110 protein-coding genes are annotated in these 109191 nt (G+C 63.5%); 51 read left to right on the top strand and 59 right to left on the bottom strand.

The window, feature by feature from the left end; translation table 11 throughout:
• Positions 1 to 153 precede the first annotated feature (153 nt).
• The 4 genes from AC07R1_RS11045 to glyQ all read right to left on the bottom strand — a co-directional run bounded on the left by AC07R1_RS11045 (position 154) and on the right by glyQ (position 4563).
• Positions 154 to 924: a lysophospholipid acyltransferase family protein gene (locus AC07R1_RS11045; protein ID WP_041114926.1), complete on the bottom strand. Its 771-nt coding sequence runs from the start codon at positions 922 to 924 to the stop codon at positions 154 to 156.
• 83 nt (positions 925 to 1007) lie between these two features.
• Positions 1008 to 1541 carry a D-glycero-beta-D-manno-heptose 1,7-bisphosphate 7-phosphatase gene (gene gmhB, locus AC07R1_RS11040; RefSeq protein ID WP_011058402.1) on the bottom strand — a complete coding sequence of 178 codons (534 nt, stop codon included), beginning with the start codon at positions 1539 to 1541 and terminating at the stop codon, positions 1008 to 1010.
• Between the two features lie 17 nt (positions 1542 to 1558).
• Positions 1559 to 3613, bottom strand: coding sequence for a glycine--tRNA ligase subunit beta (gene glyS / locus AC07R1_RS11035; RefSeq protein ID WP_495110521.1), 2055 nt, complete (start codon positions 3611 to 3613; stop codon positions 1559 to 1561).
• The gene (gene glyQ, locus AC07R1_RS11030; protein ID WP_003177094.1) at positions 3610 to 4563 is read right to left on the bottom strand and encodes a glycine--tRNA ligase subunit alpha; all 954 of its coding nucleotides are present in this window, start codon (positions 4561 to 4563) and stop codon (positions 3610 to 3612) included. The genes glyS and glyQ overlap by 4 nt, the downstream gene beginning before the upstream one ends.
• An 81-nt stretch (positions 4564 to 4644) precedes the next feature.
• On the opposite strand from glyQ, the gene AC07R1_RS11025 reads away from it, so the two are divergent.
• The 3 genes from AC07R1_RS11025 to AC07R1_RS11015 all read left to right on the top strand — a co-directional run bounded on the left by AC07R1_RS11025 (position 4645) and on the right by AC07R1_RS11015 (position 6450).
• Complete coding sequence (locus AC07R1_RS11025) at positions 4645 to 5208, top strand: DNA-3-methyladenine glycosylase I (RefSeq protein ID WP_047290171.1); 564 nt, start codon at positions 4645 to 4647, stop codon at positions 5206 to 5208.
• Positions 5209 to 5250: 42 nt separating this feature from the next.
• Complete coding sequence (locus AC07R1_RS11020; RefSeq protein ID WP_011058405.1) at positions 5251 to 6138, top strand: lysophospholipid acyltransferase; 888 nt, start codon at positions 5251 to 5253, stop codon at positions 6136 to 6138.
• A gap of 72 nt (positions 6139 to 6210) precedes the next feature.
• Positions 6211 to 6450 carry a PilZ domain-containing protein gene (locus tag AC07R1_RS11015; RefSeq protein WP_011058406.1) on the top strand — a complete coding sequence of 80 codons (240 nt, stop codon included), beginning with the start codon at positions 6211 to 6213 and terminating at the stop codon, positions 6448 to 6450.
• Positions 6451 to 6621: 171 nt separating this feature from the next.
• Here AC07R1_RS11015 and AC07R1_RS11010 read toward each other — a convergent pair whose 3' ends face one another.
• From AC07R1_RS11010 to def, 5 genes are all read right to left on the bottom strand, one after another.
• Entirely contained in the window at positions 6622 to 6939 is a 318-nt protein-coding gene (locus AC07R1_RS11010; RefSeq protein ID WP_011058407.1) for a tetratricopeptide repeat protein, read from the bottom strand.
• 124 nt (positions 6940 to 7063) lie between these two features.
• The gene (gene trkA, locus AC07R1_RS11005) at positions 7064 to 8437 is read right to left on the bottom strand and encodes a Trk system potassium transporter TrkA (RefSeq protein WP_011058408.1); all 1374 of its coding nucleotides are present in this window, start codon (positions 8435 to 8437) and stop codon (positions 7064 to 7066) included.
• 22 nt (positions 8438 to 8459) lie between these two features.
• A complete protein-coding gene (gene rsmB / locus AC07R1_RS11000) occupies positions 8460 to 9785 on the bottom strand; it encodes a 16S rRNA (cytosine(967)-C(5))-methyltransferase RsmB (RefSeq protein ID WP_495110520.1) in 1326 nt (441 codons plus the stop codon).
• Positions 9782 to 10741: a methionyl-tRNA formyltransferase gene (gene fmt, locus AC07R1_RS10995; RefSeq protein ID WP_011058410.1), complete on the bottom strand. Its 960-nt coding sequence runs from the start codon at positions 10739 to 10741 to the stop codon at positions 9782 to 9784. Before fmt ends, rsmB begins: the two co-directional genes overlap by 4 nt.
• Before the next feature lie 69 nt (positions 10742 to 10810).
• Positions 10811 to 11317 carry a peptide deformylase gene (gene def / locus AC07R1_RS10990; RefSeq protein WP_011058411.1) on the bottom strand — a complete coding sequence of 169 codons (507 nt, stop codon included), beginning with the start codon at positions 11315 to 11317 and terminating at the stop codon, positions 10811 to 10813.
• A 153-nt stretch (positions 11318 to 11470) separates the two neighbouring features.
• On the opposite strand from def, the gene AC07R1_RS10985 reads away from it, so the two are divergent.
• From AC07R1_RS10985 to tsaC, 3 genes are all read left to right on the top strand, one after another.
• Positions 11471 to 12481, top strand: coding sequence for a LysM peptidoglycan-binding domain-containing protein (locus AC07R1_RS10985; protein WP_404673903.1), 1011 nt, complete (start codon positions 11471 to 11473; stop codon positions 12479 to 12481).
• A gap of 87 nt (positions 12482 to 12568) precedes the next feature.
• Positions 12569 to 13675, top strand: coding sequence for a DNA-processing protein DprA (gene dprA, locus AC07R1_RS10980; protein ID WP_401022588.1), 1107 nt, complete (start codon positions 12569 to 12571; stop codon positions 13673 to 13675).
• 54 nt (positions 13676 to 13729) lie between these two features.
• Positions 13730 to 14287: an L-threonylcarbamoyladenylate synthase type 1 TsaC gene (tsaC, locus tag AC07R1_RS10975; protein ID WP_011058414.1), complete on the top strand. Its 558-nt coding sequence runs from the start codon at positions 13730 to 13732 to the stop codon at positions 14285 to 14287.
• A 64-nt stretch (positions 14288 to 14351) separates the two neighbouring features.
• Here the strand turns inward: tsaC and AC07R1_RS10970 are convergent, their stop codons facing one another.
• Positions 14352 to 15329 carry an NADPH:quinone reductase gene (locus tag AC07R1_RS10970; protein ID WP_026020270.1) on the bottom strand — a complete coding sequence of 326 codons (978 nt, stop codon included), beginning with the start codon at positions 15327 to 15329 and terminating at the stop codon, positions 14352 to 14354.
• 167 nt (positions 15330 to 15496) lie between these two features.
• On the opposite strand from AC07R1_RS10970, the gene hemF reads away from it, so the two are divergent.
• Positions 15497 to 16414, top strand: a complete 918-nt coding sequence (gene hemF, locus AC07R1_RS10965; protein WP_493170993.1) for an oxygen-dependent coproporphyrinogen oxidase — start codon at positions 15497 to 15499, stop codon at positions 16412 to 16414.
• Positions 16415 to 16507: 93 nt separating this feature from the next.
• Complete coding sequence (gene aroE / locus AC07R1_RS10960) at positions 16508 to 17329, top strand: shikimate dehydrogenase (protein WP_495110519.1); 822 nt, start codon at positions 16508 to 16510, stop codon at positions 17327 to 17329.
• A 97-nt stretch (positions 17330 to 17426) separates the two neighbouring features.
• Here aroE and AC07R1_RS10955 read toward each other — a convergent pair whose 3' ends face one another.
• The 3 genes from AC07R1_RS10955 to betC all read right to left on the bottom strand — a co-directional run bounded on the left by AC07R1_RS10955 (position 17427) and on the right by betC (position 21545).
• Positions 17427 to 18995, bottom strand: coding sequence for a SulP family inorganic anion transporter (locus tag AC07R1_RS10955; RefSeq protein ID WP_047290178.1), 1569 nt, complete (start codon positions 18993 to 18995; stop codon positions 17427 to 17429).
• A gap of 100 nt (positions 18996 to 19095) precedes the next feature.
• Entirely contained in the window at positions 19096 to 20013 is a 918-nt protein-coding gene (gene choX / locus AC07R1_RS10950) for a choline ABC transporter substrate-binding protein (protein ID WP_011058419.1), read from the bottom strand.
• A gap of 17 nt (positions 20014 to 20030) precedes the next feature.
• Positions 20031 to 21545 carry a choline-sulfatase gene (betC, locus tag AC07R1_RS10945; RefSeq protein WP_072443349.1) on the bottom strand — a complete coding sequence of 505 codons (1515 nt, stop codon included), beginning with the start codon at positions 21543 to 21545 and terminating at the stop codon, positions 20031 to 20033.
• A 114-nt stretch (positions 21546 to 21659) separates the two neighbouring features.
• On the opposite strand from betC, the gene AC07R1_RS10940 reads away from it, so the two are divergent.
• Positions 21660 to 22610, top strand: coding sequence for a choline sulfate utilization transcriptional regulator (locus AC07R1_RS10940; RefSeq protein ID WP_183001281.1), 951 nt, complete (start codon positions 21660 to 21662; stop codon positions 22608 to 22610).
• Here AC07R1_RS10940 and AC07R1_RS10935 read toward each other — a convergent pair.
• Positions 22607 to 23272 (bottom strand): NAD(P)-dependent oxidoreductase, encoded by a 666-nt coding sequence (locus AC07R1_RS10935; RefSeq protein ID WP_041774015.1) that lies wholly within the window; start codon positions 23270 to 23272, stop codon positions 22607 to 22609. The two genes, AC07R1_RS10940 and AC07R1_RS10935, sit on opposite strands and share 4 nt — an antisense overlap.
• Before the next feature lie 82 nt (positions 23273 to 23354).
• Here AC07R1_RS10935 and AC07R1_RS10930 point away from each other — a divergent pair, with 82 nt between their 5' ends.
• Positions 23355 to 23681, top strand: a complete 327-nt coding sequence (locus AC07R1_RS10930; protein WP_011058423.1) for a DOPA 4,5-dioxygenase family protein — start codon at positions 23355 to 23357, stop codon at positions 23679 to 23681.
• 55 nt (positions 23682 to 23736) lie between these two features.
• Here the strand turns inward: AC07R1_RS10930 and AC07R1_RS10925 are convergent, their stop codons facing one another.
• The 3 genes from AC07R1_RS10925 to trpB all read right to left on the bottom strand — a co-directional run bounded on the left by AC07R1_RS10925 (position 23737) and on the right by trpB (position 26334).
• Positions 23737 to 24180 carry an anti-virulence regulator CigR family protein gene (locus AC07R1_RS10925; RefSeq protein WP_065364968.1) on the bottom strand — a complete coding sequence of 148 codons (444 nt, stop codon included), beginning with the start codon at positions 24178 to 24180 and terminating at the stop codon, positions 23737 to 23739.
• A gap of 121 nt (positions 24181 to 24301) precedes the next feature.
• A complete protein-coding gene (gene trpA, locus AC07R1_RS10920) occupies positions 24302 to 25114 on the bottom strand; it encodes a tryptophan synthase subunit alpha (protein ID WP_047290185.1) in 813 nt (270 codons plus the stop codon).
• Complete coding sequence (gene trpB / locus AC07R1_RS10915) at positions 25114 to 26334, bottom strand: tryptophan synthase subunit beta (protein ID WP_011058426.1); 1221 nt, start codon at positions 26332 to 26334, stop codon at positions 25114 to 25116. Before trpB ends, trpA begins: the two co-directional genes overlap by 1 nt.
• A 147-nt stretch (positions 26335 to 26481) precedes the next feature.
• On the opposite strand from trpB, the gene AC07R1_RS10910 reads away from it, so the two are divergent.
• The gene (locus AC07R1_RS10910; RefSeq protein WP_495110518.1) at positions 26482 to 27375 is read left to right on the top strand and encodes a LysR family transcriptional regulator; all 894 of its coding nucleotides are present in this window, start codon (positions 26482 to 26484) and stop codon (positions 27373 to 27375) included.
• On the opposite strand, the gene AC07R1_RS10905 is transcribed toward AC07R1_RS10910, so the two are convergent.
• Complete coding sequence (locus AC07R1_RS10905) at positions 27372 to 27698, bottom strand: ElaB/YgaM/YqjD family protein (protein ID WP_011058428.1); 327 nt, start codon at positions 27696 to 27698, stop codon at positions 27372 to 27374. The genes AC07R1_RS10910 and AC07R1_RS10905 overlap by 4 nt on opposite strands.
• Positions 27699 to 27856: 158 nt before the next feature.
• Here AC07R1_RS10905 and AC07R1_RS10900 point away from each other — a divergent pair, with 158 nt between their 5' ends.
• Positions 27857 to 28072, top strand: a complete 216-nt coding sequence (locus tag AC07R1_RS10900) for a dodecin (RefSeq protein WP_011058429.1) — start codon at positions 27857 to 27859, stop codon at positions 28070 to 28072.
• Positions 28073 to 28206: 134 nt separating this feature from the next.
• Positions 28207 to 28431, top strand: coding sequence for a DUF1161 domain-containing protein (locus tag AC07R1_RS10895; protein ID WP_041114958.1), 225 nt, complete (start codon positions 28207 to 28209; stop codon positions 28429 to 28431).
• Between the two features lie 60 nt (positions 28432 to 28491).
• On the opposite strand, the gene AC07R1_RS10890 is transcribed toward AC07R1_RS10895, so the two are convergent.
• Positions 28492 to 29493, bottom strand: coding sequence for an LLM class flavin-dependent oxidoreductase (locus AC07R1_RS10890; RefSeq protein WP_015633630.1), 1002 nt, complete (start codon positions 29491 to 29493; stop codon positions 28492 to 28494).
• 240 nt (positions 29494 to 29733) lie between these two features.
• Here AC07R1_RS10890 and AC07R1_RS10885 point away from each other — a divergent pair, with 240 nt between their 5' ends.
• The gene (locus tag AC07R1_RS10885; protein ID WP_011058432.1) at positions 29734 to 30165 is read left to right on the top strand and encodes an OsmC family protein; all 432 of its coding nucleotides are present in this window, start codon (positions 29734 to 29736) and stop codon (positions 30163 to 30165) included.
• A 156-nt stretch (positions 30166 to 30321) separates the two neighbouring features.
• Entirely contained in the window at positions 30322 to 30555 is a 234-nt protein-coding gene (locus tag AC07R1_RS10880) for a DUF1161 domain-containing protein (protein WP_011058433.1), read from the top strand.
• A 6-nt stretch (positions 30556 to 30561) separates the two neighbouring features.
• Here AC07R1_RS10880 and AC07R1_RS10875 read toward each other — a convergent pair whose 3' ends face one another.
• Both AC07R1_RS10875 and AC07R1_RS10870 read right to left on the bottom strand, forming a co-directional pair.
• Positions 30562 to 30981, bottom strand: coding sequence for a PA0061/PA0062 family lipoprotein (locus AC07R1_RS10875; protein ID WP_011058434.1), 420 nt, complete (start codon positions 30979 to 30981; stop codon positions 30562 to 30564).
• A gap of 42 nt (positions 30982 to 31023) precedes the next feature.
• The gene (locus AC07R1_RS10870) at positions 31024 to 31437 is read right to left on the bottom strand and encodes a PA0061/PA0062 family lipoprotein (RefSeq protein ID WP_011058435.1); all 414 of its coding nucleotides are present in this window, start codon (positions 31435 to 31437) and stop codon (positions 31024 to 31026) included.
• A 59-nt stretch (positions 31438 to 31496) separates the two neighbouring features.
• On the opposite strand from AC07R1_RS10870, the gene AC07R1_RS10865 reads away from it, so the two are divergent.
• Positions 31497 to 32606, top strand: a complete 1110-nt coding sequence (locus tag AC07R1_RS10865; protein ID WP_123472565.1) for an aminopeptidase — start codon at positions 31497 to 31499, stop codon at positions 32604 to 32606.
• A gap of 28 nt (positions 32607 to 32634) precedes the next feature.
• On the opposite strand, the gene AC07R1_RS10860 is transcribed toward AC07R1_RS10865, so the two are convergent.
• Entirely contained in the window at positions 32635 to 33285 is a 651-nt protein-coding gene (locus AC07R1_RS10860; RefSeq protein ID WP_011058437.1) for an HAD family hydrolase, read from the bottom strand.
• A gap of 26 nt (positions 33286 to 33311) precedes the next feature.
• Entirely contained in the window at positions 33312 to 33857 is a 546-nt protein-coding gene (locus AC07R1_RS10855; RefSeq protein WP_041114965.1) for a gamma carbonic anhydrase family protein, read from the bottom strand.
• A gap of 102 nt (positions 33858 to 33959) precedes the next feature.
• On the opposite strand from AC07R1_RS10855, the gene prlC reads away from it, so the two are divergent.
• Together prlC and AC07R1_RS10845 are read left to right on the top strand one after the other, a co-directional pair.
• Positions 33960 to 36011: an oligopeptidase A gene (gene prlC, locus AC07R1_RS10850; protein ID WP_011058439.1), complete on the top strand. Its 2052-nt coding sequence runs from the start codon at positions 33960 to 33962 to the stop codon at positions 36009 to 36011.
• Positions 36008 to 36286 (top strand): YheV family putative zinc ribbon protein, encoded by a 279-nt coding sequence (locus AC07R1_RS10845; RefSeq protein WP_011058440.1) that lies wholly within the window; start codon positions 36008 to 36010, stop codon positions 36284 to 36286. The genes prlC and AC07R1_RS10845 overlap by 4 nt, the downstream gene beginning before the upstream one ends.
• 119 nt (positions 36287 to 36405) lie before the next feature.
• Here the strand turns inward: AC07R1_RS10845 and AC07R1_RS10840 are convergent, their stop codons facing one another.
• Positions 36406 to 37065 carry a phosphatase domain-containing protein gene (locus AC07R1_RS10840; protein WP_342401351.1) on the bottom strand — a complete coding sequence of 220 codons (660 nt, stop codon included), beginning with the start codon at positions 37063 to 37065 and terminating at the stop codon, positions 36406 to 36408.
• Between the two features lie 292 nt (positions 37066 to 37357).
• Here AC07R1_RS10840 and AC07R1_RS10835 point away from each other — a divergent pair, with 292 nt between their 5' ends.
• Genes AC07R1_RS10835 through AC07R1_RS10825 form a run of 3 tightly spaced genes read left to right on the top strand, consistent with a single transcriptional unit; the run spans position 37358 to position 41217 of the window.
• Positions 37358 to 38113: a gluconate 2-dehydrogenase subunit 3 family protein gene (locus AC07R1_RS10835; RefSeq protein WP_161466470.1), complete on the top strand. Its 756-nt coding sequence runs from the start codon at positions 37358 to 37360 to the stop codon at positions 38111 to 38113.
• A 2-nt stretch (positions 38114 to 38115) separates the two neighbouring features.
• The gene (locus AC07R1_RS10830) at positions 38116 to 39900 is read left to right on the top strand and encodes a GMC family oxidoreductase (RefSeq protein WP_495110517.1); all 1785 of its coding nucleotides are present in this window, start codon (positions 38116 to 38118) and stop codon (positions 39898 to 39900) included.
• 12 nt (positions 39901 to 39912) lie between these two features.
• Positions 39913 to 41217 (top strand): cytochrome c, encoded by a 1305-nt coding sequence (locus tag AC07R1_RS10825; protein ID WP_015633638.1) that lies wholly within the window; start codon positions 39913 to 39915, stop codon positions 41215 to 41217.
• Positions 41218 to 41262: 45 nt separating this feature from the next.
• Here the strand turns inward: AC07R1_RS10825 and AC07R1_RS10820 are convergent, their stop codons facing one another.
• Positions 41263 to 41619, bottom strand: coding sequence for a hypothetical protein (locus AC07R1_RS10820; protein WP_065364963.1), 357 nt, complete (start codon positions 41617 to 41619; stop codon positions 41263 to 41265).
• 199 nt (positions 41620 to 41818) lie between these two features.
• Here AC07R1_RS10820 and AC07R1_RS10815 point away from each other — a divergent pair, with 199 nt between their 5' ends.
• The 3 genes from AC07R1_RS10815 (at position 41819) to AC07R1_RS10805 (ending at position 45482) form a co-directional block, all read left to right on the top strand.
• Positions 41819 to 42877, top strand: a complete 1059-nt coding sequence (locus tag AC07R1_RS10815; RefSeq protein WP_011058445.1) for a PA0069 family radical SAM protein — start codon at positions 41819 to 41821, stop codon at positions 42875 to 42877.
• 243 nt (positions 42878 to 43120) lie between these two features.
• Positions 43121 to 43855: a carbonic anhydrase gene (locus AC07R1_RS10810; RefSeq protein WP_011058446.1), complete on the top strand. Its 735-nt coding sequence runs from the start codon at positions 43121 to 43123 to the stop codon at positions 43853 to 43855.
• A 91-nt stretch (positions 43856 to 43946) separates the two neighbouring features.
• Positions 43947 to 45482 (top strand): SulP family inorganic anion transporter, encoded by a 1536-nt coding sequence (locus AC07R1_RS10805; protein WP_011058447.1) that lies wholly within the window; start codon positions 43947 to 43949, stop codon positions 45480 to 45482.
• Between the two features lie 83 nt (positions 45483 to 45565).
• Here AC07R1_RS10805 and AC07R1_RS10800 read toward each other — a convergent pair whose 3' ends face one another.
• The gene (locus AC07R1_RS10800) at positions 45566 to 46216 is read right to left on the bottom strand and encodes a hypothetical protein (RefSeq protein WP_015633641.1); all 651 of its coding nucleotides are present in this window, start codon (positions 46214 to 46216) and stop codon (positions 45566 to 45568) included.
• A gap of 373 nt (positions 46217 to 46589) precedes the next feature.
• On the opposite strand from AC07R1_RS10800, the gene coxB reads away from it, so the two are divergent.
• The 4 genes from coxB to AC07R1_RS10780 all read left to right on the top strand — a co-directional run bounded on the left by coxB (position 46590) and on the right by AC07R1_RS10780 (position 50973).
• Entirely contained in the window at positions 46590 to 47717 is a 1128-nt protein-coding gene (gene coxB / locus AC07R1_RS10795; protein WP_011058449.1) for a cytochrome c oxidase subunit II, read from the top strand.
• An 82-nt stretch (positions 47718 to 47799) separates the two neighbouring features.
• On the top strand, positions 47800 to 49395 hold the full coding sequence (ctaD, locus tag AC07R1_RS10790) for a cytochrome c oxidase subunit I (RefSeq protein WP_011058450.1): 1596 nt from the start codon (positions 47800 to 47802) through the stop codon (positions 49393 to 49395).
• A 99-nt stretch (positions 49396 to 49494) separates the two neighbouring features.
• The gene (locus tag AC07R1_RS10785; RefSeq protein ID WP_011058451.1) at positions 49495 to 50052 is read left to right on the top strand and encodes a cytochrome c oxidase assembly protein; all 558 of its coding nucleotides are present in this window, start codon (positions 49495 to 49497) and stop codon (positions 50050 to 50052) included.
• 33 nt (positions 50053 to 50085) lie between these two features.
• On the top strand, positions 50086 to 50973 hold the full coding sequence (locus AC07R1_RS10780) for a cytochrome c oxidase subunit 3 (protein WP_019095612.1): 888 nt from the start codon (positions 50086 to 50088) through the stop codon (positions 50971 to 50973).
• Between the two features lie 6 nt (positions 50974 to 50979).
• Here the strand turns inward: AC07R1_RS10780 and AC07R1_RS10775 are convergent, their stop codons facing one another.
• Entirely contained in the window at positions 50980 to 51183 is a 204-nt protein-coding gene (locus tag AC07R1_RS10775; protein WP_011058453.1) for a twin transmembrane helix small protein, read from the bottom strand.
• 70 nt (positions 51184 to 51253) lie between these two features.
• Here AC07R1_RS10775 and AC07R1_RS10770 point away from each other — a divergent pair, with 70 nt between their 5' ends.
• From AC07R1_RS10770 to AC07R1_RS10750, 5 genes are read left to right on the top strand one after another with little or no spacing between them, the layout of a single operon-like run.
• The gene (locus tag AC07R1_RS10770; protein ID WP_011058454.1) at positions 51254 to 51994 is read left to right on the top strand and encodes an SURF1 family protein; all 741 of its coding nucleotides are present in this window, start codon (positions 51254 to 51256) and stop codon (positions 51992 to 51994) included.
• Positions 51960 to 52550: a PA_0111/PP_0108 family redox-active disulfide protein gene (locus AC07R1_RS10765; RefSeq protein WP_015633644.1), complete on the top strand. Its 591-nt coding sequence runs from the start codon at positions 51960 to 51962 to the stop codon at positions 52548 to 52550. Before AC07R1_RS10770 ends, AC07R1_RS10765 begins: the two co-directional genes overlap by 35 nt.
• A 10-nt stretch (positions 52551 to 52560) precedes the next feature.
• Positions 52561 to 53640, top strand: a complete 1080-nt coding sequence (locus tag AC07R1_RS10760; protein WP_019095615.1) for a COX15/CtaA family protein — start codon at positions 52561 to 52563, stop codon at positions 53638 to 53640.
• Complete coding sequence (gene cyoE / locus AC07R1_RS10755; protein ID WP_065364959.1) at positions 53628 to 54530, top strand: heme o synthase; 903 nt, start codon at positions 53628 to 53630, stop codon at positions 54528 to 54530. The genes AC07R1_RS10760 and cyoE overlap by 13 nt, the downstream gene beginning before the upstream one ends.
• Positions 54527 to 55162: an SCO family protein gene (locus AC07R1_RS10750; RefSeq protein ID WP_015633647.1), complete on the top strand. Its 636-nt coding sequence runs from the start codon at positions 54527 to 54529 to the stop codon at positions 55160 to 55162. The genes cyoE and AC07R1_RS10750 overlap by 4 nt, the downstream gene beginning before the upstream one ends.
• A 215-nt stretch (positions 55163 to 55377) precedes the next feature.
• On the opposite strand, the gene AC07R1_RS10745 is transcribed toward AC07R1_RS10750, so the two are convergent.
• From AC07R1_RS10745 to AC07R1_RS10735, 3 genes are read right to left on the bottom strand one after another with little or no spacing between them, the layout of a single operon-like run.
• Positions 55378 to 56151: a MetQ/NlpA family ABC transporter substrate-binding protein gene (locus tag AC07R1_RS10745; protein ID WP_174395494.1), complete on the bottom strand. Its 774-nt coding sequence runs from the start codon at positions 56149 to 56151 to the stop codon at positions 55378 to 55380.
• A 59-nt stretch (positions 56152 to 56210) separates the two neighbouring features.
• On the bottom strand, positions 56211 to 56876 hold the full coding sequence (locus AC07R1_RS10740; protein ID WP_011058460.1) for a methionine ABC transporter permease: 666 nt from the start codon (positions 56874 to 56876) through the stop codon (positions 56211 to 56213).
• Positions 56876 to 57883, bottom strand: coding sequence for a methionine ABC transporter ATP-binding protein (locus tag AC07R1_RS10735; protein WP_011058461.1), 1008 nt, complete (start codon positions 57881 to 57883; stop codon positions 56876 to 56878). Before AC07R1_RS10735 ends, AC07R1_RS10740 begins: the two co-directional genes overlap by 1 nt.
• Positions 57884 to 58098: 215 nt before the next feature.
• Here AC07R1_RS10735 and katE point away from each other — a divergent pair, with 215 nt between their 5' ends.
• Positions 58099 to 60291: a catalase HPII gene (gene katE / locus AC07R1_RS10730; RefSeq protein ID WP_401156431.1), complete on the top strand. Its 2193-nt coding sequence runs from the start codon at positions 58099 to 58101 to the stop codon at positions 60289 to 60291.
• 56 nt (positions 60292 to 60347) lie between these two features.
• Here katE and AC07R1_RS10725 read toward each other — a convergent pair whose 3' ends face one another.
• From AC07R1_RS10725 to zur, 4 genes are read right to left on the bottom strand one after another with little or no spacing between them, the layout of a single operon-like run.
• On the bottom strand, positions 60348 to 61067 hold the full coding sequence (locus AC07R1_RS10725) for a PA5502 family lipoprotein (protein WP_019095618.1): 720 nt from the start codon (positions 61065 to 61067) through the stop codon (positions 60348 to 60350).
• A gap of 37 nt (positions 61068 to 61104) precedes the next feature.
• Entirely contained in the window at positions 61105 to 61893 is a 789-nt protein-coding gene (gene znuB / locus AC07R1_RS10720; RefSeq protein WP_011058464.1) for a zinc ABC transporter permease subunit ZnuB, read from the bottom strand.
• A complete protein-coding gene (gene znuC / locus AC07R1_RS10715; RefSeq protein WP_011058465.1) occupies positions 61886 to 62671 on the bottom strand; it encodes a zinc ABC transporter ATP-binding protein ZnuC in 786 nt (261 codons plus the stop codon). The genes znuB and znuC overlap by 8 nt, the downstream gene beginning before the upstream one ends.
• Positions 62671 to 63153 (bottom strand): zinc uptake transcriptional repressor Zur, encoded by a 483-nt coding sequence (gene zur, locus AC07R1_RS10710; protein WP_011058466.1) that lies wholly within the window; start codon positions 63151 to 63153, stop codon positions 62671 to 62673. Before zur ends, znuC begins: the two co-directional genes overlap by 1 nt.
• 66 nt (positions 63154 to 63219) lie before the next feature.
• Between zur and AC07R1_RS10705 the strand changes: the two genes are divergently transcribed.
• Positions 63220 to 64140 carry a zinc ABC transporter substrate-binding protein gene (locus AC07R1_RS10705; RefSeq protein WP_053154825.1) on the top strand — a complete coding sequence of 307 codons (921 nt, stop codon included), beginning with the start codon at positions 63220 to 63222 and terminating at the stop codon, positions 64138 to 64140.
• Between the two features lie 90 nt (positions 64141 to 64230).
• Here the strand turns inward: AC07R1_RS10705 and AC07R1_RS10700 are convergent, their stop codons facing one another.
• On the bottom strand, positions 64231 to 65181 hold the full coding sequence (locus AC07R1_RS10700) for a homoserine kinase (RefSeq protein WP_011058468.1): 951 nt from the start codon (positions 65179 to 65181) through the stop codon (positions 64231 to 64233).
• A gap of 65 nt (positions 65182 to 65246) precedes the next feature.
• On the bottom strand, positions 65247 to 65534 hold the full coding sequence (locus AC07R1_RS10695; protein ID WP_011058469.1) for a DUF2782 domain-containing protein: 288 nt from the start codon (positions 65532 to 65534) through the stop codon (positions 65247 to 65249).
• A gap of 74 nt (positions 65535 to 65608) precedes the next feature.
• Between AC07R1_RS10695 and polA the strand changes: the two genes are divergently transcribed.
• Complete coding sequence (gene polA / locus AC07R1_RS10690; RefSeq protein WP_495110516.1) at positions 65609 to 68401, top strand: DNA polymerase I; 2793 nt, start codon at positions 65609 to 65611, stop codon at positions 68399 to 68401.
• A 415-nt stretch (positions 68402 to 68816) separates the two neighbouring features.
• Here polA and yihA read toward each other — a convergent pair whose 3' ends face one another.
• Entirely contained in the window at positions 68817 to 69458 is a 642-nt protein-coding gene (gene yihA, locus AC07R1_RS10685; RefSeq protein ID WP_011058471.1) for a ribosome biogenesis GTP-binding protein YihA/YsxC, read from the bottom strand.
• 191 nt (positions 69459 to 69649) lie between these two features.
• Between yihA and AC07R1_RS10680 the strand changes: the two genes are divergently transcribed.
• The 7 genes from AC07R1_RS10680 to AC07R1_RS10650 all read left to right on the top strand — a co-directional run bounded on the left by AC07R1_RS10680 (position 69650) and on the right by AC07R1_RS10650 (position 77066).
• Complete coding sequence (locus tag AC07R1_RS10680) at positions 69650 to 69940, top strand: c-type cytochrome (protein WP_015633654.1); 291 nt, start codon at positions 69650 to 69652, stop codon at positions 69938 to 69940.
• A gap of 45 nt (positions 69941 to 69985) precedes the next feature.
• Positions 69986 to 70591 carry a c-type cytochrome gene (locus AC07R1_RS10675; RefSeq protein WP_011058472.1) on the top strand — a complete coding sequence of 202 codons (606 nt, stop codon included), beginning with the start codon at positions 69986 to 69988 and terminating at the stop codon, positions 70589 to 70591.
• A 197-nt stretch (positions 70592 to 70788) separates the two neighbouring features.
• Complete coding sequence (locus AC07R1_RS10670) at positions 70789 to 71418, top strand: thiol:disulfide interchange protein DsbA/DsbL (RefSeq protein WP_011058473.1); 630 nt, start codon at positions 70789 to 70791, stop codon at positions 71416 to 71418.
• Between the two features lie 12 nt (positions 71419 to 71430).
• Complete coding sequence (locus AC07R1_RS10665; RefSeq protein ID WP_011058474.1) at positions 71431 to 72309, top strand: endonuclease/exonuclease/phosphatase family protein; 879 nt, start codon at positions 71431 to 71433, stop codon at positions 72307 to 72309.
• On the top strand, positions 72306 to 74489 hold the full coding sequence (locus AC07R1_RS10660; RefSeq protein ID WP_495110515.1) for a GGDEF domain-containing protein: 2184 nt from the start codon (positions 72306 to 72308) through the stop codon (positions 74487 to 74489). Before AC07R1_RS10665 ends, AC07R1_RS10660 begins: the two co-directional genes overlap by 4 nt.
• A 101-nt stretch (positions 74490 to 74590) precedes the next feature.
• Positions 74591 to 75370, top strand: a complete 780-nt coding sequence (locus tag AC07R1_RS10655; RefSeq protein WP_011058476.1) for an N-acetylmuramoyl-L-alanine amidase — start codon at positions 74591 to 74593, stop codon at positions 75368 to 75370.
• A 76-nt stretch (positions 75371 to 75446) separates the two neighbouring features.
• A complete protein-coding gene (locus AC07R1_RS10650) occupies positions 75447 to 77066 on the top strand; it encodes an EAL domain-containing protein (RefSeq protein ID WP_015633657.1) in 1620 nt (539 codons plus the stop codon).
• Positions 77067 to 77070: 4 nt separating this feature from the next.
• On the opposite strand, the gene AC07R1_RS10645 is transcribed toward AC07R1_RS10650, so the two are convergent.
• Both AC07R1_RS10645 and algB read right to left on the bottom strand, forming a co-directional pair.
• Positions 77071 to 78855, bottom strand: a complete 1785-nt coding sequence (locus tag AC07R1_RS10645; RefSeq protein WP_015633658.1) for a KinB sensor domain-containing domain — start codon at positions 78853 to 78855, stop codon at positions 77071 to 77073.
• Between the two features lie 10 nt (positions 78856 to 78865).
• Positions 78866 to 80212 carry a sigma-54-dependent response regulator transcription factor AlgB gene (algB, locus tag AC07R1_RS10640; RefSeq protein ID WP_011058479.1) on the bottom strand — a complete coding sequence of 449 codons (1347 nt, stop codon included), beginning with the start codon at positions 80210 to 80212 and terminating at the stop codon, positions 78866 to 78868.
• A gap of 441 nt (positions 80213 to 80653) precedes the next feature.
• Between algB and AC07R1_RS10635 the strand changes: the two genes are divergently transcribed.
• The 5 genes from AC07R1_RS10635 (at position 80654) to AC07R1_RS10615 (ending at position 85137) form a co-directional block, all read left to right on the top strand.
• A complete protein-coding gene (locus AC07R1_RS10635) occupies positions 80654 to 80938 on the top strand; it encodes a hypothetical protein (protein ID WP_015633659.1) in 285 nt (94 codons plus the stop codon).
• Positions 80939 to 81019: 81 nt separating this feature from the next.
• A complete protein-coding gene (locus tag AC07R1_RS10630; protein ID WP_003170804.1) occupies positions 81020 to 81184 on the top strand; it encodes a DUF1328 domain-containing protein in 165 nt (54 codons plus the stop codon).
• A 2-nt stretch (positions 81185 to 81186) separates the two neighbouring features.
• Positions 81187 to 81654 carry an inhibitor of vertebrate lysozyme family protein gene (locus AC07R1_RS10625; protein WP_019095623.1) on the top strand — a complete coding sequence of 156 codons (468 nt, stop codon included), beginning with the start codon at positions 81187 to 81189 and terminating at the stop codon, positions 81652 to 81654.
• Positions 81655 to 82399: 745 nt separating this feature from the next.
• Entirely contained in the window at positions 82400 to 83731 is a 1332-nt protein-coding gene (gltP, locus tag AC07R1_RS10620) for a glutamate/aspartate:proton symporter GltP (protein ID WP_011058482.1), read from the top strand.
• A 176-nt stretch (positions 83732 to 83907) separates the two neighbouring features.
• A complete protein-coding gene (locus AC07R1_RS10615) occupies positions 83908 to 85137 on the top strand; it encodes a nucleoside recognition domain-containing protein (protein ID WP_019095624.1) in 1230 nt (409 codons plus the stop codon).
• A 72-nt stretch (positions 85138 to 85209) separates the two neighbouring features.
• Here the strand turns inward: AC07R1_RS10615 and AC07R1_RS10610 are convergent, their stop codons facing one another.
• The 9 genes from AC07R1_RS10610 to AC07R1_RS10570 all read right to left on the bottom strand — a co-directional run bounded on the left by AC07R1_RS10610 (position 85210) and on the right by AC07R1_RS10570 (position 95457).
• Positions 85210 to 85839, bottom strand: coding sequence for an ABC-type transport auxiliary lipoprotein family protein (locus tag AC07R1_RS10610; protein WP_011058484.1), 630 nt, complete (start codon positions 85837 to 85839; stop codon positions 85210 to 85212).
• Positions 85836 to 86774 carry an MlaD family protein gene (locus AC07R1_RS10605; RefSeq protein ID WP_011058485.1) on the bottom strand — a complete coding sequence of 313 codons (939 nt, stop codon included), beginning with the start codon at positions 86772 to 86774 and terminating at the stop codon, positions 85836 to 85838. Before AC07R1_RS10605 ends, AC07R1_RS10610 begins: the two co-directional genes overlap by 4 nt.
• A 1-nt stretch (position 86775) precedes the next feature.
• Positions 86776 to 87579 (bottom strand): ABC transporter ATP-binding protein, encoded by an 804-nt coding sequence (locus AC07R1_RS10600; protein WP_011058486.1) that lies wholly within the window; start codon positions 87577 to 87579, stop codon positions 86776 to 86778.
• Positions 87576 to 88724: an ABC transporter permease gene (locus AC07R1_RS10595; protein WP_011058487.1), complete on the bottom strand. Its 1149-nt coding sequence runs from the start codon at positions 88722 to 88724 to the stop codon at positions 87576 to 87578. Before AC07R1_RS10595 ends, AC07R1_RS10600 begins: the two co-directional genes overlap by 4 nt.
• Before the next feature lie 54 nt (positions 88725 to 88778).
• Positions 88779 to 89822: a DUF5924 family protein gene (locus tag AC07R1_RS10590; protein WP_015633662.1), complete on the bottom strand. Its 1044-nt coding sequence runs from the start codon at positions 89820 to 89822 to the stop codon at positions 88779 to 88781.
• Positions 89823 to 90000: 178 nt separating this feature from the next.
• A complete protein-coding gene (locus AC07R1_RS10585) occupies positions 90001 to 91383 on the bottom strand; it encodes a M16 family metallopeptidase (RefSeq protein ID WP_065364951.1) in 1383 nt (460 codons plus the stop codon).
• Positions 91384 to 91439: 56 nt separating this feature from the next.
• Positions 91440 to 93098 (bottom strand): Na/Pi cotransporter family protein, encoded by a 1659-nt coding sequence (locus AC07R1_RS10580; protein WP_011058490.1) that lies wholly within the window; start codon positions 93096 to 93098, stop codon positions 91440 to 91442.
• Positions 93099 to 93314: 216 nt separating this feature from the next.
• Positions 93315 to 94082, bottom strand: a complete 768-nt coding sequence (locus AC07R1_RS10575) for a TerC family protein (RefSeq protein WP_011058491.1) — start codon at positions 94080 to 94082, stop codon at positions 93315 to 93317.
• 67 nt (positions 94083 to 94149) lie between these two features.
• Positions 94150 to 95457 carry a CitMHS family transporter gene (locus AC07R1_RS10570; protein ID WP_015633664.1) on the bottom strand — a complete coding sequence of 436 codons (1308 nt, stop codon included), beginning with the start codon at positions 95455 to 95457 and terminating at the stop codon, positions 94150 to 94152.
• A 319-nt stretch (positions 95458 to 95776) separates the two neighbouring features.
• Between AC07R1_RS10570 and AC07R1_RS10565 the strand changes: the two genes are divergently transcribed.
• On the top strand, positions 95777 to 96178 hold the full coding sequence (locus AC07R1_RS10565) for a GFA family protein (RefSeq protein ID WP_065364950.1): 402 nt from the start codon (positions 95777 to 95779) through the stop codon (positions 96176 to 96178).
• Between the two features lie 103 nt (positions 96179 to 96281).
• Here the strand turns inward: AC07R1_RS10565 and AC07R1_RS10560 are convergent, their stop codons facing one another.
• The 11 genes from AC07R1_RS10560 to AC07R1_RS10510 all read right to left on the bottom strand — a co-directional run bounded on the left by AC07R1_RS10560 (position 96282) and on the right by AC07R1_RS10510 (position 106412).
• Positions 96282 to 98243, bottom strand: coding sequence for a DUF7844 domain-containing protein (locus AC07R1_RS10560; RefSeq protein ID WP_065364949.1), 1962 nt, complete (start codon positions 98241 to 98243; stop codon positions 96282 to 96284).
• Complete coding sequence (locus AC07R1_RS10555; RefSeq protein ID WP_011058495.1) at positions 98240 to 98560, bottom strand: DUF2388 domain-containing protein; 321 nt, start codon at positions 98558 to 98560, stop codon at positions 98240 to 98242. Before AC07R1_RS10555 ends, AC07R1_RS10560 begins: the two co-directional genes overlap by 4 nt.
• Before the next feature lie 27 nt (positions 98561 to 98587).
• Positions 98588 to 98896 (bottom strand): DUF2388 domain-containing protein, encoded by a 309-nt coding sequence (locus AC07R1_RS10550; protein WP_011058496.1) that lies wholly within the window; start codon positions 98894 to 98896, stop codon positions 98588 to 98590.
• A 103-nt stretch (positions 98897 to 98999) separates the two neighbouring features.
• Positions 99000 to 99317 carry a DUF2388 domain-containing protein gene (locus AC07R1_RS10545; protein WP_011058497.1) on the bottom strand — a complete coding sequence of 106 codons (318 nt, stop codon included), beginning with the start codon at positions 99315 to 99317 and terminating at the stop codon, positions 99000 to 99002.
• A 167-nt stretch (positions 99318 to 99484) separates the two neighbouring features.
• Positions 99485 to 99688, bottom strand: coding sequence for a DUF1127 domain-containing protein (locus tag AC07R1_RS10540; RefSeq protein ID WP_019095628.1), 204 nt, complete (start codon positions 99686 to 99688; stop codon positions 99485 to 99487).
• A gap of 268 nt (positions 99689 to 99956) precedes the next feature.
• Positions 99957 to 100172 (bottom strand): DUF1127 domain-containing protein, encoded by a 216-nt coding sequence (locus tag AC07R1_RS10535; RefSeq protein WP_011058498.1) that lies wholly within the window; start codon positions 100170 to 100172, stop codon positions 99957 to 99959.
• Between the two features lie 319 nt (positions 100173 to 100491).
• Positions 100492 to 101985, bottom strand: coding sequence for a succinyl-CoA:acetate CoA-transferase ScpC (scpC, locus tag AC07R1_RS10530; protein WP_065364948.1), 1494 nt, complete (start codon positions 101983 to 101985; stop codon positions 100492 to 100494).
• A 179-nt stretch (positions 101986 to 102164) separates the two neighbouring features.
• Positions 102165 to 103601: an NAD(P)(+) transhydrogenase (Re/Si-specific) subunit beta gene (locus AC07R1_RS10525; RefSeq protein ID WP_495110514.1), complete on the bottom strand. Its 1437-nt coding sequence runs from the start codon at positions 103599 to 103601 to the stop codon at positions 102165 to 102167.
• A complete protein-coding gene (locus AC07R1_RS10520) occupies positions 103601 to 103924 on the bottom strand; it encodes an NAD(P) transhydrogenase subunit alpha part 2 (protein ID WP_005783507.1) in 324 nt (107 codons plus the stop codon). Before AC07R1_RS10520 ends, AC07R1_RS10525 begins: the two co-directional genes overlap by 1 nt.
• Positions 103925 to 103939: 15 nt before the next feature.
• Complete coding sequence (locus AC07R1_RS10515; protein ID WP_019095630.1) at positions 103940 to 105061, bottom strand: Re/Si-specific NAD(P)(+) transhydrogenase subunit alpha; 1122 nt, start codon at positions 105059 to 105061, stop codon at positions 103940 to 103942.
• A 451-nt stretch (positions 105062 to 105512) separates the two neighbouring features.
• Positions 105513 to 106412 carry a LysR family transcriptional regulator gene (locus AC07R1_RS10510; protein ID WP_011058502.1) on the bottom strand — a complete coding sequence of 300 codons (900 nt, stop codon included), beginning with the start codon at positions 106410 to 106412 and terminating at the stop codon, positions 105513 to 105515.
• A 159-nt stretch (positions 106413 to 106571) separates the two neighbouring features.
• On the opposite strand from AC07R1_RS10510, the gene AC07R1_RS10505 reads away from it, so the two are divergent.
• Positions 106572 to 107753: an acyl-CoA dehydrogenase gene (locus AC07R1_RS10505; protein WP_011058503.1), complete on the top strand. Its 1182-nt coding sequence runs from the start codon at positions 106572 to 106574 to the stop codon at positions 107751 to 107753.
• A 13-nt stretch (positions 107754 to 107766) separates the two neighbouring features.
• Complete coding sequence (locus AC07R1_RS10500) at positions 107767 to 108987, top strand: CaiB/BaiF CoA transferase family protein (RefSeq protein WP_053154858.1); 1221 nt, start codon at positions 107767 to 107769, stop codon at positions 108985 to 108987.
• The last annotated feature ends 204 nt before the right edge of the window (positions 108988 to 109191 follow it).

The following is a 109191-nucleotide window of genomic DNA, read 5'->3' as shown; positions in this document are numbered from 1 at the left end:
AACCGGCTCAAAGGCCGGTTTTTTTGTCTGCTGAAAAACTTATGCACGTTTTTCCACATTTTATGAGCTTGGGAAATATATATATAAATCAGTGATTTATAATTAGATTTCAAGCCTTGTAGGAAAGGTCGTACACAGGTTATCCACAGAAGCTCATACAGCAACCTTATCCGTAGAAGTGGCCAATGGTGGCAATGAGCCCATATCCCGTTGAGCCTGTTCATTCCAGGCCGCCACCCGGTCATTGAGCTCGGCGATGGCCCGCGGGCCGCTGCCTTCGGCATACATCGGCGCGCCGATGGTCACAGTGATGGTGCCGGGGCGCTTGGCCCAGCCGGTCTTCGGCCAGAACTTGCCCGCGTTGTGGGCCACCGGCAGCACCGGCAGGTCGGCATTCACCGCCAGGGCGCTGCCGCTGCGGGAAAACTTGCCGATCTGGCCGTAAGGCACGCGGGTGCCTTCAGGGAAGATCAGTACCCAGACATTGTCCTTGAGCAACTCGTCGCCCTTGCTCGCCACCTGCTTGAGGGCAGCCTTGGGGTTGTCCCGGTCAATGGCGATGGGCCTCAGCATGGCCATGGCCCAGCCGAAAAACGGCACATACAGCAGCTCGCGCTTGAGCACCTGGCTCAGGGGCTCGAAGTAGGCCGAGAGAAAGAAGGTTTCCCAGGTGCTCTGGTGATTGGAAACGATCACGCAAGGCCGCTCGGGGACGTTTTCCGCGCCCTTCACTTCCACGCGGATATTGAGGAATACCTTGGTCAGCCACAGCGCGCAGCGACACCAGTAGACGTTGATAAAGCGATAGCGCGCCTTGAATGGGAGGAACGGCGCGATAAAAAAGCTCAGGGAGCACCACAGCAAGGAACTGGTGCCCAGTAGCAGGTAAAAGAAAAAGGTTCTGATGGCCTGCAGGATCGACATAGCGGCATTTACCATTGCGGGCATTGCCCGCCTGTTAAAAAGCGCTCTCCCGAACAGTCCTTGGTCAGGATGCCAGAAGGGGCCTAATTGTGGATAAGTTCAGCGGCAACGGCCGCCAGGTCGTCAAAAATCAAGGTGCCTACCGGCAGGGTTTTCCCCAGAGTCTTTTCGCCTTTCCCGGTCTTTACCAATACTGGCTGAGAGTCGACGGCTTTTGCGGCTTCCAGGTCACCGAGACTGTCACCGACAAACCATAGACCTGTCAGCTCTGCCTGGTAATGCTCGGCAATGGTTCGCAGCATGCCCGGTTTCGGTTTGCGGCAGGCGCACCCTTCGTCGGGCCCGTGAGGGCAGTAGACGATCAGCCCGACTTCGCCGCCCTGCTCCGCCACCAGTTCGCGCAGGCGCGCGTGCATGGCATCGAGGGTGGCCAGGTCGTAGTAGCCGCGAGCGATGCCGGACTGGTTGGTGGCGATCGCCACCGTCCAGCCGGCCTTGCTCAACTGCGCAATGGCTTCGATCGCGCCGGGGAGCGGAATCCACTCCTGCACCGATTTGATGTAGGCATCGGAGTCGTGATTGATCACGCCGTCACGATCGAGTATCAGCAGTTTCACAGCAGTTCCCTACCTGATCAGCTCAGTACCGAAATGTCGGCCACGCCCAGGAACAGGCCCCGCAGCCGCGCCAGCAGCGCGTAGCGGTTGGCCCGTACATTGGCGTCCTCGGCATTGACCATCACCGCCTCGAAGAAGGCGTCCACCGGCTCGCGCAGGGCAGCCAGGCGGGCCAGGGTCTCGCTGTACTGGCGGGCAGCGGCCATGGGCTGTACAGCCTGGTCCGCTTGCTGGATCGCCGAGTACAGGGAGAACTCGTTGGCGTTGTCGAAGTACTTGGCTTCGATGGTGGTCGGCACATTGCCTTCGATCTTGCTCAGCAGGTTCGACACGCGCTTGTTCACCGCAGCCAGGGCGGCGGCTTCCGGCAGTTTGCGGAAGGCCTGCACGGCTTGCACGCGCTGGTCGAAGTCCAGGGCCGAACCCGGCTTCAGGGCACGCACCGAGAGGTAGGTGGCCACATCCACGCCTTCGTCTTCGTAACGGGCACGCAGGCGGTCGAAGATGAACTCCAGCACCTGGTCGGCCAGGCCGGCGGCCTTGACCTTGCTGCCGAAGGCGCTGACGGCGAAGGCCACGGCGTCGTTCAGGTCGAGGTCGAACTTCTTCTCGATCAGGATCCGCAGCACGCCCAGTGCCGCGCGACGCAGGGCGTAGGGGTCCTTGCTGCCGGTGGGCAGCATGCCGATGCCGAAGATCCCCACCAGGGTGTCCAGCTTGTCGGCGATGGCCACGGCGGCACCGGTCACGGTGCTGGGCAGCTCGGCGCCGGCGCCACGTGGCATGTACTGCTCGTTCAGGGCCAGGGCGACATCTTCCGGCTCGCCGTCATTGAGGGCGTAGTAGTAGCCGGCGATACCTTGCATCTCCGGGAACTCGCCGACCATCTCGGTGGCCAGGTCGCACTTGGACAGCAGGCCGGCGCGTGCGGCGCGCTGGGCGTCGCCGCTGATGCGCGGGGCAATGAAGGCGGCCAGCTTGGAGATCCGCTCGGCCTTGTCGTAGACGCTGCCGAGTTTTTCCTGGAAGACCACGTTCTGCAGGCGCAGGTTGAAGTCTTCGAGCTTCTGCTTCTTGTCCTGCTTGAAGAAGAACTCGGCGTCGGTCAGGCGTGGGCGCACGACTTTCTCGTTGCCCTCGATGATCTGGCGCGGGTCCTTGCTCTCGATGTTGGCCACGGTGATGAAGCGCGGCAGCAGCTTGCCGTCCACGTCCAGCAGGCAGAAGTACTTCTGGTTGTCCTGCATGGTGGTGATCAGGGCTTCCTGGGGCACTTCGAGGAAGCGCTCCTCGAACGAGCACACCAGTGGCACCGGCCATTCGACCAGGGCAGTCACTTCGTCCAGCAGGTCCGCCGGGACGATCGCCGTGCCTTCCTGCAGGGTCGCCAGTTCCGCGGTGCGCTTGCTGATCAGCTCGCGACGCTCGTTGGCGTCGGCCAGCACGTAGGCGGCACGCAGGTCGGCCAGGTAGTTGGCCGGCGCGGTGATGCGCACGCTTTGCGGGTGGTGGAAGCGGTGGCCGCGGGAGTCGCGACCGGCCTTCTGGGCGAGGATGGTGCAGTCGATGACCTCATCGCCCAGCAGCATCACCAGCCATTGAGTCGGGCGCACGAACTCTTCCTTGCGCGCGGCCCAGCGCATGCGCTTGGGAATCGGCAGGTCGTTCAGCGAATCTTCGACGATGGTCGGCAGCAGGCTGGCGGTCGGCTTGCCCTTGATGCTCTGGCTGTAGCGCAGTTTCGGGCCGCTCTGGTCGATCTCGCTGAGTTCGACGCCGCACTTCTTGGCAAAGCCCAGGGCCGCCTGGGTCGGGTTGCCTTCAGCATCGAAGGCTGCCTGGCGTGGCGGGCCGTCGAGGTTGATGCTGCGATCCGGCTGCTGGGTGGCCAGTTGGGTGATCAGCACCGCCAGGCGCCGTGGCGCGGCGTATACGTGCTTGGCCTGGAAGCTCAGGCCGGCGCTCTGCAGGCCTTTTTCGATGCCGGCCAGAAAGGCTTCGGCCAGGGTGTTCAGGGCTTTGGGTGGCAGTTCTTCAGTGCCCAGTTCAACCAGAAAATCTTGCGCACTCATTGTGCCGCCTCCAACTTAGCCAACACTTCATCACGCAGGTCCGGGGTTGCCATCGGGAAGCCCAGCTTGGCACGGGCCAGCAGGTAGGCTTGCGCAACGGAACGCGCCAGGGTGCGCACACGCAGGATGTACTGCTGGCGTGCGGTGACCGAGATGGCCCGGCGTGCATCCAGCAGGTTGAAGGTGTGAGAGGCCTTGAGGACCATTTCATAGCTCGGCAGCGGCAGTGGCTGATCCAGCTCGATCAGGCGCTTGGCTTCGCTTTCGTAGAAATCGAACAGTTCGAACAGCTTCTCGACGTTGGCGTGTTCGAAGTTGTAGGTCGACTGCTCCACTTCGTTCTGGTGGAACACATCGCCATAGGTGACCTTGCCGAACGGGCCGTCGGCCCACACCAGGTCGTATACCGAATCCACGCCCTGCAGGTACATGGCCAGGCGTTCCAGGCCATAGGTGATTTCACCGGTCACCGGGTAGCACTCGATGCCACCGGCTTGCTGGAAGTAGGTGAACTGAGTCACTTCCATGCCGTTGAGCCAGACTTCCCAGCCCAGGCCCCAGGCGCCCAGGGTCGGCGATTCCCAGTTGTCCTCGACGAAGCGGATGTCGTGCACCAGCGGGTCCAGGCCCACGTGCTTCAGGGAACCCAGGTACAGCTCCTGGAAGTTCTCCGGGTTGGGCTTCAAGACCACCTGGAACTGATAGTAGTGCTGCAGGCGGTTGGGGTTTTCGCCGTAGCGGCCGTCAGTCGGGCGACGACTGGGCTGCACATAAGCGGCGTTCCAGGTTTCCGGGCCGATGGCCCGCAGGAAGGTAGCGGTGTGGAAAGTGCCGGCGCCTACTTCCATATCGTAGGGCTGAAGTACCACACAACCTTGCTCGGCCCAGTACTGCTGGAGGGCGAGGATCAAGTCTTGGAAGGTACGCACGGCTGGCGTAGGCTGGCTCACGAAATTCACCTGTTACTTGGGCTGCGATTTAAGGAGCGGGAGTATACCCGATTCAGTCCTGCGCACGCCCCCTGGAGCCTTATGCCACGCTGCTTTTGGTGTTCCGAAGATCCGCTGTACATGGCTTATCACGATCAGGAGTGGGGCGTGCCGCTGCGCGATGGGCAGCGCTTGTTCGAGTTGTTATTGCTCGAAGGGTTCCAGGCCGGGCTGTCATGGATCACCGTGCTGAAGAAGCGCGAGCACTATCGCCAGGTGCTGTTCGGCTTCGATGTGCAGCGCGTGGCGCAGATGAGCGATGCCGAGATCGACGACCTGATGCAGGACCCGGGCATCATCCGCAACCGCCTCAAGCTCAACGCCGCGCGGCGCAATGCCCAGGCCTGGCTGGAGCTGGAAGACCCGGTGGCCTTTCTCTGGGCCTTCGTCGGTGGCGTGCCGAAGATCAACCATTTCAAGGACCGCAGCGAAGTGCCGGCGGTGACGCCGGAGGCCGAAGCCATGAGCCGCGGCCTGCGCAAGGCCGGCTTCACTTTCGTCGGCCCGACCATCTGTTATGCGCTGATGCAGGCCTCGGGGATGGTCATGGACCACACCCTGGACTGTGATCGGTACGCCATCCTGGCCGATGCGCGGTTAGAATAGCCGGCTGGCGACACGCTTCATGACCAAGATCAGGAGTCATTTGTGGATAAGTTCAAAGGCGCCCTGCTGGTGGGTGCTCTGCGGTTGTTTGCCCTGCTGCCCTGGCGCGCGGTGCAGGCGGTCGGCGCAGCCATCGGCTGGATCATGTGGAAGACGCCCAATCGTTCCCGCGAGGTGGTGCGCATCAACCTGGCCAAGTGTTTTCCACAGATGGACCCGGCGGAACGCGAGCGCCTGGTGGGCCAGAGCCTGAAGGACATCGGCAAGTCCCTGACCGAAAGCGCTTGCGCCTGGATCTGGCCGGCCGAGCGTTCCATTGCCCTGGTGCGTGAAGTCGAGGGCCTGGAAGTACTCAAGGACGCCCTGGCCTCGGGCAAGGGCGTGGTTGGCATTACCAGCCACCTGGGCAACTGGGAAGTGCTCAACCACTTCTATTGCAGCCAGTGCAAACCGATCATTTTCTACCGTCCGCCCAAGCTCAAGGCGGTGGACGAACTGCTGCGCAAGCAGCGGGTGCAACTGGGCAACCGCGTGGCGGCTTCCACCAAGGAAGGCATCCTCAGCGTCATCAAGGAAGTGCGCAAAGGGGGGGCAGTGGGCATCCCCGCCGACCCGGAACCGGCCGAATCCGCCGGGATCTTCGTGCCCTTCTTCGCCACCCAGGCCCTGACCAGCAAGTTCGTGCCGAACATGCTGGCCGGCGGCAAGGCGGTCGGCGTGTTTCTCCATGCCCTGCGCCTGCCCGACGGCTCGGGCTACAAGGTGATCCTCGAAGCGGCGCCGGAAGACATGTACAGCACTGATACCGAAACCTCCTGCGCGGCCATGAGCAAGGTGGTCGAGCGTTATGTGGGGGCCTATCCGAGCCAGTACATGTGGAGCATGAAACGCTTCAAGAAGCGCCCGCCTGGCGAGGCGCGCTGGTACTGAGGGAGCTGGCACGATCTGTGGATAACCCCGCATCGGGAGTTATCCACAGCACACCGAACAAGGGCGCAGAAGATGTCCGATCATCGCAAGTCGTTCCGCATCAAGATTTCCCACGAAAGCATCGGCGAATGCCTGGGGCAGACCCGCAACCTGTCCGCCAGCGGCGTCTATGTACAGAGCCCGGCCCTGGCAAGACTGCCCAAGGGCGCGGTGGTCTACGGCCAGGTCCAGGGCCTGCCGGTGACGGCGCCGCGGGTGCGCATGGAAGTGGTGCAAGTGGACGCGGAAGGGATCGCCCTGCGCTACCTGTGAAATAGCCCTGTAGCCGTTGCCGAGCCCGCGAGGCTGCGAAAAGGACCGAAGGGCCTTGCTTGGCGCTCTCTTGTCGAGCCTGTGCGGGTCTTCAGAGCTAGCGAGCAGTGCATCGGAGTGCCGCCCAGCTCGTTCGCAGCCTGCAGCAGCGGCTACCGAGGAGGGGTGGGGTCAGCCTTGAGACTGGCGGTCGAGTTTTTTCAGGAACACCGTCATTTCCTTTTCCGCCTGCTTGTCGCCGTGGCCCCGGGCCGCTTCCAGGCCCTGTTCCCAGGCCTGGCGCGCTGCCGGCAGGTCGCCCTGCCCCTGGCAGGCCTTGCCCAGCAACTTCCACGCCGCGGAATACTTGGGGTCGAAGGCCACGCAACGTTGCAGGTGCTCGGCGGCCTTGGCGAAATCGCCCTGATCCAGGTAACCCTTGCCCAGGCCGAAGCGCAGCAGGGCGTTATCCACACCCTTGGCGAGCATTTTTTCCAGGGATTCAAGCATCGTTGTCACTCCTGTGGGCTCATGTAGCCGCCGCAGGTTGCGATCAGGCCCGCAGGGCCTTCGCAAGGGCAGCGCCTGCTGCGCAGTCGATCGCAGCCTTCGGCAGCGGCTACAGAGTTGTTGATCAGAAGAAGCTCAGGCCGACGTGGAACAGTTTCTCCACGTCGCGGATGTGTTTTTTATCCACAAGGAACAGGATCACGTGGTCGCCGGCTTCGATCACCGTGTCGTCGTGGGCGATCAGCACTTCTTCGTCGCGAATGATCGCGCCGATGGTGGTGCCCGGCGGCAGGCCGATGTTCTCGATGGCACGGCCGATCACCTTGCTCGACTTGGCGTCGCCGTGGGCGATGGCCTCGATGGCTTCCGCCGCGCCCCGGCGCAGGGAGTGCACGCTGACGATATCGCCGCGGCGCACGTGGGCCAGCAGCGTGCCGATGGTGGCCAGCTGCGGGCTGATGGCGATGTCGATGTCGCCACCCTGGATCAGGTCGACGTAGGCCGGGTTGTTGATGATGGTCATCACCTTCTTCGCTCCCAGGCGCTTGGCCAGCAGCGAGGACATGATGTTGGCTTCGTCGTCGTTGGTCAGGGCCAGGAAGATATCGGCGTCGGCGATGTTCTCTTCCAGCAGCAGGTCGCGGTCCGAGGCGCTGCCCTGCAGCACCACGGTGCTGTCCAGGGTGTCGGAGAGGTAGCGGCAGCGGGCCGGGTTCATCTCGATGATCTTCACCTGGTAGCGGCTTTCGATGGCCTCGGCCAGGCGCTCACCGATCTGCCCGCCACCGGCGATGACAATGCGCTTGTAGGATTCCTCCAGGCGGCGCATCTCGCTCATCACCGCACGGATGTGGGCCTTGGCGGCGATGAAGAACACTTCGTCGTCGGCCTCGATCACCGTATCGCCCTTGGGCATGATCGGCCGGTCGCGACGGAAGATCGCCGCCACCCGGGTGTCGACATTGGGCATGTGCTCGCGCAGCTGGCGCAGTTGCTGGCCCACCAGCGGGCCACCGTAGTAGGCCTTGACCGCCACCAGTTGCGCCTTGCCTTCGGCGAAGTCGATCACCTGCAGCGCACCGGGGTGCTCGATCAGGCGCTTGATGTAGTTGGTCACCACCTGCTCGGGGCTGATCAGCACGTCCACCGGGATCGCATCGTTGTCGAACAGCCCGGCGCGGGTCAGGTAGGCGGCTTCGCGCACCCGGGCGATCTTGGTCGGGGTGTGGAACAGGGTGTGGGCCACCTGGCAGGCGACCATGTTGGTCTCGTCGCTGTTGGTTACCGCCACCAGCATGTCGGCGTCGTCGGCGCCGGCCTGGCGCAGCACCGTCGGGAACGAGGCGCGGCCCTGCACGGTGCGGATGTCCAGGCGGTCGCCGAGGTCGCGCAGGCGTTCGCCGTCGGTGTCGACCACGGTGATATCGTTGGCTTCGCTGGCCAGGTGTTCTGCCAGCGTGCCACCCACTTGCCCGGCGCCGAGGATGATGATCTTCATCCAGTCACTCCCTTAAAACCGTTTAACCGCGTGCGGCGGCAATCTTGATCAGCTTGGCGTAGTAGAAGCCGTCGTGGCCGCCTTCTTGCGCCAGCAACTGGCGCCCGTGGGGCTGCTTGAGGCCGGCCGCAGGCTGCCCCAGTTGGCCGCCGATGTCCAATTCACGAGCACCCGGGGTGCGGGCCAGGAAGGCCTCGATGACCTCGGTGTTCTCGGTGGGCAGGGTCGAGCAGGTGGCGTAGAGCAGGATGCCGCCCACTTCCAGGGCCTGCCACATGGCATCCAGCAGTTCGCCTTGCAGTTGCGCCAGGGCGGCGATGTCTTCGGGCTGGCGGGCCAGCTTGATATCCGGATGGCGGCGGATCACCCCGGTGGCCGAGCAGGGAGCGTCCAGCAGGATGCGTTGGAACGGCTTGCCGTCCCACCAGGCCTGGGTGTCGCGGCCATCGGCGGCGATCAATTGGGCGTCGAGCCCCAGGCGGTCGAGGTTTTCCCGTACCCGCACCAGGCGCTTGGCCTCCAGGTCCACCGCCACTACGCCGGCCAGGGCCGGTTGCACTTCGAGGATGTGGCAGGTCTTGCCGCCCGGGGCACAGCAGGCGTCCAGCACCCGTTGCCCCGGCGCCAGTTCCAGCAGCTCGGCGGCCAGTTGCGCGGCCTCGTCCTGCACACTGATCCAGCCTTCGGCAAAGCCCGGCAGGCTGCGTACATCCAAGGCTTCGTCGAGGACGATGCCGTCCTGGCTATAGACGCAAGCCTTGGCCGCAACTCCCGCTTCGCTCAACAGCTTCAGGTAGGCATCGCGGGAATGATGCCGGCGGTTGACCCGCAGGATCATCGGCGGGTGGGCGTTGTTGGCGGCGCAGATGGCTTCCCACTGCTCGGGCCAGAACGCCTTGAGGGATTTCTGCAACCAGCGCGGGTGCGCGGTGCGCACCACCGGGTCGTGCTCAAGCTCAGCCAGCAGCGTTTCGCTTTCGCGTTGGGCACGGCGCAGCACGGCATTGAGCAGAGCCTTGGCCCAGGGCTTTTTCAGCTTGTCGGCGCAGCCCACGGTTTCACCGATGGCGGCGTGGGCCGGAACCCGGGTGTAGAGCAACTGATAGAGGCCCACCAGCAGCAATGCTTCGACATCGGCGTCGGCTGCCTTGAACGGCTTCTGCAGCAGCTTGGCCGCCAGCGCCGACAGCCGCGGCTGCCAGCGTGCGGTGCCGAAGGCCAGGTCCTGGGTGAAGCCGCGATCACGGGCCTCGACCTTGTCCAGCTGGATCGGCAGCGAGCTGTTGAGCGAGGCCTTGCCGTTGAGCACGGCAGTCAGCGCCTTTGCGGCGGCCAGGCGCGGGTTCATTGGGCGTCCGCCGTCTGGCCGAGGACGGTGCCGATGGCGAATTTCTCGCGGCGGCTGTTGAACAGGTCGCTGAAGTTCAGCGCCTTGCCCCCGGGCAGTTGCAGGCGGGTCAGGCACAGCGCCTGCTCACCGCAGGCAACGATCAGGCCGTCCTTGCTGGCGCCGAGGATTTCCCCCGGCGCGCCCTTGCCTTCGGCCAGGGTGGCGGCCAGCACTTTCAGCGCTTCGCCATTCAAGCTGCTGTGGCAGATCGGCCAGGGGTTGAAGGCCCGCACCAGGCGCTCCAGTTCCACGGCCGGGCGGCTCCAGTCGATGCGCGCCTCGTCCTTGTTCAGCTTGTGGGCGTAAGTGGCCAGGCTGTCGTCCTGGACTTCGCCTTCCAGGGTGCCGGCGGCCAGGCCTTCGATGGCTTGCAGCACTGCGGGCGGGCCCATCTCGGCCAGGCGGTCGTGGAGGCTGCCGCCGGTATCTTCGGCGCTGATCGGGGTGCTGACCTTGAGTAGCATCGGCCCGGTATCCAGGCCGGCTTCCATGCGCATCACAGTCACCCCGCTTTGCGCGTCACCGGCTTGCACCGCACGCTGGATCGGCGCGGCACCGCGCCAGCGTGGCAACAGCGAAGCGTGGCTGTTGATGCAACCCAGGCGCGGAATATCCAGCACCGCCTGGGGCAGGATCAGGCCGTAGGCCACCACCACCATCAGGTCCGGCTTGAGCGCTGCCAGTTCGGCTTGAGCCTCGGCATTGCGCAAGGTCGGCGGTTGCAGCACGGGGATGTCGTTTTCCAGAGCAAGCTGCTTGACCGGACTGGGCATCAGCTTCTGCCCGCGCCCCGCCGGACGGTCCGGCTGGGTGTAGACCGCAACGATCTGGTAAGGGCTGTCGAGCAGGGCCTTGAGGTGTTCGGCGGCGAATTCGGGGGTGCCGGCAAAGACGATGCGCAGTGGCTCAGTCATGGGAATTCTCGATGTTAAACATGCGGAAAAGAAAAAGGCTTGCCGTAGCAAGCCTTTGCAAGACGGTCATCAAGCCTGCTGGCGATGCTGCTTTTCCAGCTTCTTCTTGATCCGGTCACGCTTGAGCGTGGACAGGTAGTCGACGAACAACTTGCCGTTCAGGTGGTCGCATTCGTGCTGGATGCACACGGCGAGCAAACCTTCGGCGATCAGTTCGTAGGGCTGGCCGTCGCGGTCCAGGGCCTTGATCTTGACCCGTTGCGGACGGTCGACGTTTTCGTAGAAGCCCGGTACCGAAAGGCAGCCTTCCTGGTACTGGTCCATCTCGTCGGTCAGGGCTTCGAACTCGGGGTTGATGAACACCCGTGGTTCGCTGCGGTCTTCGGACAGGTCCATGACCACCACGCGTTTGTGCACGTTGACCTGGGTCGCCGCCAGACCGATGCCTGGGGCCTCATACATTGTTTCAAACATGTCGTCGACCAACTGACGCACTTCGTCGTCCACTACGGCCACTGGTTTGGCGATAGTGCGCAGGCGCGGATCAGGGAATTCGAGGATGTTTAAAATGGCCATAAGCGTAATTGCTACACGTGTGAAGTAAGGGCGGAGTCGGCGTCCGCGCAGGTTCTGGACCTGGGCCGCCGGTGCAAAACGTGCTCTGGGATGGAGCGAGCCGTGCAGGCTCTGGCGTTTCACGCGAACGCACATAATAAAGGGATTCAGCCCATGAGGAAATCACTGTTCGCCCTGCTGCTGGCGGGCTGGACCGCCATCGGCCAGGCCCAGGTGCAACTGCGGGACAGTTATCCACAGCACTATCGGGTGCAGCCGGGCGATACCTTGTGGGGCGTCGCCAGCCTGTATCTGCAGCAGCCCTGGCAATGGCGCGAGCTCTGGCCGGCGGGCTTCGCCGGGCAGATCTTCCCCGGCGACCGCCTGCAACTGGTGCGCAATGACGGCCCGCCACGCCTGCAGCTGGAGCGACCAGCGGCGCCGCCGACGGTCAAGCTCGCGCCCCAGGCCCGGCGCTTGCCCCCTGCCCCGATTCCGAGCATCCCCCTGCAAGCGATCAGCAGCTTCTTGCTGGACAACCGCATCGTCGATCAGCCCGGGGCCCTGGAGCAGGCGCCGTATATCGTGGCCGGCGAGGGCGAGCGGGTGCTGGGTGGCATGGGCGACCGGCTTTTCGCCCGTGGCCGGCTGGACCCTGAGCAGCCGGTCTATGAGCTGTTCCGCCAGGGCAAGATCTACCGCGACCCCCTGAGCCAGGAACTGCTGGGGGTCAACGCCGACGCCATTGGCAGCGCCCGGGTGGTGGCGAGCGAAGGTGACCTGGCCACCCTCGCCTTGCAGAGTAGCAACCAGGAAGTGCGCCTGGGTGATCGCTTGCTGGCCGCCGATACCTCGGGGTTGCCGGGCTCCTTCAGCCCCAGTGCCCCGCAACGGCCGGTGGAAGGGCTGATCATCGACGTGCCCCGAGGGGTCACCCAGATCGGCGCCCTGGATGTGGTGACCCTCAACCGCGGGCGCCGCGACGGGCTGCTGGAGGGCAACGTGCTGGCGGTGATCAAGACCGGGGAAACCGTACGCGACCGGCAAACCGGCGAGCCGCTGAAAATCCCCGACGAGGCGGCCGGCTGGCTGATGGTGTTCCGCAGCTACGACAGGCTCAGCTACGGATTGGTACTCAAGGCCACGCGTTCGCTGGCGGTGCTGGACAAGGTCCGCAACCCCTGAGGGAGATCTTTCCTCAACAAGTTACCAACAGAGTTATCCACAGCTTGTTCCAGCTCAGGCTGGAGCCCTGACGATCAAGGATGATCCATGTCGAACTCGATGAGCGGCAGCATTTCCCCGGCAGAACTGGAAGCTCGATTGCGCTTGCACGTCCTGCCCGAACTCGGGCCGATGCGTTTTCAGCGCCTGCTTCAGGCATTCGGTTGCGCTTCTAAAGCACTCAGTGCCCCGGCCAGTGCCTGGCGTTCCCTGGACCTGCCGCCGGCCTGCAGCGAGGCCCGGCGCAGCCCCCAGGTGCGCGACGGCGCCCGTCGCGCATTGGCCTGGATAGATAGCCAGGCCCAGCATTTGCTGATGTGGGACCAGCCCGGCTACCCGCCCTTGCTGGCGCAACTCGAGGATGCGCCACCGCTGCTGTTCGTGGCCGGCGACCCCTCGATTCTCGAACGGCCGCAGTTGGCGATGGTGGGCAGCCGTCGCGCATCGCGACCGGGGCTGGACACCGCCGGGGCCTTTTCCCGCAGCCTGGCCCGTGCCGGTTTTGTCATCACCAGCGGTCTGGCCCTGGGCGTCGATGGCGCTGCCCATCAGGCGGCCCTGGATGTTGGCGGGCGCACCGTGGGCGTGCTGGGCACTGGCCTGGAAAATTTTTATCCACAGCGGCACCGGGCCCTGGCCAGGGCCATGATCGACCAGGGCAGCGCGGTGGTTTCCGAGTTCCCTCTGGATACCCCGGCGCGTGCGGAACACTTCCCCCGGCGCAATCGAATCATCAGTGGCCTGGCCCTGGGCGTGCTGGTGGTGGAGGCCAGCGTCGCCAGCGGTTCGCTGATTACCGCGCGGCTGGCGGCGGAGCAAGGCCGCGAGGTGTATGCCATCCCCGGTTCTATCCACCACCCCGGTGCCCGGGGCTGCCACCAGTTGATCCGCGACGGCGCGGTGCTGGTGGAAAGCGTGCAGCACATCCTGGAGACCCTGGCCGGCTGGCAGAACCTGCCGCCCAGCGCCTCGCTGCCGACAGCGGCCTGTACCCACCCGTTGCTGGCCTTGCTGCATGCGGCGCCCCACAGCAGCGAAGCCTTGGCCAGCGCCAGCGGCTGGTCCCTGCCCCGGGTGCTGGCGGCCCTGACCGAGCTGGAGATCGAAGGCCGTGCGGTCCATGAAAATGGGCGTTGGTATGCGCGTCTGAGCTAGGTTTTATAAGCAGGATCGGTAAACTGCGCACAGCTTTTATCTGGAGAGTCGGCAATGGTCAGCAGTTGGCGCGTGCAGCAAGCCGCACGAGAGATTCGCGCAGGGGCGGTGATTGCCTATCCAACCGAAGCGGTCTGGGGCCTGGGGTGCGATCCGTGGAATGAAGAGGCGGTGGATCGCCTGCTGGCGATCAAGTCACGGTCGGTGGACAAGGGCCTGATCCTGATCGCTGACAACATCCATCAGTTCGATTTCCTCTTCGAGGACTTCCCGGACACCTGGATCGATCGCATGTCCAGCACCTGGCCGGGGCCCAATACCTGGCTGGTGCCCCATCAGAACCTGTTGCCCGAGTGGGTCACCGGGGTCCATGACACGGTGGCGCTGAGGGTCAGCGACCATCCGCTGGTGCGTGAGCTGTGCTCCCTGGTGGGCCCGCTGATTTCCACCTCGGCCAACCCCCAGGGGCGCCCGGCGGCGCGCACGCGGCTGCGCATCGAGCAGTATTTCCGTGGGCAACTGGATCTGGTCCTCAGTGGCAGCCTGGGCGGGCGCAAGAACCCGAGCCTGATCCGTGACCTGGCTACCGGCAAGGTAGTTCGGCCCTCCTGAAGCGCTTCGCCGGCAAGTCGGCTCCTACGATACTCGGTAGGAACCGGCTTGCCGGCGAAGGCGTTCAAGGCAGCAGCACAGTCGAGCCAGTCGTGCGTCGCGCCGACAGTTCGATATGGGCCTTGGCCGCATCCGCCAGGGCGAAGCGCTGGCCAATCTCGATCTTCAGCTTGCCGCTGGCAATCATGCCGAACAGGTCGTCGGCCATGCGCTGCAGGTTCTCGGCATTGTTGGCGTAGCTGGCCAGGGTCGGCCGGGTCACGTACAGCGAGCCCTTGGCCGAGAGAATCCCCAGGTTGACCCCGTCCACTGCGCCAGAGGCGTTGCCGAAGCTGACCATCAGCCCGCGTGGGGCCAGGCAATCCAGGGAGGTCAGCCAGGTGTCCTTGCCCACGCCGTCGTAGACCACCGGGCACTTCTTCCCGCCGGTCAGTTCCAGCACTCGCTGGGCCACGTCTTCATGGCTGTAGTCGATGGTTTCCCAGGCGCCCAGGGCCTTGGCGATGGCGGCCTTTTCCGGCGAGCTGACGGTGCCGATCAGCTTTACCCCGAGGGCCTTGGCCCACTGGCAGGCCAGGGAGCCGACACCGCCGGCAGCGGCGTGGAACAGCACGGTTTCGCCGCCCTGGAGTTCATAGGTCTGGCGCAGCAGGTACTGCACGGTCAGGCCCTTGAGCATGACCCCGGCGGCCTGTTCGAAGCTGATGGCGTCGGGCAGGCGTACCAGGTTGGCTTCGGGCAGCACATGCACATCGCTGTAGGCCCCCAGTGGGCCGCTGCCGTAAGCCACGCGGTCGCCGACCTTGAAACGGGTCACGGCACTGCCTACGGCCTCGACCACGCCCGCGCCTTCGGCCCCCAGGCCCGAAGGCAGGGCGGGCGGTGCGTAGAGACCGCTGCGGAAATAGGTGTCGATGAAGTTCAGGCCGATGGCCTTGTTGCTGACGCGAACCTGTTGCGGGCCCGGTTCCGCCGGTTGGTAATCCACATATTCGAGCACTTCGGGGCCGCCATGGGCGCGGAACTGGATACGTTTGGCCATCTGCATTCTCTCCTCGGACGTGTCGTGAAAGTGCTCTATCGGACTCCTCTGCTTGACCTTCGTCAACTGCGGAGCGCCCCGGCGCGGTGTTATGCTACGCGCCCATTTGCGCCGGCCCGTGCTCCATCCCTAGCGCCGCGTAGCTTTGCCCGATTCAAGGTGATGCCATGACTACCCGCACCGAGGCCGTGAAAGCCTACCTGCTCGACCTGCAAGACCGCATTTGCGCTGCACTGGAAACCGAAGACGGTGGCGCACACTTCATCGAGGACGCCTGGACCCGGCCTGCCGGTGGTGGCGGGCGTACCCGGGTGATCGGCGACGGTGCAGTGATCGAAAAGGGTGGGGTGAACTTCTCCCATGTATTCGGCAGCGGCCTGCCGCCATCGGCCAGTGCCCATCGGCCCGAGCTGGCCGGCCGTGGCTTCGAAGCCCTGGGCGTGTCCCTGGTGATCCATCCGCACAACCCCCATGTGCCGACTTCCCACGCCAACGTGCGGTTCTTCATCGCCGAGAAGGAAGGCGAAGAGCCGGTCTGGTGGTTCGGCGGCGGTTTCGACCTGACCCCCTACTACGGCAACGTCGATGACTGCGTACACTGGCACCGGGTTGCCGAGCGCGCCTGTGCACCGTTCGGTGCCGATGTCTACCCGCGCTACAAGGCCTGGTGCGACAGCTATTTCCACATCAAGCACCGCAATGAACCGCGGGGCATCGGCGGCCTGTTCTTCGACGATCTGAACGAATGGGACTTCGACACCAGTTTCGCCTTCATGCGCGCCATTGGCGACGCCTACATCGAGGCCTACCTGCCCATCGTCCAGCGCCGCAAGGCCGCGGCCTACACCGCGCAGCAGCGGGAATTCCAGGAATTCCGCCGGGGCCGCTACGTGGAGTTCAACCTGGTCTACGACCGTGGCACCCTGTTCGGCCTGCAATCGGGCGGGCGCACCGAGTCGATCCTCATGTCGCTGCCGCCACAAGTGCGCTGGGGCTATGACTGGAAGGCCGAGCCGGGCAGCGAAGAAGCGCGCCTGACCGAATACTTCCTGCAGGATCGCGACTGGCTGGCAGCCAGCAACTAAACCGCACGCCACTGTGTAGAAGCCGGCTTGCCGGCGAAAAGGCCTTCAGGCGGATGCGGTTCCTACCCCTGTGTTGAGCAAATGGGATGAGAGATGGATCAGTACGTTGTCTTTGGTAACCCGATCGGCCACAGCAAGTCGCCGCTGATCCATCGGCTGTTCGCCCAGCAGACCGGCCAGCAGCTGGAGTACAACACCCTGCTGGCGCCCCTGGATGACTTCGCCGGCACCGCTCGCAGTTTCTTCGCCCACGGGCGTGGGGCCAATGTCACGGTGCCGTTCAAGGAAGAGGCCTATCGCCTGTGCGACAGCCTGACCGAACGGGCCCAGCGCGCCGGCGCGGTGAACACCCTGAGCAAGCAGGCCGACGGCCGCCTGCTGGGGGACAACACCGACGGCGCCGGGCTGGTGCGCGACCTGAAGGTGAACGCCGGGGTCAGCCTCAAGGGCAAGCGCATCCTTGTGCTGGGGGCTGGCGGCGCGGTCCGTGGTGTCCTGGAGCCGTTGCTGGCCGAGCAGCCGGAGGCCTTGGTGATCGCCAATCGCACCGTGGAAAAGGCTGAGCTGCTGGCGGAGTTGTTCGCCGACCTGGGGCCGGTATCGGCCAGCGGCTTCGACTGGCTGCAGGAGTCGGTGGACCTGATCATCAATGCCACCTCCGCCAGCCTTTCGGGCGAGCTGCCGCCGATTGCCGGCAGCCTGATCGAGGCGGGCAAGACCGTGTGCTACGACATGATGTACGCCAAGGAGCCGACACCGTTCTGCCGCTGGGCCAGTGAACAGGGCGCGGCCCTGGTGCTGGATGGCCTGGGCATGCTGGCCGAGCAAGCGGCGGAAGCCTTCTACCTGTGGCGCGGCGTGCGCCCCGACAGTGCCCCGGTGCTGGCTGAACTGCGTCGCCAGCTGGCCCTGTAACCCCCCGTAGGAGCTGGCTTGCCAGCGAAGGCGGCTTCAAGACTAGCGCCAGGTCCAAGGGCCTCTTCGCCGGCAAGCCGGCTCCTACGGATGGGGGTCAGTCTTCGAAGTGGATCGGACAGCGTTCCGGGCCTTCGAGCTTGATCAACTCTTCTTTCACCGCCTGCCGTGCCCGGCGCAGGATCAGGCTGCGCCCCTGGCGCCTGAGGCGGCGTGCTTCCTGGTGCAGCATCTCCACCCCTGAATAGTCGATAAAGTTGATCTGCCGTGCGTCGATCACCAGCCTGGGCGCGTGGCAGCGCTGCATGCGCACCTGCAGGTAATGGCTGGCGCCGAAGAAAATCGAACCGCCGACCCGCAGGATGTCTTCATCGCCTTCGCTGGACTGCTGCACCCGCGGTTGCGAAGTGCGCTTGAGGTAGAAGAACAGCGACGCCAGGACCCCGGCATAGATCGCGGTCTGCAACTCCAGGAGCAGGGTGGCGACGCAGGTCAGGCTCATCACCACGAACTCGGCGCGGCTGACCCGGAACAGCGCGCGAATGCCCCGGTGGTCCACCAGCCCCCAGCAGATCAGCAGGATGCTGCCGGCCATGGCCGGGATCGGGATATGGGCGATCAGCCCGGCGCCGGCCACGGCGAACAGCGCCACCCACAGCGCCGAGAACACCCCGGCCAGGGGCGAGCAAGCGCCGGCCTCGTAGCTCAACCCGGAGCGGGTGAAGGAGCCCGAGGACAGGTAGCCGGAGAAAAACGCCCCGACCATGTTCGACAGGCCTTGGGCGCGGACTTCCTGGTTGGCGTCCAGCAACTGTTCCGAACGTGCTGACAGCGAGCGGGCAATCGACAGGCTGGTGACCAGCCCGAGCATGCCCACCGCCACTGCGCTGGGCAGCAATCGCAGGATCAGTTCCAGGTCCAGGGGCAATGGGCTAAACGGCGGCAGCCGGCCGACGAAGGCGCTGACCAGTTGCACATGGCCAAACACCCCTGGCAGCAGCCATACCACCAGGGCACTGAACACCAGGCTCAGCAGCAGGCCGGGCCAGCGCGGCGCCAGCAGCTTGAAGGCGACCCCCAGCGCCAGGGTGCCCAGCCCCAGCAGCAGCGAAGGCCGGTCCACCTCGCCCAGGTGCTGCAGCAACTGGCTGAGGCTGTTGAGGGCAGTGGCCTGGTTCGGCAGTTCCAGCCCCAGCAGGTTGGGCAACTGGCCCAGGGCGATGACCACCGCCGCGCCGAGGGTGAAGCCCAGCACCACCGAGTGCGAGACGAAGTTCACCAGGGCGCCGAAGCGCAGCATTCCCAGCAGCCACTGGAAGACCCCGGCCAACAGCGTCAGGAGCAGGATCAGGGTGATGTAGTCCTCGGAGGCCGGCACTGCCAGGGGGCTGACGCTGGCATAGAGAACGATGGAAATCGCCGCCGTGGGGCCGCAGATCAGGTGCCACGATGAACCCCACAGGCAGGCGATCAGCACCGGGACTATGGCCGCGTACAGCCCGTACTCCGGGGGCAGGCCGGCGATCAGGGCATAGGCGATGGATTGCGGCAGAGCGAGGATAGCGCCGCTCAGGCCCACCAGCAGGTCACGGCCGACGCTGGCCCGGGTCTGGCGCGGCAGCCAGCTCAGCAAAGGCAGGAGAGATTGGCGGTCGGGCCAGGCCATGGTTCCTCACGGGTGGGTTGATTCGGTGGGCCAGGGTAAAGCATTGCCAGGCTTTGGGTGCAGGAGCCGGCTTGCCGGCGAATGGCCGGCACACCTCGGGCTACAACCTGCTCTTCACCGCTGCCAGGGCCTCTTTGTCATCAATGGTTCGCACTCCCTCCAGCCATTGCTCCAGCACTGCCGGGTGGGCCTTGATCCAGGCCTTGGCGGCCTCGGTGTTGCTGAGTTTGCTGTTGACCACCGCGGCCATGATGCTGTTCTCCATCTCCTGGGTGAACCGCAGGTTGCCCAGCAGTTTGCCGACGTTCGGGCAAGCCTGTGCATAACCCTTGCGGGTCAGGGTGTAGACGCTGCCGCTGGCGCCGAAGTACTTCTCGCCGCCGGTCAGGTAGCGCATCTTCAACTGCACGTTCATCGGGTGTGGGGTCCAGCCGAGGAAGGTGATGAAGCGCTGCTTTTTCGTGGCCCGGGACACTTCGGCGAGCATTGCCTGTTCACTGGACTCGATCAGCTTCCACTGGCCCAGGTTGAACTGGTTGCTCTTGATGATTTCCTGCAGCGACAGGTTGGCCGGCGCGCCGGAGCCGATGCCGTAGAGCTTTTTGTCGAACTTGTCGGCGAACTTGTCCAGGTCGGCAAAATCATGCACTCCGGCCTCCCACACATAGTCCGGCACCGCCAGCGTGAACTCGGTCCCTTCCAGGTTCTTGGCCAGCTGGGTGACGTCGCCATTGGCCACGAACTTGTCATGGAAGCCTTGCTGCGCCGGCATCCAGTTACCCAGGAATACATCCACCCGGCCATCCTTCAGACCCCCGAAGGTGATGGGCACGGCCAGGGTGTCGATCTTCGCCTTGTAGCCCATGCCGTCCAGCAGGAAGCCGGTGATGGCATTGGTGGCGGCGATATCGCTCCACCCCGGGTCGGCCATCTTCACGGTCTCGCACGAGTCGGCCCAAGCGGATGCGCTGCCCAGGGCCAGAAGCCCGAGCGTCAGTGCTGTGGATAACCTTTGCATGCTTTTCCCCTTACGTTTTATTGGTTTTGGCAGGGTTGTGGATAACGGGCCTTGCGCTCCAGGTCATCGAGGTCGATGTGGTTGCGCATGTACTGCTGGCTGGCGTCTACCAGCGGCTGGTGGTCCCAGCTCTTGAGTTTGCCCCGGCTCAGCGCCTCGGCCACCAGCCGGCGGCGGCGCTGGCTGGCCAGGACCTGTTGGTGAATGCGCGGAATGTCCCACTTGGCCCGGGCCTCTGCCAGGAACGCGGCGAACAGCGGCCGATGCTCGGGCGACTGGCCAAGGTCGAAGCGCTCTTGCGGGTCGTGGTGCAGGTCGAAGAGTAGGCAGGGGTCGTCTTCGCTGTAGATGAACTTGTAGGCCCCGCGGCGAATCATCATCAGCGGGCCGATGGTGCCTTCGGCCATGTATTCGCCGAACACCTCGTCGTGCCCGCCCTGCCCTTGCAAGTGCGGGACCAGGGAGCGGCCATCCAGCGGCAGGTCGGGCTCCACCCGGCCGCCGGCCAGCTCCACCAGGGTCGGCAGCAGGTCGGCGGTGGAGACAGCGGCGCTGACCCGGCCGGCAGTGAACTGCCCCGGTGCACAGATCAGCAGCGGTACCCGGGCGGCCATTTCAAACCAGTGCATTTTGTACCAGAGACCGCGCTCGCCGAGCATGTCGCCGTGGTCGCCGGAAAACACGATCAGCGTGTCGTCCGCCAGCCCGGTGTCTTCCAGGGTCTGCAGCAGCTTGCCGACGTTGCTGTCGATGTAGCTGCAGGCGCCGAAGTAGGCGCGGCGCGCGTCGCGGATCTTATCCACAGGCAAGGGCTTGTCCCACAGGTCGTAGACCTTGAGCAGGCGCTGGGAATGCGGATCCAGCTCGCTTTGGGGCGGGGTCTGCGGCAGTGGAATCTGGTCGTCGCGGTACAGGTCCCAGAAGGCCCTGGGAATGGTGTACGGATCGTGGGGGTGGGTCATGGAGACGGTGAGGCAGAACGGCTGGTCGCCGGCCTCGCGCACATGGTCGAACAGGTATTGCTGGGCCTTGAACACCACCTCCTCGTCGAAATCCAGCTGGTTGGTGCGTACACAGGGGCCGGCCTGCAGTACCGAGGACATGTTGTGGTACCAGCTGGGGCGCACATCGGGCTGGTCCCAGTTCACCGCCCAGCCATAGTCGGCGGGGTAGATATCGCTGGTCAGGCGCTCTTCATAACCGTGCAACTGGTCCGGGCCGCAGAAGTGCATCTTGCCCGAGAGCGCAGTGCGGTAGCCCAGGCGCCGCAGGTAGTGGGCGTAGGTAGGCACGTCGGCGGGGAAGTCCGCGGCGTTGTCGTAGGCGCCGATCCGGCTGGGCAACTGGCCGCTGACCAAAGTGAAGCGCGAGGGTGCGCACAAGGGGCTGTTGCAGTAGGCGGCGTCGAAGACCACGCCCTGGGCGGCCAGCCGGCTGAGGTGAGGCAGCTTGATCGGCGAGGGTCCGTAGAACGGCAGCAAGGGTGCGGCCATCTGATCGGCCATGATGAAAAGAATGTTCTTGCGCTTCATGGATTCGCGGCATTCCATAGTCGATGGTTATGCGAAAGTGCTGCAATCGAGCATGGATCCCATGCCTTTGGTGGTAAAGCCCATGTGCAGCAATGACTAGGATAAGCACAGCTTATGTATGAAGCCCTTGGCGACCTGTCCCTGGACCTGCTCCGGGTGTTCGAAGCAGCCGCGCGCCTGCGCAGCTTCACCGCCGCGGCGGTGGAACTGGGCACCACCCAGCCGGCTATCAGTCAGCAGATCAAGCGCCTGGAGGAGCAGCTGGGGGTGCGCCTGTTCGACCGCATCTACCGGGGCATAGAGCTGACCGAGTCTGCAGCCTTGTTGCTGGATCAGGTCCAGGCCGGCCTGCAGAGCATCGATGCCGGCCTCAGCGCCCTCAGCCAGCAGCATCAGCATGAGGTGTTGCAGGTGGCCACGGATTTCGCTTTCGCCGCCTATTGGCTGATGCCCCGCCTGCATCGCTTTCATGAGGCCAACCCCCAGGTGGATGTGAGCCTGGTCACCAGCGAGCGCAGCCACAGCATGCTGCGCAGCGATATCGACGTGGCGGTGCTGTTCGGCGACGGGCGCTTCAGGCAGGGGGAGAGCCACTGGCTGTTCAGCGAAGAAGTGTTTCCGGTGTGCAGCCCGCTGCTGCTCAAGGACCGTGCTGCACCGCTGCCCGCCCCTTCCCTGCTGGAACTGCCGCTGCTGCACCTGCGGGGTGAAGGCAGCAACCACTGGTTCGACTGGAGCGGGGTATTTCGCGAGCTGGGCCTTGCGGGTGCGCCGGCCCCAGGGCAATTGCGCTTCGACAATTACACCCTGCTGATCCAGGCGGCCATCGGCGGCCAGGGCGTGGCCATCGGCTGGCGTCACCTGGTGGATGACCTGCTGGAGCAGGGCCTGCTGTGCCGGCCCATCGCCGAGAGCGCGCTGTCCGCCTACGGCTATTACGTGGTGCTGCCCCAGCGCAAGCGCCGCGGCCCGCTGATCCAGCGTTTCGTCGACTGGCTGATGAGCGAGCAGGCCGGCAGCGCCCAGAGCCTCAAGGGGCTGGCGCTGCCGTCCATTGCCCGCTAGGTGGCGGCCTGGGGTTGGGTGGCGATGAAACTCACATGCTCGCGCAGGTGCAGATTCAGGCGCAGCTCGTCGCTGATGCCGATTGCCACGCCGTTGAGCCGTCGCAGCGGCTCGGCAAGCCCCGGCTCGAGGCTGTCGCCAACCTGGTTGAAATGCTCGATACCCAGCCCGGCCACGCCCCGCGGCGCGTTGATCAGGGTCCAGTCCAGCGCGCTGCTGCGCAGTGCATCGAGGATTTCCTGCGCGGCATGGTGAGGCAGGCTGGTGCTGGAGGGCGGGTTGTCGAGAACGCTGAACTCCCCCACCAGCATCAACCTACGGATGCCGGCGCCCTGCATGCCTTCGATCAGGGCATCCACTGCCCGTACCTGGTTCACCGGGTCGGGGGCCTGGCCGGGCGTGGTGCTGCCGGGCAGATCGGGGGCATCCAGCAGGCAGATCACCGCCGAGCTACCGGCTACGCTCTGCTTGACCCGGTCCGGGTCGAACAGGTCGCCGCCCTTGGCGCGCAGGCCTGGGCGCGGGGCCAGTGCGGTGAGGTCGTCGAGAATGGCGATCACCTCATGCTGGCGCCTCAGGCTCTCTGCCATCAACGCACTGCCCAGGCTGCTCATGGCACCATAGAGCACCAGTTTGACCACCGGAGTTTCGGCATTTTTCATGGCCTGGCTTCCTTATTTTCCACAGGTACCGGTTGTGACCTGTGGCGAGCCTTGAGGGTTCGTCTTGATTGCGAGGGTTTGCATGCAACGGATCAAGGGCTACCACGCCCATGTCTACTTTGACGCCAGCACCATCGACCAGGCCCGGGCCTTGTGCGAACGGGCGGCGCAGCTGTTCGAACTGAAAATGGGCCGGGTCCACGAGCGGCCGGTGGGGCCGCATCCGGACTGGAGCTGCCAGTTGGCGTTCGGCCCCGAGGTGTTTGCCCAGGTGGTGCCGTGGCTGGCCCTCAATCGCCAGGGGCTGGTGGTGTTCCTGCATCCGGATACCGGTGATGACCTGCTGGACCACACCGACCATGCGATCTGGATGGGGGCTATGCGGCCACTGGACCTGAGGGGGTTCTGAGGGCGACGGACCGCCGGCAAGCCGGCTCCTGCAGGGGCCGGCCGGTCGGGTGAGGTCAGTAGAGCACGCCGTCGAGGATCTCGTAGACGATGCCGGTGCCCACGGCGATCAGCACGATGTCGCCCCCCATGCGTCGCCATTCGTACCCCGGGTACACCGGGAGGCGCGACAGGGCCCGGGGCTCCAGGCGTTCGCCGTAGTAGCCGCGCGGCAGTGGCTGGCCGCGCACCAGGTGGATGCCGGGAGGCGGCGGCGCGCCCCGGACGAAGTAGCCGTGGTTGTCGCGGATGGTCTGGCGCACCGGGCCGAAATCCCGTGGTGGGCCGCCGCGCCGATCATCCCCCGGGCCACGGTGCTCGTTGCCACGGTTGTCCCAATGGCCCTGTTGTGGCCCGCCACGATCATAGCCGCCGCGCTCGTCGGCCATGACCTGCAGCAACGGGCTGGCGCTGAGCATCAGCACCGCGGCACCGGCAATCAGACGTTTGGGCATTTTCATCAGGTATTCCTCGCAACACACACAGCAAAAAGGGGTTCGCCACCTTGGTCGCGAACCCCCGGGTCTTGCTGTTTAGTCTGTGTCTCGAGGCGCTAATTCCTCTGTATCAGGAACTTTACCCTCAGCTGACGCGGGCCTTACGTACGCCCTCGGACAGCGCCGCACACAGGCTCAGCACCCCATCCACCGCCTGCTCGGCAGACTCGGCGCTGGCGATGTGGTCGATCAGCGCTGAGCCCACTACCACGCCGTCTGCCAGGCGAGCGATGGCGGCTGCCTGCTCCGGAGTACGGATGCCGAAACCGATGCTGATGGGCAGGTCGGTGTGGCGACGCAGGCGGGCCACGGCTTCTTCCACGTGCTCCAGGGTGGCGGCGCCGGCACCGGTGACCCCGGCCACGGAAACGTAGTAGACGAAACCGGAGCTGCCGTTGAGCACCTTGGGCAGGCGGGCGTCGTCGGTGGTCGGTGTGGTCAGGCGGATGAAGTCGATGCCGGCGGCCTGGGCCGGGTCGCACAGTTCGCTGTTATGTTCCGGCGGCATGTCCACCACGATCAGGCCATCGACACCGGCGGCCTTGGCGTCGGCGATGAAGCGCGGCACGCCGTAGTGGTGGATCGGGTTGAAGTAGCCCATGAGCACCAGCGGGGTGTCGCTGTTGCCTTCGCGGAACTCGCGAACCATCTGCAGGGTTTTCGCCAGGTTTTGCTTGGCCCCCAGGGCACGGATGTTGGCCAGCTGGATCGCCGGGCCGTCGGCCATCGGGTCGGTGAAGGGCATGCCCAGTTCGATCACGTCGGCGCCCGCTGCGGGCAGGCCCTTGAGGATCGCCAGGGAGGTGTCGTAGTTCGGGTCGCCGGCGGTGACGAAGGTTACCAGGGCGGCGCGGTTTGCTTCCTTCAGCTCGGCAAAACGGGTTTGCAGGCGGCTCATCAGTGTTTCTCCTGCTGGGACTGTTGCATGTGGTGCATCACGGTCTGCATGTCTTTGTCGCCACGGCCCGAGAGGTTGACCACCATCAGGTGATCCTTGGGCAGGTTCGGTGCGCGCTTGAAGACTTCGGCCAGGGCATGGGCGCTTTCCAGGGCCGGGATGATGCCTTCCAGGCGGCAGCACTGGTGGAACGCGGCCAGGGCTTCGTCGTCGGTCACCGAGGTGTATTCGACGCGGCCGATATCGTGCAACCAGGCGTGTTCCGGGCCGATGCCGGGGTAGTCGAGGCCGGCGGAAATCGAGTGGGCGTCGATGATCTGGCCATCGTCGTCCTGCAGCAGGAAGGTGCGGTTGCCGTGCAGTACGCCGGGTACGCCGCCGTTGAGGCTGGCGGCGTGCTTGCCGGTCTCGATGCCGTAGCCGGCGGCTTCGACGCCGATGATCTCGACGCTCTTGTCGTCAAGGAACGGGTGGAACAGGCCCATGGCGTTGGAACCGCCACCGATGCACGCCACCAGGCTGTCCGGCAGGCGGCCTTCCTGGGCTTGCATCTGCTCGCGGGTTTCCTTGCCGATGACCGCCTGGAAGTCGCGGACCATGGCCGGGTACGGGTGTGGGCCGGCGACGGTGCCGATCAGGTAGAAGGTGCTGTCGACGTTGGTCACCCAGTCACGCAGGGCTTCGTTCATCGCGTCCTTCAGGGTGCCGGTGCCGGCCACCACCGGGATCACTTCGGCGCCCAGCAGCTTCATGCGAAATACGTTGGCCTGTTGGCGCTCGATGTCGGTGGTGCCCATGTAGATCACGCAATCCAGGCCAAAACGCGCGGCCACGGTGGCGGTGGCCACGCCATGCATGCCGGCGCCGGTCTCGGCGATGATGCGTTTCTTGCCCATGCGCCGCGCCAGCAGGATCTGGCCGATGCAGTTGTTGATCTTGTGCGCGCCGGTGTGGTTCAGCTCTTCACGCTTGAGGTAGATCTTGGCGCCGCCGCAGTGCTCGGTCAGGCGTTCGGCGAAGTACAGCGGGCTGGGGCGGCCCACGTAATCGCGCTGGAAGTAGGCCAGCTCCTTGAGGAATTCGGGATCTTCCTTGGCCTTTTCGTATTCGCGGGCCAGGTCGAGGATCAGCGGCATCAGGGTTTCGGCCACGTAACGGCCGCCGAATGCGCCGAACAGGCCGTTGTCGTCAGGGCCATTGCGTAATTGGGACTGGGTCATTGCAGCGCTCCCGGGGGAAGTTTGGAGAAAGAAGGCCTGGTGGAAAGACCGCTTCGTAGAAACACAATGGAGCCCACTCTACCCCTGACATCCGATGCTGAAAACCGATAAGATCGCCGCAACCTGTCAGGAAATCTCACAGATAAAATGAACCGCGACCTGCCTCCCCTGAATGCCCTGCGGGCCTTCGAAGCCACTGCCCGGCTCAATAGCGTCAGCCAGGCGGCCGAACAGCTGCACGTCACCCACGGCGCGGTCAGCCGGCAGTTGAAGGTGCTTGAAGAACACCTGGGGCTGAGCCTTTTCGTCAAGGAAGGCCGTGGCCTTAAACTCACAGATGCCGGCATTCGCCTGCGCGATGCCAGCAGCGAGGCCTTCGAGCGCCTGCGGGATGTCTGCGCCGAGCTGACCCAGGGCAGCGCCGATGCGCCCTTTGTCCTGGGCTGTTCCGGAAGCCTGCTGGCGCGCTGGCTGATCCCGCGCCTGGGGCGCCTGAACGCCGACCTGCCGGATCTGCGCCTGCACCTTTCGGCCGGTGAAGGCGACCTCGACCCCCGGCGCCCGGGCCTGGATGCCTTGCTGGTCTTTGCCGAACCGCCCTGGCCGGCGGACATGCAGGTCTATGAACTGGCCAGCGAACGCATCGGCCCGGTCCTCAGCCCGCGCTATGCCGGTTATCCACGCCTGCGGCAGGCGCCGGCTGGCGTCCTGGCCAGCGAGGCCCTGCTGCACACCACTTCCCGCCCCCAGGCCTGGCCCAGTTGGGCACGGCGCAACGACCTGAATCCCGAAACGTTGAAGTACGGGCAGGGTTTCGAGCATCTGTATTATTTGCTGGAGGCGGCCGTGGCGGGCCTGGGGGTGGCAATTGCCCCGCAGCCGCTGGTGGCCGAGGACTTGCTGGCGGGCAGGCTGGTTGCGCCCTGGGGTTTTTCCGACACCCCGGGGCAACTGGCGCTGTGGTTACCCAAGCGCGCCGCGGATGGGCGCGCCCGGCAATTGGCGCAGTGGCTGGAAAACGAACTGCGCCAGCAGCTTTAGTCGCCGCGCTTGCACAGCAGATAGGCGGCCAGCAGGCCGATGGCACCCACGGCGACCCCGGCGGTGGTCCAGGGGTGTTCCTGGGCATAGTCGCGGGTCGCGATCCCCGTTTCACGGGTTTTCACTTTGACTTCTTCATAGGCATCGCTGAGCAGGCTGCGCGAATGCTTCAGCGCGCTTTCGGCATTGCTCTTGAGCGCCTTGAGGGTCTTGCGCGACTCGTCGGACGCATCGTCCTTCAGGCTTTCCAGCGATTTGAGCAGGCTGGAGATCTCGGCTTCCATACTTTCCAGTGAGGCTTTGCGTAACGAGGTGTTGGCCATGTCGGCTCTCCTGCAGGGTGGTGAATGGGCTGTGTAGGTTCCGACTGCGGCGTGTTGGGAAAGTGCAGAAAATCTGAACTTAGCCTTGGGCGCAGGCGCCACAAGTAATAAGAAAAATCACTGCTAGGCTGTAATTCACAGCTAAAAAGGAGAGCGCCATGACTGATCATCACACTTACAAGAAAGTCGAACTGGTGGGTTCGTCGCCGAACAGCATCGAAGATGCGATCAACAACGCGCTGGCGGAAGCGCACAAGAGCATCAAGCACCTGGAATGGTTCGAAGTGACTGAAACCCGGGGCCATATCAAGGACGGCAAAGCGGCGCATTTTCAGGTCACGCTCAAGGTGGGCTTCCGAATTGCCAATAGTTGAAGGCTTGAGCTAGGCTCTGGAACTTGTGCGCTGGCCGAGTGCCATAGGAAATGGCAAAGCGCTACAAGTGTCTTGAGCCTCTGTCAGGCAGGCGTCAATGCCGCCTCTTTTGATCCGACCAGGGAATGTGACCGATGAAAAAACTAGTATTAGCTGCTGCTTTGTTGAGTCTTGCGGGAACAGCCCTTGCCGCTGGCAAGCCGTGCGAAGAACTCAAGAGCGAGATTGCCGCCAAGATCGACGCCAACGGCGCCAAGCACTACTCGCTGGAAGTGGTGGACAAGGGCGCGGCGGCGGATGGCAAGGTAGTCGGCTCCTGCGAAGCCGGTACCAAGGAAATTGTCTACAAGCGCGGTTGAGCCTTGTGGATGGTCAAAAAAAAGCCGACGCAGAACGTCGGCTTTTTCATGCCTGTCGTTTCAGCCTTTCATCACCTGTGACAGCAGCTCGTAGGAGTGCAGCCGATCGGCGTGTTCGTACAGATCGCAGGTGAAGATCAGCTCATCGGCTCCGGTCTGCTCGATCAGCACCTGCAGCTTGGCGCGGATTTTCGCCGGGCTGCCGACCATCGCCAGGCCGAGGAAGCTGGCAACCGCTTCCTTCTCATGGGGCAGCCACAGGCCGTCCATGCTTTGCACCGGTTTGCGCTGGACCAGGCTCTGGCCACGCATCAGCGCCAGGATGCGCTGGTACACCGAAGTCGCCAGGTAATCGGCCTGTTCGTCGGTGTCGGCTGCCACCAGCGGCACGCCAAGCATCACATAAGGCTTGTCGAGCACCGCCGAAGGCTTGAAGTGGTTGCGGTAGACGCGAATCGCCTCGTGCAGGTAGCGCGGTGCGAAATGCGAGGCGAAGGCGTAAGGCAAGCCCCGTTCCCCGGCCAGTTGTGCACTGAACAGGCTGGAGCCCAGCAGCCATACCGGCACGTTGGTGCCGGTGCCCGGCATGGCGATCACCCGTTGTTCGGGGGTACGTGGGCCCAGGTAGGCCATCAGTTCGGCCACGTCCTCAGGGAAATCGTCGGCGCTGCCGGAACGTTCCCGGCGCAGGGCGCGGGCGGTCATCTGGTCGGAACCCGGGGCGCGGCCCAGTCCCAGGTCGATGCGCCCCGGGTACAGGCTTTCCAGGGTGCCGAACTGTTCGGCGATCACCAGGGGCGCGTGGTTGGGCAGCATGACCCCGCCGGAACCGACACGAATGGTCGAAGTACCGCCCGCCAGGTAGCCGATCAACACCGAGGTAGCGGAACTGGCGATACCGTCCATGTTGTGGTGCTCGGCGACCCAGAAGCGCGTGTAACCGAGCTTCTCCACATGCTGCGCCAGGTCCAGGGAGTTGCGCAGGGACTGTCCCGGGCTGCCGTTTTCACGCACGGGCACCAGGTCGAGGGTCGAGTATTTAACAGCGGACAGCGGTTTCATAAGCCTGCTTCTCCTTGGGGTGCGCAGGCTTTTGTCATGAGCCAAAACCTGCCGAAGTCTGTAAGTCAGATCTATGCAATGTGGGCATATACCCGAGTTTCAATAGCCTGAGTGAATTTGTCGGGTAAACGGGCATCGGCGACAACGGCTGAACTTTGCCATCGGATCTATCCTCAGAACCCTTAGGCAACAAAAAACATCAGGGTGCGAACTTTCGCACCGGTTCTTGAGGAGAAAGCGATGAGCATCAAAAAGAAAGCCTCGGCGCACTGGGAAGGTGACCTGAAAACCGGCATTGGCTCGATCTCGACCGAAACCGGCGTGTTGCGTGAGGCGCCCTACGGCTTCAAGGCGCGTTTCGAAGGCGGCAAGGGCACCAACCCGGAGGAACTGATTGGCGCGGCCCACGCGGGCTGTTTCTCCATGGCCTTTTCCATGATCCTTGGCGAGGCCGGGCTCAAGGCGGACAGCATCGACACCCAGGCAGAAGTGACCCTGGACCAGGTCGATGGCGGCTTTGCCATTACCGCGGTGCACCTGATCCTCAAGGCGAAGATCCCCGGTGCCAGCCAGCAGCAGTTCGATGAGCTGAGCAAGAAGGCCAAGGAAGGGTGCCCGGTGTCCAAGGTGCTCAACGCCAAGATCAGCCTGGATGCGACGCTGCTGAGTTGAGGCAACTGCTTGGCCGGCAAGCCGGCTCCTGCACCGGTCCGTAGGAGCGGGCATGCCGGCGAATGCGCCTGTGCGGCGGACAAGCACCTGTGGTCGAATACGCGACTGCGGCTTCAGCGCACCCCCGTGTGCACCGCAGCAAGGGAGCTTTAGATCATGAAACGTTTTGCCTTGGCGGTTGTTAGTTGTGCGCTGGCCACATCGGCCCTGGCCGCGCCCAAGCCCTGCGAGGAACTCAAGGCCGAGATCGAAGCCAAGATCCAGGCCCAGGGCGTACCTTCCTACACCCTGGAAATCGTCACCAACGACGAGGTCCACGACAACAACATGGTGGTCGGCAGCTGTGAAAACGGCACCAGGAAGATCATCTATCAGAAGAACGATCGCTGACCCGACTCAGGGCACGCAGTTGATCATGCGCTCCTCGGCGACTATTTCGCGTTGGGCGTTGTACAGCCGGGCGCTGGGGGTGAACCCCAGGTTGCGCGCCTCCAGGCGATAGCGCTGGCCGGCCTGGAAATGGTCGTAGCGCAGGCTCAGGTAGCACAGGCGCTCCTGGGGATCGTTGTTCATGCCCATGCCGCCGGCGAACACTTCGAAATCGAAGCGCACCATCAATTCGTGGCTGCCGGGGCTGACCTGGAAGAAGCGCCCGTCGTCCAGGCGCTGGTTGTCCAGGCGTTCGGCCATGACCAGCTTGCCCCCGGGCGTCGGGGTGGCCAGGTCGATCCAGGCCTGTTGCGGATCGACGCCCGGCAGGGGCGTGGTGCAGGCGCTGAGGGTGCCAAGGGCGAGAAACAGTAGAAATGGACGCATGACTGGGGCCGAGTGAGCGAGAGGCCCTCAGCATAGCGCCGTTCAACTGCGCTGGCAGCCTGCCGGCCGGGCTTTGTCGAGCAGGGTGTGCTGCTCGTCGTAGAGCCTGGCCCAGGGGTGGAAACCGATGTTCCCGGCCTGTACCTGGTAGCGCTGGCCGGCACCGAAATCCTTGAATTTCACGTTCAGCTGGCAATCGCGCCACAGCGGCTCGGCGTCTGGCCCGATGTTGCTGGGTTGCACGGCGAACTGGTAGCGCAGGGTCAGTTCATGGCTGCCGGGCTGGACCTGGAAATAGCGCGGATCATCGATGTTCTTGGCGTCCACCTCCAATGCCTGCAGGTGGGTGTCCCGGGGCGGAGCCAGGTCGACCCAGGCCTGGGCCGGGTCGGGGTCGGGCAGGCCGGCGCAACCGCCGAGGGTCAGCAGGCCGGTGGTCAACAGCAACACGCGCATGGCGAAACTCCAGGCTGGCGAGATAGTCTTGCGGACAGACTCTCTGTGGATGATTCGATTTGACTAGGCCGTGTTCAAGCCATGGGTTACTTGATCCTCTTTTACGGTTTTTGTTTCCGGCACTGATGCTTTTGCTGCTCAACGGTTGCAGCAGCGTCGGTTATTACAGCCAGCTGGCCAGTGGCCAATTGCAGCTGCTGCGAGCCCGTGTGCCGGTGGCGCAAGTCGTCGCCGACCCGAGCCGCGATGCGAGCCTGCGTGCCCATCTGGCCCAGTCGCAGCAGGCACGCCGCTTTGCCAGCGAGCACCTGCACCTGCCGGACAACCGCAGCTATCGGCTGTACGTCGACATCGGGCGGCCCTATGTGGTGTGGAACGTGTTCGCCACCCCGGAGTTTTCCCTGAACCCGCAAACCCACTGCTTTCCCATTGCTGGTTGCGTGGCTTACCGCGGCTATTACAGCCAGGGCGCGGCCCGGGGCGAGGCGGCGTTGCAGCAGTTGAAGGGCATGGACGTGGCGATCGGCGGGGTCGAGGCCTATTCCACCCTGGGCTGGTTCGACGACCCGATCATCAGTTCGATGATGCACTGGGGCGACGAGCGCCTGGCGACCCTGATCTTCCACGAGCTGGCGCACCAGCGCTTCTATGTGAAGGACGACACCGAGTTCAACGAGTCCTACGCCACCTTCGTCGAGCAGGAAGGCACCCGCCAGTGGCGCGCCTATCGCGGGCTGGCGCCATTGAGCGACGGCGAGTTGCGCCAGCGTGACCAGTTCACCCAGCTGGTGCTCGATACCCGCAAGCGCCTGGAGCAGCTGTATGCCCTGCCCTTGCCCGCCGAGCAGATGCGCCAGCGCAAGGCCGCGGAGTTCGAGCGCATGCGCAGCGAGTATCGGCAGTTGCGCGACAGCCAGTGGGCCGGTTCCAAGCGCTATGACGCCTGGGTCAACGCCCCACTGAACAATGCCCGGCTGCTGCCCTTCGGCCTGTATGACCAATGGGTGCCGGCGTTTGCCGCCTTGTTCAGGCAGGTGAAGGGGGACTGGCCGGCATTCTTCGCCGCCGTGGAGACGCTGGGACGTTTGCCGGCCGAGGAGCGCAAGGCGGCCCTGATCCGGTTGCAGGACACCGTCGCCCTGGCGCCGGCTCCTGCTTCGGGCCTGTAGCAGCCGGCTTGCCGGCGAAGCCTCTGCCCTAACGCGGCAAAAACGCCTGGTGCAGCTCGCCCAGGGTCTGGAAGTGATAGGCCGGGGCTTCGGCAGTCAATTCCTCATGGCTGCCAAAGCCATAACCCACCGCCGCCGCATCCAGCCCGTTGCGCCTGGCGCCGATCAGGTCGTGCTTGCGGTCGCCGATCATCAATGTGCTGGCAGGGTCGAGTTGCTCCTGCTCCAGCAGATGGGCGATCAGCTCCACCTTGTCGGTGCGGGTGCCGTCCAGTTCGCTGCCGTAGATCACCTTGAAGTGCTTGGCGAAGTCGAAGTGACGGGCGATCTCCCGGGCGAAGACCCAGGGCTTGGAGGTCGCGATGTACAGTTGCCGCCCTTGCCCGCCGAGGGTTTCCAGCAGCGGCGTGACGCCATCGAAGACGCGGTTTTCATACAGGCCGGTGACCTTGAAGCGTTCGCGATAGAAGTTCACCGCTTCCCAGGCCCGGGCCTCGTCGAAGCCGTAGAACTGCATGAAGGCCTGCAACAGCGGCGGGCCGATGAAGTGCTCCAGTTTGCTCAGGTCCGGCTCGTCGATGCCCAGTTTGCCCAGGGCGAACTGGATCGAACGGGTGATGCCCTCGCGAGGGTCGGTGAGGGTGCCGTCGAGGTCGAACAGTACGGTTTGGTAATGCATGGGGATTCCTGGGCTGTGCAAGGGGGTTAGGGCCGGTCGTAGCCTTCGGCCAGGTGCAGGTCCTTGAGCTTCACGTAGTTGGCGGCGCTGTAGGTGAAGAAGGCGCGCTCCTTGTCGGTCAGCGGGCGTGCCTGCTTCACCGGGCTGCCCACATAGAGAAAGCCGCTTTCCAGGCGCTTGCCCGGTGGCACCAGGCTGCCGGCGCCGACTATCACATCGTCCTCCACCACCGCGCCATCCATGACAATGCTGCCCATGCCGATCAGCACCCGGCTGCCGATGCTGCAACCGTGGAGCATGACCTTGTGGGCGATGGTCACGTCGTCGCCGATCAGCAGCGGGAAGCCGTCGGGGTTGAACGGGCCGGCGTGGGTGATGTGCAGCACGCTGGCGTCCTGCACGCTGGTGCGCGCGCCGATGCGGATGCGGTGCATGTCGCCGCGGATCACGGTCAGCGGCCAGACCGAGCTGTCGGCGCCGATTTCCACGTCGCCGATGACCACCGCCGAGTGGTCGACAAAGGCCCGCTCGCCCAGGTTCGGGGTGTGGTTCTGGTAGCTGCGAATGGCCAAGTGCGAATCCCTCTCTGAGATTTATTAATGGGGGCTATAGCTGCGGTGGGCGTCGATTGTAATTAAGATGGCTCAATGTTTCTTCCAGCCAAGGTGCCCACCGTGAGTGTGAACAACCCTCTTCTGCAGCCCTACGACCTGCCGCCGTTCTCGGCGATCCGCGCCGAGCATGTGCAACCGGCCATCGAACAGATCCTGGCTGACAACCGCGCCGCCATCGCTGACATCCTCAAGACCCAAGCCACCCAGCCGACCTGGGCTGGCCTGGTGCTGGCCATGGACGAGCTCAATGATCGCCTGGGCGCTGCCTGGAGCCCGGTCAGCCACCTCAACGCAGTGTGCAACAGCGCCGAACTGCGTGAAGCCTACGAGGCCTGCCTGCCGGCCCTGAGCGCCTATTCCACGGAAATGGGCCAGAACCGCGAGCTGTTCCAGGCCTTCGACGCCCTGGCCAAGAGCCCGGAAGCCGCCGGTTTCGACGTGGCGCAGAAGACTATCCTCGAACACTCCCTGCGGGACTTCCGCCTGTCGGGCATCGACCTGCCGCCCGAGCAGCAAAAGCGTTATGCCGAGGTGCAGAGCAAGCTTTCCGAGCTGGGCAGCCGGTTCTCCAACCAACTGCTGGATGCCACCCAGGCCTGGACCAAGCACATCACCGACGAAGCCGCCCTGGCCGGCCTGACCGACTCGGCCAAGGCGCAAATGGCTGCCGCCGCCCAGGCCAAGGACCTGGAAGGCTGGCTGATCACCCTGGAATTCCCCAGCTACTACGCAGTGATGACCTACGCCCAGGACCGTGCCCTGCGCGAAGAAGTCTATGCCGCCTACAGCACCCGCGCGTCGGACCAGGGCCCTAACGCCGGTCAGAACGACAACGGTCCGGTGATGGAAGAAATCCTCGACCTGCGTCAGGAGTTGGCCAAGCTCCTGGGTTTCGCCAGCTTCTCCGAGTTGAGCCTGGCCACCAAGATGGCCGAGTCCAGCGACCAGGTGCTGAGCTTCCTGCGGGACCTGGCCAAGCGCAGCAAGCCGTTTGCCGCCCAGGACCTGGAGCAGCTCAAGGCCTACGCCGCCGAACAGGGTTGCCCCGACCTGCAAAGCTGGGACAGCGGTTTCTACGGCGAGAAGCTGCGTGAGCAGCGCTACAGCGTTTCCCAGGAAGCCCTGCGCGCCTATTTCCCCATCGACAAGGTGCTGAGCGGGCTGTTCGCCATTGTCCAGCGCCTGTACGGCATCGAGATCGCCGAGCAGAAAGGTTTCGATACCTGGCACCCGGACGTGCGCCTGTTCGAGATCAAGGAAAACGGCCAGCACGTCGGCCGCTTCTTCTTCGACCTCTATGCCCGCGCCAACAAGCGCGGCGGTGCCTGGATGGACGGTGCCCGCGATCGCCGTCGCACGCTGGACGGGGTATTGCAAAGCCCGGTAGCCAACCTGGTGTGCAACTTCACTCCGGCGGTCAGCGGCAAGCCGGCCTTGCTGACCCACGATGAAGTCACCACCCTGTTCCACGAATTCGGCCACGGCCTGCACCACCTGCTGACCCGGGTCGAGCACGCCGGAGTGTCCGGGATCAACGGCGTGGCCTGGGACGCCGTCGAGCTGCCGAGCCAGTTCATGGAAAACTGGTGCTGGGAGCCGGAAGGCCTGGCACTGATCTCCGGCCACTATGAAAGCGGCGAACCGCTGCCCCAGGACCTGCTGCAGAAGATGCTGGCGGCGAAGAACTTCCAGTCCGGGCTGATGATGGTGCGCCAGCTGGAATTTTCCCTGTTCGACTTCGAACTGCACGCCACCCACGGCGACGGCCGCAGCGTGCTGCAAGTGCTGGAAACCGTGCGCGACGAAGTCTCGGTGATGCGCCCGCCGGCCTACAACCGCTTCCCCAACAGCTTCGCGCACATCTTCGCCGGCGGTTACGCCGCGGGGTACTACAGCTACAAGTGGGCGGAAGTGCTGTCGGCCGACGCCTTCTCCAGGTTCGAGGAAGAGGGTGTGCTCAATTCGGCCACCGGGCGTGCGTTCCGCGAGGCGATCCTGGCCCGTGGCGGCTCCCAGGAGCCTATGGTGCTGTTCGTCGATTTCCGCGGACGCGCGCCGTCGATTGACGCACTCTTGCGCCACAGCGGCCTCAGCGAGGACGCGGCAGCATGAGTGACGCACCCGTGAAGACCAAGAAACGCTTTATCGCCGGGGCGGTATGCCCGGCGTGCAGTGAGCAGGACAAGCTGATGATGTGGAGTGAGGACGATGTGCCTCATCGCGAGTGTGTGGCCTGTGGCTACTCCGACACCCTCAACGAACAGGGGCTGTCGGTGCCCAAGGAACTCGGGACCCGGGTCAACAGCGCGACGCCCAAGGTGGCGGACATCAAGGTGCAATCGGTGCAGTTTTTCCCCAACCCCAAGTTGAAGAAAAAGACTGACTGACCCCGCAGTAAAAAGCCGGCTCCCCTCCAGGAGCCGGCTTGCCGGCGAAGCGATTCGCCCCCCTTCTTTCGATCCCAGGGTTTTCGCAAGCAGGCTCGCTCCTACACAGGGTGTGGCGCTCAGTTGCTCAGCGGCTTGGTCGCGCTCACCGTCTCGAACCAGCTCTTCACCGAACAGGTGGCGAATACGCTGGTGCTGCAATCGCCATTGGCCAGGGCGGTGCGCAGTTTGTCGACATCGGCCTGCATCATGTAGCGAATGCCATCCTTGAAGTGGGAACTGTCGCCGTACCCACCCTGGGTCATTTCATTCAGCGCTTCTTCTTTGCTCCAACCCTGGATCACCACCCGGTACATGGCCGACATCAGGCCGGTGCGGTCCGAACCATGCTTGCAGTGCATCAGCACCGGGCCTTGGGCTTCGGCGCTCTGGATCGCGCGCAGGGCCTTGAGCACATCGGCGTCGTCCACATGGTTGGTGCGATAAGGCAACTGCACCTGGTTGATGCCCGGTGCCGACAGCCAGCTGGCGTCGGATTCCGGCAGGAAGTTGATCACCGTTGCCACCTTGAGCTGCTGCAGCAGCGGCACCGCGCCTTTGTCCGGCAGGGCGCTGCGATACAGGGTCGGGGACATCTGGTACAGGTTGTACTGCTTTTCCACTGGCTGCGCCCATTGGTCCGGGCGGCTGGAGGGGGGCTCTGCGGCTTGTACCTGTGGCCCGGCCAGCAGCGCCAGCAACGACAGGCAAAGGGCCGGGATGAAACGAATGCTCGACATGCGCGGGATCACCGATGAGGGGATTCAATGCCGCGCAGTATCGATTTGCCGGGGTCAAAGCCCCGTGAGCCCCCTGTCAAAGAATCGTGAAGCTGATCCGCTTTTTCCGGCGGTTTCTGATCTTTTTTCCGCCTGAAACGATTCATCTGGATGCTTAGCCTGCTACCATTTGTAACTAAAGTTTGCTGATGTGTTCATAAAACCGGGTCTTCCCGGCCTTTTGCGTTGCCAAAACACAAAGTCGCGCCATGACGCGGCTGACCAATCCATCAATGCCTGATGAGGTGCACCCATGTCTGATCAAGATCGAGACAACCCGCGGCGTGAGTTCTTGCGTAAATCCCTGACCTTGATCCCTGTGGTCACCGTCGCCAGCACCGGCCTGGGCGGCTCCCTGCTGGCGGCTGCACCTGAAACGGCCGCCGCTGCCACACCGGCCACGCCGGGCAAGCAGCCCGTCGGCAGCGGCCAGGGCTATGAGCCGGGCTATTTCACCGCCGAGGAGTGGGCCTTCATCAAGGCCGCGGTGGAACGCCTGATCCCGGCCGATGAAATGGGCCCGGGCGCCCTGGAAGCCGGCGTGCCGGAATACATCGACCGGCAGATGAATACCCCCTACGCCGCTGGCGCCCTGTGGTACATGCAAGGCCCGTTCAAGGCCGATGCCGCACCGGAGATGGGCTGGCAGAGCAAACTGGTGCCCAAGGACATCTATCGCCTGGGCATTGCCGCCACGGATGCGTGGTGCAAAGAGCTCAAGGGGCAAACATTTGCTGCGCAAGACAGCGCTACCCGAGACGACTTGCTCAAGCAACTGGAGGCCGGAACCCCGCAGTTCGACGCGGTCCCGGCCAAGCTTTTCTTCAATCTGCTGTTGCAGAACACCAAGGAAGGCTTCTTCAGCGATCCGATCCACGGTGGCAATAAAGGCCTGGTGGGCTGGACCCTGATCGGCTTTCCCGGCGCTCGCGCCGATTTCATGGATTGGGTGGAACGCAACGAGCAATACCCCTTCCCGGCTGTATCGATTCGCGGCGAGAGGGCTTGAGCATGGCAACAGTGATGAAGAAGGTCGACGCAGTGATCGTCGGTTTCGGCTGGACCGGCGCGATCATGGCCAAGGAACTGACCGAGGCCGGGCTCAATGTGCTGGCGCTGGAACGCGGGCCGATGCAGGACACCTACCCGGATGGCAACTATCCCCAGGTGATCGACGAACTCACCTACAGCGTGCGCAAGAAACTCTTCCAGGACATTTCCAAAGAGACGGTGACCATCCGCCACAGCGTCAACGACGTGGCCCTGCCCAACCGGCAACTGGGGGCCTTCCTGCCGGGCAATGGCGTGGGCGGCGCCGGCCTGCACTGGTCCGGCGTGCACTTTCGGGTCGACCCCATCGAGCTGCGCATGCGCAGCCACTACGAAGAACGCTACGGTAAGAACTTCATCCCCAAGGACATGACCATCCAGGACTTCGGCGTCAGCTATGAAGAGCTGGAGCCGTTCTTCGACTACGCGGAAAAGGTCTTCGGCACCTCGGGCCAGGCCTGGACCGTGAAGGGCCAACTGGTGGGCGACGGCAAGGGCGGCAACCCTTATGCGCCGGATCGCTCGGACCACTTCCCGCTGGAATCGCAGAAGAACACCTATTCCGCACAGCTGTTTCAGAAAGCGGCCAATGAGGTGGGCTACAAGCCCTACAACCTGCCGTCGGCCAATACCTCGGGGCCTTACACCAACCCCTATGGCGCACAGATGGGGCCGTGCAACTTTTGCGGCTTCTGCAGCGGCTACGTCTGCTACATGTACTCCAAGGCCTCGCCCAACGTGAACATCCTGCCGGCCCTCAAGCCGCTGCCGAACTTCGAGCTGCGGTCCAATTCCCACGTGCTCAGGGTCAACCTCGACAGCAGCAAGACCCGCGCCACCGGCGTCACCTACGTCGATGGCCAGGGCCGCGAGATCGAGCAGCCGGCGGACCTGGTGATCCTCGGCGCCTTCCAGTTCCACAACGTGCGCCTGATGTTGCTGTCGGGCATCGGCAAGCCCTACGACCCGATCACCGGCGAAGGCGTGGTGGGCAAGAACTTCGCCTACCAGAACATGGCCACCATCAAGGCCTACTTCGACAAGGACGTGCACACCAACAACTTCATCGGCGCCGGCGGCAACGGCGTGGCGGTGGACGACTTCAACGCCGACAACTTCGACCACGGCCCCCACGGCTTTGTCGGCGGCTCGCCGATGTGGGTCAACCAGGCCGGCAGCCGGCCCATCGCCGGCACCTCCAACCCGCCGGGTACCCCGGCCTGGGGCAGTGCCTGGAAGAAAGCCACCGCCGACTACTACACCCATCAGGTCTCCATGGACGCCCACGGAGCGCATCAGTCCTACCGTGGCAACTACCTGGATCTGGACCCGGTGTACCGCGATGCCTACGGCTTGCCCCTGCTGCGGATGACCTTCGACTGGCAGGAAAACGACATCAAGATGAACCGCTTCATGGTGGAGAAAATGGGCAAGATCGCCGAGGCGATGAACCCCAAGGCCATTGCCTTGCTGGGCAAGAAGGTCGGTGAGCACTTCAACACTGCGTCCTACCAGACCACCCACTTGAACGGCGGCGCGATCATGGGCACCGACCCCAAGACCAGCGCCCTGAACCGCTACCTGCAAAGCTGGGACGTGCACAACGTCTTCGTGCCCGGGGCTTCGGCCTTCCCTCAAGGCCTGGGCTACAACCCTACCGGCCTGGTGGCGGCGTTGACCTACTGGTCGGCCCGGGCGATCCGCGAGCAGTACCTGAAAAACCCCGGCCCGCTGGTTCAGGCATAAGGAGCGATGACCATGAAAGCACTCGTTATCGCCACCCTGGCGCTGCTGGGCAGCGCAGCCGCCAATGCTGCCGAAGCGGATCAGCAAGCCCTGGTGCAACAGGGCGAATACCTGGCCCGCGCCGGTGACTGCGTGGCCTGCCATACCGCCAAGGACGGCAAGCCGTTCGCCGGCGGGCTGCCGATGGAGACCCCCATCGGCGTGATCTATTCCACCAACATCACCCCGGACAAGACCGGCATCGGCGACTACAGCTTCGAGGACTTCGACAAAGCGGTGCGCCATGGCGTGGCCAAGGGCGGCAGCACCCTGTACCCGGCCATGCCGTTTCCTTCCTACGCCCGAGTCAGCGACGCCGACATGCAGGCGCTGTATGCCTACTTCATGAAGGGCGTGGCACCGGTGGCCCGGGACAACCAGGACAGTGACATTCCCTGGCCCCTGAGCATGCGCTGGCCGTTGTCCATCTGGCGCTGGATGTTCGCCCCGAGCGTGGAGACCCCGGCACCTGCGGCTGGCAGCGATCCGGTGATCAGCCGCGGTGCCTACCTGGTGGAAGGCCTGGGCCACTGCGGCGCCTGCCACACGCCACGGGCCCTGACCATGCAGGAGAAGGCCCTGAGCGCCAGCGATGGCAGCGACTTCCTGTCTGGCAGCGCGCCGCTGGAGGGCTGGATCGCCAAGAGCCTGCGTGGCGATCACAAGGATGGCCTGGGCAGCTGGAGCGAAGAGCAACTGGTGCAGTTCCTCAAGACCGGTCGCAGTGATCGCAGCGCGGTGTTCGGCGGCATGAGCGATGTGGTGGTCCACAGCATGCAGTACATGACCGACGCCGACCTGACGGCGATTGCCCGCTATCTCAAGTCCCTGCCGGCCAATGACCCCAAGGACCAGCCGCACCAGTACGACAAGCAAGTGGCCCAGGCCCTGTGGAACGGTGACGACAGCAAGCCGGGCGCGGCGGTGTACATCGACAACTGCGCGGCCTGCCACCGCACCGACGGCCACGGCTACACCCGGGTGTTCCCGGCGCTGGCGGGCAACCCCGTGCTGCAATCGGCGGATGCCACCTCGCTGATCCATATCGTGCTCAAGGGCGGCACCTTGCCAGCGACCCACAGCGCGCCTTCGACCTTCACCATGCCGGCCTTCGCCTGGCGCCTGTCGGATCAGGAGGTGGCCGATGTGGTCAACTTCATCCGCAGCAGCTGGGGCAACCAGGCCTCGGCGGTGAAGCCCGGGGATGTGGCGGCGCTGCGCAACGGCGACTTGCAGAGCACCTCCAACGACGACCTGGGGCAGGTCACCAGCCACTAGCCCCAAGGCCGGCGCTCGCTGCGGGCGCCGGCCCGGGATGGCCGTTCAGCCCTGGGTGAAGCGCTGGATGCCCAGGCGGCTTTCCAGTTGATAGCCGGCGATGCAGTCCGCCAGCCCGGCGGTCATCAGGTCTTGCCAGCTTGCGGGGAGCAGGCCGATGCCGTCGTGGCAGGGGCTCCAGCGCACCTCGGCGAACTTCGGGTCCGCTTCATCGAAGGGTTGCTGGCCGTTCACAGTGGCCTTTTCGATGTCCTGGGTGCACAGCTCGAATTCGCAGGCCACTCCCCACAACTGCCCGTCGGGTGCCCTGACGATGATCAGGTCGGCACCTTGTTCGTAGCTGGGGAGGTAGGCCTCTGCGGCGTAGAAAATCTTTTCCAGCGTGCCGGGTGTCCTGGGCATGCTTGTGCTCCTGTTCTTTGAGCCTGCCTTATACCCTAACGCCACACGCCCGCAGTAGCCGGCTTGTCGGCCAAGGATGCGGTACGCCTTGTGTCGCACTGGGGAACGTCCGCTGTCAGGGGTGGGTTTCGGTCCGACGGTGCTGGTCAGGTAAATCCGGCTCCATTACTGTATGCGCATACAGTTATGGAGTGCTTCCATGTTCAACCCCCTGCCTCCCCGTGGTCGCGGTACCGCGAGCAATCCGCACAACCGTTTTGCGCCCAATCGTTCGGTGGCCGAGGATGATGGCTGGTACCAGGAAGTGCCGTTGACCCAGGGCACCGAGGTGCGCTTTGAAACGGCCAAGTCGATCATCACCCGCAACAGTTCGCCGGACCTGCCCTTCGACCGCTCCATCAACCCCTATCGCGGTTGCGAGCACGGTTGCATCTATTGCTACGCGCGGCCCAGCCACGCCTATTGGGACCTGTCCCCGGGGCTGGATTTCGAAACCAAGCTGATCGCCAAGAGCAACACCGCGGCCTTGCTGGAGCAGCAACTGTCCAAGCCCGGCTATCGCTGCGCACCGATCAACCTGGGGTCCAATACCGATCCCTACCAGCCCATCGAGCGCGAACAGCAGTTGACCCGGCGCACCCTGGAGGTGCTGCTGCGCTATCGACACCCGGTGACCATCGTCACCAAGGGCTCATTGATCCTCCGGGACCTGGACCTGCTGAGCGAGCTGGCGCGCCAGCGCCTGGTGGCGGTGATGATCAGCCTGACCACTTTGGACGATGAGTTGAAGCGCATTCTCGAGCCCCGGGCGGCGGCGCCCAAGGCGCGCTTGCGGGCCATCCGGGTGATGCGCGGGGCGGGCATCCCGGTGGGCGTGCTGTGTTCGCCGATGATTCCGATGATTAACGACAGCGAGCTGGAAAGCCTGCTCAGCGAGGCCCATGCCGCAGGGGCGCAGAGCGCGGCCTACATGATGCTGCGCCTGCCCCTGGAAGTGGCGCCGCTGTTCGAGGAGTGGCTGGCGGCGCATTACCCGCAAAGGGCGGCCCATGTGCTCAGCCTGATCCGCCAGAGCCGTGGCGGTGAGCTCTACGACAGCCGTTTTGGCGCCCGCATGCGCGGTGAAGGGCCCTTCGCCGATCTGCTGGCCCAGCGTTTTGCCAAGGCGCTCAAGCGTCTGGGGCTCAACCGTCGCGAGGGTTTCGATCTCGACTGTTCAGCCTTCTGTCCGCCGGGCGGGCAGATGTCGTTGTTGTGAGCGGCATTGGCCTATCGTTGAGTAGTGGGCGCAGCGTTCCCGAGGTACTCTGGTCGCCTTTTGCCATCGCTCATAGTGGCGTTCTAGAGCCTTCCGTTCAGTTTGAGTTAAGTATTCATGGCTACCTTGTTCATCGAGTGACCTACGGGTCGCCGCCAGCGGGTCGGTGGTTTTTTTATCGATGGCTGGCGTCGTGCCGGATATTTCTGGAAAATTCACCAAATCCGACAGAGAGGATGAATCATGAGTGACAAGGATAAACAGCCGTTGGCTGCGTCGGCTCCGGCACCCACAGAAGTCGCCGAGACCGCCGATGCAGCGCTGCAGCACATCGTTGACGGCTTTTTGCATTTTCATCATGAAGTCTTCCCGCAGCAGGAAGAGCTGTTCAAGAAACTCGCCACCGCTCAGCGGCCGCGGGCGATGTTCATTGCCTGCGCCGACTCGCGCATCGTTCCCGAGCTGATCACCCAGAGCTCCCCGGGCGATCTGTTCGTGACCCGCAACGTGGGCAACGTGGTACCGCCCTACGGGCAGATGAACGGTGGTGTCTCCACGGCGATCGAGTACGCGGTGCTGGCCCTGGGGGTGCATCACATCATCGTCTGCGGGCACTCGGATTGCGGCGCCATGCGCGCGGTACTCAACCCGCAGAGCCTGGAGAAAATGCCCACGGTCAAGGCCTGGCTGCGCCACGCCGAAGTGGCGCGGACCATGGTCCACGAGAACTGCGATTGCGCCGACGAATCCTCCAGCATGCATGTGCTGACCGAAGAGAACGTCATTGCTCAACTGCAGCACCTGCGCACCCATCCTTCCGTGGCCTCGCGCATGGCCAACGGCCAGTTGTTCATCCATGGCTGGGTCTATGACATCGAGACCAGCTCGATCAAGGCCTACGACGCCGACAAGGGTTGTTTCCTGCCTCTGGATGGCAGCCACCCGATCCCGGTAGCGACGCCCAAAGCGCGTTTCTGATCCCACCTCAATCCCCCTGAGTGGTTGTAGCCAGGGCTGCCATCTGGCGGCCCGGCTTTGCCACGCCTGAAGAAAAGTCGGGAGAACTGTCATGCGTGCAGCACAGTTGAAAAGTGTCCTGCCACGGGAGCTGCTGGCTTCGGTGGTGGTGTTTCTGGTGGCCCTGCCCCTGTGCATGGGGATCGCCATTGCCTCGGGCCTGCCGCCGGCCAAGGGCCTGATCACCGGGATCATCGGTGGCCTGGTGGTGGGCTGGCTGGCGGGCTCGCCCTTGCAGGTCAGCGGGCCGGCGGCCGGGCTGGCGGTGCTGGTGTTCGAGCTGGTGCGCCAGCATGGGGTGGCCATGCTCGGGCCGATCCTGCTGCTGGCCGGGCTGCTGCAATTGCTGGCCGGGCGCCTGCGCCTGGGTTGCTGGTTCCGGGTCACGGCGCCAGCGGTGGTCTACGGCATGCTGGCGGGCATCGGCGTGCTGATCGTGCTGTCCCAGGTGCATGTGATGCTCGATGCCGCGCCCCAGGCCTCGGGCCTGGATAACCTTGTGGGCTTTCCCCAGGCTCTGGCGCAGGCCTTGCCGAGCCTGGGGTGGCAGGCTGGCTTGCTGGGGTTGGCGACCATCGCGGTGATGTGGGGCTGGGACAAGTGGCGGCCCCAGGCGCTGCGGTTCATCCCCGGTGCCCTGCTCGGTGTCGGGCTGGCGACCCTGGCCAGCCTGCTGCTGGCGCTGCCGGTGAAGCGCGTCGAGGTGCCGGCCAACCTGGCCGAGGCCATCGACTGGCTGCGCCCCGCCGACCTGCTCAACCTGGCGGACCCCAACCTGCTGATCGCCGCCTTCGCCGTGGCCTTTATCGCCAGTGCCGAAACCCTGCTGTCCGCCGCCGCGGTGGATCGCATGCACAGCGGCCAGCGCTCGGACTTCGACCGTGAACTGTCGGCCCAGGGCGTGGGCAACATGCTCTGCGGTCTGCTGGGTGCCCTGCCCATGACCGGGGTCATCGTGCGCAGCTCGGCCAATGTCCAGGCCGGGGCCCAGACCCGTTATTCGACGATTTTCCATGGCCTGTGGCTGCTGGGTTTCGTGCTGGTGCTGTCCAGCGTGCTGCAGAGCATTCCGGTGGCGAGCCTGGCGGGGGTGCTGGTCTACACCGGCTTCAAGCTGGTGGACCTCAAGGTCTTTCGCGGCCTGGGGCGCTACGGGCGCATGCCGATGCTGACTTACGCGGTGACGGCCCTGGCGATTGTCTTCAGCGATCTGCTGACCGGGGTACTGATCGGCTTTGCCCTGACCCTGGCCAAGCTGGCGTTCAAGGCGTCGCGCTTGAAGATCAGCCTGATCGACCTGGCAGAGGAAGGCGAGATGGAGTTGCGTCTGGTGGGCGCTGCGACCTTTCTCAAGGTGCCGGCCCTGACTCGGGTACTGGCGACGATTCCCCCGGCCACCACTGTGCATGTGCCCCTCAGCAACCTCAGTTATATCGACCATGCGTGCCTGGAGTTGCTGGAAGACTGGAATCGGGCCAACAGTGCCAAGGGCTCGCGGCTGGTGATCGAAACGCGGGGCTTGAAGCGGCGCCTGGAGGGCCGGTTGACCACCACCAGCGGCGTGGGGGCGGCTGCGGCGAGAGGTTGAATCGCCGGGTGGGCGAGAGGGGCTTGGGCGAGCCAGGCCCTTCGCCACAAGGCTCGCTGCGAGCCTTGCTGGCGAGGAGTGGGTCAGGCGGCTGGCTGGTCGAGTTCCAGTTCCACGCCCAGTTGGCGTGACAGGCAAGGCCAGCGTTTCCAGGCTGCCTCGGTGTCCGGGCTGCTGAGTTTCTCGCGGTAGGCTTCCACCGACTCCAGAGCGAAGCTTTCTTCGTCGAGCATGGCGTCGACGGCGTGGTGCACCGCTTCGTCCAGCTGGTTGGCGAAGGTTTCGCCGATCAGTTGGTGGGCGATGAGGTTGGCGACAGTCATGTCCAGGGGGATCAGCGGACGGCCGAAATGCTTGATGTACAGGTCGTTGACCTCTTCCACCAGACGGTGGGCCAGATAGGCTTCATCCAGCAGGCCGTCGAGGCCGACGTGGCCGTCCATGATGGCCGGCGGCTGGAGGAAGAATTGCTCGGCGATCTTCAGCACCGGCTTGATCTGCGACTCGATGCCGGCTTCCCGGGCTACAGAGTTGGCGGCGTCCAGAAGGTCTGGAACCTGGTCGATATAGGCGCTGACAAAACGGGTCATGACGCCCTTGGCGTCGACTTCGGGCAGCTGGATGGCGGGGTGCAGGTGAGGCAATTGGCTCTCCAACTGACGGGTCAGGAGGCCGGTACTGGCTTCGTGCTGCTGGGCCAGTTTGATCTGCTCGCGCAATGCGGCGGTGTTCATGAAAACTCCAGGGAACAAGGGCAATTGAATAGGGAGAACATAAGTTAGCCTGCTTACAAAAGCGCTTAAGACGCATTTGTCATAATTATTTCATGCTTAGTCACCACGGTTATATCGTTTCGCCATCCAGGGCACTCGATCCCTTTCCCGCCGTGGCCTGCAAACCTCCTTATTAGTGTTTCAGCTGATTTACGCCCTCGCGTTGCGAGGTGGGAGTCGCTGTCTATACTCGCCCTTGTATGAAGTTAGCTGATGACGCCCGACTGCAAATGCAGCGAAGGCTCGGCCGGTTTAAGTTCGTAGTCTAGGCAGCCGCTCCCTTGCCGCAGGTGTTAAGCCGGCGGGATAACAAGAACGATAAGGGGAACCCGCAATGATGCGACATCCACATGTCTGGATGGGCCTCCTGTTGTGGTCGGTATTCAGCCAGGCGCAAGCCGCCTGGACCGTGAATATGACGCCTGGGGCGACCGAGATAAGCCACGCGGTATTCGACCTGCACATGACCATCTTCTGGATCTGTGTGGTGATCGGCGTCATCGTCTTCGGTGCGATGTTCTGGTCGATGATCGTTCACCGCCGTTCCGTCGGCCAGGTCCCGGCCAAATTCCACGAAAGCACCACGGTGGAAATCCTCTGGACCATCATTCCCTTCCTGATCCTGGTGGCCATGGCCGTGCCTGCCACGGCGACGCTGATCAAGATGTACGACACCAGCGAGCCGGACGTGGATATCCAGATCACCGGCTACCAGTGGAAGTGGCACTACAAATACCTCGGCCAGGACGTAGAGTTCTTCAGCAACCTGGCCACCCCCGCCGACCAGATCCACAACCAGAGCACCAAGGGCGAGCACTACCTGCTGGAGGTCGACCAGCCGCTGGTACTTCCGGTGGGCGCCAAGGTGCGCTTTCTGGTGACCGCCGCCGACGTCATCCACTCCTGGTGGGTGCCGGCCTTTGCGGTCAAGCGTGATGCTATCCCGGGTTTCGTCAACGAAGCCTGGACCCGGGTCGACAAGCCCGGCATCTACCGTGGCCAGTGCGCCGAGCTGTGCGGCAAGGACCACGGCTTCATGCCGATCGTGGTGGAGGTCAAGAGCCAGGCCGACTACGACACCTGGATGGGCGAGCGCAAGGCCGAGGCGGCCAAGCTCAAGGAGCTGACCAGCAAGGAATGGACCCTCGACGAGCTGGTGGCCCGCGGTGACAAGATCTACCACACCACCTGCGTTGCCTGTCACCAGGCGGAAGGCCAGGGCCTGCCGCCGATGTTCCCGGCCCTCAAGGGCTCGAAGATCGCTACCGGGCCCAAGGAGGCTCACCTGAGCCTGGTGTTCCACGGCAAGCCGGGCACCGCCATGGCCGCCTTCGGCAAGCAGCTGTCGGAAGTCGACATCGCCGCCGTCGTCACCTACGAACGCAACGCCTGGGGCAACAACAAGGGCGACATGGTGACGCCCAAGGAAGTCCTGGCGCTGAAGCAGGCGGAAAGCAAATGAGCCGGCTCATGGGGTATGTGCGCAACCGGTCGCGGCGTTTCGCCGCCGATCATCCAGTCCATTCGCTCGCAGGAGACAGGACATGAGTGCTGTGATCGATGACCACGGCCACGCCGGCCATGATGACCACGCCCATGGCCCGGCCAAGGGCCTGATGCGCTGGGTACTGACCACCAACCACAAGGACATCGGCACCCTGTACCTGTGGTTCAGCTTCTGCATGTTCCTGCTGGGCGGCTCGTTCGCCATGGTGATCCGTGCCGAACTGTTCCAGCCCGGGCTGCAGATCGTCGAGCCGGCGTTCTTCAACCAGATGACCACCATGCATGGCCTGGTGATGGTCTTCGGTGCGGTGATGCCGGCCTTCGTCGGCCTGGCCAACTGGATGATCCCGTTGATGATCGGCGCGCCGGACATGGCCCTGCCGCGGATGAACAACTTCAGCTTCTGGCTGCTGCCGGCGGCCTTCCTGTTGCTGATCTCGACCCTGTTCATGCCCGGCGGCGGGCCGAACTTCGGCTGGACTTTCTATGCCCCCCTGTCCACCACCTACGCCCCGGAAAGCGTGACCTTCTTCATCTTCGCCATCCACCTGATGGGCGTCAGCTCGATCATGGGCGCGATCAACGTGATCGCCACCATCCTCAACCTGCGAGCCCCGGGCATGACCCTGATGAAGATGCCGTTGTTCGTCTGGACCTGGCTGATCACCGCCTTCCTGCTGATTGCGGTGATGCCGGTACTGGCCGGGGTGGTGACCATGATGCTGATGGACATCCATTTCGGCACCAGCTTCTTCAGTGCAGCCGGCGGCGGTGACCCGGTGTTGTTCCAGCACGTGTTCTGGTTCTTCGGCCACCCCGAGGTGTACATCATGATCCTGCCGGCCTTCGGCGCGGTCAGCTCGATCATCCCCACCTTCAGCCGCAAGCCACTGTTCGGCTACACCTCGATGGTCTATGCCACCGGGGCGATCGCCTTCCTGTCGTTCATCGTCTGGGCGCACCACATGTTCGTGGTGGGCATCCCGCTGGTGGGCGAGCTGTTCTTCATGTACGCCACCCTGCTGATCGCCGTGCCCACCGGGGTCAAGGTGTTCAACTGGGTGAGCACCATGTGGCAGGGCTCGCTGACCTTCGAGACGCCGATGCTGTTCGCGGTGGCCTTCGTCATCCTGTTCACCATCGGCGGTTTCTCCGGGCTGATGCTGGCCATTGCCCCGGCGGACTTCCAGTACCAGGACACCTACTTCGTGGTGGCGCACTTCCACTACGTACTGGTGCCGGGGGCGATCTTCGGGATCTTCGCCTCGGCCTACTACTGGCTGCCCAAGTGGACCGGGCACATGTACGACGAGACCCTGGGCAAGCTGCACTTCTGGCTGTCCTTCGTCGGCATGAACATGGCGTTCTTCCCCATGCACTTCGTGGGGCTGGCGGGCATGCCGCGGCGGATCCCGGACTACAACCTGCAGTTCGCCGACTTCAACATGGTGTCCTCGATCGGTGCCTTCACCTTCGGCGCGACGCAGATCTTCTTCCTGTTCATCGTCATCAAGTGCATCCGCGGCGGCAAAGCGGCTCCGGCCAAACCCTGGGAAGGTGCCGAAGGCCTGGAGTGGAGTATTCCCTCGCCGGCGCCGTACCACACCTTTGTCACCCCGCCGGAAGTGAAATGAACATCTGTGCTGTAGGAGCGAGCCCGCTCGCGAAGGCGCCAGAGGGTGGTGCCCGCTTCGCCGGCAAGCCGGCTCCTACAGGCTTGGGAGGACGTTGAGATGGCCGAGGTAACGCTGAAGAAACTGGTGACCCGCCTGTTGCTGGTGGTGGTGGCGATGTTCGTCTTCGGTTTTGCCCTGGTGCCGATCTACGACGTGATGTGCAAGGCCCTGGGGATCAACGGCAAGACCGGTGGGCAGTATGCGGACCAGGGGCAGCAGGTGGATGTATCGCGCCAGGTGCGGGTGCAGTTCCTGTCCACCAATGCCATCGACATGGTCTGGGATTTCTATCCCAAGTCCGATGACATCGTGGTCCATCCGGGGGCGGTGAACGAGATGATCTTCATCGCCCGCAACCCCAGCGACCACCCGATGAGCGCCCAGGCGATCCCGAGCATCTCCCCCAGCAGCGCGGCCATGTATTTCCACAAGACCGAGTGCTTCTGCTTTACCCAGCAGGTGTTGCAGCCGGGGGAGAAGATCGAGATGCCGGTGCGTTTCATCGTTGACCGTGACATGCCCAAGGATGTGAAGCACCTGACGCTGGCTTACACGCTGTTCGATATCACCGCGCGTCATCCACCGGTGGCGGTTGCCGCCAAGAACGGTGGCTAGACGATCTAGCGTGCCCGATAAGGAGAACAACCCATGGCGACTCATGAGCACTATTACGTTCCCGCCCAGAGCAAGTGGCCGATCATCGCAACGGTGGGCATGTTCGTCACCGTGGTGGGCCTGGGCACCTGGTTCAATGACCTCAAGGCTGCGCGACCGGAATCCCACGGCCCGCTGATCTTTTTCGTCGGCGGCCTGCTGCTGGCCTACATGCTGTTCGGCTGGTTTGGTGCGGTGGTCAAGGAAAGCCGCGCCGGGCTCTACAGCGCCCAGCTCGATCGCTCGTTCCGCTGGGGCATGAGCTGGTTCATCTTTTCCGAAGTGATGTTCTTCATGGCCTTCTTCGGCGCGCTGTTCTATGTGCGGCACATGTCCGGGCCCTGGCTCGGCGGTGAGGGGCACAAGGGCATCGCCCACATGCTGTGGCCGAACTTCGAGTTCGTCTGGCCGCTGCTCAACAACCCCGACCCGAAACTCTTTCCGCCGCCCAAGGGCACCATCAGCCCCTGGGGCCTGCCGCTGCTCAACACCATCCTGCTGGTGAGTTCCAGCGTCACCGTGACCATCGCCCACCACGCCTTGAAGAAAGGCCATCGCGGCGCGCTGAAGATCTGGCTGGCGCTGACGGTGCTGCTGGGTTGCGCCTTCCTGGGCTTTCAGGCCGAGGAATACATCCATGCCTACCACGAGCTGGGGCTGACCCTGGGTTCGGGGATCTACGGCGCCACCTTCTTCATGCTCACCGGTTTCCACGGTGCCCACGTGACCATTGGCACCCTGATCCTGTTCGTGATGCTGATGCGCATCATGCGCGGGCATTTCGACGCCGAGCACCAGTTCGGCTTCGAGGCCGCCAGCTGGTACTGGCACTTCGTCGATGTGGTCTGGATCGGCCTGTTCGTTTTCGTCTACGTGCTCTGAGGCGCCTTACCAGGGCGCGTGGGAGACCAGCTGGCCGCTGAAGAAACCCCAGGCGATCAAGCCGACGGTGACCACGGCCAGCGCGACCCGAATGCTCAGTGAGGTCACCAGGCGCTTGGATGAACTGTCGTCCTTGACCAGAAAGAACAGGCCGCTGAACAGGCTGACAACCGTGGCAATCAGCATCAGGACGATGGCTGCTTTGAGCATGGTGGGACTCCGGGGGAAACGCGATGTACAGCAGTATAGCGAGTGGATTTCTCAGCCTTGCAGGCCAGCCATGAAGGGCTTCCGGCCGGGCATCGGGCCGACCCTGGTGGTGCTTTTGCTGCTGCCGGTGCTGGTTGCCCTGGGCTTCTGGCAACTGGGCCGAGGCGAGCAGAAGCGCCAGTTGCTGGCCAGCTACGCCGAGCGCCGTGCGGCGGAGCCGGTGGCCCTGTTCGAGCTGTTGGCCAGCGAGGATCCGGCTTTTCGCCGGGTACGCCTGCACGGTCATTTCGATGCCGACCACAGCCTGTTGCTGGATAACCGCCTGCATGACGGCAAGGTCGGGGTCGAGCTGCTGCAACCCTTCCTCGACCAGGCCAGCGGTCGCTGGCTGCTGGTCAACCGCGGCTGGCTGCCCTGGCCCGACCGGCGCACGCCTCCCGTATTCAGCACCCCGCAGCAGAGCCTGAGCCTGGATGCCTGGGTCTACGTTTCCCCGGGCGCGGCATTCCAGCTGCACGCCGACCCCAGCGGCGCGAGCTGGCCGCGGCTGATTACCGCCGTGGGTCCACAGGCGCTCTGGGCCGAGCTGGGCCGCAGCGGTTTCGACCATGAAGTGCGCCTGGAGTCGGGCCCGGGTGCCTACCTGACCGAATGGCCGGTGGTCGCCATGGGCCCGGAAAAACACCAGGCCTATGCGGTGCAGTGGTTCGCCATGGCCCTGGCGCTGTTCGCTCTCTATCTCTATTTCGGCTGGCACAACACTCGGGAGAAACGCCATGGGAACGGCCATGAATCCACCCAACATCTCTGACGCCCAGGCGCCCAACCGGCGGCGCGGCCGCTGGCAACTGGTGCTGATCCTGCTGATGGTGATCGGCCCGATGATCCTTGCCACCGGCATGTACAAGCTGCAGTTCTGGGTACCGGAAAGCCGCAGCTATCACGGCGAGCTGATCGGCAATGGCCAGACCCGCGCCCAGATCGGCGTGCAGGCCGAGGAGGATCGCTGGCAGGTTCTGGTCACCGCGCCCGGGGAGTGCGCAGTGGATTGCCAGCAACTGGTGTACCTGGCGCGGCAGATCCAGATCGCCCTGGGCCGTGATGCCTCGCGCGCCAGCCATGCCCTGGCCAGCGCCCGGCCCCTGAGCGCCGAATACGAAGCCAAGCTGCAGCGTGAATACCCGCAACTGCAACGCTACCCCCTGGACCTGGCGACCTTCACCAAGGGCGCCAACGACAAGGAGGCGCCGCAGCTGTGGATCGTCGACCCCCACAGCAACCTGGTGCTGCGCTATGACGCCCGGGTCAAGGGCAAGGACCTGCTCAACGACCTGCGCCACCTGCTGAAACTGTCGAACATCGGATAAGGGCATCGTCATGGCCAAACCTGGATTTCGCCTCGCGTTGTTTGCCACCTTGCTGGCCCTGATCGTGGTGCTGCTCGGCGCCTACACCCGGCTGACCCATGCCGGCCTCGGCTGCCCGGACTGGCCCGGCTGCTACGGCTTTATCAGCGTGCCGAAAAGCGAAGCCCAGTTGGCCCATGCCGAGCTGCATTTTCCCGATACCCCGGTGGAGGCCCACAAGGGCTGGAACGAGATGATCCACCGATACTTCGCCGGCACCCTGGGGCTGCTGATCGTGCTCCTGGCGGCCCGGGCCTGGACCCATCGCCGGCATCCGGGGCAGCCCCTGAAGCTGCCGCTGTTCCTCCTGGCAGTGGTGTTCGCCCAGGCGGCCTTCGGCATGTGGACGGTGACCCTCAAGCTCTGGCCGCAAGTGGTCACCGCGCACCTGCTGGGCGGTTTCGCCACCCTGAGCCTGTTGTTCCTGCTGACCTTGCGCCTGTCCGGGGTATTGCCGGCGCTGATCGTGCCGCGGCGCTTGCAGTACTGGGCCACCGCCGGGCTGGTGCTGGTGATCGGGCAGATCGCCCTGGGCGGCTGGGTCAGTTCCAACTACGCGGCGGTGGCCTGTATCGACCTGCCCACCTGCCATGGCCAGTGGTGGCCGAACATGGATTTCGCCAACGGCTTCCACCTGACCCAGCACATCGGCCCCAACTACCTGGGCGGGCAACTGGACAGCGATGCCCGCACCGCCATCCACATGACCCACCGGGTCGGCGCGGTGCTGGTGACCCTGGTGTTGCTGGGCCTGGCCTGGCAGCTGCGGCAGACCGGCATGACCCGCCTGGCCGGGCTGGTGCTGGTGGCGCTGGGGGCGCAGGTCAGCCTGGGCCTGAGCAACGTGTTCTTTCATTTGCCACTGCCGGTGGCCGTGGCCCATAACGCCGGGGGGGCGGCGCTGCTGCTGACCCTGGTGCTGGTCAACTACCACGCCCGTACCAGCCTGGTGCGGGCCCGGGATCGCCTGCCCCTGGGCTGGCGGCTCAGCCCGCGTAAACAGATGGCGGGTCCCATCACCATCAAAGGAGAGATGCCATGGCGACTCTGACCGGCGCCCGCCAGCACCCCCAGGCGATCTGGCGCGATTACCTGGAGCTGACCAAACCCAAGGTGGTGGTGCTGATGCTGATAACCTCCCTGGTGGGCATGTTCCTCGCCACCCGCGCCGGGGTTCCGTGGACGGTGCTGGTGTTCGGCAACCTGGGCATTGCCCTTTGCGCGGGCGGGGCGGCGGCGGTCAACCATGTGGTGGACCGGCGCATCGACGCGCTGATGGCCCGGACCCACAAACGGCCCCTGGCCGAAGGCCGGGTATCGCCACGAGCGGCGCTGGCCTTTGCCCTGCTCCTGGCGCTAGCCGGGCAGGCGCTGCTGCTGACCTTCACCAACCCACTCACGGCCTGGCTGACCCTGGCCTCGCTGCTGGGCTATGCGGTGGTCTACACCGGGTTTCTGAAACGCGCGACGCCGCAGAACATCGTGATCGGCGGGCTGGCCGGCGCGGCTCCACCGTTGCTGGGCTGGGTCGCCGCCACCGGGCACATGAGCGCCGAACCGCTGCTGCTGGTGCTGATCATCTTCGCCTGGACCCCGCCGCACTTCTGGGCCCTGGCCATCCACCGCAAAGAGGAATACGCCAAGGCCGATATCCCGATGCTGCCGGTCACCCATGGCGAGCACTACACCAAGGTGCACATCCTGCTCTACACCTTTGCCCTGCTGGCGGTGAGCCTGCTGCCCTATGTCATCCACATGAGTGGCGTGTTGTACCTGGTGTGTGCCCTGGCCCTGGGCGGGCGCTTCCTGCAATGGGCCTGGGTGCTGTACCGTGGCACTCGGCCGCACGCGGCGATCAACACCTTCAAGTACTCTATTTATTACTTGTTCCTGCTGTTCATCGCCCTGCTCGTAGACCACTACCTATTGTTGAACCTATGACTCGAACTCAGAAAACCGTCTTTATTCTCGTTGCCCTGGTGGCCCTGGTGCTGGGGCTTACCGTCAACAAAGTACTGTCCGGCAAGGGTCAGGGCGACCCCACTGCACTGATCGATGCGGGCATCATCCTGCTGCCGCAAAGCCGTACCCTGCCTGCGGTGAAGATGGTCGACCAGGACGGCCAGCCAGTGGTGATCGACGAGTTGAAGGGCAAATGGTCGCTGCTGTTCTTCGGCTACACCTTCTGCCCGGACATCTGCCCCACCACCCTGGCGCAGTTGCGGCAGATCAAGAGCGAGCTGCCCAAGGAAGCGGTGGACAAGCTGCAGGTGGTCCTGGTCAGCGTCGACCCCAACCGTGATACCCCGCAGCAGCTCAAGCAGTACCTGGGCTACTTCGACAAGGACTTCAAGGGCCTGACCGCCTCCTCGGTGGAAGACCTGCAGAAGCTTGCCAACGCCGTGAGCATTCCCTTCATCCCGGCCGATACCAGCAAGCCCAACTACACCGTGGACCACAGCGGCAACCTGGCGGTGATCGGCCCGGACGGTACCCAGCGCGGTTTCATCCGTGCTCCGCTGAACAACCAGAAGCTGGTGGCCCAACTGCCTGTGATGCTGCAGCGCAAATAACGCTACATGCTCGAACCGCTGAACCGCTGAACCGCTGAACCGCTGAACCGCTGAACCGCTGAACCCTGTAGCCGCTGCAGCAGGCTGCGATGGGCCTCGAAGAGGACGTGCTCCTGAGGCCCTCGGAAGACGCTGGGCGCCTTATCCCGGCCTTCGGCAGCGGCTACAACGAAACGGGGCGCCCCAAGGCGCCCCGTTTGTGTTTCTGCAACCGATCAGAACGCCGGCACGATGGCGCCTTTGTACTTCTCGAGAATGAACTGCTTCACTTCAGGGCTGTGCAGGGCCGCGACCAGCTTCTTCATGGCGTCCGAATCCTTGTCGTCAGGACGGGCCACCAGGATGTTCACGTAAGGCGAATCCTTGCCTTCGATCACCAGGGCGTCCTTGGAAGGATCCAGCTTGGCTTCCAGGGCATAGTTGGTGTTGATCAGCGCCAGGTCGACCTGGGTCAGCACGCGCGGGATGGTGGCGGCTTCCAGTTCACGGAACTTCAGGTCCTTGGGGTTCTCGGTGATGTCCTTGATGGTGGCCAGGATGTTGTTGGAATCCTTGAGCTTGATCAGGCCGGCCTTGTCCAGCAGCAACAGCGCGCGGCCGCCGTTGGTGGCGTCGTTGGGGATCACCACGGTGGCGCCGCCCGGTAGTTCGGAGAGCTGCTTGTACTTGCTGGAATAGGCACCCAGGGGTTCGACGTGAACACCGGCAACGTTCACCAGCTGGGTGCCCTTGGCCTTGTTGAACTCATCCAGGTAGGGCTGGTGCTGGAAGAAGTTGGCGTCCAGGCGCTTTTCGGCGACTTGCACGTTGGGCTGCACGTAGTCGGTGAAGACCTTGACCTTCAGGTCCACGCCTTCCTTGGCCAGGGCCGGTTTGACGAACTCCAGGATCTCGGCGTGGGGCACTGGTGTGGCGGCCACGGTCAGGGTTTCGGCGGCGTGCGCGGAGAACGCGGCAACGGCTGCGAAAGCGACGAGTAGTTTTTTCATCCAACAAGCTCCTTGTAAGTCGCCCGACCCCGGGCGCCTGCCGGCCTGGGCCGGCAATTTTATTTGCGGGAAAAGTGCACCACCAGCTTGTCGCCGACGGTTTGCAGAACCTGGACCAGCACCAGCAGCAACACCACGGTCACCACCATCACATCGGTCTGGAAGCGCTGGTAGCCGAAGCGGATCGCCAGGTCGCCCAGGCCACCGGCCCCCACCACGCCGGCCATGGCGGTGTAGGACACCAGGGTAATGGCAGTCACGGTGATAGCGGCAAAGATGCCCGGGCGGGCTTCCGGGAGCAAGGCATTGGTAATGATCTGCCGGGTGCTGGCACCCATGGACTGGGTGGCCTCGATGATGCCGCGATCCACTTCGCGCAGGGCGGTTTCCACCAGCCGGGCAAAGAACGGCGTGGCGCCGACCACCAGCGGTGGAATGGCCCCGGCAACCCCCAGCGATGTGCCGGTGATCAGTACGGTGAAGGGAATCATCACGATCAGCAGAATGATGAACGGCAGCGAACGCAGGATGTTGACCACCAGCGACAGCAGCGCATACAGCGACTTCTGCTCCAGCAGTTGGCGCGGGCTGCAGAGGAACAGCAGCACGCCCAGTGGCAGGCCCAGCAGTACGGTGAACAGCAGCGAGCCGCCGAGCATCATCAGGGTGTCGCCGGTGGCCAGCCAGATTTCCAGCCAGTCGATGTTGGCGAAGAAGGTATCCATCAGCGCAGCACCTCCATGTGGACATCGGCCGCGGTGAAGCGGGCGAAGGCCGCTTCCATGTCACCGCCGGTGATGGCCAGGGTCAGTTGCCCGTAAGGGGTGTCCTTGATGCGGTCGATGCGTCCGGCGAGGATGCTGTAGTCGACCCCGGTCTCCCGGGCCACGGTGCCCAGCAGCGGCGCGTAGGTGGAATCGCCCTGGAAGGTCAGGCGCACGATGCGCCCCGGTACGTGGGCGAAGTCGTCGCGCTGCTCGTTCTCGTCGATCTGCTCGTCTTCCTGGACGAAGCGCCGCGTGGTCGGGTGCTTGGGGTGCAGGAACACGTCGGCCACCGGGCCCTGTTCGACGATCACGCCGGCGTCCATCACCGCCACCTGGTCACAGACGCGACGGATCACGTCCATCTCGTGGGTGATCAGGACGATGGTCAGGTTCAGCTCGCGGTTGATCTCGGCCAGCAGTTGCAGGACCGAGGCAGTGGTCTGCGGGTCCAGGGCACTGGTGGCCTCGTCGCACAGCAGGATCTTCGGCTTGGTGGCCAGGGCGCGGGCGATGCCGACGCGCTGCTTCTGGCCGCCGGACAGCTGCGCCGGGTATTTCTTCGCGTGGTCGGCCAGGCCGACCCGGTCCAGCAGCTCGGCCACCCGGCGGTCGATGTCGCTGCGCGACAGCTCGCCGGCCAGGGTCAGGGGCAGGGCGACGTTGTCGGCCACGGTCTTGGACGACAGCAGGTTGAAGTGCTGGAAGATCATGCCGACCTGCTGGCGGAAGCGGCGCAGGCCACTGGCGTCCAGGGCGGTGACGTCTTCGTCGTCGACGACGATGGTGCCGCCACTGGGGTTTTCCAGGCGGTTGATCAGGCGCAGCAGAGTACTTTTACCCGCACCGGAGTGGCCGATCAGGCCGAACACCTGGCCATTCTCGACCCGAAGGCTGGTCGGGTGCAGGGCGGGAATATCCTTACCGGCGACCCGGTAGGTTTTATGGACGTTTTGAAACTCGATCACGTAGCGAACCTTGTGGGGCGCGTTAGAAAAGGATCAGCGGTTAGCCGGGCGCGCATTTTAGCCTGTCCGTATAGAGGTTCTTAGCATTTATTTCGCAATCATCCTGCCATTTGGCGATAACGCGATCAAAGGTCATAAAAAAGGAACGCTCGCACCTTCTCGTCAGTCACTAGTTAAGTCACTCGAAAGCCGCCAGGTGCCGTGCCTGGAGGCCTTTGCCCACGAAGCCCCGGCACGCCAGGGATTTCGCCAACGAGGAGTTTTGCCTGATGAGCACGAAGAAGCCCGATACCCCAAAAAGCCAGATGGCCGGGACCGACACCCTGGACCGCGGCAACAGCAACAGCAAGCTCAAGAGCCTGGAGACGTTCCGCTCCGACGCCACCGGGCAGGCTCTGCGGACCAACCAGGGGGTGAAGATCGCCGACAACCAGAACACCCTCAAAGCCGGTGCTCGTGGGCCTTCGCTGCTGGAAGACTTCATCATGCGGGAGAAGATCACCCACTTCGACCATGAGCGGATTCCCGAGCGCATCGTGCATGCCCGAGGGGTGGGTGCCCATGGTTACTTCCAGAGCTATGACAACCATTCGGCATTGACCAAGGCCGGTTTCCTGCGTGATCCGGGGAAGAAAACACCAGTGTTCGTACGCTTTTCCACGGTCCAGGGGCCAAGAGGCTCTGGCGACACCGTGCGTGACGTGCGCGGCTTTGCGGTGAAGTTCTTCACTGACGAAGGCAACTTCGACCTGGTGGGCAACAACATGCCGGTGTTCTTCATTCAGGATGCGATCAAGTTCCCCGATTTCGTACACGCCGTGAAACCCGAACCCCACAACGAAATACCCACCGGCGGCTCGGCCCATGACACCTTCTGGGACTTTGTCTCGCTGCAGCCGGAATCGGCGCACATGGTGATCTGGGCCATGTCAGACCGGGCCATTCCGAAAAGCCTGCGGGCCATGCAGGGCTTTGGCGTGCATACCTTTCGCCTGATCAACGCCCAGGGCCGGTCGAGCTTCGTCAAGTTCCACTGGCGGCCGACGGTGGGTACCTGTTCGCTGGTCTGGGATGAGGCGCAGAAGCTGGCGGGCAAGGACACCGACTTCCATCGCCGCGACCTGTGGGAATCGATCGAAGCCGGGGATTACCCGGAGTGGGAGTTCGGCGTACAGATCATCGCCGAGGAAGACGAGCACAACTTTGATTTCGACATCCTCGACCCGACCAAGCTGATTCCCGAGGAGCTGGTGCCGATCACGCCCCTGGGCAAGATGGTGCTGAACCGCAACCCGGACAACTATTTTGCCGAGACCGAGCAGGTCGCCTTCTGCCCGGGGCACATAGTGCCCGGGATCGACTTCTCCAACGACCCGCTGTTGCAAGGACGGCTGTTTTCCTACACCGATACCCAGATCAGCCGCCTGGGTGGGCCGAACTTCCACGAATTGCCGATCAATCGGCCGCTGGCGCCCTTCCACAACAGCCAGCGCGACGCCATGCACCGCATCACCCTGGACAAGGGCCGGGCCTCCTATGAGCCCAATTCCATCGACGGCGGCTGGCCCCGGGAAACCCCACCGGCGGCCGAGGATGGCGGCTTCGAGAGTTACAACGAGCGTATCGATGCGCACAAGATCCGCCAGCGCAGCGAATCGTTCAGCGACCATTTCTCCCAGGCGCGGCTCTTCTACAAGAGCATGAGCAAGCACGAGCAGGAGCACATCATCGCCGCCTACAGCTTTGAGCTGGGCAAGGTGGAACGTGAATGGATCCGCGAACGCCAGGTCAACGAGATTCTGGCCAACATCGACCTGCAACTGGCCGCGCGAGTGGCCGAGAACCTCGGGCTGGCGGCGCCGAAGAAAGCCACGGTGGCGGAGCGCAAGACTTCGCTCTCGCGCTCGCCGGCCCTGAGCCAGGCGAACCTGTTGCCGGGCAATATCAAAACCCGGAAGGTGGCGATTCTGGCGGCCAACGGCGTCGATGGTGCGGCGATCGATGCGCTGAAGAAGGCTCTCAAGGCCGAAGGGGCACACGCCAAGCTACTGGGGCCGACCTCGGCGCCGGTCACCACGGCGGACGGCAAGCGCCTGCCGGTGGATGCGTCCATGGAGGGCTTGCCATCGGTGGCCTTCGATGCGGTGTTCGTGCCCGGAGGTGCGCAGTCGATCAACGCCTTGAGCGGCAATGGCGTGGCCCTGCATTACTTGCTGGAGGCGTACAAGCACCTCAAGGCGATTGCCCTGCACGGCGATGCCCGGGAGCTGTTGCACAGCCTGCGGCTGGAGGCGGATGAAGGCTTGATCGTGGGGGCCGATGCCAAGGCGCTGAAGGCATTCATTGCCGCCATCGCGCAACATCGGGTCTGGAGCCGAGAGGAAAAGGCCAAGGCAATCCCGGCCTGAACACACTTTCCCCGACAAGCCTGCTCCGTCTAGGAGCCGGCTTGCCGGCGAAGGCTTTACTGCGCCTTGCGCGGCGTCAGCACCATCTGCGCCGGTACATGGCGCACGATTTGCCGATTGATCTTCTGTTCAAAGTCCGGGTCGAGCTTCTTCACCCGCTTGCCGAGCAGGGTCGACAGCCAGGGGTAATCCTCGGTGCGTGGTACCTGGATGCTCACGTCGCACTGGTAATTCACCACATCGGCGGCCAGGGCATCGAGTTGATGCCGCAGCTTGCGGATATCAGTGACGTTCAAGGCGACGGTGGTGCTCTCGGCGGTCGGATCGATCAGCTTGGCCGCAGGGCGCGCTTCGGCGGCCTTCAGGGCGGCTTCGGCCTTGTCCAGCTCCGCCTTGCGGGCGTGGGCAATGGCATTGTTGACCCCACCGGTCAGCGCCGGAGCCTTGGGCATCAGTGCCCGGGCACGGCTCAGGGCCGTGGCTGCGGCGTTCACATCGCCCTTCTGCAGGACGATCTGGCTGCGCTGCAGATAGGCTTCGGCCAACTGCCGCTGGTACTGCACCAGTTGCGGGTCGTCGGGCGTCTGCGCCTGCAAGGCGCTGAGTTGATCTTCCGCGGTGGCCAGTTCGCTGCTGGCGATGTTTTGTTCCAGCTGCGCGATGGCCGTGGCCCGTGCATCAGGGACCTCGGTGGCCGCTGGTGGCGTGCTTTGGCAGGCTCCCAGTAGCAGGGAAAATGCGACAAGGAGCAGATAACGGGAGGCGAACGGCTTCATTCCTGCGACTCTCTAATTGCGCAAAAAGCGAGCAAGTCTACACCCCTCGACGGGGCAGAACAAAACTCAGCAGAAACAGTGTGGCGGCGGTGACCACGATCGACGGCCCGGCCGGTGTGTCCTTGAACCAGGACAGCGCCAGCCCGCCGCACACCGCGAGCATGCCCAGCAGGCTGGCGCCCAGGGCCATCTGCTCCGGCGAGCGGGCGTGACGCTGTGCCGCAGCGGCCGGGATGATCAGCAGCGAGGTGATCAGCAACACCCCGACAATCTTCATGGCCACGGCAATCACCACGGCGATCAGCAGCATCAGCGCCAGGCGCAGCGAGGCCACAGGCAGGCCTTCGACCCTGGCCAGTTCCTCGTGCACGGTGATCGCCAGCAAGGGGCGCCACAACGCCACCAGCAGCAACAGCACCGCCGCGCTACCGCCGAGAATCCACGCCAGGTCGCCCGGGCTGATCGCCAGCAGGTCACCGAACAGGTAGGCCATCAGGTCGATTCGCACTTCATGCATGAAGCTTAGTACCACCAGGCCCAGAGACAGGGTGCTGGGTGCAAGAATCCCCAGCAGCGTGTCGGAAGCCAGGGGTTGGCGCTGTTGCAGGGTCACCAGCAGCACCGCCAGCAGCAGGCAGCCGACCGTGACCGCTACCGCCGGGCTGACATCCAGCAGAAAGCCCAGGGCCACGCCGAGCAGCGCGGCGTGGGACAGGGTGTCGCCGAAATAGGCCATGCGACGCCAGACCACAAAGGACCCCAAGGGGCCGGCAACCACCGCCAGGGCCAGGCCTGCGAGCAGGGCGTAGAGCAGAAAATCAGCCATGCTTGCAGTTTTCTCCATGGACATGGGCGTGGCCCGAAGCGGGCTGGGTGACGACCGAACCATGCAGGTCGTGGGCATGGTCGTGATGGTGGTGGTAGATCGCCAGGCTCGGTGCGTTCTTGCCGAACAGCTCGACGAAGGCCGGGTCGCCGCTGACCTGCTCGGGGTGGCCAGAGCAGCAGACGTGGCGATTGAGGCAGACCACCTGATCGGTGGTGCTCATCACCAGGTGCAGGTCGTGGGAGACCATCAGCACGCCGCAGCCGTGACGGTCGCGCAGGCGGGTAATCAGGCTGTAGAGCTCGGCCTGGCCGGCCACGTCGACGCCTTGCACCGGTTCATCGAGCACCAGCAGCTCCGGCTCGCGCAGCAGCGCCCGGGCCAGCAGCACGCGCTGCATCTCGCCACCGGAGATGCTCTGCACCGGGCTGTCGATCACCTGCTCGGCACCTACTTCCTTGAGCGCTGCCAGCGCCCGGGTACGGTCCACTCCCGGCACCAGGCGCAAAAAGCGCAGCACCGACAGCGGCAAGGTCGGGTCCACATGAAGCTTCTGCGGCATGTAGCCCACCCGCAGTTTGGGCTTGCGCCAGACACTGCCGGTGTCGGGCTTGAGCAGGCCGAGCACGGCGCGCACCAGCGTGGTCTTGCCGGCGCCATTGGGGCCGATCAGGGTGACGATCTGGCCGGGTTCGACGCTGAGCTGGATGTTCTCCAGCACGTTCTGCCCGGCAAAGGTCACCCCGACCTGCTCGAGGCGGATCAACGCATTGCTCATCAAGCCCCCTGACAGCCCGAGCAGAGCCCGACCACTTCGACGGTCTGGCCCTCGACCACGAAGCCGACGTCGCGGGCGCTGCTGATGATGGCGTCGCTGATGGATTTCTGTTCCAGCTCGATGGCGGCGTGGCATTCGCGGCAGATCAGGAACTGGCCCTGGTGCGCGTGCTCGGGGTGGTTGCAGCCGACAAAGGCATTGAGCGAGGCGATGCGGTGCACCAGGCCGTTTTCCAGGAGGAAATCCAGCGCCCGGTAAACCGTTGGCGGGGCGGCGCGACGGCCGTCCTGCTCGCTGAGCACGGCCAGGATGTCGTAGGCCCCCAGGGGCTTGTGGCTTTGCCACACCAGCTCCAGCACCCGCCGGCGCAGGGCGGTCAGGCGCAGGCCTTGCCGTGCGCACAGGGCGTCGGCCTCAGACAGTGCGCTGTGTACGCAGTGAGAGTGGTCGTGTGGACGGCTGGCAAGGGGTGTTTTAGGCATGAGCGGCGACGAGGTTTGTGAGAGACGTTATTATGTTACCCGTTCTCGCCTCCTCGAGTGTCCATCGTGCCCAGACTTTTTCGCCTTTTTGTCGCTTTTACCTTCAGCCTGTTCGCGATCGGCTCGGCCCAGGCCGAAGTGCGGGTGCTGACCAGCATCAAGCCGCTGCAACTGATTGCCGCCGCCGTGCAGGATGGCGTGGCGGTTCCCGAGGTGCTGCTGCCGCCCGGAGCTTCCCCGCACAACTACGCGCTGCGCCCTTCGGACGTGCGCAAGGTGCAGAGTGTGGACCTGCTGTACTGGATCGGCCCGGACATGGAAGGCTTCCTGCCGCGGGTGCTGAAGGGCCGTAGCCTGCCCTCGGTGGCGGTACAGGACCTGCCGGGCATGAAACTCCGGCACTTTGCCGAAGATAGCCACTCCCACGCTGAAGATGCCGACGAACATGACCATGATCATCGCCCCGGCACCCTGGACGCGCACCTCTGGCTGTCGCCGGTCAATGCCCGGGTGATCGCCACCCGCATGGCCGCGGACCTGAGCGCCGCCGACCCGGCCAATGCCGCCCGCTACCAGAACAACCTGAAGGCGTTCAGCGAGCGTCTGGATGCCCTGGATGCTCGCTTGAAAGCCCGCCTGGCGGGGATCGCCGGCAAGCCTTACTTCGTGTTCCACGAAGCTTTCGACTACTTCGAGGACGCCTACGGCCTCAAGCACGCCGGGGTGTTCAGCGTGGCAGCGGAAGTCCAGCCGGGGGCCCAGCACGTCGCCGCCATGCGCGCGCGCTTGCAGCAGGTGGGCAAGACCTGTGTGTTCAGCGAGCCGCCCCTGCGCCCGCGCCTGGCGGAAACCCTGGTGGCCGGCCTGCCGGTGAAACTGGCGGAGCTGGATGCGTTGGGCGGTTACACGCCGGCGACCGCTCAAGGCTATGAGCAGGTGCTGGAGAAGTTGGGGAATGATCTGGCGGGCTGCCTGGAGCAGCTTTAAGCGGGGATTGTTGCGCGAGGGCTTTCGCGGGCAAGCCCGCTCCTACAGGTTGGGCGCATCTCTGTAGGAGCGGGCTTGCCCGCGAAGCGTTTACAGGGCGAACGGCAGCGCGATGCTGACCTGTTGCCGCTGCGCCAGGCGCTGCTGGAACTCCATCGGATCGTGAATCAGCACGTCCTGCCCGGCGAAGCTCTCGGCGGCGATCAGCCGCGATAGCCAGAAGCGCACGCAGGCCACCCGCAGCAGGGTCGGCCAGAGTTCGGCCTCTGCCGCAGTGAACGGGCGCAGCGCCGCGTAGGCGCCCAGCAGGGCTCGGGCCCGTTGGCCGTCGAGTACGCCTTCATCGTCGGAGCACCAGTCATTCAGGGCGATCGCCACGTCGTAGAGCATGGGTCCCGAACAGGCGTTGTAGAAGTCGATCAGGCCGGTCAGGTGGGTGCCTTCGAACATGGCGTTGTCGCGAAACAGATCGGCGTGGATGTTGGCCCGGGGCAGGGCGAGGATCTTCACCTTCTGAGCGGCGATTTCATCCAGGGCCCGTTGCAGCAGGTCCTGGGCCGTGGGGGCCAGGTGCGACAGCAGTTGCCTGCCCTCTTCCTGCATCCAGTCCAGGCCGCGATCGGTCTTGCGCTTGATCATGTGGTCCTTGGTGGCCACGTGCAGGTGGCCGAGCAGCTCACCGACCTGGGCACAGTGCTGGGCGTTGGCCTGCTTGATGTGCTTGCCCGCCAGCCGCGGTTGCAGCAGCGCCGGCTTGCCCGCCAGTTCGCGCAGGGCGACGCCGTCGGTGGTGCGCAGGGCATAGGGCACTGGCAGGTTGGCCTGGTGCAGCACGTCCAGCAGTTCAATGAAGAACGGCATTTCCTGGACCGGGCCACGTTCCACCAGGGTCAGGACGAACTCGCCCTGTTCCAGGCTGATGAAGAAGTTGGTGTTTTCGCTACCAGCGGCGATCCCCTGGAAATCAAGCAGGCGGCCGAGCCCATACGGGGCGAGAAAGGTTTCCAGCTCGGGCCGAGCCAGGGGGGTGAACACAGACATGGTTAAAAACTGCCAGTACGGGCGCTGCTATCCAGCCAGCGCCATTGAGTTGAAGTCGGAGTGGTTTACCACTCAAAGATTTTCCACGAAGGGATCAGCATATCCGGCTGATCCGAACGGATGAAGTTGCCGTCCGAGCCATCGGCACGCACCAGGAAGTAGGGTTTGCCGCCCTTTGGCGTGATCTTGATGGCATACAGGAAGCCATTTTGCCGGTATTCCTGGATGGTCTTGTCGCCTTCCGTGCGAATGGTTACTTCCGGGTCCGCTGATGGCGCATCTTCTGCGGCGATCGCGGCCAATGGAGCGATTGCAATCAAGCCGGTCAGCAGCAAGCGATTTAGTGTGCGCATGATAACCTTGTCCCTTTGTCGTCAACGGTCCCGCTATTCTAGCGCCGGACCCGCCGAAAAGGTTGATCCCGCTCATGAGCCAAGCCCCCCTCGTCCTGGTGGACGGTTCTTCATATCTGTACCGCGCGTTCCACGCGCTGCCACCGCTGACCACCTCCAAAGGCCTGCCTACCGGCGCGGTCAAGGGCGTGTTGAACATGCTCAAGAGCCTGCGCAAACAGTACCCGGACAGCCCGTTCGCGGTGGTCTTCGATGCCAAGGGCGGGACCTTCCGCGATGACATGTACGCCGAATACAAGGCCAACCGCCCGAGCATGCCAGACGATATGCGGGTGCAGATCGAGCCGCTGCACGCCAGCGTGATCGCCCTGGGCTTCCCGCTGCTGTGCGTGGAAGGGGTCGAGGCCGATGACGTGATCGGTACCCTGGCCCGCAGCAGCGCCGCGGCGGATCGTCCGGTGGTGATTTCCACTGGCGACAAGGACATGGCGCAGCTGGTGGATGGGCACATTACCCTGGTCAACACCATGTCCGGTAGCAGCATGGACGTGGAAGGCGTGAAGGAGAAATTCGGCGTCGCTCCCGAGCAGATCATCGATTACCTGGCGCTGATGGGCGACTCTTCCGACAACATTCCCGGGGTGCCGGGCATTGGTCCGAAGACCGCTTCCGGCCTGCTGGTCGGGGTCAATGGCGGGTTGAAGGAGCTGTACGAACAGCTCGATATCGTACCGACCCTGCCGATCCGCGGGGCCAAGACCTTGCCGGCCAAGCTCGAAGAACACAAGGAAATGGCCTTCCTCTCCTATCAGTTGGCGACCATCAAGGTCGACGTGCCGCTGGATGTCGGGCTCGACGACCTGCACCTGGGCGAGCCGGACCGCGAGAAGCTGGTGGAGCTCTACAGCCTGCTGGAGTTCAAGAGCTGGCTCGACGAGTTGCAGCGCGATGCCAAGCGTGTCGAGCTCAGCGGCGCTGAGGCGACACCCGCCGCCGTGCCGCCGCCGCAGACTGTGGAGCAAGCTCCGCTGGAGCTGCAGTACGAAACCATCCTCGACCAGGAGCGTTTCGATGCCTGGCTGGAGAAGCTCAAGGGCGCCAAGCTGATTGCCTTCGACACCGAAACCACCGGGATCGATGCGCAGCAGGCGCAACTGGTGGGCCTGTCCTTCTCGGTCAAGGCCGGCGAAGCGGCCTATGTTCCCCTGACCCACTCCTACATGGGCGCGCCGGCACAGCTGGATCGCGACAGCGTACTGCTGGCCCTCAAGCCCTTGCTGGAAGATCCCAAGCGGCTCAAGGTCGGCCAGCACGCCAAGTTCGACATGAACATCCTGGCCAACTGCGCCATCGGCGGCGACCAGGCCAATGGCATCACTGTGCGCGGCGTGGCCTTCGATACCATGCTCGAATCCTACGTGCTCAACTCCACCGCCACCCGCCATGACATGGACAGCCTGGCGCAGAAGTACCTGGACCACAGCACTGTGAGTTTCCAGGACATCGCTGGCAAGGGTGCCAAGCAGTTGACCTTCGACCAGATTCCCCTTGAGCAGGCCGGCCCCTACGCCGCGGAAGATGCCGACGTGACCCTGCGCCTGCACCAGGTCCTGCTCGACAAGCTGTCCGCGATACCGAGCCTGGCCAGCGTGCTCACCGATATCGAAATGCCTTTGGTGCCGGTCCTGGCGCGCATCGAGCGCCAGGGAGCACTGGTGGACGACAAGCTCCTGGGAGTGCAGAGCATCGAACTGGGGGACAAGATGGTCGCCCTGGAGCGCGAAGCCTTCGAGATCGCCGGCGAGGAGTTCAACCTGGGCTCGCCCAAGCAGCTGGGCAGCATCCTCTACGACAAGCTCGGCCTGCCGGTGCTGAAAAAGACTGCCAAGGGCCAGCCATCCACGGCTGAAGAGGTGCTGGCCAAGCTGGCGGAAGACGACTATCCGCTGCCGCGGGTGCTGATGCAGTACCGTTCCATGAGCAAGCTGAAAAGCACCTATACCGACCGCCTGCCGGAGCAGATCAACCCGCGTACCGGGCGCATCCATACCTCCTATCATCAGGCGGTAGCGTCCACCGGCCGGCTGTCCTCCAGCGATCCGAACCTGCAGAACATTCCGGTACGTACCGCTGAAGGCCGGCGCATTCGCCAGGCCTTCATCGCGCCGCCGGGCTACAAGCTGCTGGCAGCGGACTATTCGCAGATCGAGTTGCGGATCATGGCGCACCTGTCCCGCGACGAAGGTTTGCTCAACGCCTTCCGCAACAACCTGGACGTGCACACCGCCACGGCGGCCGAGGTGTTCAAGGTCGAGCTCAAGGACGTCACTTCCGATCAGCGCCGCAGCGCCAAGGCCATCAACTTCGGCCTGATGTACGGTATGGGCGCGCAGAAGCTGGGCAAGGACATCGGTGTCGATACCAAGCAGGCCAAGGCCTATATCGACACCTACTTCGCGCGTTACCCGGGGGTTCGCGAGTACATGGACCGCACCCGCGCCCAGGCCGCGGACCAGGGTTATGTCGAGACCATCTTCGGTCGCCGCCTGTACCTGCCGGAGATCAACTCCAACAAGCCACAGGAGCGCGCCGGCGCCGAACGCACCGCGATCAATGCGCCGATGCAGGGCACCGCGGCAGACATCATCAAGAAAGCCATGGTGGCCGTGGACAACTGGCTGGAGTCCTCGGGGCTGGATGCCCGAGTGATTCTCCAGGTGCACGACGAACTGGTGCTGGAAGTGCGCGAGGACCTGGTGGACCAGGTTCGTGAGGAAATTCGCGGGCACATGAGCGGTGCCGCAACCCTGGATGTACCGTTATTGGTGGAAGTGGGGGTGGGAAATAACTGGGATGAGGCCCATTAAGGGCATTTTTCAGGTGTTTTTGCCGCGGCATAGTGTCGCGGCAAAAACTAGCGAAGAGCTATTAGCACCGAAAATTTCATCGATTATTGCCAATAGTTTTTGCAACCGGCCGGAACTAAATAGGTGAACGCCCACTCAGAGTTACTGAATGGCTGGTGAAGCCCTTCGATGCTCCTATGTTGTGTTAAGTGTTGGCAGATATCTGGACCCCGCCCTAGCGGTCTAGAACTTGAACCCCGAACTTCCCCCTCCCCATACGAAGTCCGGGGTTTTTTTTGCCTGAAAACCGCCTGGGAAATGATCATGCTGCGTTAAAAGCGCGGCGCGAAATGCTCATTTACAGCCAGTAAACTCCGCTTTCGCACCGCGCTTTTGCCTTGCCTGATCATCCCCCAGGCAATTTTCCCTACGTCTCTCAGGCCTCGGCTTCGGCGCCTTTGTCGGCCAGTTCCATCCAGCCCGCCAGCACGGTGTAGGCCTCTTCCAGGCCCATGCGCTTGGGGGCCGAGAACAGTTGGATGGTGACGGCTTCGCCCCAGCCCTTGCGGATCTGCGACTGCACCTTGAGCAGGGTGTTCTTGGCCGCGCCGTAGGTCAGTTTGTCGGCCTTGGTCAGCAGGATGTGCATCGGCATGCCGCTGGCGACCGCCCAGTCCAGCATCAGCAGGTCGAAGTCGGTCATGGGATGACGGATATCCATCATCAGGATCAGGCCCTTAAGGCTCTCGCGGCTGCCCAGGTAGGCTTCCAGGTGACGCTGCCAGTGTTGTTTGAGCGGGATTGGCACTTTGGCGTAACCGTAGCCCGGCAGGTCGACCAGACGGCGATCGTCGTCTAGCTTGAAGAAGTTCAACAACTGCGTGCGACCCGGAGTTTTCGAGGTGCGTGCCAGGCTGGCGTGGGTCAGGGTGTTCAGGGCGCTGGATTTGCCGGCGTTGGAACGCCCGGCAAAGGCCACTTCGAAGCCTTCATCGTCAGGGCATTGATCGACTTTGGCGGCGCTGAGCATGAACGTAGCCTGTTGGCACAGACCGAGGATGGGGTTCTTGAGTTGCATGGGATTTCCGATTGGGGCGATGCCGAGAGTGGACGCGGCGAGCGGTGTCGTTTCCGTTTCAGTAACGCCAGTATATAATGCCGCAGATTTTGTGTGCGCTTTGTCCCAGCGTAGGATGAAGTTCACGAGAGCGATAAACCTTGAATGCGCATTAGAACGCAGCACGCTCTCAACCCTGAAAAGGTCGTTTTATGACGAAATGGCTGCTAGCTGCCGGTGTCTTGATGCCGTTTTACGGCGCTCAGGCTACACAGGATCCGGAAGCTGTGTACAACCGTGTTTGTGGGGCTTGTCATTCCGGCCAACTACCCACGGCGCCCCGCAAGGGCGACCAGGAAGCTTGGGCGCCGAGGTTGGCGCAAGGTATGGAGACGCTGGTGCAACACGTGACCCAGGGTTTCAAGGCGATGCCGCCGCGTGGTTTGTGCATGGACTGCAGTGCCGAGGATTACCGAGTCATCATCCATTGGATGAGCGAGTGATCCCGGTCCATAACTCTTAACCCTTAGCCGTAGTTGGATTAGCTGATGAACAAATTACTCGTGAGTCTGCTGTTGACCTTGGGCATCACAGGTGTCGCCCATGCCGCAGGCGACGCTGCTGCCGGTCAGGCGAAAGCCGCAGTCTGTGGTGCTTGCCACGGCCCTGATGGGAACAGCATGGCGCCAAACTTTCCCAAGCTGGCGGGTCAGGGGGAAAAGTACCTGAACAAGCAGTTGCACGATATCAAGTCCGGCAAGCGCCAGGTGCTGGAGATGACAGGCCTGTTGACCAACCTGAGCGATCAGGACCTGGCTGACATCGCCGCCTACTTCGCCAGCCAGAAAGGCAGCGTCGGCGCAGCAGATCCTAAAGTCGTGGCCCGTGGTGAAGAACTGTTCCGTGGCGGCAAGCTCGACCAGGGCATGCCTGCCTGCACCGGTTGCCACTCGCCAAACGGTGCGGGTAACGCAGCAGCCGGCTTCCCCCATCTGGGTGGCCAGCACGCACAGTACGTGGCCAAGCAGTTGACCGACTTCCGCGAAGGCAACCGTACCAACGACGGCGATACCCTGGTGATGCGCAGCATCGCTGGCAAGCTGAGCAACAAAGACATCGAAGCGGTGTCCAGCTATATTCAGGGCCTGCACTGAGGCCGGCTCGATCAGCGTTGCCCAAGGTGCTAAGCCACGGCAACGTTAATGATCGATTAATCTGACGGTGCAAGCATAAAGGGTGGCTCAGGCCGCCCTTTTTTATGGCGTCTGCCGCTACACTAGCGAACTCAAGCCCGCCAAGACCTGGCCGAATTCAGGTCGAGCGAGGCGCCAAAATTGTCCAGGAGTAAAGCATGCGTAATCTGATTCTCAGCGCCGCACTCGTCACCGCCAGCCTGTTTGGCGTGACCGCTCAAGCGGCCGAACCGCTTGAAGCCGGTAAACAATATGTCGAGTTGAGCAGCGCCGTTCCGGTTGCCGTGCCAGGCAAGATCGAAGTGGTTGAGCTGTTCTGGTATGGCTGCCCGCACTGCTACGCTTTCGAACCCACCATCAATCCCTGGGCTGAAAAACTCCCGGCCGACGTCAACTTCGTCCGTATCCCGGCCATGTTCGGCGGTATCTGGAACATCCATGGCCAACTGTTCATCACCCTTGAAGCCATGGGTGTCGAGCACAAGGTGCACAAGGCCGTATTCGAAGCCATCCATGGCGGCAAGAAACTCGCTACTCCTGAAGAGATGGCCGAGTTCCTGGCTGGCGAAGGCGTCGACAAGGACAAGTTCCTGAGCACCTACAATTCCTTCGCCGTCAAAGGCAAGGTCGAAGACGCCAAGAAAAAGGCCCAGGCCTACCAGATCACCGGCGTACCGACCATGGTGGTCAACGGCAAGTATCGTTTCGACCTGGGCACCGCCGGTGGTCCTGAAGGCGCGCTGAGCGTGGCTGACCAGTTGATCGCCAAAGAGCGCGCAGCCAAGTAAGCGCCCGCCGCCATGCCGCGCTGGAGCTCGGAACGCATCGTTGGCCTGCATGATCCGCAGGTCAACGAGCACCATTTGGCGTCGTCCGGCCTGCCGGCAGACAGTCGTCTGCGCTTGCTCAGTTTCAATATCCAGGTCGGTATCAGCACCGAACGTTATCGCCATTACCTGACTCGTGGTTGGCAGCACCTGCTGCCCCATCATGGGCGTGCCGACAATCTGCAGAAAATCGGCAACCTGCTTGGCGATTTCGACCTGGTGGCCCTGCAGGAGGCCGATGGCGGCAGCCTGCGCTCCGGCTACGTCAATCAGGTGGAACACCTGGCCCAACTGGGCGCCTTCCCCTACTGGTACCAACAGCTCAATCGCAACCTGGGACGCCTGGCTCAGCACAGCAATGGCGTGCTCAGCCGCCTGCGCCCCTGGGCCATCGAAGACCACCCGCTGCCTGGCCCCAAGGGGCGCGGCGCGATCCTCGTGCGTTTTGGCGAGGGTCCCGAGGCACTGGTGGTGGTGATGATGCATCTGGCGCTCGGTGCCCGCACCCGAACCCGGCAACTGGCGTACATCCGCGAGTTGATCGGCGGCTACAAGCATCAGGTGCTGATGGGGGACATGAACACCCACGCCAGCGACCTGCTGGAGCATTCCCCTCTAAGGGACCTCAGCCTCTTGGCGCCGCAACTGCAGGCGACCTTCCCCAGCTGGCGTCCGCAACGTTGCCTGGACCATATTCTGCTCAGCCCCAGCCTGACCCTGGAGCGCGTGGAGGTCCTGGCCCAACCCATATCCGATCACCTGCCGGTCGCGGTAGAGATTCGTCTGCCGGGTTCGCTCACGGCTGATGCATTGCCCGCGTTGAGTCCTGCCCCTCGCGGAACCGATGAATGAGCGACGACGCCAATCGCTGGAAAGAGAAATACCTCAAAAGTATCGAACAGCAGGAAAAGCTCGAACGCCGATGGGCGGCCCGTCTCGACTTGCTGCGTCGTGGCCTGGTACGCAGCACCCTGGCGGCGGAGGGCACCGATCGCGCGGTCGACCAGTGCATGAAGGAAATGCGCGAGGTGGTACGCACCGACGACATGGACGCCGGGCTTGCTGCCCTGCTGCCGCGCCTGGAAAAAGCCGTGCTGGACTCCGAGCAGCGGCGGGAAACCCGGGTCGAGCAGATGAGCAGCGCGCTGACGGCGCTGGTCAGCCAGTTGCAGTCCCTGCCCCTGCCCCGGGAGGTCAGCCGTCCGCTGAAAGCCTTTGCCAAGCAACTGGATGGCCGGGTTGGCCAGGCGCGGGAAATTCCCTTGCTGCTCGGCGAACTGAGCAGCCTGCAGGGCAAGGCCCTGAGCCGGCTGGAAACCCCGGCCGAACCCGACCGCCCAAGCCTGTTGCAGCGCCTGTTCGGCAGCCGCGAGGCGAGCGAGACGCCGGCCCCGGCGGAGGAAGCCGTTGCGACGAATCCGCCGCTCCCGGCCGCCGCGGCGGAGGCTCATCCGCAAGCCGAGGAAGCCCCGGCACCGGAGGATGGCGCGCGCGAGCACTATCAGACGCCGACCCAGGCCTCGCCTGAGGCGGTTTCGGCGCCTGCCGCGCCCGCCCCGGCACAGCCCGAAGTGCAGCTCGAACCTGAGCCGGTTGCCCAGCCGGTTGCCAGCGACGAGCCGGAGGTTGCTGCAGTGCCCGCTCCGGCCCCGGTGGTGGCGTTCGTGCCTCCGGTACTGGTGCAGGAGGCGCCCGCCGAGCCTGTACCCGCTATCGAGGTCGAACCTCAAGCAACCATTTCGCCTGTCGCGGAGCCACAAGCGCCCGTCGATCCCGGGGTGGTCGCCGCTTCCGATTCGCCGCCAGCGCCTGTCGCCGAAGCCGCGCTCAATCCCGACGAGTTGGTGCCCCTGCCGACGGTTTCCCCGGCAGTGCTGCTGGACAGCCTGCCCCTGCCGGCAGTCATGGCCGAGGCCCTGGCCGCCATCGATCCGGAGCAGTCGGAGCACGATGTGCTCTACGCTCTGCCGGATTCGCCCGAGCCCTCCTACAGTTCGGTGGCCAAGCACATCGAGCACACCTTGCTGGGGCTGCTCGACGACCTGAGCCTGCCGGAGCGCCACCGGCCACAGGCCGAGGCCATGCGCGATCGTCTGCAGCATGGGCTGAACTGGTACGAATTGCTGCCGATCCTCGACGATCTGGCGGTGTTGATGCTGGCCATCACCGACTCCGGCCAGCATGAGTTCGAGACTTACCTCAAGCAGCTCAACGAGCGCCTGGAGGCCTTCCAGAGCAACCTGCAGGCGGCCAGCGACGGCCATGCCGACAGCAGTTCGGCAGCACGGGCCATGGACAGCCAGATCCGTGAACAGGTCGACGGCCTGCAAAGCAGCGTGCAGGAGGCCGCCGACCTGGATGACCTCAAGCAAGTGCTGGAAAGCCACCTGGAAGGCCTGCTGGGCACCATGGACCACCACCAGAAGCAGCGCGACGAGCGTGAACGGGAAGTGGCCGCCCGCCTGCAAAGCCTGGCGGAGCGGGTTTCGAGCATGGAGCAGGAAGCCCAGGGCTACCGTGAGCACCTGGAAGAGCAGCGGCAGAAGGCGCTGATCGATCCGCTCACCGGCCTGCCCAACCGGGCTGCCTGGAGCGAACGCCTGGAACATGAAGTCGGCCAATGGCAACAACATGGCAACAGCCTGCTGCTGGCCATGCTCGATCTCGATCATTTCAAGCGGATCAACGACAACTACGGTCACCTGGCCGGTGACAAGGTGTTGAAGATCATCGCCAACGTACTGCGCAAACGCCTGCGAGGCAGCGATTTCATCGCACGTTTCGGTGGCGAGGAGTTTGTTCTGCTGCTGCCCAACACCCCCTGGCCGGTGGGCGTGCGCATTGTGGAAGCCCTGCGCGCGGCAATCGAGGCGTGCCCGTTCCATTTCAAGGGCGAGCCGGTGACCATCACCGTGTCCGTCGGGCTGAGTGCGTTCAAGGCCGGTGATCGCAGCGATCTGGTGATCAAAAGAGCCGATCAGGCGCTGTACCGGGCCAAGGATGCCGGCCGTAACCGGGTGGAAGCTGGTTGAGGAGCCAGCACTTTGCTGAATGAAAGCGCTGTTTTGCCCATGATCGCCAGGGCAGTACGTTACACTGTTGCATTATCGTCTTCAGCGTACTGCCTTTTGCCATGAAACTTCTTGCTCTTGCCCTCTCCCTGCTGATCCTCGCCGGCTGCGCCAGTGGCCCGCGCATCGACACCAGCCACCCGTCGGTCAATTACGATCAGCGCGCCCAGTTCATCATCGTCCACTACACCTCGGCATCGCTGGAGCGCTCCCTGGCCCTGTTGACCCATGGCCAGGTCAGCAGCCACTACCTGATCGGCGATGACAAGTCCGCCACCATCTACAAGCTGGTGGACGAGCAATACCGTGCCTGGCATGCCGGCGACAGCCAGTGGCAGGGCCGGACCTGGCTCAACTCCAGTTCCATTGGCATCGAGATCGTCAACCCGGGGTTCCGCGATGGCCCCAGCGGGCGGCTCTGGTACCCCTACAGCGAAGCGCAGATCCAGAACCTGATCGTGCTGCTCAAGGACATCAGCAAGCGCAACAACATCTCGCCGCGCCACATCATTGGCCACAGCGATATCGCCCCCATGCGCAAGCTGGATCCGGGCCCGCTGTTTCCCTGGAAACGCCTGGCCGAGGCTGGCCTGGGCCTGTGGCCCGATGCTCAGGCAGTGGCACGCCAGCAGGCGTTCTTTACCGTGAGCCCGCCGAGCATCGGTTGGTACCAGCAGCAACTGGCCCAGCTGGGTTACGCCACGCCGCAGACCGGCGAGCTGGACAAGGCGACCCGTAACGTCCTGGCCGCGTTCCAGATGCACTACCGGCCGGGGCGTTTCGATGGCACGCCGGACGCAGAAAGTGCGGCCATCCTGATGGTGCTCAACCAGACAAAATAATGACGCCGCCGGACGGTTGGGGCCGATTGTCCAATCAGTTGCTATAACTCATTGGTAATCCTTCGGATCTCCCACGATGCCGGCCGCTCGCGAGCCCTTGCGTACCTGGTTCCATCGCCCCTGGACGCTGGCGATGCTGGCGGCTGTGCTGAGTGCGGTGATTTTGCTGCTGGGCAGCGCCGGGCTGGCCATGCACCAGGTCCAGCAACGGGAAAGCGAGCAGATGAACGCCCAAGGGCAGCGTTTCCTGGAGCGGCTGGAGCAGTTGTTCGGGCAACTGCGCGAAGGTCTCGACGTGCTGGAGGCGCAGCCGCTGCGCGAGTGCAACGCCGATCTCATCGCAGCTCTGCAGCAGGTCAGCTACAGCTATCGCTTCATTTATGAAGCGGCCTACAGGGACGCCACCCATACCTGTTCCAACTGGCCACGGCAGAACCTCCTGCCGGCGGCCAGGCCGCCGGATATCCGCGGGCCGACCTACAGCTACTGGCTCAACACCTCGACCCAGCCCAATGAGAACCTTGCTGCCCTGATGCTGGGTCGCGGCAACTTTCGCGTGGCCACTTCCCGCGGGCACCTGACCGATGTGGTCGATCTGCCTGCCGGTGGCAGCCTGATGGTGGTGGTGGATCATGGTGCCCGGGCGATACCGGTGCTCGGCCCGGCCCGTGCCTGGCCCCCCGCACAGCCTTGGCGGGGGGGGCGCGACGGGCCCTTGCAAGTCACCCCGGACCTGCTGATCTATCGCATGCCCACTCGCAACCCCGAGTACCAACTGGTGCTGATCACCCCCCGCGCCAGCCTGCAGGGCGAAGTGCTCGACGGTTGGTGGTGGTTGCTGCCCTCCAGCCTGGTGCTGGCGCTGTTCATCGGTGGGTTGGTGTATCAGTTGGTCCGCCAGCGCCAGTCCCTGGGGGCGGAGCTGCAAGGGGCCCTGCGCCGCGGCGAACTGCAGGTGCTGTACCAGCCGATCTTCGATCTCAGTAGCCGGCTCTGCGTGGGGGCCGAGGCCCTGCTGCGCTGGCGCCGCCCGGACGGTACCCTGACCAGCCCCGACCTGTTCATCCCGCTGGCAGAGAACACCGGGCAGATCCGCCAGATCACCGACTTCGTCCTGCAGCGCCTGCTGGAGCAACTGGGGCATGTGCTACGGGCCAATCCCCAGTTGTACATCTCAGTCAACCTGGCGGCCTGCGACGTGATGGTCCCGCGGATCGGCATGGTCATGGCGCGGCTGCTGGCCACGCATCGGGTAGCGGCCCGGCAGATCGCCTTCGAGGTCACCGAGCGTGGGCTGATCGATGTGGTGGTGGCGCGCAACAACCTGCAGGCCCTGCGCGATGTCGGGCATCAGGTGCTGATCGACGATTTCGGCACCGGCTATTGCAGCCTGGCCTACCTGCAGAGCCTGCCGGTGGATTGCCTGAAGATCGACAAGGCGTTCATCGATGCCCTGGGGCACGATGCCGCCAGCAGCGGCGTGGCGCCGCACATCATTCGCATGGCCCACGCATTGAAACTCAAGGTGATTGCCGAGGGCATCGAGTTCGAGGACCAGGCGCTGCTGCTCAGCAGCGAGGGCGTGAGCTTCGGCCAGGGCTGGCTGTTCGCCCATGCCCTGAGTGCCTTGCAGTTCACTGAGCTGATTACCCGTGGCCGACGGCTGGTGGCCAGGCGCCTGGATGATGAAGCATGAAGCCCTAGAGCGGCAGGGCCAGATAGAACTGGGTGCCCTGCCCGGGCCTTGAGTAGACGCCCATGCGCCCGCCATGCAGCTGAACGATCTCCTTGCACAGCGCCAGCCCGAGGCCGGCACCGCCCTTCTTGCGGCCCACCTGGACGAAAGGTTCGAAGATCCGCCCTTGCTGGCCATAGGCGATACCCTCGCCATTGTCTTCGACGCTGACGATCACCCGCTCGCCATGGCGCCGCGCCTGCAGGCGGATCTGGCCCTCGCTGGCGGTGTGGCGCAAGGCGTTGTCGATCAGGTTGTCCAGCACCCGCTCCAGTTGTGCGCGGTCGGCATGCAGCCGTGGCAACGGCGCCTGGATCTCCAGCAGCAGGTCGATGCCCTGCTGTTGGGCCTGCTCGCTGAAGCGGCCCTGGGCCTGCACCAGCAGCTCTTCCAGGGGGCAGGGAGCGAGGGTGAGTTTCTGCAGGCCGTTCTGATAGCGGGAAAAATTCAGCAGGTCGTTGATCAACTGCATCAGGCGCTGCATTTCCTCGTTGACCGTATTGAGCAGGTCGGTTTCCCGGGACTCCTCGGGAAAGTGCAGGCGTTCCTGAAGCAGCCCGAAGGCCATGTGCATGCCGGTGACCGGGGTACGCAGTTCGTGGGAGGCGCGCAGCACGAACTCACTGCGCACTCGTTCGAACGCCCGTTGCTCGGTGACATCGTGCAGCACCATCACGGCGCCGAGAATATGGCCCTGGGTATGGCTGACGGGGGTCAGGCTGTAGGTCAGCAGGCGCGACTCGCCGTCGACCTCGATATCCAGGTCGTCCGGCGCCCGTTCCAGGTTGCCGCCGCGCAATACCAGCTGTAGCTGCTCATCCAGCTCCGGGCGTTGCAGGGCGCTGCCCAGGCCCTGGCCGAGGCGCTCCTGGTCCCAGCCCAGCTGGCGCTGGGCCACGGGGTTGAGGTGTTCCAGGCGGCCCTGGCGGTCGATCATCAGCAAGCCGTCGTCAATACTGTCGAGCACGGCCTGCAGGCGCTGCTGGCCGGCCAGCAGCTCATCGACATTGGTTGCCTGATGCTGGCGCAGGGCCTCGGCCATGATGCCGAAGCGCCGGGTCAGCAGGTTCATCTCCGCCGCCGCCGAAATGGGCAGGGTGACGTCGAAATTGCCTTCGCCAATCTTGTCCGCAGCCTTGGCCAGGGCTTCGATTGGCCCGCCAAAGCGCCGGGCGATGGCATGGGCCGTGACGAAGCCGATGATCAGCACCGCCAGGGCCACCAGGCCCAGAAGGCCGGCCACCAGCCATGCACGGTTGCGGGCCTGCTGCTCCACCTGGCTGATGTTGTCCAGGGCGCGCTTGTGTTCGGTGATCAGCCCGCCGCGCAAGGCGTTGAAGCGCTCGGTCAGCTCGTTGTTGTCATGCAGCCCGCTTGCGGTGCTGTTGCGCTCGAAGGCCTGGTAGAAGCTCAGGTAGTCGCTACGGGCCTGCTGGAAGCCACTTTGTACCTGGGTCTGCCGATCATGGGCGATGCCTTCGTCGAGCAGTTCCAGATAGTGCTGTCGGGAGGTTTCCAGGGCGGCGCGGTCCGGCTGCTTGCCGAGCATGATGATCAGCTGGTCGCCCAGGGTCTGGCGCAGCTTGAGGCCCAGGTCCAGGGTGATGAAGTTGTTGCGGATCAGCGATTCCTGGGTGCTGGCCATCTGCATCACGCTGACCAGCCCGAGCACCAGGCCCAAGAGGGCCACGGTGATCAGGGCCGAGATGCTCAGAAACAGCCGGGTGCGCAGTTTCATCGCTAACTTCATAGGGTGTTGCTCACAGGTTGTACTGTTTGCGTTTGCGGTACAGCGTCGACGCGTCGATACCCAGGGTCTTGGCGGCTTGATCCAGGGTGTCGCTGGTGGCCAGGACCGCACCGATGTGGGCCTTTTCCAGCTCGTCCAGGCTCAGGGCGGCGCCGATCCGCGGGGCGTTGTTGGTGGGTTGCTCGGCCATGCCCAAGTGGCTGATTTCCACCCGCTCCTGCGGGCAGATGATGCTCGCCCGTTCCACCACGTTGCGCAGTTCGCGGATGTTGCCCGGCCAGCGGTAGTTGAGCAGCGCTTCCCGGGCTTCATCACTGAAGACCCGGGCCGGGCGCGAATACTCTTTGACGAAGCGGGCGAGGAAGCGGTCGGCCAGGGTCAGGATATCTTCGCTGCGCTCGCGCAGGGGCGGCAGGTGCAGGGTGATGACGTTCAGCCGGTACAGCAGGTCTTCGCGGAAACGCCCGTCGCGCACCATGTCTTCAAGGTTGAGGTTGGTGGCGGCGAGGATGCGCACATCGGCGCGGCGGGTTACCGGGTCGCCGACGCGCTCGTATTCCTTGTCCTGGATGAAGCGCAGCAGCTTGGGTTGCAGGGTCAACGGGAAGTCGCCGATCTCGTCGAGGAACAGGGTTCCGCCATCGGCCTGGTTGACCCGGCCCAGGGTGCTCTCGCTGGCCCCGGTAAAGGCGCCGCGGCTGTGGCCGAAGAGTTCGCTTTCCATCAGTTCGGCAGTCAACGAGGGGCAGTTGATGGTCACGCAGGATTTCTTGGCACGTTTGCTCCAGCCGTGAATGGCCCGCGCCAGCTCGCCCTTGCCGGTGCCGGACTCGCCGAGGATAAGGATGTTGGCGTCGGTGCTGGCCACCTGACGCGCGGTTTCCAGCACCACTTTCATTGCCGGGCTGTGGGAGTCCAGGCCGTCCTTGGGCTTGCGCACCTCACCTTCGAGGGCTTCCAGGCGTGCCGAGAGCTGGCGCACTTCCAGCTGCTTGGCGGTGGCCAGGCGCAACTGGTCGGGGCTGCAGGGCTTGACCAGGTAGTCTGCGGCGCCGGCCTGGATCGCATCTACTGCGGTGTCCACGGCGGAGTGAGCGGTGACGATCACTACCCGCATCCAGGGTGCCTGGGTACGCATTTGTGCCAGTACGTCGAGGCCGTTGTCTTCGCCCAGGCGCAGGTCGAGGAAGCACAGGTCGAATACCTGGCGTTGCAGCAGAGCATCGGCCTGCGCCGCGCTGTTGGCGGTGGCCACGGTGTAGCCCTCGTCTTCCAGGCAGTAGCGGAAGGTGCGAAGGATTGCGGATTCGTCATCCACCAGAAGGATGCGGCCTTGATTCTCCGGCGCTGACTCCATTTCCCGAGGCTCCTTAATGAATGATCTTTATTTAGTCCCGGAAAAATCGGGCAAGTTGCAAGGTTGATTCTGATCCATTCCAGCGCCAGCAGGTTAGATATCTCCGGCTGAAACGGCTAACAGGCTGAAATTACGCATGTTTTACCCAGAGTAGCTGCTGGGTGGGTCTGTATCAGGCTATTGGCCATTCATCAAAGTTCCCCCTGTGATCAAAAAACGCTCACTGTTTTCCCGGGGCATCGTGCATTTCGCACGGCCGGCATGGGGGCATCGTGCAGTATGCGTGTGGAATGCTTTTGGTATTTTGATTTAAGTATCTGATTTTATTGAATTTAATTTCAAAGAAAAAGCTGGCATGCAGCCTGCAATATCCCTCTCATCGAGAAGCGCCGGCCGTGGCTTCCATAACAACATCACCACCAGTGTGGGAGGAGTTTCAGGATGAATCGCCAACGTCTTGCCCAATTGCGTATTGCGCCACTGCATCTCCAGCAAGGCCTCTTCGCCGTTCTGGCGTTGCTGGTCACCCTGATCGCCGGGCAACAGTTCCAGCGCTGGCAGGACAGCCAGGCACCCGCGCCGCGCGTGCCGGTTCATCACTTCACCCAGACCCATTTCAGTTCGGTGAGCAGCCAGCTCAACGACCAGGCCCCCATGCAACTGATGGCCGTCGACCAGGCACAGCCGGTCGCGGACGCGCCACGTCAGGAACGCTGGGTGTTCTAGCACCAAGGCCGGGCCCGCAATCGGCGGCGCCGGGCTGGCTCCATAGGCAGCACCACTAATAGAAGAGTAAGGAGAATCATCATGCTGAGCTGGGCAATCACATTCCTGATCATTGCCATTGTCGCTGCGGTCCTGGGCTTCGGTGGTATCGCGGGCACCGCCACGGGTATCGCCAAGATTCTCTTTGTGGTGTTCCTGGTGATGTTCATCGCTTCGTTCTTCTTTGGCCGTCGAGGCCGAGGCTGACCATGAGTCTCACGTTGAAGACATTGACTGCCGCGCTGCTGCTGGGCGCCAGCGCCCTGGCGTCGGCGGCCAATGATGGCCAGGCACGAGCCAATCAGTTGCTGGGGTCGGACCCGCAGTTTCGTGAAACCTGGCAGGGGGTCGTGCACAAGGAGGAGCGCCTGCCCGAGTGGGTGATGAACCTCTCGGGTGATGCGCCACAACAGATGAATGCCATGACCGAAGACGGCGATCAGTATCTGGTGGGCCCTCTGTGCGAAACCGCCCAGAGTTGTCAGAACCAGCGTTTGATCGTGGCCTTCAGTTTCGACAAGAAGCATGCCTACGCGATGCTGGTGGACGTGCCGGCGGGTTTGCCCGCGGACAAGTCACCGACCCGCCACGCCAATTATCGGTTCCTCGGCAAGCCCGATGACGGCATGCAAGCGCTGCTCCAGGAGCAGTTGCGCAAGGACCCGAACTGGTACTGATGTGCAAATTGCCGATATTGCATAACAGATAGACGAAAGGGCCGCCCTGGCGCTTTCGGCTGTTGCACCACCCGAGGAGGGCGAGTGCATGACCAAGGGGCCGGGATGTTCTGATCCACGGGTGATCGGAGTGACCTAGGGGTACAGGGAGTGCCTCCGCAAGGGCCGGGTCAGGAAAGAGCGGCGGCGCAAGCTCCCAGGTCGGCCACCGACCTGATGAGCTTGCGGCGTGCTTGAATGGCAAAGTCCTGTGCTAGAGCCGTCCGTCTGACAATTTCCGTGCTCGCGCGGGAAAAAATCTTCCTTTGACTCCGATCAAACGTTTCCTGGTGTTTCTCTGCGACCGTATATCGAGAAACTTTGTGCGAATTGCGCAGCGTTTCCGGGCGCCCGAATCAGAGCAATCCTAAACTTTTTTAGCCTTTTTCCTGACCCCTCCGACAAGCCTGCACGCCGCCTGAAATGGCCGTTTCACGGCATTTTTGCCTGCCGAAATGTCGTATTCGAACCGGTTGGGACGCTCGTTTTGTTTGGAAAAACTCATGCCGATTCGGCATAGGGTAGGCGTTTACGGCATTAGACGCGCCTCCCTAGCATCGGAATAGTTGCGCCTTTTTTCGCCCGCAGAGAGCCGTAAATGCTCGTTCGGGATGACCTTATACGGGGGCCGATGCACAAACTTTTCCGCCATTGAGCGTTCCAGTTCGCGCATCAGCCCGAGTCCAACTGAAGTAAGGGTAATGATATGAAGAAGGCAAAATTAAGCCTCGCCTGGCAGATCCTCATCGGTCTGGTCCTGGGGATTGCGATTGGCGCGCTGCTCAATCATTTCAGTGCTGAAAAGGCCTGGTGGATCAGCAACGTCCTGCAGCCTGCGGGCGATATCTTTATCCGCTTGATCAAGATGATCGTGATCCCGATCGTCATTTCCTCGCTGATCGTCGGCATCGCCGGTGTCGGTGACGCGAAGAAACTGGGGCGTATCGGCCTAAAGACCATCATCTACTTCGAAATCGTGACCACCATCGCCATCGTCGTCGGCCTGCTGCTGGCCAACCTGTTCCATCCGGGCGCAGGCATCGACATGAGCACCCTGGGCACCGTGGACATCTCCAAGTACCAGGCCACTGCGGCCGAGGTGCAGCATGAACACGCGTTCATCGAGACCATCCTCAACCTGATTCCATCGAACATCTTCGCGGCCATGGCCCGCGGCGAGATGCTGCCGATCATCTTCTTCTCGGTGCTGTTCGGCCTGGGCCTGTCGAGCCTGCAGTCCGACCTGCGCGAACCGCTGGTGAAGATGTTCCAGGGCGTTTCGGAAAGCATGTTCAAAGTCACCCACATGATCATGAACTACGCCCCTATCGGCGTATTTGCACTGATCGCGGTGACCGTCGCCAACTTCGGTTTCGCCTCCCTGCTGCCGCTGGCCAAGCTGGTGATCCTGGTGTACGTGGCCATCGCCTTCTTCGCTTTCGTGATCCTCGGCCTGATCGCCCGCCTGTTCGGCTTCTCGGTGATCAAACTGATGCGCATCTTCAAGGATGAGCTGGTCCTGGCCTACTCCACCGCCAGCTCGGAAACCGTGCTGCCGCGGGTGATCGAGAAGATGGAAGCCTACGGCGCGCCGAAAGCCATCTGCAGCTTCGTGGTGCCGACCGGCTACTCGTTCAACCTCGACGGTTCGACCCTGTACCAGAGCATCGCGGCGATCTTCATCGCCCAGCTGTACGGCATCGACCTGTCCATCAGCCAGCAACTGCTGCTGGTGCTGACCCTGATGGTCACCTCCAAAGGTATCGCCGGGGTTCCGGGCGTGTCCTTCGTGGTCCTGCTGGCCACCCTGGGCAGCGTCGGCATTCCTCTGGAAGGCCTGGCCTTCATCGCCGGTGTCGACCGTGTGATGGACATGGCGCGTACCGCCTTGAACGTGATCGGCAACGCCCTGGCGGTACTGGTCATCTCCCGTTGGGAAGGCATGTACGACGACGCCAAGGGCCAGCGCTACTGGAACTCCCTGCCGCACTGGCGCAGCAAGGAAAAACTGCCAGCAGGCGAAGCGTCCAAAGGCTAAGCGCCTATTGTGTAGGAGCTGGCTTGCCAGCGAAGAGGCCCCAAGCCCTTCACCTGCCTGAAGACCGCCTTCAGCGGCAATCCAGCCCCAACAGATGACAGGCCCCGGTTAATCCGGGGTTTGTCGTTTCTGCCCGCCCCGCTATCATTCGCCGCATCTTTCGAGGGGTATGACCGATGCTCAATGGCCTGTGGCTTGGCTTCTTTATCGTGGCAACCGTGTCGGCCCTGGCGCAGTGGCTGGTGGGTGGCAACGCGGGGATCTTCGCTGCCATGGTGGAAAGCATCTTCGCCATGGCCAAGCTGTCGGTGGAGGTCATGGTCCTGCTGTTCGGCACCCTGACCCTGTGGCTGGGTTTTCTGCGCATCGCCGAGAAGGCTGGAATCGTCGAGTGGCTGGCCAAGGTCCTGGGGCCGCTGTTCAAGCGCCTGATGCCGGAAGTGCCGCCGGGGCACCCGGCCCTGGGCCTGATCACCCTGAACTTCGCCGCCAACGGCCTGGGCCTGGACAACGCAGCCACGCCCATCGGCCTCAAGGCCATGCGCGCCCTGCAGGAACTCAACCCCAGCGCCACCACTGCCAGCAATGCGCAGATCCTGTTCCTGGTGCTCAACGCCTCGTCCCTGACCCTGCTGCCGGTGACCATCTTCATGTACCGCGCCCAGCAAGGCGCGGCGGACCCGACCCTGGTGTTCCTGCCGATTCTCCTGGCCACCAGCGCCTCGACCCTGGTGGGCCTGCTGTCGGTCGCGGTGATGCAGCGCCTGCGCCTGTGGGACCCGGTGGTACTGGCCTACCTGGTTCCCGGGGCCCTGGCCCTGGGCGCCTTCATGGCCTTGCTCGCCACCCTGTCGGCCACGGCCCTGGCGTCCCTGTCGTCGATTCTCGGCAACCTCACGCTGTTTGGGCTGATCATGCTGTTCCTGGTGGTCGGCGCGCTGCGCAAGGTCAAGGTCTACGAGGCCTTTGTCGAGGGCGCCAAGGAGGGTTTCGACGTCGCCAAGAGCCTCTTGCCATACCTGGTCGCGATGCTCTGCGCCATCGGCGTGCTGCGGGCGTCCGGGGCCCTGGATTTCGGCCTCGACGGCATTCGTCATCTGGTGGAGTGGGCCGGTTGGGACACACGTTTTGTGGACGCCTTGCCCACTGCCCTGGTCAAGCCGTTCTCGGGCAGTGCGGCACGGGCCATGCTCATCGAGACCATGCAGACCCAGGGCGTGGACAGCTTCCCGGCCCTGGTGGCGGCCACCATCCAGGGCAGTACCGAAACCACCTTCTATGTGCTGGCGGTGTACTTCGGCGCGGTAGGCATCCAGCGGGTGCGGCACGCCGTGGGCTGTGCCTTGCTGGCGGAATTCGCCGGTGTGGTGGCGGCGATTGCGGTTTGCTACTGGTTCTTTGGATGAGTTGAGCGAGCCTTCGCCGGCAAGCTGGCTCCTAATCCCTCTGTAGGAGCCGGCTTGCCGGCGAAAGGGCTCTCAATGTTTCAGCGCCCGATTGCCCTGCCCCACTGCCCAATCCACCACTTGCCGGGTCAGCGCGTCGCCGGCCTGGCCAAATCCTGTGACCACCGCCGGCACCCCGGTTTCAGCCAGCGCTTGGCGCACTTCGAAGCGCCGGCTGGCGAGGATCTTCTGGTCGTAGCCACGAATCAGCCGCGCATCCAGGCGGATCACCACCTGGGCGGCGTTGCCCTGGTATTCGGTCTGGAAGGCTTGCAGGTCGCCGCCCAGGGCCAGGTCGGTCTGCAGGTTGCTGTCATCGGTGCTCAATAGCTGGACCCGGCCATCGCGCTGGAAGCCGTCCAGCAGGCGGTTGCGCAGCAGGATCGGTGCCGGGTCGCTCCAGCGCGAAGCCTTGTAGCTGCTGATCAGGTTGCCCTGGGGAATCACCGCGATCCGTGCGCTGTTCAGCGCATCCCCGGCCTGGGGCTTGAGCAACTGCAAGGACCACGGCAGGGCCTGGTTCGGCGCCGTGGCGCCGGCCTGGCTTACCGGCAGCCGATAGATGTCCAGCGGCTCGCCCTTGGGCAGTATCGAGCAGGCCCCGGTCAGGGCCAGGGCGGCGCTCAGGCCCAGGGGGGCAAGCAGGCGATAGGCACGCTTCATGGCGTGAACTCCTTGTTCTTCTCGTTACCCAGCAGGTAACCGCCGGGGTTGGCTTCCAGGCGCCGGGTGATGGCCCGCAGCGAGCTCAGGGTCTCGCGCAGCTCGCGGACGGCTGGCGCCAGGCCGTTGAGGCCCTGCATGCCGTTGTTCAGCGAGTCCTGGTTGTCGCTCAGCAGTTTGTTCAGGGTGGCGCTGCTTTGCTCCAGGGAGCGCATGGCGTGCTCGGCGCTGCCGAACATCTGCTTGCCCTGGTCGTTGAGCAGGCCGTTGGCATTGCGCATCAGCGCGGTGGTCTGTTCCAGCATGGCGCCGGTCTGCTTGCTGATGGAGCCCAGTTGCTGCATCAGCTGGCGCAGGTCGTCGCGCTGCTCGGCGATGCTGGCGGAGGTCTTCTGCAGGTTGTCCAGGGTGCTGCTGACCCGGGCCACGTTGTCCGGGGAGAACATGCGGTTGGCGTTGTGCAGCAGCAGGTTGACCCCGGTCATCAGGTCGTTGCTGTTGTTCAGCAGGCGGGCGATGGGCGACGGTGAGGCGATGATGGTGGGCAGTTCGCCGTCCTTGCCCTTGAGGGTCGGGCTTTGCGGCGTGCCGCCGCTGAGCTGGATGATCGAGGTGCCGGTGATGCCGGTCAGGGCCAGCTTGGCCTGGGTGTCCTCCTTGATCGGCGTCTCGCTGCCCAGGCGGATCTGTGCCAGCACCCGGCGCGGGTCCTTGGGGTCCAGGCGCAGGTTGACCACATCACCGACCTTGATCCCGCTGTATTGCACGGAGCTTCCCTTGGACAGGCCACTGACCGCCTCGTTGAAGACGATCTGGTAGTCCTGGAAGGCGCTGTCGACGCTGGACTTGGCCAGCCACAGGCCGAACAGCAAGGCGCCGGCCACCACGATCACGGTGAACAGGCCGATCAGTACATGATGGGCTCGGGTTTCCATGTCATCCCTCGTTGGTCTGTGTAGCGGCCTGGTAGGCCGCGCGGCCGCGAGGGCCATGGAAGTATTGGTGAATCCATTCGTCGTCGGTCTCGGCGACGATATCGATGGCATCCGCCACCAGTACCTTTTTCTGCGCCAGCACCGCCACCCGGTCGGTGATGGTGTAGAGGGTGTCCAGGTCGTGGGTGACCAGGAACACACTGAGCCCCAGGGCATCGCGCAGGGTCAGGATCAACTGGTCAAAGGCGGCGGCGCCCACCGGGTCGAGGCCGGCGGTGGGTTCGTCGAGAAACAGGATGTCCGGGTCCAGGGCCAGCGCCCGGGCCAGGGCAGCGCGCTTGATCATCCCGCCAGAGAGCGAGGCCGGGTATTTGTCGGCCGCCGACAGCGGCAGGCCGGCCAGGGCCAGCTTGACCGCCGCCAGGTGTTCGGCATCGGCACGGGACAGGCCGGCATGCTCGATCAATGGCAGGGCGACGTTCTCGGTCACGGTCAGCGAGGTGAACAGCGCGCCCTTCTGGAACAGTACGCCGAAGCGTCGTTCGATCAGCGAACGTTGCTGTTCCGGCAGGCTTGGCAGGTCCTGGCCGAATACCCGCACCGAGCCTTCGCTGGGCTGGCGCAGGCCGACGATGCTGCGCAGCAGTACCGACTTGCCGCTGCCCGAGCCGCCGACCACGCCGAGGATCTCGCCCTGGTACACATCCAGGTCGAGGTTCTCGTGCACGCTCTGCTTGCCGAAGCGGTTGCACAGGCCACGGACCTCGATCACCGCCTTCGCCGGCGCGCGTGGCGGCCGGCTCACCAGCCCATCTCCATGAAGAACAGCGCGGCCACGGCATCGATGACGATCACCACGAAGATCGACTGGACCACGCTGGAGGTGGTGTGGGCGCCCACCGACTCGGCGCTGCCGCTGACCTTGAAGCCTTCCAGGCAGCCGATGGCGGCGATCAGGAAGGCGAAGATCGGCGCTTTCACCAGGCCCAGCAGGAAGTGCTTCACGCCGATATCCGAATGCAGCAGCGAGAGGAACATCGCCGGGGAGATATCCAGGGACAGGGCGCAGACCACCGCGCCACCGACTATCCCCGAAAGCATCGCCAGGAACGTCAGCATCGGCAGCGACACCAGCAGGGCCAGGACCCGAGGCAGCACCAGCAGTTCTACCGGGTCCAGGCCCAGGGTGCGGATGGCGTCGATCTCTTCATTGGCCTTCATCGAGCCGATCTGCGCGGTGAAGGCGCTGGCGGTGCGCCCGGCCATGAGAATCGCGGTGAGCAGTACGCCGAATTCCCGCAGGAAGGAAAATGCCACCAGGTCCACGGTGAAGATGCTGGCGCCGAAGTTGGCCAGCACGGTGGCGCCGAGAAAGGCCACCACCGCTCCCACCAGAAAGGTCAGCAGGGCGACGATGGGCGCCGCGTCGAGGCCGGTCTGTTCGATGTGTGCCACCACCGGGGTGATGCGCCAGCGCTTGGGGCGCAGCAGGCCGCGGGCCAGGGTTTCCAGGATCAGGCCGATGAAGCCCAGGACCTTCAGGGTGTCCTGCCAGACGGTATAGACCGCGCTGCCAATGCGCGAAAGCAATTGCACGCTGACCGAGATCTCCGGTTCCTTGACCGGTACGCAGAAGTCGTTCAACGAGGTGTAGACCGTGTGCAGCAGCGCGCGGTCGGCGGCGGACAAGGTGCAGTCGGGGTGTTCGGCGGACTGCCCCAGGCGTTCTGCCCCCAGCAGCTCCACCAGCAGCGATGCGCCGGCGGTGTCCAGGGCACCCAGGCCGTTGAGGTCGATATGGGTGCTGCTGTCGTAGCGGCCGTCCAGGGATTGGCTGAGGCGCTTGAGGTCGCTGTAGTGCGCCAGCGTCCAGTCGCCGCCGATGCGCAATTGCGCCGGGGAGTGGGCAAGGTCCAGTTGAGCGGTGCCGGGCGTCACGCTGCTAGTCATAAGCTCCGAGCTTGTGTGGCCATTTCGCAGTGCTACGTAATAGCACGATCCCGGTTACTTTGCCTCGCCGGTCTTGGCCGCGTCTTGATCTGGAGCGGTGATCTCGAAGCGCAGCACGCCGATCACCTGGCCGTCCTCGGTGATCACCCGCACCTGCCAGTCGCCCGCCGGGTTGGCGGGGAAATTCTGCTTGTGGGACCAGGCACGGTAGCCTTCCTTGCGCCCGCCATGGATGTCCAGGGCGACGCGATCCACCTCGCTGCCGTTGAATTGCCAGACGTGGTAAATGCGCTCGTCCAGGCCCCGGGGGGCGTTGATCGCGGTGTAGGCGTACAGGCCGGTGCTGCTTACCTGGGCGGTGCTGATCTGCTCCAGGCTGTCGCCCGGGGTGCGATCCTGGAGCTGGGTGCTGATGGCATCCTCGGTCAGCCACAGGGTGGCCGGCGGCACCCAGGAGCGCAGCAGCCAGCCGGTGCTGCCGATGGCCAGGGTAATGGCCAGCACGGTCAGGGCACTGCGCAGGCTGCGGATCGGCAGGATCGAGGCCAGGCTCGGAAAGGACAGGAGCATGGCGATGCCCAGGGCCAGCTTGAAGCTCTGGGCGGTGGTCAGGTGCAGGATCAGCGGCAGGGCCGTGAGCAAGGCGGCGAACAGGGTCAGGGTGTGCAGCGCCAGGAACAGCCAGCGGCGCGGGGCCAGCCATTTGTAGTACAGCGGGTCAGTGATGGAAATCAGCGCCGCGGCGCCGAGCAGGCCGGTGAACACCAGTTGGCCACTGTTCCAGCTGGTGGTGATGAAAAAGAACGGCAGGACGAAGAACAGGCTTTCCTGGTGGATCATCTGCGTCGCATAGCGCAGCAGCGGCTGCGGGATCTCGCGCTTGAAGACCTTGGTGAACAGCTGGGTCAGGCTGTTCTCCAGCATCAGCCAGACCCAGCTCACCAGCAGGATCACGGCGATCCACGAGGCCAGGCTCTGTTGCCGGTCCACCAGGATGAAGCTGCCGACCCCGGAGATGAAACCGCCGAGCGCAATGATCCCCGGATAGCGCTTCATCAGTTCGAGAATGCGCTGGATGAGGAGGGTCAGGTTCGGCATCGGGGGATCACAGTCAGGGCAGGAAAAACCGCGACAGGATAACGTCGGCGGCGGTCCGTGGCGAGGGAGCTTGCTCAGGTGCGCACGCGCTGGCGAGGTAATCCGGCCAAGGTGATTGCATTGCCCTGTCCCTGGGGCTGCTGCGCGGCCCGGCGGGAGCAAGCTCCCTGGCCATGGGTCAGCGGGCCCGGCGGCGCAGCAGGTAGACGCCGAAGCTGCCGAGCAGGATCAGGGACAGCAGGCCGCCGATCAGCCAGAGCAGTTGTTCGTCACTGAGTAGCGGTTGTTCGATGCGCAGGTAGCCCGGCTGCTGCAGCAGCTGGCGCAGGGCCAGGTTGGCCTGTTCCAGGCTCACTGCTTTCAGGCGCTTGGCCGGGTCGCTGAAGCGGCCGTTGTCGAAGTCCCCGAGGGCGCTCCAGTAATAGTCCGCCAGGGCGCTGTTGCCCTGCACGGCCCAGGCCTGGCGATCGATGGCAGCCTGTTTCAGGCGGGCGAAGGCGGCCGGGTCGAGGCCGTCCTTGAGCAGCCGTGCCTTGAGCTGCTCTACCACTTGCCGGGCTTGGGGCAGGTCGTCGCGCTCAAGGTCGGCATTGAGGCTGAGAAAGCCCACGCCACCGAAGACTTCCCGATCACTCCAGGGGCCGTAGGACAATTCGTGCTCAAGACGCAGTTGGCGATACAGCGCCCAGTCCAGGTAGTCCTTGAGCAGGTCGAAGGTCTCGTCGTGCTGCTGGTCCAGCACGGGCTCGGGAAACAGCCAGTGCAGTTGCGCGCTCTGCCCTACCCAGCCATGGACCAGGGTGCGCTCAGGGGCGGCGGTGCCCTGGATCTGCGGCAGGTCGGGGTGTTCGCTGGGCTCCACCGGCTCCAGGGCACCGTAGGTGCGCTCCAGGTAGGCCGGTAGCAGGCGATCGAGCTCGCCCACCACGATCAGGGTCATGTTGTTCGGGGCGTACCAGTCCTTGCGTACCTGCTCCAGCTGGGCCAGGGTCAGGTTCCCGACCTCGGCGCGTTCGGCGCATTTGAGCCCCAGTTCCACCGCCAGCTGGTTGCCTGCCTTGTGTCCCAGGTCCTGGCGGTCGAGCCAGCGTTGCAGGTGCGAATAGTGACCCCCGCCTTCGCGTTCCACCACTTGCTTGGCCGCGGCCACGGCGTTGTCGTCCAGGCGGGTATGGGTCAGCAGCGACAGCAAGAGGTCCAGGACCTTGCGCTGGTTGCGCGCCGGGGCCTCGATGACGAAGGTGGTGTCGGCATTGCTGGTGTAGGCATTCCATTCGCCGCCCAGGGCCTGCATGCGTTCTTCCAGGCCGCCTTCCCCGCTGTCATCCACGCCGCTGAACAGCAGGTGTTCCAGCAGGTGCGGCAACTCCTTGTCGGCACAGGCGAAGTCGTCCAGGCCCACTCCCACCACCAGGCGGATCGCCACGTGGCCGCGTTCGCTGCCGGGCTTGAGCAGCAGTTGCAGGCCATTGGGCAGGGTGTAGCCTTCGACCTGGAAACGATCCAAAGCCCATCCTTGTGCACTGCCCAGCAACAGGCAGGCGAATAACAGACAACGCATAACAAGCTTCCTTACGGCGTGCGTAAGTTCTACAGACTTCGTGGGACTGTGGACGTTCAGGGTGAATGAGTGATGTCAGCCATCTCTTCGACCTCCAGCGCGCCGGTGTCCGAGGTTTCCAGAACCACGTAGGCACTGCTGCAGAACAGGGAGTTGAGGCGCTTCATGTCGGCGATCAGCTCCAGGTGCAGCGAACTGGTCTCGATGCTCTGGACGATCTTGCGTTGCAGGCGGCTGACGTGGGCGTGGGCCAGGCGCCGCTCCTGGGCGCGGAAACGGCGTTTTTCCCGCAGCAGCTGGCGCGCGCTTTCCGGGTCGGCGCTCAGGAACACCGAGAGCCCCAGGCGCAGGTTGGCGATCAGTTGCGCGTGCAGCCCGGTCAACTCTTCCAGGCCAACCTCGGAGAAGGAGCGGCGCTGGGAGGTCTTCTGCTGCTGGACCTTGCGCAGCATTCGCTCGATCAGATCGCTGGCCAGCTTGAGGTTGAACGCCAGTTCGATGATTTCGGCCCAGCGCCGGCTGTCCTGGTCGCTGAGGTCTTCCCGGGGCATCTGCGCCAGGTACAGCTTGATGGCGCTGTACAGCGCTTCGACGTCGTCGCTGAGGGCGCGCAGCTCCTGGGTGATGGCGGTCTGCTTGCCCTGCAGCGCGTCGCGCATCGCCTCCAGCATGCTGTCGATCAGGTCACCGATGCGCAGGGTTTCGCGGGCGGCGTTGGCCAGGGCCAGGCTCGGCGTGGCCAGGGCGGTAGGGTCCAGGTGCCGCGGGCGAGCGCGGCCGTTTTCCTGGGGGCGCTCCGGCAGCAGCCAGGCGCAGAGCCGGGCCATGGGGCCGACAGTGGGCAGCAGCAACAGGCAGCGGGCGGTGTTGTACAGCAGGTGGAAGCCGATCACCACTTCCTGGGGGCTGAAGTCCAGGCTGTCCATCCAGTGGGCCAGTGGGTCGAGCACCGGGATGATCAGCAGCAGGCCGATGAGCTTGTACAGCAGGCTGCCCAGCGCGACCTGGCGCCCGGCGGCGTTCTGCATGCTGGTGCTGAGGAAGGCCAGTACCCCGCTGCCGATGTTGGCGCCGATCACCAGGCCGATGGCCACCGGCAGGCTGATGACCCCGGCGCCGGCCAGGGTCGCGGTGAGCAGCACCGCCGCCAGGCTGGAATAGGACACCATGGCGAACACCGCACCCATCAGTGCATCCAGGAGAATATCGCCGGTCAGCGAGGCGAACAGGACCTTCACGCCCTGGGCATGGGTGATGGGGGCCGCGGCTTCGACGATCAGTTGCAGGGCCAGGATGATCAGCCCCAGGCCGATGCCGACCCGGCCCAGCTGGCCGGCGCGGGTCTGCTTGCGCGAGAGAAAGAAGATCACCCCGAGGAAGATCAGCAGCGGCGACAGCCAGGACAGGTCGAAGGTCAGTACCCGGGCCATCAGCGCGGTACCGACGTCGGCGCCGAGCATGGTGGCCAGCGCCGGGGTCAGCGCCATCAGGCCCTGGCCGACAAAGGACGTCACCAGCATCGCCGTGGCGTTGCTGCTCTGGACCATGGCCGTGACCAGGATCCCGGCAATGAACGCCAGTGGCCGCCTGGCCATGTTCTGGCCGATCACGTGGCGCAGGTTGGAGCCGTAGACCCGCAGGATGCCGGTACGGACGATATGCGTACCCCAGATCAGCAGGGCCACGGCGGAAAGCAGATTGAGCAGGGTCAGCATAGAGGCCCCCCCTGGGGTGAAGTGCCCCAAGCGGGGCGAGTGGACGTTGTTGCGCGACGTTCTACGTTATGTACTTAAGCTGTAGTTGGCTAACGCACGAGGCGCCAGCATCGCATAGCCAAACCGGCGATTGAAACAAAACTGTCATGAAAACAGCTTCCTGCAGACGCAGAAAAGGGGCCCGAGAGCCCCTTTTCCATTCAGCGCATTCCCGGATTATTGACCAGGAACGTCCTTGCGCAGTTTCACCGGGTCCTGCTGTTTTTTCTTTTTCGCGATGGCGGTGCGCATCTTGATGTTGATGGCTTCCACCGCCAGGGAGAAGGCCATGGCGAAGTAGACGTAGCCTTTTGGCACGTGCACTTCGAAGGCTTCGGCGATCAGGACCGTACCCACCACCAGCAGGAAGGACAGCGCGAGCATTTTCAGCGACGGGTGCTTGTCGATGAATTCGCTGATGGTCCCGGCCGCCAGCATCATCACCAGCACCGCGACGATGATGGCCGCCACCATGACCGGCACATGGGAAACCATGCCCACGGCGGTGATCACCGAGTCCAGGGAGAAGACGATGTCGATAATGGCGATCTGGATGATGGTGTAGAGGAAGTTGCCGCCCTTGCCCTTGGGCTCATCAATGGTTTCGTCCTCGCCTTCCAGGGCGTGGTACATCTCCTGGGAGCTTTTCCACAGCAGGAACAGGCCACCGAAGAACAGGATCAGGTCACGCCCGGAAATGCCCTGGCCGAAGACCACGAACAGGTCGGCCGTGAGGCGCATGACCCAGGTGATCGACAGCAGCAACAGAATGCGCGTGACCATCGCCAGCGCCAGACCGAAGATTCGCGTGCGCGCCTGCATGTGCTTGGGCATGCGGCTGACCAGGATCGAGATCATGATGATGTTGTCGATGCCCAGGACGATCTCCAGGGCAGTCAGGGTAAAGAAGGCAACCCAGATTTCCGGGTTGGTCAGCCATTCCATGTGTATTCCTTTGAGCGAGTGTTATAGCCCGGGCCGTGAGGCCGGCCCGGGCGCAGAAGCATTGCTTTTATAGAGTGCTGAACAGCGGAAAAATCCCCATCAGCAAAGCGGCGAACATTATGCACAGGCAGACCAGCACTGCCCACTTGAGGGTGAAGCGCTGGTGATCGCCGAACTCGATACCGGCCAGGGCCACCAACAGGTAGGTCGAGGGTACCAGCGGGCTGAGCAAGTGCACGGGTTGGCCGACGATCGACGCACGGGCCATTTCCACCGCGGTGATGCCGTAGTGGCTGGCGGCTTCGGCCAGCACCGGCAGCACGCCGTAGTAGAAGGCATCGTTGGACATGAAGAAGGTGAACGGCATGCTCACCAGCGCGGTAATCACCGCCAGGTACGGCCCCAGGGCTTCCGGGATCACCGCCAGCAGGCTCTTGGACATGGCATCCACCATGCCGGTGCCGGACAGGATGCCGGTGAAGATGCCCGCCGCGAAGATCAGCCCGACCACCGCCAGCACGCTGCCGGCGTGGGCCGCGACCCGATCCTTCTGCTGCTGCAGGCAGGGATAATTGACGATCATGGCGATACTGAAGGCCACCATGAACAGCACCGGCAACGGCAGCAGCCCGGCGATCAGCGCGCACATCAGGGCGAAGGTCAGGGCGCCGTTGAACCAGATCAGCTTGGGACGACGAGCGTCGGGGTACTGCGACACGCTGATCTCGCTGTGGTCGATCTCGTCGCCCGCCAGGTGCAGTTCACCCAGGCGCGCCCTTTCCCGCTTGCCGTACATGTAGGCGATCGCCAGGATCGCCACCACGCCGGCCAGCATGGCCGGGATCATGGGCACGAAGATGTCCGACGGGTCCACGTGCAGGGCGCTGGCCGCGCGGGCGGTCGGGCCGCCCCAGGGGGTCATGTTCATCACCCCGCCGGCGAGGATGATCAGGCCGGCCATGATTCGCGGGCTCATGCCGATGCGGCTGTACAGCGGCAGCATGGCGGCCACGCAGATCATGTAGGTGGTGGCGCCGTCACCGTCCAGGGACACCACCAGGGCCAGTACCGCAGTGCCCACCGAGACCTTCAGCGGGTCGCCCTTGACCAGCTTGAGGATCTTGCGCACGGCCGGGTCGAACAGGCCGGAGTCGATCATCAAGGCAAAGTAGAGGATGGCAAACATCAGCATCACGCCGGTGGGCGCGAGCTTGGTGATGCCTTCGAGCATCATCGGGCCGATCTTCGGCGCAAAGCCACCGAACAGCGCGAACAGGATGGGCACGATGATCAGGGCGATCAGCGCCGACAGGCGCTTGGTCATGATCAGGAACATGAAGGTGATGACCATGGCAAAGCCAAGGAAAGTCAGCATGGGATTACTCCAGGCGTAGCGCGGCTAGGGAATGGCGAACCGGGTGGGATCAGCGCAGAACGGCAAGCACGAGGCGTACGGGAGGAGTTGCAGCAAACAGGCGGGTAGGAGCGGACATCAGAATCACCATTGTTGTTGTTAATAGGGCCGGGAGCGCGAGAAACGCCCGCTGTGGCCAACCGGTCTGTTGCCGGTAGTGGAGGCGATCCTAATGGGGGAAGCTTTCAGCCAGCTTTCGTCGCTGAAAGGAACGAACGGATGTTGCAGCAGGCGACCAGCGGCATAAAGTGATGGCTATCGGCGCCAGGGAGACATGCACATGAGAGAGTTGCACACCGGAGGCTGCCACTGCGGGCGGCTGCGTTACCAGTTCAGCGGCCCGTTGCGGGACATCGCCCACTGCCATTGCTCGATCTGCCGCCGGGTCAGTGGCGGTCTGGTGACCACCTGGATCACCCTGTCCGCCTCGGCTTTCGAATGGCTGGAAGGCGTTCCCGCCCGGTACGACTCATCTGGAAGTTGTGCGCGCTATTTCTGCGGCAACTGTGGTGCTCATTTGGCGCTGATCACCCACCTGAGCCCAGACAGCATCGATGTCACCATCGCCACCCTGGATCACCCGGAACTGGCGCCTGCAGACCGGCATATCTGGACCGACAGCCGCCTGCCCTGGTTGCATTTGGACGAGCACCTGCCGCAAGAACCGCAGGAAACCCTGTAGCCGCTGCCGTAGGCTGCGCACGAGCGTGTAGCGGTCGCGAGGCTCTCAAGGCCGCCCAGCAAGGCCCTTCGGTCCTTTTCGCAGCCTCGCGGGCTTGGCAGCGCTACGGCAGTTCCAACCCGCCTGCCGCCTTGTGCAGCGTCCGCAGATGCTCGCCCACCAGCTTCAGGTTGGCCTCGTTGGCGGCGATTTCCGCCGCTCGGGCCGGTTCCAGCAGGGCTCGCACTTCCTTGTCCAGGTCACCGGTCAAGGATTGCAGTTGCTTCTGCCGCTGGCTGCTCTCGGACTCCAGGCGTTGCCATTCAGCGGGCTGAGGCAGGCCGTAGCCGCCGCTGCCCAGCAATTCTGCCGGGCGGCTGAGGAAGCCGCTGTTGGCGAGGATCTGCTGCAGGGTCTTGTTGGCCTGCTCCATACCACCATTTTTCAGCTCGCGAGCCCCCAGGTAGCGCTGCTTGACCTCGTCCTGAGCCAGCAGCAGTTGCCGGCGATAACTGGCCTGCTCCAGCAGCAGCAAGGCGGCGCTGGTGCGCAGGTCGGCCTGGTCGAACCAGTGCCGGCGTTCCTCGGCGCTCAGCGACAGCCAGTCTTCGACGCTGGCCTGCTTGATCGGCAGGCGCTTCTTGATCACCTCGAACATCGCCTGGTAGCGGTCGCGGAAGGAGTCGAAGCGATACCCCAGGCGCAGCGCCTCGCGCGGGTCGTCGAGCACGCTGGTGTCCGCCAGCCCCCTGCCCTTGAGCACCTCCAGCAAGCCGTTGGGCATGATGCTGTCGAGGCCGATCAGTTGCTTGTTGTTGCTGCCGCTGCGCAGCAGCTTGAGGCTTTCCACTGCGCAGTTGTTGGACAGGAAGTAATAGTTGCCGTCGTAGCTCCAATGCATCTCGGCGGCGTGCTCCACCACTTCCTCGATCTCGCTGCGTGACAGCTTCAACGGCACCGAGGCCAAGCTGCGCAGCTCGGTCTTGGTGTACTCGTCGATGACCTGGGACAGCGGCAGGACAAACAGCCGCGAAGGGTACTTGCCCACCAGGCCGTCCCAGCTGGAGAGCTGCACGTCACCAACGAAGGCGCGGTAGGACAGCACTAGGTGCTGGTCCAGGTCCAGCCGGCAATCCGGCCCGCGGGGGCGGCCCGGGGCGCAGATCACCAGGCGCAGCATGCTGTGGCCCCAGCGGCTGACCCAGTTCTGGTTGGCTTCGGCCAGCAGGTAGTCCACCGCGTAGACCCGCTCCGGGTCCACCTGCCCCAGGGGCGTCTTGGCGAAGTCGTTGCCGGCGTTGAGGAAGGCGAAGGACTTGGCGCAGCTGTCCTTGGCGGCCGGCGCCCAGCCGAAATGTTCCTGGTAATAGCGGTACAGCGCCGGGCGGCGGCAGGCGTAGCTCGGATCGAGAAGGAAGTACTCCATGTTCACCGCGACGAATTCCTTCGGGTTGGTGATCTCGTAGATGTCCGGGCTGCGGGCGACCTGACGGTTGTGCTGCTCGCGTTCGCCACGGCGGCCGACGTATTGCGGCCAACCGGCCAGATCCAGCAGCCGTGGATCATCGCTGAGGGTGAAGCGCCGGTCATTCTGGCCGCGACACTCATCCGGCAGGCCGATCAGCCCGGAGGTGCTGTTCTTGCGGGTGCAGCGCTGGATCAGGCTACGCTCGGCACCGGGCCATAAACGCGCGCGATCATAAATGTGGGTCAGTTCATGGAGTACCGTGGCGAGCATTTCCCGGCGCACGGTGCCATGGGGGCGGCTGGTCTTCTGGGTGGCGGCGGAGCCGTCGGTCAGGCTGGGCAGCAAGGCTCGGTTGAGGTCCAGTTCCGACACCAGGGATGCCTCGCCATAGGCGTTGTCGGGCATTCGGTCGGTCCAGCCGACATCAATGGTGCGATCCAGTTGCTGGATGAAACGCGGCGGCAACGCCTGCCTCGCTTCATCCAGCAGTGCCTGGCTGGCGTGTTGCTGCGCCGGGCTCAAGCCATCGGTCTTGAGGCGCAGTTGCAGGTCGGCCTGGGCGGTGCCGCAGAGCAGCCCCAGGGTCCCGGCCAGCAGCCAGGCTAGGAGTGGTTTCACAGGGCCAGGATGGCTTCGGCAAGCACCTGGTCGCTGGCGTCGCGGGCTTCTGGCAGCTGCGTGCGCAGGGCATTGAACGCCGCTTCAAGTTGCGCGCCGCGGATATCACCGTTGCTGGCGACGAAGCTGGCGGCATCGTCGTGGGCTTCGCGCACGACTTTGGAGTCACGGATCGAAGTGGTGGTGTCCGAGGTGAAATCGATCGTGCGGCCAGAGGCGCGGACGATGATGTTACTGGTGGCCACCAGGGTGTGTGCCTGGGCCACGTCGGCCAACAACAGCAGGCCAAGGGTGGCGGCAATCAGCGGGCTACGCATGGAACGACTCCGGAAGAACAGGGATGGTTATTGGACGAGAATTGCCTGCGCCAGTTCAAGGTCGCTGGCATGAAGTTTTGCCGGGTCCTGGCGCAGGTATTCCAGCGCAGACTCCAGGCGGGCGCCGCGCAGTTGGCCGTCGGTTGCCACGAAGGCAGCGGCGTCATCCTGGGCAGCAAGCAGCAGTTTATGGTCGAAGGGCGCCGAGGTCACCTGGCCTGTCGCATAGACGGTGACAACCAGGCTTTGGGTGGTGAGGTCGAATGCCTGCACCGAACCGGCCCAACAGGCGGCGATCAATACGGGAGCGGAAAGCGAAATACGGAACAAACCCAAGAGTCTCGACAGCTGAAAACCAGCGCCAAGGCTAGCGCAATGCCCCTTGGAGGACCAGCGCAGAGGGTTTCAGGTGCGCCGGGGCACCTGAAACCGAGACGCTTCAGATTGCCAGGATGGCCTGGGCCAGCTGTGCATCAGAGGCCTGCAACTGAGGCGCTTGCTGGCGAATGTGGGCAAATGCGCTTTCCAGTTTTACCCCGCGAATGGCGCCATCGGTGGCGACGAAACTGGCGGCATCATCCCGGGCGGCACGGACAATCTTGTTGTCACGCAGGGATGAAGTGGCATCGGAGGTGGCGTCGGTGGTGGCCTTGAGCGCGCCGACAATGGCGTCGGTGGTCACGATCAGGCTGGTGGCGTGGGCATTGGCAGCCAGGGCCAGCAGGGCGGCGGCGCTGAGCAGGCGGAGACGGGACATGGGTAACTCCTGTGAATGAACAGACAATTTAAGGGCGCTGAGTGAGACGCCGGGCAGCCACTGCGAGGTGCTGTGTCTGATTGCTCTGACGCAGTTCGAATGAAAATCGCCACGTCGCCTCAGATATTAGGCTCAGCGGCCCCATTCGCACAGTGTTGCGGCAGGCCTCAGCGCCAAAAGGGTTTGTGCAGTTCCGCTGCCCGATCGCTGTGGCTGATGCCGCTGTCCGAGAGTTGTCGTTCATCCATTTGTGCCAGCAAGTGACGGGTGCGGGCCCGCTCCCGTGTGTTGGCGAGCGCCGTGAGCCAGCGCTTGAAGGGCGTGCAGTGAAGGTGGGTGCCAGGGGACGAGTGCATGATGCTTGCCTCCATGAGCAGCCGAGCGATGAGCTGGCTGCAACCTCATGGTGCGGCGGTTCGATGCGGTGATACAGATACAATCGAGCTAAATTGTACTGGTTAATTGTTATGTTTTATAAAACTGTACCTGTTCCGATGAAACGGGCTGTATTTCAGCTGTGTAGCGCGTTTTCCGCGGCCAGAACGACAAGACCCGTCGCGGTTTCCCGCGACGGGTCTTGTTGTGTGCAATTCGGGGTGCTGGCGGTGGACCCGGTGGGTCAGGGCCAGCGACGCTGAGTTAGCGCCAGAACGGCTTGCTCAGCTCTTCGTAGCGTTGTGCTTCGCTGATCCCGGCATCGGCCAGCAGACGCGAATCCAGGCGAGCCAGTTGATGGCGGCTGGAGATGCGGCGCTGCCACAGCATCAGGTTGGCGATAACGCGCAGAGGCAGGGAAGCCTGGGTTTTTTCAGCTTTGTCTTCGAAGAACAGTTCGGAACTGAGTGTACGTTCCATGGTTGACATCCTTCCGCTTGTGGCGGGATCAGGTAGTGGTTTAACTGGTGCCCATGATCCTCTTCCCGCGCAAGACTCTGTAGATACAGTTCACCTGTATTGTGAAGGACCAGTTAACTGTTTATAGGGGCTGTACTGTTCGGAAAAGGCGCAACTGTACCTGTCAGCACCTTTATGGTGCATTTCGGTGCTTTTTGATGGGAGGCAAGTGGTTTTAGGCGGGGAAAATACCGGTACAGCAGTACAGTTTTTGGCGGTCTCTGGCGAGCGGCCGGCAAGCTGACGAAACTGTGTTTGCGTCAGCTGCCAACTGTATCAATTACTCGACGAGCATTTTCCCGGTTTCTTCCAGGTTGATGTGCCAGCTCAGGGCATCACGCAGGATATGCGGCGTGTGACCACCCAGGGCGCAGGCCTTGGTGAAGTAGTCATTCAGTGCGTCGCGGTAGGAAGGATGCACACAGTTGTCGATGATCACCCGGGCCCGCTCCCGCGGTGCCAGGCCGCGCAGGTCCGCCAGGCCGATCTCGGTCACCAGGATGTCGACGTCATGCTCGGTGTGGTCCACGTGGCTGACCATCGGCACCACGCTGGAAATCGCTCCGCCCTTGGCAATCGACTTGGTGACGAAGATCGCCAGGTGTGCGTTGCGGGCGAAGTCGCCGGAGCCGCCGATGCCGTTCATCATCCGCGTGCCGCAGACGTGGGTTGAGTTGACGTTGCCGTAGATATCGAACTCCAGCGCGGTGTTGATGCCGATGATACCCAGGCGGCGCACCACTTCCGGGTGGTTGGAGATCTCCTGCGGACGCAGCACCAGCTTGTCCTTGTAGCGTTCCAGGTTGCCGAACACGTCGGCGTTGCGCCGGCTCGACAGGGTGATGGAGCTGCCCGAGGCGAAGCTGAGCTTACCGGCGTCGATCAGGTCGAAGGTCGAGTCCTGCAGTACTTCGGAGTACATGGTCAGGTTCTCGAATGGCGACTCGATCAGGCCGCACATCACCGCGTTGGCGATGTTGCCGATACCGGCCTGCAGCGGGCCGAGCTTGTTGCTCATGCGCCCGGCATCCACTTCCTGCTTGAGAAAGTCGATCAGGTGGTTGGCGATGCCCTGGGTCTCGCTGTCCGGGGTGGAAACCGTGGACGGCGAATCCGACTGATTAGTGATGACGATGGCGACGATCTTGTCCGCAGGGATCGGAATCGCCGTGCTGCCGATGCGATCGTCGACCTTCACCAGGGGAATCGGTGTACGGGTCGGGCGATAGGTCGGGATATAGATGTCGTGCAGGCCTTCCAGATTCTGGTTGTGCGCCAGGTTGATCTCGACGATCACCTGCTTGGCGAAGATCGCGAAGCTGGCGGAGTTGCCCACCGAGGTGGTCGGCACGATATGGCCCTGTTCAGTGATGGCGACAGCTTCGATCACTGCAATGTCCGGCAGCTTGAGCTGCTGGTTGCGAAGTTGTTCGACGGTTTCCGACAGGTGCTGGTCGATGAACATCACTTCGCCGGCGTTGATCGCCTTGCGCAGGGTGCTGTCCACTTGGAACGGCATGCGCCGGGCCAGCACGCCAGCTTCGGTGAGCTGCTTGTCCAGGTCGTTGCCCAGGCTGGCGCCGGTCATCAGGCTGATTTTCAGTGGCGTTACCTTGGCCCGTTCGGCCAGGGCATGGGGCACGGCCTTGGCTTCACCGGCGCGGGTGAAGCCGCTCATGCCGACGGTCATGCCGTCCTCAATCAGGGCGGCAGCGTCAGCGGCGCTCATCACCTTATCCAACAACGAAGGCAAGCGGATACGATCACGGTACATGGATTGTTATCTCGGGCAACGGAAGCAAGAAGCGCAGTCTAGTGATTTCAAAAAAAAACACCGCGCGACAAAGGTCGAATGAAAGGCCCTGATCTAGAGCCTTCTGTCGGCTTTATGGAGTAAATAAAAAACCCCAGCCTACTAAAGGCTGAGGTTTTGGGTATTGCGCTACAGCAGCTTTATTCGACGGCTTTGACCATGTCTTCGATGACCTTCTTGGCGTCGCCGAAGACCATCATGGTCTTGTCCAGGTAGAACAGTTCGTTGTCCAGGCCGGCATAACCGCTGGCCATGGAGCGCTTGTTGACGATGATGGTCTTGGCCTTGAAGGCTTCGAGAATCGGCATGCCGGCAATCGGCGACTTCGGATCGTTCTTCGCCGCCGGGTTGACCACGTCGTTGGCGCCCAGCACCAGCACCACGTCGGCCTGGCCGAACTCGGAGTTGATGTCTTCCATCTCGAACACCTGGTCGTAAGGCACTTCGGCTTCGGCCAGCAAGACGTTCATGTGGCCGGGCATGCGCCCCGCTACCGGGTGGATCGCGTATTTCACGGTCACGCCGCGGTGGGTCAGCTTCTCGGTCAGTTCTTTCAGCGCGTGCTGGGCGCGTGCCACCGCCAGGCCGTAGCCGGGGACGATGATCACGGTATCGGCGTTGGTCAGCAGGAAGGTCGCATCGTCGGCCGAACCGGATTTCACCGGGCGGGCTTCCTGTGCACCGGCTGGGCCGCCGGCATCGGCGCTGTTGCCGAAACCGCCCAGCAGCACGTTAAAGAACGAACGGTTCATCGCCTTGCACATGATGTAGGAGAGGATTGCACCGCTGGAGCCCACCAGGGAGCCGGCGATGATCAGCATCGAGTTGTTCAGGGAAAAACCGATCCCTGCTGCCGCCCAGCCCGAGTAGCTGTTGAGCATCGACACCACTACCGGCATGTCGGCGCCGCCGATCGGGATGATGATCAGCACGCCCATGACGAAGGCCAGGGCCAGCATCAGGGCAAAAGCACCGAGGTTGCCGCTGACCATGAAGGTCACGCCCAGGCCGAGGGTGGCCAGGCCCAGTACCAGGTTGAGCTTGTGCTGCCCGGCGAACTGTACCGGTGCGCCTTGGAACAGGCGGAACTTGTACTTGCCCGACAGCTTGCCGAAGGCGATCACTGAACCGGAGAAGGTGATGGCACCGATGGCTGCGCCAAGGAACAGCTCCAGGCGGTTACCGGCGGGAATCGAGTCGCCCAGGTGCTTGACGATGCCCAGGGACTGAGGCTCGACCACGGCGGCAATGGCGATGAACACCGCGGCCAGGCCGATCATGCTGTGCATGAAGGCCACCAGTTCCGGCATCTTGGTCATCTCGACGCGCTTGGCCATGATCGAACCGGCGGTACCACCGATCAGCAGGCCAACGATGACGTAGCCGATGCCGGCGCTCGCCAGTTCCGCGCCCAGCTTATAGATGAGGCCGATGGTGGTCAGTACCGCCAGGGCCATGCCCAGCATGCCGAACAGGTTGCCGCGTCGGGACGTGGTCGGGTGCGAAAGGCCCTTGAGCGCCTGGATAAAGCACACCGAGGCGATCAGATAGAGGGTTGTTACCAGGTTCATGCTCATTATTTCTGCACCTCTTCTTTCACGGCTTTGGGCGCTTTCTTCTTGAACATTTCCAGCATGCGACGGGTGACCAGGAAGCCGCCGAACACATTGACCGCAGCCAGGGCCACGGCCAGGGTGCCCATGGTCTTGCCCAACGGGGTCACGGTCAGGGCGGCAGCCAGCATGGCGCCGACGATGACGATCGCGGAAATGGCGTTGGTCACTGCCATCAGGGGGGTGTGCAGTGCGGGTGTAACGTTCCAGACCACGTGGTAACCGACATAGATCGCCAGCACGAAGATGATCAGGTTGTAGATACCGGGGGAGATAAGCTCTTCCATCGTCTGAATCCCTGCTTAGGCGTTTTTGCGGATGACTTGGCCGTCGCGGCACATCAGGCACGCGGCGACGATGTCGTCTTCGAGGTTGACTTCGAACTGCCCTTCTTTGGTGAAGACAAGCTTCAGGAAGTCCAGCAGGTTGCGGGCGTACAGCGCCGAGGCGTCGGCAGCCACTGCCCCGGCCAGATTGGTCGGGCCGACGATGGTCACGCCGTGCTCGACTACGACCTGGTCAGCCACAGTCAGTGGGCAGTTGCCGCCCTGAGCGGCTGCCAGGTCGATGACCACCGAACCGGGCTTCATCTGGGCCACGGTATCGGCGCTCAGCAGGGTCGGTGCCTTGCGGCCCGGAATCAGCGCGGTGGTGATGACGATATCGGCCTGTTTGGCGCGTTCGTGCACGGCCTGAGCCTGGCGCTGCATCCAGCTGGCCGGCATGGGGCGCGCGTAACCGCCGACACCGACGGCGCACTCGCGCTCTTCGTCAGTCTCGTAAGGCACGTCGACGAATTTGGCGCCCAGGGATTCGATCTGCTCCTTCACTGCCGGACGCACGTCCGAAGCTTCGATCACCGCACCCAGGCGCTTGGCCGTGGCGATGGCCTGCAGGCCGGCAACACCGGCGCCGAGAATCAGCACCCGGGCAGCCTTCACCGTACCGGCGGCGGTCATCAGCATCGGCATGAAGCGCGGATAGTAGTGGGCAGCCAGCAGCACGGCCTTGTAGCCGGCGATGTTGGCCTGGGACGACAGCACGTCCAGGCTCTGGGCCCGGGAGGTGCGGGGTGCGGCCTCCAGGGCGAAGGCGGTGATCCCGCGCTCGGCCAGCTTGGCGATGGTGTCATTGCTGAACGGATTGAGCATGCCCACTAGCACGGTGCCGCTCTTGATCAGCGCCAGTTCGCTGTCGCTGGGCGCCACGACCTTGAGAATCAGCTCGGCGCCAAAGGCATCGTTGGCGCTGCCAATGGTGGCTCCTGCCGCTTCATAGGCACTGTCGACCACGCTGGCGTTAATGCCGGCGCCGCTTTGCACAGTGACTTTATGACCCTGGCCGATCAGTTTCTTGATGGTTTCCGGGGTTGCAGCAACCCGTGTTTCACCCGTCTGGGTTTCGAGAGGAACACCAATGTGCACGTCAAATCTCCTGCTTGATCTTATTGCTTTCGATCTTTCTTAGAAGGCCAGCGCACTTCGGAGGGTGCGGCTGGGGCGGCCGATCAGCACGATCCCGCTGAAATCACAGCGGGGCGCGGCATTTTGCAGGCGAACTTTGAGGCCTTCAAGGGATTCTGACTAGTGACGGAAAATTAACTACAAGTCACCCCGTGACCGAATGTCGCAACGTACCAGGTTAAAGCCTTGTAAGCCGTGCCTTTCAAGGCTTTGCTATGGAAAATAAGATTTTTCTCATCCGTGACATGAATAGTCTTACATTGCCCTTGAATAAACCCTACAAGCCGCGTGGTTAGGCGCTTGTAGAACGATTGTTCAAGGTGTCGGTACAGTCTGTGAAAATGCGACAAATAGTTATATCTGTAGGGTTCTGATTTATTTGACTACGGGGTCAGCTATTGGCTGTGAGCCTTTATTTTTCAAGGTTGTAGCTGTTTGCCTGGTTCACCAGCCAGTCGCGAAAAGCCCGTAAAGAGGCCGATTCCACTTTGCGTTCGGGAATCATCAGGTAATACGCCTTGATGCTCGAGAGTGCCTGGGGGTTGGCAATGACCAAGCGTTTTTCGGCCAGCTCGCGCTGGATAAGGAAGGGCGGAATCAAGGCGATACCCATGTCGTGCATGGCGGCCTGGGCGAGCATGGAGAATAGCTCGTAGCGCGGACCTGTCATGTCGCGGGGGATATTCAGCTGCTGTGAGTTGAACCATTGCCGCCAGGCATAAGGCCGCGTGGTCTGCTGCAGCAGGGGCAGTTCGGCTATGGCCTCGGCGCTCAACTCTTGCTGCTTGCCGAGCATTGCCGGGCTGCACACCGGCATCGGGTTTTCGCCCATCAGCCAGTGAGACTGGGTACCTGACCAATCGGCGTCGCCAAAGTAGATGGCGGCGTCGAAGGGGGTGTCGGCAAAGAGGAAGGGGCGCGTGCGGTTGGTCAGGTTGACCGTGACTTCGGGGTGCTGCTGCTGGAAGTCCTTCAGGCGTGGCAATAACCACTGCGTCCCGAAGGTCGGAACCACCGCCAGTTCGATGACGTTGGCCCCCTGCTGGCCCATCACTGAAAGTGTGTCGCGCTCCACTGCGTCCAGTTGTGTGGCGACCCGGCGGCTGTAGGACAGCCCGGCCTCAGTGAGCTTGACTCCCCGCCGTGAACGCCGGAAAAGTTCCAGCCCGAGGAACTCTTCAAGGCTGGCGATCTGTCGGCAGACCGCGCCCTGGGTCAGGGAAAGCTCTTGGGCTGCCTTGGTAAAGCTCTCATGACGTGCCGCGGCTTCGAAGCTGATTAAGGCGGTGGTACTGGGGATCTTTCTGCGCATGTACGGCAATCTCACTAATAGATGCTGTAAAAGGCGGTTTAGGCCATTACGAAGTGAGAAATTAGCACAACACTATGCGAAATCCTCGTTTGCCTGGGGGCGCACCGTAGGCCTAGGATCTGTCCCACGATAGTTGACCTACTTCACGAGGATTCACTCATGGGCGGTAAAGCAAGCTTCAACTGGATCGATCCCCTTCTGCTGGACCAGCAACTCACCGAAGAAGAACGCATGGTCCGCGACAGTGCCGAGCAGTTCGCTCAAGACAAGCTGGCACCACGGGTTCTGGAAGCTTTCCGCCATGAGAAGACCGACCCGGCCATCTTCCGGGAAATGGGTGAAGTCGGCCTGTTGGGCGCTACCATTCCTGAGCAGTACGGCGGCAGCGGCCTTAACTATGTGTGCTATGGCCTGATCGCTCGTGAAGTGGAGCGAGTGGACTCCGGCTACCGCTCGATGATGAGTGTGCAGTCGTCCTTGGTGATGGTGCCGATCAACGAGTTTGGTACCGAGGCGCAAAAGCAGAAGTACCTGCCGAAACTGGCGTCCGGCGAATGGATTGGCTGCTTTGGTCTGACCGAGCCAAACCATGGATCTGACCCGGGTGCGATGATTACTCGTGCACGCAAAGTGGACGGTGGCTACAGCCTGACTGGTAGCAAGATGTGGATCACCAACAGCCCGATTGCTGATGTATTCGTGGTTTGGGCCAAGGATGATGCCGGCGACATTCGTGGTTTTGTCCTGGAGAAAGGCTGGAAGGGCCTGAGTGCACCAGCGATTCACGGCAAGGTCGGCCTGCGGGCCTCGATCACCGGCGAAATCGTCATGGACAACGTGTTCGTGCCGGAAGAGAACATCTTCCCGGATGTGCGTGGGCTCAAAGGACCTTTTACCTGCTTGAACTCGGCGCGTTACGGCATCTCCTGGGGCGCCTTGGGGGCTGCGGAGTTCTGCTGGCACACCGCACGTCAATACACCCTTGATCGCCAGCAGTTCGGTCGTCCTCTGGCGGCAACCCAACTGATCCAGAAGAAGCTGGCGGACATGCAGACCGAAATCACCCTCGCCCTCCAGGGCTGCCTGCGCCTGGGGCGGATGAAGGATGAAGGGACTGCGGCGGTGGAAATCACCTCGATCATGAAGCGCAACTCCTGCGGCAAGTCCCTGGATATCGCGCGCATGGCCCGTGACATGCTGGGCGGCAACGGGATCTCCGATGAGTTCGGTATTGCTCGTCACCTGGTGAACCTGGAAGTGGTCAACACCTACGAAGGTACTCACGACGTGCATGCGCTGATTCTCGGGCGTGCACAAACCGGTATCCAGGCGTTCTATTAATAGGAGAGCGACCATGGGCGCGTTATCGCATCTGCGGGTACTGGATTTATCGCGGGTACTGGCCGGGCCTTGGTCCGGGCAGATCCTTGCGGACCTGGGGGCCGAGGTCATCAAGGTCGAGCGTCCGGGTAATGGTGACGATACACGCGCCTGGGGGCCGCCCTTCCTTAAAGATGCCTATGGCGAGAACACCACGGAGGCTGCCTATTACCTGTCGGCCAACCGTAACAAGCAGTCGGTGACCATCGACTTCACGCGCCCTGAGGGGCAGCAGTTGGTGCGTGAGCTGGCTGCCAAGTCGGATATCGTCATCGAGAACTTCAAGGTAGGTGGGCTGGCGGCTTACGGTCTGGACTATCAGTCGCTCAAGGCCGTCAATCCGCGGCTGATCTATTGCTCTATCACCGGTTTTGGTCAGACCGGGCCCTATGCCAAGCGCGCGGGTTATGACTTCATGATCCAGGGCTTGGGTGGTCTGATGAGCCTGACTGGGCGACCTGAGGGTGATGAGGGGGCTGGGCCAGTAAAAGTGGGTGTGGCCTTGACCGACATCCTTACCGGGCTCTACTCCACTGTGGCGATTCTGGCGGCCCTGGCTCATCGAGATCAGGGGGGCTGTGGTCAGCACATCGATATGGCATTGCTGGATGTCCAGGTCGCTTGCCTGGCCAACCAGGCCATGAACTATCTGACCACAGGGGTCGCTCCCAAGCGTTTGGGTAATGCGCACCCTAATATAGTGCCCTATCAGGATTTTCCGACGGCGGATGGCGACTTCATCCTTACCGTGGGTAATGACGGGCAGTTTCGCAAGTTTGCCGAGGTAGCGGGTCAGCCGCAGTGGGCGGACGATCCTCGGTTTGCCACTAACAAGCTGCGGGTGGCCAATCGGGCGGTGCTGATTCCGCTGATTCGTCAGGCCACAGTATTCAAGACTACGGCGGAGTGGGTGAGCCAGCTGGAGCTGGCTGGGGTGCCTTGTGGGCCGATCAATGATCTGGCGCAGGTGTTTGCTGATCCTCAGGTCGTGGCTCGAGGCCTGGCTGTGGAGCTGCCACACGCGTTGGCTGGGATGGTGCCTCAGGTGGCTAGCCCGATTCGTCTTTCGCAAACCCCCGTTGAGTACCGTAACGCCCCTCCTCTATTGGGCGAACATACTGCAGAGGTTCTGCAACGTGTATTGGGGATGCGGGTCGAGGCTGTGGACGCCTTGAGGCATTCGCGAGTGGTGTAGCGCCGCCCTTCTATATATAGAGGCGCACCCTGTGCCTCTATATAGTCTTGTAGAAGCATCCTTAGAGGGTTCTTTTGAGCTTATTCATAGAAAATGCAAATTAACCCTTGACGGCAGATTCTACAGGTCTATAATTCGCCCCACTTCCGGCGCAGTCGAAACGGAAAACTCCTTGAGATTCAACGAGTTACGCAGTTTTCGACA

This window comes from Pseudomonas sp. GW821-FHT07F01, from assembly GCF_059418825.1.
The sequence above is the reverse complement of the archived record's forward strand: the minus strand, read 5'-3'. Positions and strand labels throughout refer to the sequence as shown.

Excerpts from the sequence above, each read along its gene's own strand:
- AC07R1_RS11045 (WP_041114926.1), bottom strand. The coding sequence starts at position 924 with ATGTCGATCCTGCAGGCCATCAGAACCTTTTTCTTTTACCTGCTACTG.
- glyS (WP_495110521.1), bottom strand. The coding sequence starts at position 3,613 with ATGAGTGCGCAAGATTTTCTGGTTGAACTGGGCACTGAAGAACTGCCA.
- AC07R1_RS11025 (WP_047290171.1), top strand. The coding sequence starts at position 4,645 with ATGCCACGCTGCTTTTGGTGTTCCGAAGATCCGCTGTACATGGCTTAT.
- AC07R1_RS11015 (WP_011058406.1), top strand. The coding sequence starts at position 6,211 with ATGTCCGATCATCGCAAGTCGTTCCGCATCAAGATTTCCCACGAAAGC.
- AC07R1_RS11010 (WP_011058407.1), bottom strand. The coding sequence starts at position 6,939 with ATGCTTGAATCCCTGGAAAAAATGCTCGCCAAGGGTGTGGATAACGCC.
- trkA (WP_011058408.1), bottom strand. The coding sequence starts at position 8,437 with ATGAAGATCATCATCCTCGGCGCCGGGCAAGTGGGTGGCACGCTGGCA.
- rsmB (WP_495110520.1), bottom strand. The coding sequence starts at position 9,785 with ATGAACCCGCGCCTGGCCGCCGCAAAGGCGCTGACTGCCGTGCTCAAC.
- fmt (WP_011058410.1), bottom strand. The coding sequence starts at position 10,741 with ATGACTGAGCCACTGCGCATCGTCTTTGCCGGCACCCCCGAATTCGCC.
- def (WP_011058411.1), bottom strand. The coding sequence starts at position 11,317 with ATGGCCATTTTAAACATCCTCGAATTCCCTGATCCGCGCCTGCGCACT.
- AC07R1_RS10985 (WP_404673903.1), top strand. The coding sequence starts at position 11,471 with ATGAGGAAATCACTGTTCGCCCTGCTGCTGGCGGGCTGGACCGCCATC.
- dprA (WP_401022588.1), top strand. The coding sequence starts at position 12,569 with ATGTCGAACTCGATGAGCGGCAGCATTTCCCCGGCAGAACTGGAAGCT.
- tsaC (WP_011058414.1), top strand. The coding sequence starts at position 13,730 with ATGGTCAGCAGTTGGCGCGTGCAGCAAGCCGCACGAGAGATTCGCGCA.
- AC07R1_RS10970 (WP_026020270.1), bottom strand. The coding sequence starts at position 15,329 with ATGGCCAAACGTATCCAGTTCCGCGCCCATGGCGGCCCCGAAGTGCTC.
- hemF (WP_493170993.1), top strand. The coding sequence starts at position 15,497 with ATGACTACCCGCACCGAGGCCGTGAAAGCCTACCTGCTCGACCTGCAA.
- aroE (WP_495110519.1), top strand. The coding sequence starts at position 16,508 with ATGGATCAGTACGTTGTCTTTGGTAACCCGATCGGCCACAGCAAGTCG.
- AC07R1_RS10955 (WP_047290178.1), bottom strand. The coding sequence starts at position 18,995 with ATGGCCTGGCCCGACCGCCAATCTCTCCTGCCTTTGCTGAGCTGGCTG.
- choX (WP_011058419.1), bottom strand. The coding sequence starts at position 20,013 with ATGCAAAGGTTATCCACAGCACTGACGCTCGGGCTTCTGGCCCTGGGC.
- betC (WP_072443349.1), bottom strand. The coding sequence starts at position 21,545 with ATGAAGCGCAAGAACATTCTTTTCATCATGGCCGATCAGATGGCCGCA.
- AC07R1_RS10940 (WP_183001281.1), top strand. The coding sequence starts at position 21,660 with ATGTATGAAGCCCTTGGCGACCTGTCCCTGGACCTGCTCCGGGTGTTC.
- AC07R1_RS10935 (WP_041774015.1), bottom strand. The coding sequence starts at position 23,272 with ATGAAAAATGCCGAAACTCCGGTGGTCAAACTGGTGCTCTATGGTGCC.
- AC07R1_RS10930 (WP_011058423.1), top strand. The coding sequence starts at position 23,355 with ATGCAACGGATCAAGGGCTACCACGCCCATGTCTACTTTGACGCCAGC.
- AC07R1_RS10925 (WP_065364968.1), bottom strand. The coding sequence starts at position 24,180 with ATGAAAATGCCCAAACGTCTGATTGCCGGTGCCGCGGTGCTGATGCTC.
- trpA (WP_047290185.1), bottom strand. The coding sequence starts at position 25,114 with ATGAGCCGCCTGCAAACCCGTTTTGCCGAGCTGAAGGAAGCAAACCGC.
- trpB (WP_011058426.1), bottom strand. The coding sequence starts at position 26,334 with ATGACCCAGTCCCAATTACGCAATGGCCCTGACGACAACGGCCTGTTC.
- AC07R1_RS10910 (WP_495110518.1), top strand. The coding sequence starts at position 26,482 with ATGAACCGCGACCTGCCTCCCCTGAATGCCCTGCGGGCCTTCGAAGCC.
- AC07R1_RS10905 (WP_011058428.1), bottom strand. The coding sequence starts at position 27,698 with ATGGCCAACACCTCGTTACGCAAAGCCTCACTGGAAAGTATGGAAGCC.
- AC07R1_RS10900 (WP_011058429.1), top strand. The coding sequence starts at position 27,857 with ATGACTGATCATCACACTTACAAGAAAGTCGAACTGGTGGGTTCGTCG.
- AC07R1_RS10895 (WP_041114958.1), top strand. The coding sequence starts at position 28,207 with ATGAAAAAACTAGTATTAGCTGCTGCTTTGTTGAGTCTTGCGGGAACA.
- AC07R1_RS10890 (WP_015633630.1), bottom strand. The coding sequence starts at position 29,493 with ATGAAACCGCTGTCCGCTGTTAAATACTCGACCCTCGACCTGGTGCCC.
- AC07R1_RS10885 (WP_011058432.1), top strand. The coding sequence starts at position 29,734 with ATGAGCATCAAAAAGAAAGCCTCGGCGCACTGGGAAGGTGACCTGAAA.
- AC07R1_RS10880 (WP_011058433.1), top strand. The coding sequence starts at position 30,322 with ATGAAACGTTTTGCCTTGGCGGTTGTTAGTTGTGCGCTGGCCACATCG.
- AC07R1_RS10875 (WP_011058434.1), bottom strand. The coding sequence starts at position 30,981 with ATGCGTCCATTTCTACTGTTTCTCGCCCTTGGCACCCTCAGCGCCTGC.
- AC07R1_RS10870 (WP_011058435.1), bottom strand. The coding sequence starts at position 31,437 with ATGCGCGTGTTGCTGTTGACCACCGGCCTGCTGACCCTCGGCGGTTGC.
- AC07R1_RS10860 (WP_011058437.1), bottom strand. The coding sequence starts at position 33,285 with ATGCATTACCAAACCGTACTGTTCGACCTCGACGGCACCCTCACCGAC.
- AC07R1_RS10845 (WP_011058440.1), top strand. The coding sequence starts at position 36,008 with ATGAGTGACGCACCCGTGAAGACCAAGAAACGCTTTATCGCCGGGGCG.
- AC07R1_RS10840 (WP_342401351.1), bottom strand. The coding sequence starts at position 37,065 with ATGTCGAGCATTCGTTTCATCCCGGCCCTTTGCCTGTCGTTGCTGGCG.
- AC07R1_RS10835 (WP_161466470.1), top strand. The coding sequence starts at position 37,358 with ATGTCTGATCAAGATCGAGACAACCCGCGGCGTGAGTTCTTGCGTAAA.
- AC07R1_RS10830 (WP_495110517.1), top strand. The coding sequence starts at position 38,116 with ATGGCAACAGTGATGAAGAAGGTCGACGCAGTGATCGTCGGTTTCGGC.
- AC07R1_RS10825 (WP_015633638.1), top strand. The coding sequence starts at position 39,913 with ATGAAAGCACTCGTTATCGCCACCCTGGCGCTGCTGGGCAGCGCAGCC.
- AC07R1_RS10820 (WP_065364963.1), bottom strand. The coding sequence starts at position 41,619 with ATGCCCAGGACACCCGGCACGCTGGAAAAGATTTTCTACGCCGCAGAG.
- AC07R1_RS10815 (WP_011058445.1), top strand. The coding sequence starts at position 41,819 with ATGTTCAACCCCCTGCCTCCCCGTGGTCGCGGTACCGCGAGCAATCCG.
- AC07R1_RS10810 (WP_011058446.1), top strand. The coding sequence starts at position 43,121 with ATGAGTGACAAGGATAAACAGCCGTTGGCTGCGTCGGCTCCGGCACCC.
- AC07R1_RS10805 (WP_011058447.1), top strand. The coding sequence starts at position 43,947 with ATGCGTGCAGCACAGTTGAAAAGTGTCCTGCCACGGGAGCTGCTGGCT.
- AC07R1_RS10800 (WP_015633641.1), bottom strand. The coding sequence starts at position 46,216 with ATGAACACCGCCGCATTGCGCGAGCAGATCAAACTGGCCCAGCAGCAC.
- coxB (WP_011058449.1), top strand. The coding sequence starts at position 46,590 with ATGATGCGACATCCACATGTCTGGATGGGCCTCCTGTTGTGGTCGGTA.
- ctaD (WP_011058450.1), top strand. The coding sequence starts at position 47,800 with ATGAGTGCTGTGATCGATGACCACGGCCACGCCGGCCATGATGACCAC.
- AC07R1_RS10785 (WP_011058451.1), top strand. The coding sequence starts at position 49,495 with ATGGCCGAGGTAACGCTGAAGAAACTGGTGACCCGCCTGTTGCTGGTG.
- AC07R1_RS10780 (WP_019095612.1), top strand. The coding sequence starts at position 50,086 with ATGGCGACTCATGAGCACTATTACGTTCCCGCCCAGAGCAAGTGGCCG.
- AC07R1_RS10775 (WP_011058453.1), bottom strand. The coding sequence starts at position 51,183 with ATGCTCAAAGCAGCCATCGTCCTGATGCTGATTGCCACGGTTGTCAGC.
- AC07R1_RS10770 (WP_011058454.1), top strand. The coding sequence starts at position 51,254 with ATGAAGGGCTTCCGGCCGGGCATCGGGCCGACCCTGGTGGTGCTTTTG.
- AC07R1_RS10765 (WP_015633644.1), top strand. The coding sequence starts at position 51,960 with ATGGGAACGGCCATGAATCCACCCAACATCTCTGACGCCCAGGCGCCC.
- AC07R1_RS10760 (WP_019095615.1), top strand. The coding sequence starts at position 52,561 with ATGGCCAAACCTGGATTTCGCCTCGCGTTGTTTGCCACCTTGCTGGCC.
- cyoE (WP_065364959.1), top strand. The coding sequence starts at position 53,628 with ATGGCGACTCTGACCGGCGCCCGCCAGCACCCCCAGGCGATCTGGCGC.
- AC07R1_RS10750 (WP_015633647.1), top strand. The coding sequence starts at position 54,527 with ATGACTCGAACTCAGAAAACCGTCTTTATTCTCGTTGCCCTGGTGGCC.
- AC07R1_RS10745 (WP_174395494.1), bottom strand. The coding sequence starts at position 56,151 with ATGAAAAAACTACTCGTCGCTTTCGCAGCCGTTGCCGCGTTCTCCGCG.
- AC07R1_RS10740 (WP_011058460.1), bottom strand. The coding sequence starts at position 56,876 with ATGGATACCTTCTTCGCCAACATCGACTGGCTGGAAATCTGGCTGGCC.
- AC07R1_RS10725 (WP_019095618.1), bottom strand. The coding sequence starts at position 61,067 with ATGAAGCCGTTCGCCTCCCGTTATCTGCTCCTTGTCGCATTTTCCCTG.
- znuB (WP_011058464.1), bottom strand. The coding sequence starts at position 61,893 with ATGGCTGATTTTCTGCTCTACGCCCTGCTCGCAGGCCTGGCCCTGGCG.
- znuC (WP_011058465.1), bottom strand. The coding sequence starts at position 62,671 with ATGAGCAATGCGTTGATCCGCCTCGAGCAGGTCGGGGTGACCTTTGCC.
- zur (WP_011058466.1), bottom strand. The coding sequence starts at position 63,153 with ATGCCTAAAACACCCCTTGCCAGCCGTCCACACGACCACTCTCACTGC.
- AC07R1_RS10700 (WP_011058468.1), bottom strand. The coding sequence starts at position 65,181 with ATGTCTGTGTTCACCCCCCTGGCTCGGCCCGAGCTGGAAACCTTTCTC.
- AC07R1_RS10695 (WP_011058469.1), bottom strand. The coding sequence starts at position 65,534 with ATGCGCACACTAAATCGCTTGCTGCTGACCGGCTTGATTGCAATCGCT.
- polA (WP_495110516.1), top strand. The coding sequence starts at position 65,609 with ATGAGCCAAGCCCCCCTCGTCCTGGTGGACGGTTCTTCATATCTGTAC.
- yihA (WP_011058471.1), bottom strand. The coding sequence starts at position 69,458 with ATGCAACTCAAGAACCCCATCCTCGGTCTGTGCCAACAGGCTACGTTC.
- AC07R1_RS10680 (WP_015633654.1), top strand. The coding sequence starts at position 69,650 with ATGACGAAATGGCTGCTAGCTGCCGGTGTCTTGATGCCGTTTTACGGC.
- AC07R1_RS10675 (WP_011058472.1), top strand. The coding sequence starts at position 69,986 with ATGAACAAATTACTCGTGAGTCTGCTGTTGACCTTGGGCATCACAGGT.
- AC07R1_RS10670 (WP_011058473.1), top strand. The coding sequence starts at position 70,789 with ATGCGTAATCTGATTCTCAGCGCCGCACTCGTCACCGCCAGCCTGTTT.
- AC07R1_RS10665 (WP_011058474.1), top strand. The coding sequence starts at position 71,431 with ATGCCGCGCTGGAGCTCGGAACGCATCGTTGGCCTGCATGATCCGCAG.
- AC07R1_RS10660 (WP_495110515.1), top strand. The coding sequence starts at position 72,306 with ATGAGCGACGACGCCAATCGCTGGAAAGAGAAATACCTCAAAAGTATC.
- AC07R1_RS10655 (WP_011058476.1), top strand. The coding sequence starts at position 74,591 with ATGAAACTTCTTGCTCTTGCCCTCTCCCTGCTGATCCTCGCCGGCTGC.
- AC07R1_RS10650 (WP_015633657.1), top strand. The coding sequence starts at position 75,447 with ATGCCGGCCGCTCGCGAGCCCTTGCGTACCTGGTTCCATCGCCCCTGG.
- AC07R1_RS10645 (WP_015633658.1), bottom strand. The coding sequence starts at position 78,855 with ATGAAGTTAGCGATGAAACTGCGCACCCGGCTGTTTCTGAGCATCTCG.
- algB (WP_011058479.1), bottom strand. The coding sequence starts at position 80,212 with ATGGAGTCAGCGCCGGAGAATCAAGGCCGCATCCTTCTGGTGGATGAC.
- AC07R1_RS10635 (WP_015633659.1), top strand. The coding sequence starts at position 80,654 with ATGAATCGCCAACGTCTTGCCCAATTGCGTATTGCGCCACTGCATCTC.
- AC07R1_RS10630 (WP_003170804.1), top strand. The coding sequence starts at position 81,020 with ATGCTGAGCTGGGCAATCACATTCCTGATCATTGCCATTGTCGCTGCG.
- AC07R1_RS10625 (WP_019095623.1), top strand. The coding sequence starts at position 81,187 with ATGAGTCTCACGTTGAAGACATTGACTGCCGCGCTGCTGCTGGGCGCC.
- gltP (WP_011058482.1), top strand. The coding sequence starts at position 82,400 with ATGAAGAAGGCAAAATTAAGCCTCGCCTGGCAGATCCTCATCGGTCTG.
- AC07R1_RS10615 (WP_019095624.1), top strand. The coding sequence starts at position 83,908 with ATGCTCAATGGCCTGTGGCTTGGCTTCTTTATCGTGGCAACCGTGTCG.
- AC07R1_RS10610 (WP_011058484.1), bottom strand. The coding sequence starts at position 85,839 with ATGAAGCGTGCCTATCGCCTGCTTGCCCCCCTGGGCCTGAGCGCCGCC.
- AC07R1_RS10605 (WP_011058485.1), bottom strand. The coding sequence starts at position 86,774 with ATGGAAACCCGAGCCCATCATGTACTGATCGGCCTGTTCACCGTGATC.
- AC07R1_RS10595 (WP_011058487.1), bottom strand. The coding sequence starts at position 88,724 with ATGACTAGCAGCGTGACGCCCGGCACCGCTCAACTGGACCTTGCCCAC.
- AC07R1_RS10590 (WP_015633662.1), bottom strand. The coding sequence starts at position 89,822 with ATGCCGAACCTGACCCTCCTCATCCAGCGCATTCTCGAACTGATGAAG.
- AC07R1_RS10585 (WP_065364951.1), bottom strand. The coding sequence starts at position 91,383 with ATGCGTTGTCTGTTATTCGCCTGCCTGTTGCTGGGCAGTGCACAAGGA.
- AC07R1_RS10580 (WP_011058490.1), bottom strand. The coding sequence starts at position 93,098 with ATGCTGACCCTGCTCAATCTGCTTTCCGCCGTGGCCCTGCTGATCTGG.
- AC07R1_RS10575 (WP_011058491.1), bottom strand. The coding sequence starts at position 94,082 with ATGGAATGGCTGACCAACCCGGAAATCTGGGTTGCCTTCTTTACCCTG.
- AC07R1_RS10570 (WP_015633664.1), bottom strand. The coding sequence starts at position 95,457 with ATGCTGACTTTCCTTGGCTTTGCCATGGTCATCACCTTCATGTTCCTG.
- AC07R1_RS10565 (WP_065364950.1), top strand. The coding sequence starts at position 95,777 with ATGAGAGAGTTGCACACCGGAGGCTGCCACTGCGGGCGGCTGCGTTAC.
- AC07R1_RS10555 (WP_011058495.1), bottom strand. The coding sequence starts at position 98,560 with ATGCGTAGCCCGCTGATTGCCGCCACCCTTGGCCTGCTGTTGTTGGCC.
- AC07R1_RS10545 (WP_011058497.1), bottom strand. The coding sequence starts at position 99,317 with ATGTCCCGTCTCCGCCTGCTCAGCGCCGCCGCCCTGCTGGCCCTGGCT.
- AC07R1_RS10540 (WP_019095628.1), bottom strand. The coding sequence starts at position 99,688 with ATGGAGGCAAGCATCATGCACTCGTCCCCTGGCACCCACCTTCACTGC.
- AC07R1_RS10535 (WP_011058498.1), bottom strand. The coding sequence starts at position 100,172 with ATGGAACGTACACTCAGTTCCGAACTGTTCTTCGAAGACAAAGCTGAA.
- scpC (WP_065364948.1), bottom strand. The coding sequence starts at position 101,985 with ATGTACCGTGATCGTATCCGCTTGCCTTCGTTGTTGGATAAGGTGATG.
- AC07R1_RS10525 (WP_495110514.1), bottom strand. The coding sequence starts at position 103,601 with ATGAGCATGAACCTGGTAACAACCCTCTATCTGATCGCCTCGGTGTGC.
- AC07R1_RS10520 (WP_005783507.1), bottom strand. The coding sequence starts at position 103,924 with ATGGAAGAGCTTATCTCCCCCGGTATCTACAACCTGATCATCTTCGTG.
- AC07R1_RS10510 (WP_011058502.1), bottom strand. The coding sequence starts at position 106,412 with ATGCGCAGAAAGATCCCCAGTACCACCGCCTTAATCAGCTTCGAAGCC.
- AC07R1_RS10505 (WP_011058503.1), top strand. The coding sequence starts at position 106,572 with ATGGGCGGTAAAGCAAGCTTCAACTGGATCGATCCCCTTCTGCTGGAC.
- AC07R1_RS10500 (WP_053154858.1), top strand. The coding sequence starts at position 107,767 with ATGGGCGCGTTATCGCATCTGCGGGTACTGGATTTATCGCGGGTACTG.